This is a genomic window from Angustibacter aerolatus, assembly GCF_054776675.1.
Genome location: NZ_BAAHBM010000001.1, coordinates 55,763 through 139,728 on the forward strand (window position 1 = coordinate 55,763; position 83,966 = coordinate 139,728).

Here is an 83,966-nt window from a genome sequence, read left to right on the forward strand (position 1 = left end):
AGGCGGCCAGTCCGGTGACGACGACCGGCCGCGGGCCGAGGCGGTCGGCCCAGAGGCCGCTCACGGCGAGCGCGGCGACGTAGCTGGCGAGCGGGGCGGCCGCCACGGCGCCGAAGCTGCTCACCGACCCGAGGTCGCCCAGCGCGGTGGGCAGCACGGTGGCCACGGCGCGGTCGACGAACGCGCTCAGCGTGACCAGGCCGACCACGCCGATGCTCAGCGGCAGCAGCGCCCGCGAGGTGAGGCGGGGTGGGAGGTCGGTCGGTGCGGGCACCGGCCCATCGTCTCGTCCGGGCCCGACGGGTGCGTCGGCGGGGAACACGGGAGCGCGTCGCGGAGTTGAGCGAAGCAGACTCAAGATCGACCGGCCCGATTTGACGGTGACCCGGCGGTCTCGCAGACTTGAGCCGCACAGGCTCAAGGCGACAACCGAGGAGACACAGACATGGCACGTGCGGTCGGCATCGACCTGGGCACGACGAACTCCGTCGTGGCGGTCCTGGAGGGTGGCGAGCCCACCGTCATCGCGAACGCCGAGGGCGGCCGGACGACGCCGTCCGTCGTCGCGTTCGCCAAGAACGGCGAGGTGCTGGTCGGCGAGATCGCCAAGCGCCAGGCCGTCACGAACATCGACCGCACCATCCGGTCGGTCAAGCGCTTCATCGGCACCGACTGGTCGACCGAGATCGACGGCAAGAAGTTCACCGCGCAGGAGATCAGCGCCCGCATCCTCGGCAAGCTGAAGCGCGACGCCGAGAGCTACCTCGGCGAGGACGTCACCGACGCGGTCATCACCGTCCCGGCGTACTTCAACGACGCCCAGCGCCAGGCCACGAAGGAGGCCGGCGAGGTCGCGGGCCTCAACGTGCTGCGCATCATCAACGAGCCCACCGCGGCGGCCCTGGCCTACGGCCTCGACAAGGGCAAGGAGGACGAGCTCATCCTCGTCTTCGACCTCGGCGGCGGCACCTTCGACGTCTCGCTGCTCGAGGTGGGCAAGGACGACGACGGCTTCAGCACCATCCAGGTCCGCGCGACCTCCGGTGACAACCACCTCGGTGGCGACGACTGGGACCAGCGCGTCGTCGACCACCTGCTGACGACCGTGAAGAACAGCTACGGCGTCGACCTCGGCAAGGACAAGATCGCCATGCAGCGGCTGCGCGAGGCGGCCGAGCAGGCGAAGAAGGAGCTGTCGAGCTCGACCAGCACCAACCTGTCGCTGCAGTACCTCTCGATGACCGAGAACGGCCCGATCCACCTCGACGAGCAGCTGACCCGCGCGCAGTTCGAGCAGCTCACCTCCGACCTGCTCGAGCGCACCAAGGCGCCGTTCAACCAGGTGATCAAGGACGCCGGCATCCAGCTGAGCGAGATCGACCACGTGGTGCTCGTCGGCGGCTCGACCCGCATGCCGGCCGTCACCACCGTCGTCAAGGAGCTCACCGGCGGCCGCGAGCCCAACAAGGGCGTGAACCCGGACGAGGTCGTGGCCGTGGGCGCGAGCCTGCAGGCCGGCGTCCTGAAGGGCGAGCGCAAGGACGTCCTGCTCATCGACGTCACCCCGCTGTCGCTCGGCATCGAGACGCAGGGTGGGCTGATGACGAAGCTCATCGAGCGCAACACCGCGATCCCGACCAAGCGCAGCGAGGTGTTCACGACCGCGGCCGACAACCAGCCGTCCGTGACGATCCAGGTGTTCCAGGGCGAGCGCGAGCTGACCCGCGACAACAAGCCGCTCGGCACGTTCGACCTCACCGGCATCGCCCCCGCCCCGCGCGGCGTGCCGCAGGTCGAGGTCACCTTCGACATCGACGCGAACGGCATCGTGAACGTGTCGGCGAAGGACCGCGGCACCGGCGTCGAGCAGGCCATGACGATCTCCGGCGGCAGCGCGCTGCCGAAGGACGAGATCGAGCGGATGATCAAGGACGCCGAGGCGCACGCTGAGGAGGACAAGCAGCGTCGCGAGGAGGCGGAGACCCGCAACCAGGCCGAGCAGCTGGCGTTCTCCACCGAGAAGTTCCTCAAGGACAACGACGAGAAGGTGCCGGCCGACATCAAGACCGAGGTCGAGGCCGCCATCGCCGACGTGCGCACGTCGCTGTCGCAGAACGGCTCGGTCGACGAGCTGAAGGCGAAGACCGAGGCGCTCGCCACGGCCAGCCAGAAGATCGGCCAGGCCATGTACGCCCAGGAGCAGTCGCAGGCGTCCGCCGGTGACGGCGCGTCCGCGGGTGCGGGCGCCGGCGCCGAGGTGCCGGACGACGACGACGTCGTCGACGCCGAGGTCGTCGACGACGACCAGCAGCAGGCCAAGGGGAACTGATGACGACGGGCGACACCGAGCCGACGCAGCAGCAGCCGCAGACGCCGACGGGTGCGCCCGGCCAGGGCGGGGACGGTGACGGTCGGGAGACCGTCACCGTCCGCGACCGGCGGCGCATCGACCCCGAGACCGGCGAGCCGCGTGCGACCGGCACGACGGGCGCGACCGGCGAGGACGACGAGCCCGCCGCCGAGCCGACCGAGCCGGCCGAGCCGGCCGCGGGGGTCGGCGGGTCCGACCTGGCGGCCGAGCGGCTGGCCGACCTGCAGCGGCTGCAGGCCGAGTACGTGAACTACCGCAAGCGGGTCGAGCGCGACCGCGACGTCGCGCGCGACACGGCCGTCGCGGGGGTGCTCGAGACGCTGCTGCCGGCGCTCGACGACATCCACCTCGCCCGGCAGCACGGCGACCTCGAGGGCGGGCCGTTCGCGGCCATCGCCGACAAGCTCGAGGCCGCGCTGGGCCGCAACGGCCTGCAGCGCTTCGGCGAGGTGGGTGAGGCGTTCGACCCGACGGTGCACGAGGCGCTGATGCGCACCGAGGCCGAGCTGGCCGAGGGCACCGAGGTCACCACCGTGGTGCAGGTGCTGCAGCCCGGCTACAAGGCGGGCGAGCGGGTGCTGCGCCCGGCGCGCGTCGCCGTCGCGGACCCGCGCTAACACCACCAGCAGCACGAGGGGAGGCACCGGGTGGCCGGTCAGGACTGGTTCGAGAAGGACTTCTACGCGACGCTCGGTGTCGCCAAGGACGCCGACGCCACGGCGATCAAGAAGGCGTACCGCAAGCTCGCGCGCACCAACCACCCCGACGCCAACGGCGGTGACGACAAGCGGTTCAAGGAGATCGGCGAGGCCTACTCGGTGCTCTCCGACGCCGAGCAGCGCAAGCAGTACGACGCCGTCCGCGCGATGAGCGGCGGCGGCGCGCGGTTCGCACCGGGTGGCGGGGGCAGCGGGTTCGAGGACGTCTTCAGCAGCATGTTCGGCGGGGCGGGTGCCGGCGGCGGCACCCGCTTCCCGCCGGGTGGCGGCGCGGGCGGCCCCGGGGGCATCGACCTCGAGGACCTGCTGCGCACGATGGGCGCCGGCGACACCGCCGGCGGCCGCGGGCGCAGCCGGTTCGGCGGGTTCGGCGCACCCCGGGGTCCGCAGCGCGGTGCCGACGTCGAGGCCACCACCCGGCTCGGCTTCCGCGAGGCGGTGACCGGCTCGACCGTCACCCTCCGCTCGCCGGACGGCTCGCAGGTCACGGCCCGCGTGCCCGCCGGCACCCGCGACGGCCAGCGCATCCGGCTGCGCGGCAAGGGCGGCCGCGGCGACCAGGGCGGCGCCGCGGGCGACATGCTCATCACGGTGCAGGTGTCGCCCGACCCGGTCTTCGGTCGCACCGGCGACGACCTCACGGTGACCGTGCCGGTCACCTTCGCCGAGGCCGCGCTCGGTGCGACCGTCGAGGTGCCCGTGCTCGAGCTCGACGACGGCCGCGCGAGCGTCGGCACGGTGCGGGTCAAGGTGCCGGCCGGCACGCCGTCCGGTCGCACGCTGCGCGTGCGCGGGCGCGGCGTGCGCACGACGTCCGGGCAGGGCGACCTGCGGGTCGTCGTGCAGGTCGCGGTGCCGCAGCGGCTCGACGACGAGGCGCGCGCGGCCGTCGAGTCCTACGCCGCCGCGACGAAGGGGGAGGACCCCCGCGCCGGCCTGATGTCGCAGGCCCGCGGCGAGTAGGAGGAGCCGTGCAGCTGCCCGAGCTCGACCTCGACGACACCACGCCGGTGTTCGTCATCTCCGTCGCGGCGCAGCTCGCGGGGATGCACCCGCAGACCCTGCGCCAGTACGACCGCATCGGCCTCGTGCAGCCCGACCGGGCGCGCGGCCGTGGCCGGCGCTACTCCGCCCGCGACGTCGCGGTGCTGCGCGAGGTGCAGCGGCTGTCGCAGGACGAGGGCGTCAGCCTGGCCGGCATCAAGCGCATCCTCGAGCTCGAGTCCCAGGTCGCGGCCCTGCAGGCGCGGGTGCGCGAGCTCGGCACCGAGCTGGAGCGGGCCCGCCGAGCGGCCGGGCCGGGGTCGCGGGTGTTCGCCGCCACGCCGTCCGGCGACATCGTCAGCGTCGTGGCCGGCCGACGTCCGGCGCGCTCGGCGTTCGGGGTCGGTTCGGCGCTCGTCGTCTGGCGCCCGCAGGGCTGACGCCGCTGCCCGGGTCTGCCCGGTTCTGACCGTCGAGGGCACCCGCTCTGACCGTGCCGCTCACCGGCCCCGCGGGGTGCCGAGTCGCCGCGCTGCACACCCCCTGTCGTGGCTAGTCTCTGGCGTGACGACGGTCCCTGACAGGAGCTCCCCCGCGATGAAGCTGACCCCCCAGGCTCTGCAGTCCCTCGACCCCGAGGTGGCCGTCCCGACCTACGACCGGTCGTCCGTGCAGGTCGGCATCGTGCACCTGGGGGTCGGTGCGTTCCACCGCTCCCACCAGGCCATGTACGTCGACCGCCTGCTGCAGGCCGGTGGCGCGCGCGAGTGGGGCATCGCCGGCGTCGGCCTGATGCCGAACGACGTGCGGATGCGCGACGCCCTCGACGCCCAGGACGGCCTCTACACGCTGGTGGTGAAGCACCCCGACGGCCGGCTCGAGCCGCGCGTCATCGGGTCGCTGCTGCGCTACCTGTTCGCCGCCGACGACCCCGAGGCCGTCCTCGAGCTGATGGCCGCGCCGACCACGCGCATCGTCAGCCTCACGGTCACCGAGGGCGGCTACAACATCCACCCGCAGACCGGCGAGTTCGACCTGCGCAACCCCGCGGTGCAGGCCGACCTGGCCGACGGCGCGGTGCCGACCACCTCGTTCGCCTTCGTCGTCGAGGCCGCCCGCCGTCGTCGCGAGCGCGGCATCGAGCCCTTCACGGTGATGTCGTGCGACAACATCCCGGGCAACGGCGACGTCGCGCGCCGGATGTTCACGGCGTTCGCCGAGGCGAAGGACCCGGCCCTGGCCGAGCACCTGCGCACCGACGTCGCCTGGCCGAACAGCATGGTCGACCGCATCACCCCGGTCACCAGCGACCACGACCGCGAGCTGCTCAGCGAGCGCTTCGGCGTCGAGGACGCCTGGCCGGTCGTCTGCGAGCCGTTCACCCAGTGGGCGCTGGAAGACAGCTTCCCGCTCGGCCGCCCGCGGTTCGAGGACGTCGGTGCGCAGCTGGTGCCCGACGTCGAGCCGTACGAGCTCATGAAGCTGCGCCTGCTGAACGCCAGCCACCAGGCGCTCTGCTACCTCGGCTACCTCGCCGGGTACCGCTACGCCCACGAGGTCTGCCAGGACCCGCTGTTCGTCGAGTTCCTGCTGCGCTACATGGACGACGAGGCGACGCCGACGCTGCACGAGGTGCCCGGCATCGACCTGCACGCCTACAAGCGGCAGCTCATCGAGCGGTTCGCCAACCCCGAGGTGCGCGACACCCTGGCCCGGCTGTGCGCCGAGTCGTCCGACCGCATCCCGAAGTGGGTGACGCCGGTGATCCGCGAGGAGCTGGCCGTCGGCGGGCCGATCGAGCGCGCGACGCTCGTCGTCGCCGCCTGGGCCCGGTACGCCGAGGGCGTCGACGAGCAGGGTGAGCAGATCGTGGTCGTCGACCAGCTGCGCGACCGGGTGATGGCCAGCGCGGCCCGCCAGGTCGGCCCCGACGCCGACCCGACCGCCTTCGTGCAGGACCGCGAGCTGTTCGGCGACCTCGTCGACGACGAGCGCTTCCGCGACGCGTACGTCGACGCCCTCGCCTCGCTGCACGAGCACGGCGCCCGTGCGACGCTCGAGGAGCTGGCCCGCCGCTGACCCGCGACCCACCCCGGACGGCCCGTCGTGGGCCGTCCGGGTGGCCGCGGTCGGCGCCCGGTGACCGGTGCGGATCGGTGCCGCCCGAGGGGTTCACCTGCACGGCCCGCACGGCGTCGGGGCGGTCGTGGGACGTACAGCTGAGGGGCCGCTAGGGGAGTCCCACGCGGTCGGCGGTCGAGCCGGCCACGTGGTCGATGAACAGTTCGGGGTCGGGGCCCCCGTGCAGCTGGCCGAACACCTCGAACGACAGGGTGCCGAACAGCTGCGCCCAGGCCATGAACACCGCGGCCTGCGTGCCGCCGTCGAGCACCGGGTCGAGGCCGAGACCCTCGACCTGGCGGCGCAGCGCCGGCGCGGCGGGCGGCACGGCGTCGCGGCGCAGCGCCCCCTGCTCGGCCGCCTCGTGCACGACCTGCAGCAGCTGCAGCCCCACGCGCACCCCCGGACCGACGGTGGCCTGCGGCGCCGCGTACCCGGGAACGGGCGTGCCGTAGAGCAGCGCGTACTCGTGCGGGTGCGCGACCGCCCAGGTGCGTGCACCCTCGCAGATCGCGTGCCAGCGCCGACGGTAGCGCCCGGTGCCGACCCGCCCGGCGCGGCCGAGCGCCACCTCCGCCGCCTGCGTCGCGTCGCCCAGCGCGTCGTAGGCCTCGACGATGAGGGCGGTGAGCAGCTCGTCGCGGCTGCCGAAGTACCGGTACACCGCCGAGCTGACCAGGCCGACGTCGCGAGCCACGCCGCGCAGCGACAGCTGCTGCGGCCCCACCGACCCCAGCTGCGCGCGGGCGGCGGCCAGGATGCGCGCGGTCACGTCGTCACGGTTCTCGGCTCTGGTCGGCACCCGGTCAGCGTACCAAGAACGAGAGCACTGCTCTTGTCATGGCCTTCACGGCGTGCCACAGTGTGGTGATCCGAGAGCACCGCTCTCGACGTCATCGGAGGACACCATGACCGCAGCCACCCCCGGCGCCGCCGACCCGAGCCGCCGGAACCTCGTCCCCACCCGGTTCGAGACGTCGTTCAACCGGGCCGTCGGGTGGCTGACCGCCCACGGCGTGAGCGTCTACGGCTCCCGGGTGCTCGCCGTCCGCGGGCGCACGAGCGGCGAGTGGCGCACCAACCCGGTCAACCCGCTCACGGTCGACGGTCACCGGTACCTCGTCGCCCCGCGCGGCCACACGCAGTGGGTGCGCAACCTGCGGGTCGCCGGCACCGGGGAGCTGCGGGTCGGACGCCGCGTCGAGACCTTCACCGCCGTCGAGCTGGCCGACGCCGACAAGCCCGACCTGCTGCGCGCCTACCTGCGGCGCTGGCGCTGGGAGGTCGGCCAGTTCTTCGACGGCGTCGGCCCGTCGGCGTCGGACGCCGAGCTGCTGGCCATCGCGCCGGGCTACCCGGTGTTCGCGGTCACGACCAGCCGACCGGCCTGACCCGTCCCCGCTGCGCCCCGTTCGACCCGGGCACCCGCAGGGGTCGAAGCAGGCGCTCGTGCGGCGCGGAGACCGCGTGCTGTCGTGCAAGAGTGAGCGTCCGTGCAGCGACGGTCGCTGCCGCTGCTGGAGGTCTCGTGCGTCGCCTGCTGCCCCTCGTCGTCTCGTCGCTGCTCGTGCTCGCCGCGTGCGGCGGCACCACGGACGGCGCGCCGGCGGCCGGCGACGGCCGGTGCGCCGTGCAGCTCGGCTTCTTCGGCGCCGCCACCGGTGACTACGCCAGCCTGGGGCAGGGCATCCGCCAGGCGGCCGAGCTCGCCGTCCGCGAGCACGCGGCCGGCAGGCCCCGGTGCGCCGTCACGCTGCGCACGTTCGACTCGCAGGCCGAGCCGGCCCAGGCGCCGGCGCTGGCCAAGCGCGCCGTCGACGACCGGTCGCTGCTGGCCCTCGTCGGCCCGGCGTTCAGCGGCGAGGCGAAGGCCGCGGGGCCGATGCTCGACGAGGCCGGTCTGCCGTGGGTGACCACCGCGACGAACCCGGCCCTGTCGACGAACGGCTGGACGACGTTCCACCGCGTGCTGGGCGCCGACGACACGCAGGGTCCGGCCGCCGTCCGCCTGCTGCAGTCGCTGGGCGCGCGCCGCGTCGTGGTGGTCGACGACGCGTCCGAGTACGGGTCGGGGCTGGCGCAGATCGTGCGCCGGCAGCTCGGTGCCGCGGCCGTCGCCCACGACACGGTGCAGGCGAAGCAGACGGACTTCTCGCCGACCGTCACCAGGGTGCGCGCGGCGGAGGCCGACGCGGTCTACTTCGGCGGCTACTACGCCGAGGCGGGGCTGCTGCTGCGGCAGCTGCGCGAGGCGGGTGTCGAGGCCCGGTTCGTGAGCGACGACGGCGCGAAGGACCCCGGCCTCGTCGAGACGGCCGGCGACGCGGCGGCCGACGGCGCGGTCGTCACCTGCCCGTGCGTCCCCGCGGAGCGGGCCACGACCTTCGCCGCGGCATACCGCGGCGCCTTCGGCCGGGACGCCGGCACCTACGCGGCCGAGACGTACGACGGCACGCGGGCGCTGCTGGCGGGCATCGACGCCGGCGCCACCGACCGGGCGGCCCTGAACAGGTACCTGTCGACGTACCGCGCCGAGGGGGTCGCCGGCCGCGTGGGCTGGACGTCGGCGGGCGAGCCGGCGCACGCCGTCGTCTGGGCCTACGAGGTGCGCGGCGGGCGCTTCGAGCCGCTGCGCGCGATCGACTGAGGCCCCGGCCCGCTCAGCCCGCGGGCAGCGCGACCGTGACGGGGTGGACGACCACGCGGTCGCGACCGCCGGCCTTCGCGGCGTACAGCGCGGCGTCGGCCTCGGCGACGAGGGACTGCAGTCCGTCGCCGACGGGCCGCTCCTGCCACCAGCGCACGCCGATGCTCGCCGTCACGCGCAGCCCGCGGCCGCCCGGCACCTCCGGGAACGGGGTGCCGGCGACGGTCGCCCGCAGCCGCTCGGTCGCCGCGACCGCCGCGGCCTGGCCAGTGTCGGGCAGCAGCAGCAGGATCTCCTCACCGCCGTACCGGCAGGCGACGTCGCCCGGCCGGGTCGCGGTGCGGCACGCGGTGCCGATCGCCCGCAGCACGGCGTCGCCGGCCAGGTGGCCGAACCGGTCGTTCACCGCCTTGAAGTGGTCGAGGTCGACGACGAGCAGCGCGCTGCCGTCGTCCGAGCGCCCCTCGTCGAGCAGCTCCTGCACCCGCGCCAGGCCGGCGCGCCGGTTCAGCAGGCCGGTGAGGTCGTCGACCGATGCGTGCCGCTGCACGGTGGTCTGCAGCTCGAGGCGGGTGACCGCGAGCACGAGGGTGTCGGCCACCACGTCGAGCAGCGCGACGACCTCCTCGCCGCTGCCGGTGACGCCCACGGCCAGGGCGCGGTGGTGCAGCTCGCGCACCGCCGCGGTGACGGGCGCGGTCTGCTCGACGCGCACGTCGTCCGTCGCCGACCGCGCCCACACGACGTCGTGGTGGTCGGCCACGAGCACCTCGAGCAGCCGCCAACAGACGCCGGACCGGATCATGTCGGCGCCACCTCCTGTGCATCGGTGTCACTGCAGCAACCTCGAGGAGTTCGCCGCGACCGGTTCCGGCGCAGGGCGGGCGCGGGTCAGCCGCGCCGCAGCAGCTCGGCCAGGGAGGCCGCCGGTCGCCCGAGCAGCCGCGGCACGGCGTCGCCCACGCGCGAGAGCTCGCCGGCCGCGATCGCCTCGTACGACGTCACCCACCCGGCCACCTCGAAGTCCGGTGCGCCGTAGACGGCCCGGGACGCGTACGCCTCTTCGACGGTCTCCCGCTCGTACCGCACGGCCCGGCCGGTGACCGCCGTGATCGTGGCCGCCACCTCGTCGAGGGTCAGCGCCTCGGGGCCGGTCACGTCGTACGACGCGCCCTCGTGGACCGACGGGTCGCGCAGCACCGTCACGGCCACCTCGGCGACGTCGTCCTGCGCCACGGCGCTCACCCGGCCGTCGCCGGCGGGGCCGCGCAGCACGCCGTCGTCGCCGGCCATGCCGGGCAGGAAGTCGCTGTAGAGGCTGTCGCGCAGGAAGGTCCACGCCATGCCGCTCGCGCGCAGGTGCTGCTCGGTGTGCCAGTGGTCGCGACCGAGGGTGAACACGCAGTCGGGGGCCGCGCCGAGGAACGAGGTGTAGACGACGTGCTGCACGCCGGCCGCGGCGGCGGCGTCCACGGCGCTGCGGTGCTCGACCAGCCGGTCGGCGGACTCGCGGGCCGAGACGAGCAGCAGGGTGCGCACGCCCCGCAGCGCGGCCGTCATCGCGGCGGTGTCGCGGTACTCGGCGGCCGGGCCGTGCTCGGCACCCGGCAGCGAGGGCAGCCGGGCCGGGTCGCGACCGACGAGCAGGGTGGGCACGCCGGCCGCCGACAGCAGCCGCGCGACGCGACCCCCGACGGCTCCGGTGCTGCCGGTGACGGCGACGTCGGGCACGAGCGACCTCCAGGTCTCGGCGGGCCGGGCGGCGGTCCCGCCCCGCACCGGCAGGATGGCCATCGTGCCCGAGCTGCCGACCCGTGACGACTTCCCGCACCGCGCGCTGATCGCGACGCGCTGGGCCGACGACGACCACTACGGCCACGCCAACAACACCGTGTACTACGCGTGGTTCGACACCGTGCTGAACGCCTGGCTGATGGAGGCGACCGGCACCGACACCCGCCGGCTGCCGGCCATCGGCGTGATGGCCGAGTCGTCGTGCCGGTTCCTCGCCTCGGTGGGGTTCCCCGACCGGCTCGAGGTCGGGCTGGCCGTCGAGCGGCTGGGCCGCACCAGCGTCACCTACCGGCTCGGCCTGTTCCGCGACGGCGACGACGACCTGAAGGCGCTCGGCCGCCTGGTGCACGTCTACGTCGACGCCGGCACCCGGCGTCCGGCGCCCGTGCCCGAGCCGGTGCGGCGCGTGGTCGAGCAGCTAGAACGCGGCGCGCAGGACGGCGGCGACCTCGGCCGGCCCGACGTCGACGGGTGAGGTCGCCAGCAGCCGCTGCTGCGCCATCGTGCCCTCGACGAGGGCCGGCACGTCGTCGTCGGTGAACCCCAGCTCGGCCAAGCCGGACGGCGCGCCGACGTCGTCGAGCAGCCGGCGCAGCACGGTCGGCAGCTGCTCGCGCGGGTCGTCGGTGGCTGCGGCGGCGGGGTCGAGCAGCCGCGCGGCGCGCAGGTGCCGGTCGGGGTCGGCGTCGAAGGTGAACGCGAAGGCCGCCGGCGCGGTCACCGCCACCGCGAGGCCGTGCGGCACGAGCGGGCCGGTGCCGGGGTAGCCCGGCGCGTGCCACGAGCGCACGCGGCCGGCCACGGGGTAGGCGTTGGCGTGCGGCAGGTGCACGCCCGCGTTGCCGAACCCGAGCCCGGCGAACGTCGCGGCGGCGGCCATGTCGGCCCGGGCGGCCGCGTCGTCGCCGTCGTGCACCGCCCGGCGCAGCGCCCCCGCGAGCAGCGACAGGGCGTGCTCGGCCCACAGGTCGCTGATCGGGTTGGCGCCGCAGTAGGGAACCCGCTGCTCCGGACGCCGCGCCGCGAACGCCGTGTACGGGCGCGCCGTCCAGCTCTCGAGCGCGTGGCACAGCACGTCGAGCCCGGACGCCGCGGTCACCTCGGGCGGCTGGGTGGCGCTCAGCTCGGGGTCGACCACGGCCAGCACCGGGCGCAGCCGCTCGTGGCTGATGCCGGTCTTCACGTGCAGCGACAGCACGTCGAGCACGCAGATCGACGTCGACTCCGAGCCGGTGCCGGTGGTGGTCGGCACCGCGACCAGCGGCGCCAGCGGCCGGTCGGGTGCGCGGCCGCCGCCGATCGGGGCGTTCACGTAGTCCATGAGCTCGCCGCCGCAGGTCAGCAGCAGGTCGACGGCCTTCGCGGTGTCGATGCACGACCCGCCGCCCACCGCGACGTACGCGTCGAACGGGCGGTCGCCCTGCAGCTCGCAGGCGCGGTCGACGGCCCGGCGCAGGCTGTCGTCGGTCGGCTCCACGTGCACGTCGTCGAGGACCTCGACGTCGACGCCGGCCGCCCGGCACGACGCGGCCACCCGCTCCGGCGCGCCGGTCGCCACGACGCCCGGGTCGGTCACCAGCAGCACCCGGCGGGCGCCGCGGTGCGCGACGTCCCACCCGACCTCGTCGCTCGCGCCGGGCCCGATCTTCAGCGCCGGCGCGGCGTACGTGTAGACGCGCTCGCGGTCCATCCCCGGACTCTCGCGCAGCCACGGCCACTCGGCAACGCGCGGCGTCTCGCGAGCCGGTCCGCCCAGCGGGCCGGGCGGCTGCGGCACGTACGATCTGGCTCGTGAGCGACCTGGTGCAGGCACTGCGGCGCGCGGGCGTGCACGAGGTCGACGACAGCAGCACCCGCCGCTCGCTCTACTCCTCGGACGCCTCGCTGTACCGGGTGCCGCCGCAGGCGGTCGTGACGCCGCGGCACGCCGACGAGCTCGCCGCGGTGCTCTCGGTCTGCCGCGAGCACGGCGTGCCGCTGACGATGCGCGGCGCCGGCACCTCGATCGCCGGCAACGCCGTGGGCCCGGGCGTGGTGGTCGACGTCAGCCGGCACCTGCACCGCGTGCTCGACGTCGACCCCGAGGCCGGCACCGCGCTCGTCGAGCCCGGCGTCGTCCAGGCCGCGCTGCAGCGGGCGGCCTCGCCGCACGGCCTGCGATTCGGGCCCGACCCGTCGACGCATACCCGCTGCACCATCGGCGGCATGATCGGCAACAACGCCTGCGGCAGCAGGGCCCTGGGGTACGGCCGCACCAGCGACAACGTGCTCGGCCTCGACGTCGTCACGGGCACCGGCGAGCGGCTGCGGCTCGGTGACGTGCCGGGCGGCGCCTCGACGTCGCCGCTGCTCGACCGGCTGCGCGCCCTCGTGGGCACCGACCTGTCGGTGGTGCGCACCGAGCTCGGCCGGTTCGGCCGCCAGGTGTCGGGGTACGCGCTCGAGCACCTGCTGCCCGAGCGCGGGTTCGACGTCGCGCGGGCGCTGGTCGGCAGCGAGGGCACGCTCGCGGTGACCACGGCCGCCCGGGTGCGGCTGGTGCGCGACGCCCCGGTGCGGGTGCTCGTCGTGCTGGGCTACCCCTCGATGCCGGACGCCGCCGACGCGGTGCCCGCCGTGCTGCCGTCCGCGCCCGTCGCCTGCCGCGGCGTCGACGCGCGCATCGTCAACGTCGTGCGCCGCCGGCTGGGGCACGCGGCGGTGCCCGAGCTGCCGCGCGGCGAGGGCTGGCTGATGGTCGAGCTGGTCGGCGACGACGCCGGCGAGGTGCGCGCGCGGGCCGACGCGCTGATCGGGGTGGCCGGTGCGCTCGAGGCGCGGGTGGTGACCGACGCCGTCGTCGGCGCGCGGCTGTGGCGCATCCGCGAGGACGGCGCCGGACTGGCCGGCCGCACGCCCGCCGGCGACCCCGCCTGGCCCGGGTGGGAGGACGCCGCCGTGCCGCCCGAGCGGCTGGGCACCTACCTGCGGGAGTTCGAGACGCTGCTCGCCGGGCACGGGCTGAGCGGCCTGCCGTACGGGCACTTCGGCGACGGCTGCCTGCACGTGCGCATCGACTTCCCGTTCGACCGGCCCGACGGCACCGCCGTGATGCGCCGGTTCCTGCTCGACGCCGCGACCTTGGTGGCCGCGCACGGCGGCTCGATGTCGGGCGAGCACGGCGACGGCCGGGCCCGGGGCGAGCTGCTGCCGCGCATGTACTCGCCCGAGGCCATCGCGCTGTTCGAGCGGGTCAAGGGCCTGCTCGACCCCGACGACCTGCTGAACCCCGGCGTCATCGTGCGTCCGGCCCCGCTCGACGCCGACGTCCGCCCGCAGCAGGCCACGCCCCGGCGCGAGGGTCTGGTGCTGGCGCTGCGGCACGACGGCGGCGACCTCTCGCGCGCCGCGCACCGCTGCACCGGCGTCGGCAAGTGCCGCGCCGATCCCGGCACGAGCGGCGTCATGTGCCCCTCGTTCCTCGCCACCCGCGACGAGAAGGACTCGACGCGCGGCCGGGCCCGCGTGCTGCAGGACGCCGTCGCCGGGCACCTCGGCCCGGCCGGGCTCGCTGCCCCCGAGCTGCACGAGTCGCTCGACCTCTGCCTGTCGTGCAAGGGCTGCTCGTCCGACTGCCCCACCGGTGTCGACATGGCGTCGTACAAGGCGGAGGCCCTGCACGCCAGGCACCGTGGCCGCCTCCGGCCGCGTTCGCACTACGCGCTCGGCTGGCTGCCGCGCTGGACCCGGCTGGTCGGGCGCTCGCGGGCGCTGACCCGGCTGGCGAACGCGTCGCTGCGGCTGCGGGCGCTGCACCCGGTGGTCACCTGGTCGGCCGGCGTCGACCGCCGGCGCGGCCTGCCGCAGTTCGCGGAGCAGACGTTCCGGTCGTGGTTCGCCGGTCGACCGACGGGCGCGGCGCCGGCCCCGCGCGGCGACGTCGTGCTGTTCGTCGACACGTTCACCGACGGCTTCTCGCCCGAGGTCGGCCGGGCCGCCGTCGCGGTGCTCGAGGACGCCGGCTACCGGGTGCGGGTCACCGAGCGCGCCGTCTGCTGCGGCCTCACCTGGATCTCGACCGGCCAGCTCGACGCCGCCCGCCGGCAGCTGCGGGCCACCGTGCACGAGCTGCTGCCGTTCGTGCGGGCCGGTGCGCTGGTCGTCGGCCTCGAGCCGTCGTGCACCGGCGTGCTGCGCTCGGACGTGCTCGAGCTGCTGCCCGACGCCGAGCTGCCCGACGCGCAGGCCGTGGTCGCCGCGACCCGCACGCTGGCCGAGCTGCTGGCCGCGACCGACGGCTGGACGGCGCCCGACCTGTCCGACGTCCGGGCCGTCGCGCAGCCGCACTGCCACCACCACGCCGTCATGGGCTGGTCGCCGGACGCCGAGCTGCTGGCCGGCGCGGGCGCGCAGGTCGAGCGGCTCGGCGGCTGCTGCGGCCTGGCCGGCAACTGGGGCGTCGAGCGCGGCCACCACGACGTGTCGGTCGCGGTCGCCGAGCAGCAGCTGCTGCCCGCCGTCCGGGCCGCCGACGACGGGACGACCGTGCTGGCCGACGGCTTCAGCTGCCGCACCCAGCTCGCCGACCTCACCGACCGCCAGGGCGAGCACCTGGCGCAGCTCCTGGCCCAGCGTCTGCCTCGCTGACGGCGGCCGAGCCGGCCTACGCCCGCAGGCGGCCGTCCCCGAAGCGGTCGCGGAACGCGGTCACGGCCGCCGGCGGGGTGCGGCGCCCGGTGACGTGCGGCCAGGCACCGCGGACGCCGGCCTCCGTCAGGGCCCGGTGGTAGCGCAGGCTGTCGTGGAGCGTCACCCGACCGAGCGTCGGCGGCAGGCCGACCCTCGGCGTGCAGAGCGCGCCGGCCAGCAGGCAGCCCATGATGTCGTGCGCGTCGGAGCGGAGGGACGTCAGCTCCTCTGTGCGCAGCAGCGACTCGACGGCCGGCGACGACGCCGGCACGTACCGCGACTCGGTCATCGCGAACGGCACCTGCAGCTCGCCGCCCTCGGTGGCCAGCACGTCGGCCGACCGCAGCTCGCGCGCGTGCAGCCGGTCGACGTCGAAGCACCGCGGCCAGGAGTCGTCGACGACGAGGCACCCCGGGCGCAGCCGGTCGACGTCCAGCACATCGCCCACGTTGGTGGCCCCGACGACCGTCGTCGCGTCGTACACGCTGCTCGGGACGGAACCCGCCCGGGCCGGGTGCACCGTCACCCGGTGGCCGCGGTCGCGGAGCTCCGCCGCGAACGCCTCCAGCCGCGGTGCGTCGACCAGGTCGCAGAGCAGGACCTCGGCCGGCTCGGGCAGCACCTCGAGCGCCAGTCGCAGGGCGCCGGCCCCGATCGACCCGAGCCCCACGAAGGCGATGCGCTCGGCGCGCACGTCGCGCCCCGTCTCGGCCAGCACGCGCTGCAGGTTCAGCACGACGGCGCTCGTGATCGCCCCGTGCCCGGTGGTCACCTGCGGCAGGCCACGGTCGGCGGCCGCAGCGGCCAGTGTCGCCCCGTACCCCAGCGCCGACGGGACGAGCCCGGTCAGCGCGACGGTGCTCGCGCCGGCCAGGCCCGCCAGGTGCAGGGCGTCGAGGCTGGTCTCGAGCAGCTCCTCGGGACGGGCGTACAGGTCGTCGGCCGCGATCGGCAGCGCGAAGAGGCCGATGCGGCCCATCGCCGTGTCGATGATGCTGGTCAGCACCGGGAAGCCGCGGTGTCACCCGGCGAGGGCCCGCTCGTCGGTCGCCGGTCCGGGCGGCAGGTAGGTGAGCGCGGCGCCGTCGACGGGTGCGAGACGACCGGTGAGCACCGACGTCAGCAGCGGCCGCCGCTCGACGGTGACGAACGGCGGGAGCACCTCGGACGGCGGCGCGTCGGCGGGCTCGTCGGCGTCGTGACGGTCACCGCTGTCGGCGGGGCCGGCCGTGCTGCACAGCCGCACGGTCGCCTCGGCCAGCGAGGCCGAGGTCACCAGCAGGCGCAGCAGCTGCGGCCCGGTCCACGACGTGTGCCGCGCCAGCCGACCGGCCAGGTGGGTCACCTGCACGGAGTCGAGGCCGGCGCCGTCGGCCGGGGTCGACCAGTCGGCCGCCTCGAGCGGGCGCCCCAGCACGGCCTCGCACTCGCGCCGCACCAGCGCTTCCCACCACCCGGCGTCCGACGGCGACGTGCCGCCGGTGCCGCCGGTGCCGCCGGTGCCGCCGGTGTCGCCGGTGTCGCCGGTGTCGTCGCGCGCCGGCTCGACCTCGGCGGCCAGCGCGCGCTTGTCGGTCTTGCCGCTCGGCGTCGTGGGGAAGCGGTCGATCGTGCGGATCGTCGCCGGCACCATGTGGCTCGGCAGCAGGCTCGACAGGTGCCGGCGCAGCTCGGCGCCGGCGGGTTCGGCCGCGGGGACGGCGCGGACGAAGGCCGCGAGCGACCGGTGCCCCTCGCCGTCCTGCGCGACCACGACGGCGGCGTCGGCGACGTCGGGGTGGTGGCCCAGCGCCGACTCGATCTCGGCGGGCTCGATGCGGTAGCCGCGGATCTTGACCTGGTCGTCGCGGCGCCCGACGAACTGCAGCGCGCCGTCGGGCAGCTCGCGGCCGACGTCGCCCGTCCGGTAGAGCCGCTCGACCGTCCCCTCCGGCGACCGCCAGGTGACGAACCGCTCGGCAGTGAGGTCGTCGCGGCCGAGGTAGCCGCGCGCCAGGCAGGGCCCGCCGAGGTGGATCTCGCCCTCCTCGCCCGGGACCACCGGCCGACCCGAGTCGTCGAGCAGCACGACGTCGACGGTCGGTCGCGGTCGGCCGATGGGCGACAGGCGTGGCCAGCCGGCGGGGTCGCCGCGCAGCACGTGCGACGTCACGACGTGCGTCTCCGTGGGTCCGTAGTGGTTGTGCAGCGTGCACCCGGGCAGCCTCGTCAACAGCCGCTCGAGCGCGGGCGTGATCTGCAGCTGCTCGCCGGCGGTCACGATCTCGCGCAGCGACGTCGGCAGCTGCTCGGCGCCCTCGCTCGCGAGGGCCAGCTGCTGCAGCGCCGTGAAGGGCAGGAACAGGCGCTCGACCGCTGCCGACCGCAGCAGGGGCAGCAGCGCCCACGGGTCGCGCCGGGTCTCCTCCGGCACAAGCACCAGGGTGCCGCCCGCCCCGAGCGTCGAGAAGATCTCCTGCACCGACACGTCGAAGCTGAGCGGTGACAGCTGCAGGGTGCGCGTCGGCTGCAGCGACAGGCTCGAGTCGGGGGAGGCGTGCCAGCGCACGAGGTCGGCGACCGCCCGGTGCTCGACCATCACGCCCTTGGGCCGGCCGGTCGAGCCCGAGGTGTAGATGACGTAGGCGACGTCGTCGTCCGACACCTCGCGGAGCGGTTCGAGCTGGCCGCCGGGCTCGTCGTCCGACGCGTCGTCGCAGAGCAGGATGCGGGCGCCGCTCAGCGGCAGCACGTCGAGCAGCGCCTCGCGGGTCACCAGGTGCGACGCGCCAGAGTCCTCGACCATGTACGCCAGCCGGTCCTGCGGGTACGCCGGGTCGAGCGGGACGTACGCGCTGCCGGCCCGCAGCGTCGCCAGCACGGCGACCACCATCTCGACGGAGCGGTCGAGGCACACCGCGACCGGCGCCTGCGGCCCGGCACCCGCCCGGCGCAGTCGTGCCGCGAGCCGGTCGGCGGCCGCGTCGAGCTCGCCGTAGGTGCACGACCGGGTGCCGTCGAGGACGGCGACGACGTCGGGGTGCTCGTGCGCGCGGTCGGCGAACGGGCCGTGGAGGAGCGAGGTGGTGCTGGCGACGAGGGCCACGGTCTCCCCGATCGTGAGGAGTGGAGCGTGCTGTGGACGCGTCAGCGAACGTAGCACCCGCAACCTTGTCGGACAAGGACAGTTGACCGATCGCAGGTCAACTGTCCGGCATCACGCCTGCAGCGTGCGGTTCGAGCGCGCCCGGTAGTAGGCAGACGACGCCGGGCGCCACAGCAGCACCAGGATGACGACGGCGAGCACGACCTGCAGCAGGCCGACCACGAGGGTGAACGGGGGCACGGTCTGCACGAGCAGGCTCACGGCCGACAGCACGGAGATGCCACCGAGCACCGTCGCGACGATCCGGGCCCACTGGGCGCCGCGGCCGTTGAAGACCGCCATGAGGATCCACAGCGCGACGCCGATCAGGCCGCCGACGATGGCGAAGACCACGGTGACCGACACCGCGGTGTCGATCGCGGACGACGTGAGGGTGCCCTGCTCCTCGAGGCGGTCGCGCACCGAGCCGGTGCCGGTGACGCCGGCGACGATGCCGAGCACCGAGAGCGCCGCCCCGGCGTACATGAGCTTCACGGCGAGGGCCAGCGGCGCGGGCGGCGGGCCGGCGGGCGCGGCCGGGGCGCTGCCGCCCTGCGGGTACGACGGTGCGCTGTAGGTCGGCAGGCCGCCCGGCGGCGGCGTCTGCGGCTGCTGCGGCGGTGACTGGTAGGCCGGGTCGGCGGGCTCGGGCCGGTGCTGGGGGTCCCCCTGGGTGCTCATGCGCCCCACCCAACCCGGTGACGCCGCGCGGGCGCAAGGGAACACCGGCTCGTGCCGCAGAGTTGAGTGACGTAGGCTCAACCCCGCACCGCACGCACGACCGAGGAGCACCCATGGACCTCAAGCTGACGACCCGCAGCCAGGAGGCGCTGTCGAGCGCCGTGCAGCGGGCCACCGCCGACGGCAACCCGCACGTCGAGCCGGCGCACCTCGCGGCCGCGCTGCTGGCCGCGGCCGACGGCACCACCCGTCCGCTGGTGCAGCACGCCGGCGGCGACCAGGCCGCCCTCACCGCGGCGATCGACCGCGTGCGGGCCGCGCTGCCCTCGGCCAGCGGCGCCACGGTCAGCGCGCCGCAGCTGTCGCGCGGCGGTCTCGCCGTGCTGACCGCCGCGCAGGAGGAGTCGGGCGCGCTCGGCGACGAGTTCGTGTCGACCGAGCACCTGCTGCTCGGCCTCACGAAGGACGCCGGGCCGGTCGGCGAGGCGCTGCGGGCGGCCGGCGTCACCCGCGAGGCGGTGCTCGACGCGCTGCCGTCGGTGCGCGGCCACGGCAAGGTCACCAGCCCCGACCCGGAGGGCACCTACGACGCGCTGAACAAGTACGGCGTCGACCTCACCGAGTCGGCGCGGGCCGGCCGGCTCGACCCCGTCATCGGGCGCGACGCCGAGATCCGCCGGGTCGTGCAGGTGCTGTCGCGCCGCACGAAGAACAACCCGGTGCTGATCGGCGAGCCCGGCGTCGGCAAGACGGCCGTCGTCGAGGGGCTGGCGCAGCGCATGGTCAGCGGCGACGTCCCGGAGTCGTTGCGCGGCAAGCGGTTGATCTCCCTCGACCTCGGCGCGATGATCGCCGGTGCCAAGTACCGCGGCGAGTTCGAGGAGCGGCTGAAGGCCGTGCTCGAGGAGATCAAGGGCTCCGGCGGCGAGGTCGTCACGTTCATCGACGAGCTGCACACCGTGGTCGGCGCGGGCGCCACCGGCGAGGGCGCCATGGACGCCGGCAACATGCTGAAGCCGATGCTGGCCCGCGGCGAGCTGCGGCTGGTCGGCGCGACGACGCTCGACGAGTACCGCGAGCGCATCGAGTCGGACGCCGCGCTCGAGCGGCGCTTCCAGCAGGTGTACGTCGGTGAGCCGAGCGTGCCCGACACGGTGGCGATCCTGCGCGGTCTGAAGGAGCGCTACGAGGCGCACCACAAGGTGGCCATCGCCGACAGCGCACTGGTCGCCGCCGCGACTCTAAGCGACCGCTACATCACCGGCCGACAGCTGCCCGACAAGGCGATCGACCTCGTCGACGAGGCCGCGTCGCGGCTGCGCATGGAGATCGACAGCTCGCCGGTCGAGATCGACGAGCTGCGCCGCGCCGTCGACCGGCTGAAGATGGAGGAGCTGGCGCTCGAGCGCGAGGACGACGCGGCGTCGCGCGAGCGTCTCGAGCGGCTGCGCAAGGATCTCGCCGACCGCTCCGAGCAGCTCGCCGCGCTGAACGCCCGCTGGGAGCAGGAGAAGGCCGGCCTGAACCGGGTCGGTGACCTGAAGAGCCGGATCGACGAGCTGCGCGGGCAGGCCGACCGGTTGCAGCGCGAGGGCGACCTGGGCGCGGCGTCCGCCCTGCTCTACGGGCAGATCCCGCAGATCGAGCGCGAGCTGGCGGAGGCGCAGGCCGCCGAGCTCGACGCGTCCGCCGTCGAGCCGATGGTCAAGGACGAGGTCGGACCGGACGACGTCGCCGACGTCGTCGCGGCGTGGACCGGCATCCCGGCCGGCCGGCTGCTGGAGGGCGAGACCGCCAAGCTGCTGCGCATGGAGGACGTGCTCGCCGGCCGGCTCATCGGTCAGCGCGCGGCCGTCGAGGCGGTCAGCGACGCCGTCCGCCGGGCGCGCGCCGGCATCAGCGACCCCGACCGGCCGACCGGCTCGTTCCTGTTCCTCGGCCCGACCGGCGTCGGCAAGACCGAGCTGGCGAAGGCGCTCGCGGACTTCCTGTTCGACGACGAGCGCGCCCTGGTGCGCATCGACATGAGCGAGTACGGCGAGAAGCACTCGGTCGCCCGGCTGGTCGGCGCCCCGCCCGGGTACGTCGGGTACGACGAGGGCGGCCAGCTCACCGAGGCGGTGCGCCGCCGGCCGTACAGCGTGGTGCTGCTCGACGAGGTCGAGAAGGCCCACCCGGACGTCTTCGACGTGCTGCTGCAGGTGCTCGACGACGGACGGTTGACCGACGGCCAGGGTCGCACGGTCGACTTCCGCAACACGATCCTGGTGCTGACGTCGAACCTCGGCTCGGTCTACCTGGTCGACCCGACGATGGACGACCTCGCCAAGCGCGAGGCTGTCATGAACACGGTGCGGGCGTCGTTCAAGCCGGAGTTCCTGAACCGGCTCGACGACGTCGTGGTCTTCGACGCGCTCTCGCTCGAGGAGCTCACCCGCATCGTCGACCTGCAGGTCGAGCGGCTCGCGGCCCGGCTCGCCGAGCGGCGGCTGACCCTGCAGGTGTCGGACGCCGCGCGCGAGTGGCTCGCCCTGTCGGGCTTCGACCCGGCGTACGGCGCACGTCCGCTGCGCCGGCTGGTGGCCAAGGAGATCGGCGACCGGCTGGCCCGGGCGCTGCTCGGCGGCACGATCAGCGACGGCGACACGGTGGTCGTCGACCGGCCCGCCGACGGCAGCGAGGGGCTGGTCGTCGAGGCTGCGGCGCTCACCGTCTGACGGGGTGCCCGGCGAGGTCGAGCAGGTGCTCGGCCACGACGTCGGGTGCCTCCCAGCAGAGCATGTGGCCGAGGCCCGGCAGCACCTCGAAGCGAGCGTGCGGCAGGGTCTCGGCCAGCTGCTCGCTCTGCCGCACCGGCGTCAGCCGGTCGAGCTCGCCGACCAGCACGTCGACCGGCACGTCGCGCAGCGCCTGCAGCGCGGCGACCTCGTCGTGGCGGCGCATCGCGCGGTGGTACCGCCCGAACGTCGACACCGCGCTCGACGCGACGAGCGCTCGCGCCGCCTGCACCGTCGCGAGGTCGGTGCCGGGGGTGAAGGCCAGCGACTGCTGGCGGCCGTCGCCGAAGAACGGGCCGACCCGCAGGCCGGGGATGCGCGCGCACAGCGCCGCGAGCAGCAGCTCGGCGCGCGGGTAGGCGTACCCCGGCCGCTCGGCCGCAGTGCTCACCAGGGCCACGCCACGCAGCCGGTCGGCGACGGCCGCCAGGTGCCCGCCGGCCCAGGCGAGCACGGCCATGCCGCCCAGCGAGTGCCCCGCCACGACCAGCTCGCCCTCGGGCGCGACCGCCCGCAGCACGGCCGCGAGGTCGTCGCCGAGCTGCCGCACGCTGGCGGCGGGCTGCCGCAGCCGACCGGGGCCGTGCGCCTGCGAGGCGCCGTGCGCCCGGTGGTCGTAGGTGACGACGGCGACGCCGGCCCGCAGCAGGGGCTCGACCACCGCGGCCCACGAGGTGTGCGTCGACACCCACCCGTGCACGAGCACGACCGTCGGGCGGTCGGCGGTGCGCGGCTCGTGCACCTGCGCGGCCAGCCAGGCACCGTCGTCCGCGCGCACGCGCACGCTGCGCGCGGGCCGGGTCGACCCGGTCGGCCGGGCGGGCACCGCGGTCAGGCGATCTCGATCACGACGGGCGCGTGGTCGCTCGCGCCCTTGCCCTTGCGCTCCTCGCGCACGATCTCGGCGCCGGTCACCCGGGCGGCGAGCGCCGGCGAGGCGAGCGCGAAGTCGATGCGCATGCCCTCCTTGCGGGGAAAGCGCAGCTGCGTGTAGTCCCAGTACGTGAACTGGCCCTCGGTGTACGGGCGCACGACGTCGGCGTAGCCGGCGTCGACCACCGCCTGGAAGGCCGCGCGCTCCGGCGGCGACACGTGCGTGCTGTGCGCGAACTTCGCCGGGTCCCAGACGTCCTCGTCGCGGGGGGCGACGTTCCAGTCGCCGGCCAGCACCACCTGCGCCTGCGGGTCGTCGGCCAGCCAGGTGCTGCCGGCGTCGCGCAGGTGGGCCAGCCAGTCGAGCTTGTAGGCCAGGTGCGGGTCGTCGAGGCTGCGGCCGTTCGGCACGTACAGGCTCCACACCCGCACCCCGCCGCAGGTGGCGCCGATGGCCCGCGCCTCCGCCTCGACCGGCTCACCCCAGCCCGGCTGCCCCGGGAAGCCGACCTGCACGTCGTCCAGCCCGACCCGCGAGACGACCGCGACGCCGTTCCACTGCGAGAAGCCCACGTGCGCCACCTCGTACCCCAGGCCGACGAACGGCATGTCGGGGAACTGGTCGTCACGGCACTTGGTCTCCTGCACGGCCAGCACGTCGACGTCGGCGCGTTCGAGCCAGCTGGCGACCCGGTCGACGCGAGCACGGATCGAGTTCACGTTCCAGGTGGCGATGCGCACGCGGTCGAACGTACCGCTGCCCCCCGACAGGCGCCCTAGCGCGGTGCCCGACCGGTCGTGGTGTGCATGAGGTAGTCGCGCACGACGACGCGCGGGTCGTGCATCAGCTCGCGGAAGCGCTGCAGCTCGTCCGGCGTCATGCCCCCGGCGAGCAGCGGGCCCTCGACCATCTGGCTGACCGTGGCGTTCAGCAGGCAGGTGCCGGTGCCGCCGGCCGAGGACGCGGCGTAGGTGACGGTCCGGATCTCCTCCAGGCCCTCCTCGCGCATCGCCCGGTTCGCCTTCGAGGCCCAGGTGCTGTCCATGCCGATCGTCTCGAAGAAGGAGATCAGCGTCTCGACGTACTTGTCGATCAGGTCGCCGTCGGCCCGGCTGGGTGCGTCGAGCACCAGGTCGCGGTAGTCGCAGTCCCACTCCGAGATCACGAGCGGCGCGCCGGGCTTGAGCGCGCGGGCCAGGTCGCCGAGCACCTCGCGCCGGTCGGGCAGGTGGATCAGCACCAGCCGGGCGTGCACGCCGTCGTACTCGGCGGTGCCCAGGTCGGTCGCCGACACGTCGGCCTGCACGACGTCGACCAGCGGGTGCGGCAGCACGTGCTGCGTGTCGGTGTCGAGCGCGGTCACCGAGCCGTCGGGTCCGACCCGGTCGGCGAGCCACGTCGAGATCGTGCCGGCGCCCGGACCGGCGTCCAGCCACGTCTGCCCGGGGGCGACCCCGAGCCCCTGCAGCACGGCCGTGCTGTGCGGGTCGAGGACGTCGGCGAGGTGCCGCAGCTGCGCGGCCGTCAGGTCCTCGGGCCGGTCGCGGAACCCGTACTCGCTGGGGGCGGGTGCGTCGGTCGTGGTCTGCTGGGTCATGGTGGCTCCTGGGTGCGCGGGGGCTCCGAGCATGTCGGTCGTGGACCCGGCCGTCAATCCACGACAACAGATGTTCATGCGTGATGATCGCCTCGTCGAGCGGCAGCCCGGCCGGCCCCGTCGTGACCGGGTCGGGCGGTGTCGGCGGCAGGGGCGCGGCTACGGTGCGGGCATGACGACTGGCTGGGCGCTGGTGACGGGTGCGACGTCGGGACTGGGGCTGGCCTTCGCCCGCCGCCTCGCGGCGGACGGTCACGACGTGGTGCTGGTGGCCCGCGACGTCGAGCGGCTCGAGGCGGTCGCCCACGAGCTGCGCACCGTGCACCGCCGCGACGTCGAGCTGCTGCCCGCCGACCTGACCGACCGGGCGGCGCTGCAGCGGGTCGCCGACCGGCTCGGCGACCCGGGGCGACCGGTCGAGGTCGTGGTGAACAACGCCGGCGCCTCGCTCGGCCACGCGTTCCTCGCCGGGCCCGTCGAGGAGTCGGAGCGATCCCTCGACCTGCTGGTGCGCGCGGTGCTGGTGCTGTCGCACGCCGCTGCGACGGCCATGCGCGAGCGCGGCCGAGGGGCGATCGTGAACGTGTCGTCGGTGTCCGGGTGGGCGGTCATGGGTCCCTACTCCGCCAGCAAGTCCTGGGTCACGGTGTTCAGCGAGGGCCTGGCAGGCGAGGTCGGGCCGGACGGCGTGCGGGTGCTCGCGCTGGCCCCGGGCTTCGTGCGCACCGAGTTCCACCAGCGGGCCGGCATGACGATGTCGATGGTGCCCTCGTGGGGGTGGCTCGACGCCGACCGGGTGGTCGACGAGTGCCTGCGCGACCTGCGCGCGGGGCGGCTCGTGAGCGTGCCATCGCGCCGCTGGACCGTGCTCGCCACGCTGCTGCGCGTGCTGCCCCGCGCGACGGTGCGGGCCGGCACCGGGCGCTTCCAGCGGGCCCGGGCCACCGACGTCCCCGGCTAGGCAGGCACTACGCTCGGCGACCGTGACCGACTCCCCGCGCGACGTCCTGCTCGGCCGCATCGTCGACACCGCCGTGGTGCACGGCCGGGTGACGCTGAGCAGCGGCAAGGAGGCCGACTACTACGTCGACCTGCGCCGGGTCACGCTCGACGGCCACGCGGCGCCGCTGGTCGGCCAGGTGATGCTCGACCTGGTGGCCGACGTGGAGTTCGACGCCGTCGGCGGGCTCACGCTGGGGGCCGACCCGGTGGCCACCGCCATGCTGCACGCGGCCGCGGCGCGGGGGCGGCGGCTCGACGCGTTCGTCGTCCGCAAGGAGGCCAAGGCGCACGGGATGCAGCGCCAGATCGAGGGCACCGACGTCGCCGGACGCCGCGTGCTCGCGGTCGAGGACACCTCGACCACGGGCGGTTCGGTGCTGACCGCCGTCGAGGCGCTGCGGCGCGCGGGCGCCGAGGTCGTCGCGGTCGCCGTGATCCTCGACCGCGACACGGGTGCCCGGGAGGCCGTCGCCGCCGAGGGCCTCGAATACCGCTGGGCCTACGACGCGGGCGACCTCGGCCTCTAGGCGCTCACGAGTCCCAGATCGCGCCGAAGGTCGGCACCCCCTCGGCGCTCAGCCGGTGCACGACCGGCCAGGTGAGGGCCTTGTTCGAGATGACCACCACGGCCTCCGCGCCGGTCTCGCGGCGCAGCCGGCGGGCGAGGTCGGTCACGTCGGGCTTGCCCTGCGTCGTGGTGTCCCACAGCGTGAGGCCGCCGACCGCCCCGGTGATCTCGGACAGCAGCTCGTCGCCGTACGTCTCGCGCGGTCGCCGGCCCACCCACAGCAGGTGCGATTCGCCCGAGCGCGCCAGCAGGTGCGGCAGCACGGGGGCGATGCCGCTGCCGGTCGCCACCCACAGCACCGAGCGGAACATGCCCGCCACGGTCGCCATGCCGGACGTCGGCACGCCCTTGACCCACACGTGCCGCGGGGGCGCGTCGATCAGGCTCGACGTCCAGTCGCCGGCCCTCGAGACCATCACCCGGAACGCCGCCTCGCCCGGCGAGGGCACCAGTGCGAAGCCGTGCCACTGCCCCAGGGGGTGCCGGCTCAGCGCGGTGTAGGCCCCCGGCGTCGGCCGCGTGCCGTCGGCCAGGGTCAGCACGGCGAGGTGCCCCGACGGCCGCTCGACCTGCACCGGCACCCTGCGTAGCCGCAGCCACGGCACCGCGACGAGCACCGTGAGGAGCACGAGCACCCAGACGGCGTGGCCGGTGAGCAGCGCCTGCGCCCACAGCAGCAGCAGCGCCGACCAGCCGCCGTAGCGGTGCGACATCTCGAACAGGTCGTGCCGCCGGTGCCGGACGGCGGGAGCGGCCAGCACGCACACGGCCACCAGCAGCGCGACGAGCGTCCACGTCACGGCCAGCACCGGCCACGCGGCGCCGGTGCGGGTGGTGGCGACGGCGAGCACCAGCGACCACGCCGAGCCGGCGACGGACGCGCCGACGTGCACGCCGCCGTGGTGGTAGACCTTCGCCAGGTGCCAGCGACGGCGCAGCGGCCAGCGGTGCGGGCTGCGCAGCGCGAGCCGGAACAGCGCGTTGACCAGGGGCTGCTGCCGCACGGCGAAGGCCAGCACGAAGTCGGCGGAGGCCAGCTGACCGGCGCGCGCGGCCGGTTCGCCCGGCACCCACCACACCGCCAGGGCCGCGTTCAGCGCGAGCACCGCAGCGGTCAGTCGGTGGTACGGCATGAGCAGCGGGTGCGCGGTCAGCGCTCGCAGCCGGCCAGGGGCAGCCGGCTCGGCGGCCGCGGTGCGCGGCGGGTCGAGCAGCGCCAGACCGTGGTGGCGCCCGGCGACCGCCCAGGTGCCGATGGTTCCGTCGCTGAGGTCCGGCACGGTCTGCTCCTGGGGAGGTCGAGAGCCGCCTGCGGCGCTGCGAGGTCGACGGGACGCGGTTGCGAGCCACCATCATCAGCGCATTCGAGCCGGATGGCAACATTTGCGTATCCGACAGCAACGGTTGCGGCAGATTCGACGACCAGTGGACGCGCACGGGTCGCGCCGCGTTCACGCGGAGGAGGCCGCCAACCGGTCGACGACGAGCGCGAGCGGGGCCCACCGGGCGGTGCCGCGCCGGGTCACGGCGTACCAGCGCATCAGCACCTCCGGCTCGCGCAGCCCGATCACCTCGACGCCCGGCAGTGCCTCGGTGGCCGAGGGCAGCAGGCCCACGCCGAGCCCGGCCGCCACGAGCGACTGCACCAGCTCGAGGCTGTCGACCCGGTGCGCGACGTCCGGCACGAAGCCGGCGCGCGAGGCGAGCAGCCGCACGACGTCCTCGTCGGCGGTGTTGCGCGAGTTCACGATCCACGGGACGTCGCGGTGCCGGGAGACCACCTCGACGGCGCTGCCCCCGGGCTCCGAGCCGGTCGGCACGCCCAGCCCCCACGCCGTCGTGCCGAGGCGGGTCGCCTGCAGGTCGCCCGCGAACCTGGTCGGGGCCAGCTCGTAGTCGTAGACCAGCGCGAGGTCGACGCCGTCGTCGGCCAGCAGCGCGAGGGCCTCGTCCGGCTCGTGCTCGCGCACCAGCAGCCGCACCCGCGGGTGCGTGCGGCCCAGGTCGCGCACCATCGGCAGCAGCGCGTCGCGGACGGCGGTCGCGAAGCCGGCCACGCAGACGGTGCCCACCGGGTCGGCCCCGGGGTCGAGGTCGAGGCGGGCCGCCTCGACCGCGGCCAGCACGCCCACCGCGTGCTGGGCGAGGCGGCGTCCGGCCGGGGTCAGGCGCACCCGGCGGCCGTCGGGCTCGACGAGCGGGGTGCCGACCTCGCGGGCCAGCGCGGCCACCTGCTGCGACACCGTCGACGTCGTGCTGCCGAGCGCGTCGGCCACCGCCCGCATCGAGCCGAGGCGCGACAGCGCGACCAGCACCTCGAGCCGCCGGGTCTCCATCCGGCCATCGTCCACCGTCGACGGACGGTGCGTCCACCATCGGCACGTGGACGCGGACGGTGGCCGTGCGCTCCACTGGACGACGTGAGCACCCTGCAGCACGTCCACGTCCCCACCTCCACCGGCGGGGCATCGCGGGCCGGCGCCGGCATGGCGGTGGCCTCGATGCTCTGCGTGCAGCTCGGCATCGCCGCCTCCACCGGGCTGTTCGACCGCATCGGGCCCGAGGGCGTCGCGTGGCTGCGGCTCGGCTGGGCCGGCGTGGTGCTGCTGCTGGTCGCCCGGCCGCGCCCGTCCGACTTCACCCGGTCGGGGCTGCTGGCCTGCGTCGCGCTCGGCGTCGTGACGGGCGGGCTGACCCTGCTGTTCATGGCCGCCGTCGACCGGCTGCCGCTCGGCACGGCGAGCGCCCTCGAGTTCCTCGGCCCGCTGGGCGTCGCGGTGGTTCGCGGCCGCGGCACCGCCAAGCTCTGGGCCGCGTCGGCCGCCGCCGGTGTCGTGCTGCTGACCCAGCCGTGGTCCGGTGCGGCCGACCCGGTCGGCGTCGCCTACGCGCTCGGCGCCGCGGCCTGCTGGGCGGCGTACGTGCTGCTGACCCAGCGCGTCGGCGACCAGGTCAGCGGCGTGAAGGGCCTCGCGGTGTCGATGCCGGTCGCGGCCCTGGTGGCCACCGCCGTCGCCGCGCCGTCCGCCGCGCCGCACCTCACCCCGCAGCTGCTCGTCGCGGGCCTCGGCCTGGCGCTGCTGCTGCCGGTCGTGCCGTTCACCCTCGAGCTGCTGGCGCTGCGCCGGCTGACCGCGGCCGCGTTCGGCACGCTCATGGCGCTGGAGCCCGCGTTCGCCCTGGTCATCGGGTTCGTCGTGCTGCACCAGCAGCCGGACGTGCTCGCGCTGGCCGGGGTGGGCCTCGTCGTGCTGGCCGGGGTCGGCGCCGAGCGCACCGGTCAGCGCGCGGCGGCTGTGCCGCCCGTCGTCACCTGACGCCGCTCGAGCAGCAGCGCCACGCCGTTCAGGGCCAGCACCGCGACCGCGAGCAGCGTCTGCGGCCCCACCCGGCCGGGGTGCGCGGGCGGGTCGGCGAGGGCGACGCCGGGGAAGGCGGACGCCGACAGCTGCGTCGCGCAGTAGAGCGACGCGGCGCCGGCAGCGAGCCGCAGGCGCGTGGTGGTCCACCGGCCGGGGGCCCAGACCGCGGCGAGCGCGACGGCGCCGAGCGCGGCCCCGAGGCTCATGGTCTGGGCGTCGTGGAACCTGGCGTGCGGCGTCCAGGCCTGGTTGTGCAGGTGGCTGCGGCCCCAGTCGGCGACGAACGGCCCGACCCCGCCGTACAGCGCGGTGAGCGTGAGCAGCGCCCTGCCGACCGTGACCCGCCCCATGCCGTCTCCCCCGTCCGACGTCCGACCGGAGAGTGCACGGACGGCGGGGGCGGACGGTTCAGCGGCGACCGCGGGGCACGACGGTGACCGGTACCCGCGCGTTGCGGACCACGCGCGACGACACCCCGCCGAGCAGCACGCTGGCGAGCGGGCCGTAGCCGCGCGAGCCGACGACGAGCAGGTCGGTCTGCTCGGGCGTGATCTCGACGAGCGCGTCGACCACCGGGCCGTCGAGCAGGCGCCCGGCGGCGTCCAGCCCGGGGGGCAGGCCGGCGACGGCGTCGTCCAGCGACCGCTCGTAGTCGCGGCGCTGGGCGCTGCCGAACTCGCGGCCGGAGCCGATGCTGCCCCCGACCCACGTGTCGGGCACGACCGACAGCACGTCGAGGCCGGTGCCCAGCCGGCCGGCGATCGCGGCGGCCGAGGCGAGGGCGGCCCGGCCGTCGCTGGTGCCGACGTAGGCGACGGACACCCGGCCGGGTGCGGCGGTCGGGTCGGGCCGGTAGCGGGCGGGCACCAGCGTCACCGGCACCGGCGCGCCCTGCAGCATCCGCTGCGCGGTCGACCCCGGGAACGTGCGGCGCAGCCCGTGGCCGCGGCGGGCGCCGAGCACCAGCATCCCGGTCTCGGGGGTCAGCCCGTCGGCCACGTCGTGCAGGCCGTGGGCTGGGGAGGACGCGTCGACCAGCCGGAACTCCGCCTCGACGTCGTCCAGCTCGCGGCGCGCCTCGTCGAGCAGTGCCTTCGCCTCGGTGCGCTCGTAGGCGACCCACTCGGCGTCGCCGCGGGCGATGCCCATCGCCTGGCCGGGGTGCACCGTCACCACGACGAGCCGGTCGCCGGTGCGTTCGGCCCAGCGGCGGCCGAACGCGAGCACGTCCTCGCCGGGCCCGCCGCCCTCGTACCCGACGACCACGGTGCCCGGCATCAGCCCTCCCTGGTCTGCGTCTCGGGGTGCTTCTCGATGTACTCGGCGTCCTGACCGGTCTGCAGCCGGGAGTGCTTGCGCGAGTAGAGGAAGTAGATCGCCAGGCCGATGACCAGCCACACGACGAACCGGATCCAGGTGGTGCCCGGCAGGTCCTTCATCAGGTAGAAGCAGAGCAGGCAGCCGATGATCGGGAACACCGGCACCAGCGGCGTCTTGAACGGGCGTTCCATGTCCGGCCGGGTGCGCCGCAGCACGATCACGCCGATGTTCACCAGCACGAACGCGAACAGCGTGCCGATGTTGACCAGCTTGACGATCTCGCTGAGCGGTACGAACGCCGACAGCACGGCCACCAGGACGCCGAAGATCAGCGTGAGCTTGGCCGGGGTGCCGAACCGCGGGCTCACCGTCGCCAGGCTCTTGGGCATCAGGCCGTCGCGGCACATGGCGAAGAAGATGCGCGTCTGCCCGTAGAGGATGACGAGCAGCACGCTGGTGATCGCGATGAGCGCGCCGAGCGACAGCACGCCGGCGGCCCAGTCGAGCCCGGCCGCCTGCTTCAGCGCATCGGCCAGCGGCGCCTCGCTGCCGGCGAGGTTCTTGTAGGGCACCAGGCCGGTGGCGCCCAGCGCGACCGCCACGTAGAAGAGCGTCGAGATGAGCAGCGAGCCGATGATGGCGATCGGCAGGTCGCGCGCCGGGCGCTTCGACTCCTCGCTGGCCGTCGAGACCGCGTCGAACCCGATGTAGGCGAAGAAGATCACGCCTGCCGCGGCGGTGATGCCGCTCGAGCCCTCGGGGTTGAACGGCTTGAGGTTGCCCGACTTGAAGTGGGTGAACGCCACCACGATGAAGAACAGCAGCACGACGATCTTGACGCCGACCATGATCAGGTTGACGGTCGCCGACTCGCGGGTGCCGCGCACCAGCAGCAGCGTCACGAGCAGGGTGATGACGACGGCCGGCACGTTGACCACGCCGCCGTCCTCCGGCGGGCTGGAGATCGCGGTCGGCAGCGAGACGCCGAAGACGCTGTCGAGGAAGGAGTTGAAGTTGCCGCCCCACCCGACCGCGATGCCCGCGACGGACACCCCGTACTCGAGGATCAGGTCCCAGCCGATGATGAACGCGACCAGCTCGCCGAGGGTGGCGTAGGCGAACGTGTACGCCGAGCCGGAGATCGGGACGGCGGCCGCCAGCTCGGCGTACGACAGCGCCGAGAAGGCGCAGGTGAGTGCGGCGAGCACGAACGACAGCGTCACCGCCGGCCCGGCCTTGTCGGCGCCCTCGCCGATGACCACGAAGATGCCGGTGCCGATGATGGCGCCGACGCCCATCGCGGTCAGGCCGACGGCCCCGACCGACTTCTTGAGCGAGTGGCCGCCCTCCTCGGTCTCGCTCATCAGGGCCCGCAGGTCCTTCGTGGCAAAGAGTCCGGATGCCATCCGCCTCGCCGTCCTCACGTCCGCTGTGCGTCGGATGCGTGCCTCGACCGAAGTGCGCAGGCCCGAACGTAGGGCCGGGGGGAGGGGTCGGCAAGGGGTGCTGGCGGCGCGTCGTCGAGACGGCGACTGCACCCACCCGGGTGAATGCGTTGCGCCGCAACGACCGTCGTCACCCTCCGGAGCGCTCTCACCCTACTGGCGCAACGCCTTCACCCGTTCGCCCGGGCACTCGTCATCCGTCCGGCGCAGGTACCGCGAACCGGCGTCAAGGGGACACGGTGGACCGACGAACCCCTGGCCATGCGCCGCGCCCTGCCCGTCCTCGTCGCGACCCTCGCCATGGTCGTGGCCGTGCCCTCCGGTGCGGCGCTGGCGCACGACGGCGAGGACCACGCGGTCGTCGTCGACGGCAGCACCGGCCTGCCGATCCGGACCACCTCGGTGCCGTCCGAGGACGGCAGCCCCAGCCACGTCGACCCGGCCCCCGCCGGCGTGCGGATCGGTGCCGCGACGCCGGCCGCCGTCGTCCGCGCCGCCGGGCTGACGACCCACCCCGCCCAGTACGGCACCCCGCGGCTCGCCGCGTCCGGCGACGTGGCGCACGGGTACGCCGCGGCCAGCACGGCCGAGGCCACCGCGGTGCGCGTGCCGGCGGGCGTCGCGGGCAACTCCTCGCTCGGCCAGCACGTGTCGCCCTCGTGCTCGGGGACGGGCACCGACGGCAAGCGCGTGCAGGTGCTGTACGCCTACGAGTCGGGCCAGCCGAACAACTTCTCGTTCTACGAGCAGGCGCTGCAGAGCTACGTGGCCGACGTCGACGACACGTTCGCGCTGTCGGCGAAGGTGGGCAACACGACCGACCTGAGCCGCCGGGTGCGCTGGGTGCACGACGCCGCGTGCGTGCCGGTGATCCGCGCGCTGCGGCTGCCGGCCGGCACGCTGACCGGGCAGCTCGAGGACGCCGGGCTCGACGCGATCATCGACGCCGCGAAGGCCGCGGGCATCGAGACGACCGACCGCAAGCTGCTGACCTTCGCCGACGCCGACGAGCTGTGCGGCATCGGCCAGGTCTACCCCGACGACCACGCCGACCAGGGCAACGCCAACAACGTCGCCCCGACGATGTCGACCCGCATCGACCTGAGCTGCTGGTCGATGCCGCGCGCCGCCGACGGCAGCACCGTCGGCCCGTCGACCCCGGCGCACGAGCTCATGCACAACCTCGGGGCCGTGCAGCTGAGCGCCCCGCACTCGACCACCGAGGGCCACTGCACCGACGAGTACGACGTCATGTGCTACGTCGACGGCGGGTTGAACCCCCGCACCGGGAACACCGCCACCACCACGACGGTCTGCAAGGGCACCGCGGCCAACCCCCGCGCCGACGACGCGCTCTTCGACTGCCGGCACGACGACTACTTCAACCTCTTCCCCGGCTCGAACAGCTACCTCGCGCGCTACTGGAACACCGCCGACTCGGGGTACCTCGACGTCGTGCAGGGCGGGGTGGTGCTCACCCGGCCCAGCGGCAGCATCAGCGGCACGCGCTCGGTGCGCGGCGGCCGGGCCGTGACGCTGCAGGTGCACCCGACCGAGGGGTCGGCCGTGCGCTGGACGGCCGCCGCGTCGTCCTGCCTGCCCAGCGGCCGGACGTCGACGAGCGTGACGGTCATGTGCCCGGCGAACACCTACGGCACGCTGAGCGTCACCGCGACGCTCACCTCGCGCGCCAGCGGCGTCAAGGGCTCGGTCACCACCTCGGTGCGGGTCGGCGCCACGACGACGGCCCGGGCCGACGTCAGCGTCCGGACGGCGGGTCGCGTGCGCGTCGGCACCGCCCAGCCGGTCACCGTGCGGGTGCTGCAGGGCACCGCGCCGGTGCGGGCACCCGTGCGGCTGCAGACCCGCACGTCCTCCTCGCAGGCGTGGCGCACGATCCGCAGCGGCACGACCTCGACGTCCGGCACCGCGACGTTCGAGGTGACGTCGCCCGCCGCCGCCCGCCGGCAGTACCGCGCGGTCGCCGACCTGGCCGCGGCCAACGGCTGGACGACGACCGCCCCCGCGGTGCGGGTCGTGACCGTCGTGCGCCGCTCGTCGAAGCTGACGATCGCCCGCTCGGGCTCGCGGCTCTCGGCCCGGCTGACCCGCGAGGGCCGCCCGCTGGCTGCCAAGAACGTGACGCTGCAGCGCCGGAGCGGCGGCCGCTGGGTCTCGGTGACGACGAAGCGCACCCCGGCGTCCGGCCGCGTGTCGACCCGGCAGCACCCGCACCGCACGACGACCTACCGCTGGACCTACCGCGGCAACACCACCACGGCGCCGTCGTCGAGCCGGTCGACGAAGATCAGCCGCTGACCTCGCGCCGGGCCCGGCGGGCCCGCACCCGCGCCACCACGGGCGCGACGAACGAGGCGAGCACCGCGACGCCGGCCACCGCGTAGGCCCCGTGCCGCACCCACGGCACGCTGTGCGCGACGTACCCCAGCAGCACCAGCCCGGTGCCCCACAGCAGGGCGCCCGCGACGTTGGCGGCGAGGAAGCGCGGGTACGGCATGCGCGCGGTGCCGGCGACGATCGGCGTGAACGTGCGCACCCAGGGGATGAAGCGGGCGATCACCACAGCCGACCAGCCCCACCGCTCGTAGAACGCCTCGGCGCGCGGCAGGTGCGCCGCCATCCGCCCCGACCGCCGCTCGACCCACGGCCGACCCAGGCGGCGTCCGGTCCAGTAGCCGACGGCGTCGCCGGCCACCGCCGCGACCGCCACGCCGACGGCCAGCACCCACACCTCCAGCGGCGACCCGGGCCGGGCGGCCAGCAGCCCGGCGGTGAACAGCACCGTGTCGCCCGGCAGGAAGAACCCGACCAGCAGCCCCGACTCGACGAACACCAGGCCGAGCACCACCGCGTAGACCCCGCCCGCGGTCAGGTGCGCCAGGTCGGGGTGCAGCAGCTGCGCGAACCACTCACCCACGTCGCGCCTCGGCGTCCGGAAGGGCGGCCACGCCGTCACCCTACGGGGACCGGACGGGCGGGCTCGGCGCCGACGACCCGAGCGGACGTCGCGGGCACCGGGTGCGGAGCCTGCGCAGGTCCCGTGAAGGCGCTCGCGGCGCCCCTACGCTGGTCGGCATGACGGACGACCGCCGCGGCCACGACCCCGACCGCACCCAGGTGATCCGCACCGGTGGTGCGGGTGCCCGGCCGGGTCAGCAGCCCGGTGGGCGCGCCCCCGACGCCCCGCCCGGGTCCGGCGTCCGGCGCCCGGGGCAGCCCGGCCAGCCGACCGGCCGGGGCGCCTACGACGCGTACGGCGAGCCGACCCGCGCGGTCCCCGTGCGGCCCGGTGGCCGGCCGGACGGACCCGGCGGGCCGAGCCAGCCGGGTCAGCCCGGTCAGCCCGGTCAGCCGCTGCGGCCACCGGTCGACCCCCGGCGGCGGCGTCGGCGACGGGCTCGGCTGGTGCGCACGATCGTGCTGCTGCTGGTGCTCGCGGTGATCGCCTACCCCTTCCTGGTGGCGCAGCACGCCTGGAGCCACCTCGACAAGACGGCCGCGCTGCCCGCGGGCGGCGCCGACACCCCCGGGCGCACCTACCTCGTCGTCGGTTCGGACTCCCGGCGCGGGCTGACCAAGGCGCAGCGCAAGGCGCTGCACACCGGCGGCGACGTCGGGCAGCGCACCGACACGATCATGCTGCTGCAGGTGCCGGCGTCCGGACCGACGGTGCTCATGAGCATCCCGCGCGACTCGTACGTGTCGATCCCCGGGCGGAACAAGAACAAGATCAACGCGGCGTTCTCGTACGGCGGGGCGAAGCTGCTGGCGCAGACCGTCGAGGAGAACACGAAGATCCACGTCGACGACTACGTCGAGATCGGCTTCGGCGGGTTCGCCACGATGGTCGACGCCGTCGACGGCGTGCAGATCTGCCCGAAGCGGAACATGGACGACCCGAAGGCCGGCATCGACCTGAAGAAGGGGTGCCAGCCGGCCGACGGCAGGACCGCCCTCGGCTACGCCCGCGCCCGCTACAGCGACCCGCGCGGCGACCTCGGCCGGGTCGAGCGCCAGCGCGAGGTGCTCGCGGCGATCGTCGGCAAGGCCTCGTCGCCGGGCACGCTGGCCAACCCGTTCAAGACGTTCCCGCTGGCCGGCGCCGGCGGCGACTCGCTGCAGGTCGACGACGGCATGAGCCGCTACGGCCTGGCCCGGTTCCTGCTCGGCATGAAGAGCACCGGCAGCGGCAAGGGCGTCTCGCTCACCGTGCCGGTCTCGGGCACGGGCTCGCGCCCGGGCGCCGGCTCGGTCGTGCTCTGGGACGACGCGAAGGCCGAGACCGTGTTCGCCGCCCTGCGCAAGGGCGACACCACGGCCGTCAAGGCCGTCGCCGACCAGCAGAAGGCAGCCCTGAAGTAGCGCCGAGCTGCGAGTACCGGTTCACCCGACGGCGTGTCGGTGAACCGGTGCTCGCATCTCGGCGGTGAACCGCGTCGAGACCGCTGTCGTGGCACGGAGGCGGGTGCTCCGTTCGGAGCAAGCCGCCGCCTGCCCCCGCCCGGCACGTTGCCGGGCGCCCCGACGATGAGTGAGGCTTCTTGATGACCATCACCGGACCGGTCGACGCAGATGGTTTTCGCGCCCACCTGGCTGCCGTCGCTCCCGGCTGGGTGGGGCGTGAGCCCGCTTCGGAGGCGGCTCTGCTCGCGGCCGAGCAGCGACTCGGCGTGCGGTTGCCGCCCAGTTACCGGGCGTTCCTGGCCTTCAGCAACGGCGGTGACCACGAGGACAGCGATCCGGAACAGGTCACGGCCTTGTACTCGCTCTTTCCTGTGGAGCAGGTGCAGTGGTGGCGCGACAACGGGCTGGAGGAGACGATCGACGGCTGGGAACACTATGACGACGACGAGCCCGAGCTGCGGCTGGCGATGCGAGCCAGCTTGCTGATCGCCGATGGTGACGACGGCGGGCTCTGGTACCTGGACCCGACGAAGATCGAGGACGGCGAGTGGCGCGCCTGGACCTGGTGGCCCGGATCGGGCGAGGAGCCCACATCGGAGTCGAGCTTCGGCGCGAAGGTGGTTGCCGAGGTCTGGTGACCTGTGCGGCCGCTGACCGCAGGGTGGGCCTCGCATCCCGGCGGGGATCAGCCGACGAGCCGGAGGGTGCGGGGCGAGGTGCCGACCCGCACCCGCTCGCCGTACCCGACGGTGAGCCGGTCGGTCTCGAGCCCGTCGCCGAACACCACCAGCGCGTCCGACTCGACCGAGAGCACCAGCCGCTCGGCCGGCTGCAGCAGCCCGAGGGTGCGGCTGGTGCCGGTGGCCGGCGACGGCCAGGCCTCGCGCACGAACCACGCCGCCGTCGGGTCGGACGGCGCGGGCAGCACGACCTCGGCCGACCGCTCGCGCACGATCGACGCCGCCCACCCCGTCGCCCCGGTGCCCGTGCACACGAGCACGCCGGACGACGACTGGCGCTCGCTGCCGTCGTCGAGCTCGAGCAGGTAGCGCGCCGACTGGTGGCTCGGGTGGCCGACGAACACCTCGTTCAGGGCGTCGAGCTGCTGGCCGTCGTCGAGCGCCGCCCGCACCATCGCCCGCGGCTGCAGCGTCGCGCGCCCGGCCACGACCGCGGCGAGCAGGTGCGCGACCTGCCCGGCGGTGTGCCGCACCAGCACCCCGAGCTGCCGGCCCGGGGCGGGGTCGACGCCGATCACCGGCTGCCCGTCGAGGTACTTGGCGGTGTTGGCCACCAGCCCGTCCTGCCCGACCACGACCACGACGTCGCCGGGCTCGAACACGAACCGGTCGAGGTCGGCGCGCTCGACCTGCCCGCGCCGCCAGTCGGGCGGGATCGCCGCCGACACCTGGTGCAGCGCGGCCTGCTGCGCCTCGTGCCGTGCTTGGACGTCGTCGAGCGAGCGGCCGCGGGTGCCGAGCAGGAACCTGGCCTGCCCCAGCGTGCCGTGCCGCCCGACCAGCTCCTCGAGCTCGTCGCGGCGGTGCACCACGACGACCCGGGGGGCCGGGCTCACGACCGGTCGGTGCCGGCGCCCGGCAGCAGCCCGGTGAGCGCGCCGGTGAGCAGATCGGGCGTGATGTTCACGGCACCGACGTCGGGCAGGTGGCCGGCCAGCTCGCGCAGGGCGAGCGCCGACAGCAGCCGCGGGTCGACGTCGGCCAGGGCGAGCAGGCGGGCCCGCTCGGCGTCCGCCTCGGCCTGGCCGATGGTGCGGGCGCGGGCGCCCTCGGCGGCGGCGAGCACCGCCGAGCGGCGGACCTGCGCGCGGGCCTCGACGAGGGCGGCGGCGGCCTGCTCCTCGGCGCGGCGCCGGGCGTTGGCACCCTCCTGCGCGACGAGCTGCTGCTCTCGGGTCGCCAGCTCGATCCGGTTGGCCAGCTCGTTCTCGGCGATGGTCCGCTCGCGCTCGACGGCCAGCGCCCGCCGGTCGTTCGTCGCCTTGTCGGCCGCGGTCTGCGCCTGCTCGCGGGCGGGCGTCTGCAGCGCCCGCTCGAGGTCGGCATCGGCGCGGATCGCCACCACGCGGACGCCGAGCACCGCGATGCCCGTCGTGGCGAGCCGCTCGTCGGTGGTGAGGCCGGCGGTGAGCGCGGCGACCACGGGTGCGGCGCCGGCGGTCAGCGCGGCCTGCAGGTTCGCCCGCGACATGAGGTCCATGACGTGCCCGCCGGCGAGCTCGGTGACGACGTGCGCCACCTGCTCGAGCGGCGTGCCGGTCCAGCGGCCGGTGCCGAGGTCGATGCCGAAGTCGAGGCGGCTCGCGACCTGCGCGGGCTGCTCGAACCGGTAGGTGACGGTCGCCTGCACCGTGAGGTCCTGGAAGTCGGCGGTGCGGGCGTGCACCAGCAGCGGCAGCTCGCGGTCGTCGACCGGCACCTCGCTGATCGCGACGCTCAGCGGGCGGAACCAGAACGACTGGCCGGCGCCGTCGCGGCGCACCCTTCCCCGCTTGACCAGCACGACGTGCGAGGTCGTGGTCGACCGCAGGTGGCGTCCCCACGGGTAACGCCTGATCTCCGCCATCTGCGTGCTCTCCCCGATCCGTTGGTGGCCGGGCGAACACTAGCCAGTCAGTGCGCGGCGTCCTCGTCCAGCACCCGGCTGGTGGCCGGCTCGCGGCCGGCCGCCATGCGTCGGCGGGCACGCAGCGCCTCGATCCCCATCGGGATCACGGAGACCAGCACGACCAGGATGGCGAGCGCCTCGAGGTGGTCGCGGATGAGCGCGTAGCCACCGAGCCAGTGCCCGAGCAGCGTGACGCCGACACCCCAGATCACCGCGCCGAGCCCGGTCCAGAACAGGAAGACGCGGCGCGGCATCTCGGCCACGCCGGCCACGAGGGTCACGAAGGTGCGGACGATCGGCACGAAGCGGGCCAGCAGGATCGCCCGGCCGCCGTAGTGGTCGAAGAACGCGACCGTCTGGTCGACGCGCTTGGGCTTGAAGATGCGCGACCCGGGCTTGAACAGGGCGGGGCCGGCCCGGCGTCCGATCTCGTACCCGCAGACGTTGCCCAGGAACGCGGCGACGGCGAGGATCACGCAGATCAGCCACAGCGGCTGGTCGAGGTCGCCGCGCGCGGCGAAGAGCCCGACGGTGAACAGCAGCGAGTCGCCGGGCATGAAGAACAGGAACAGGCCGCACTCGGCGAACACGATGAGCGCGGTGCCCCAGACCGCGAAGGCGCCGAGCTGGTCGAGCAGGGTCTGCGAGTCGAGCCACGACGGACCCAGGGCGCTCATCACCCCATCAGGGTAGGTGGCCCACCTGGCCCGCCCCTACGCTCCCGGTGTGGATCCTGTGAGCGTCGGGGTGGGTCCGTGGCCGGGCACCTGGCCGGACGACGACCGCTACGACCCCGAGCTGCTGCGCGACGGCGACCGGCGCAACGTCGTCGACCGCTACCGCTACTGGACCGTCGAGGCGATCGTCGCCGACCTCGACCGCACCCGGCACCCGCTGCACGTCGCCATCGAGAACTGGCACAGCGACCTCAACATCGGCTCGATCGTGCGGACGGCGAACGCCTGCAACGTCGCGGCCGTGCACGTCGTCGGCAACCGGCGCTGGAACCGCCGCGGCGCGATGGTCACCGACCGGTACCTGCACCTGCGCCACCACGCGACGTCCGACGATCTCGTCGCCTGGGCCGCCGCCGAGGCGCTGCCCCTGCTCGGCGTCGACAACCTGCCCGGCGCGGTGCCGCTCGAGGGCTTCGCGCTGCCCCGCGACTGCGTGCTCGTGCTCGGGCAGGAGGGCCCCGGCCTGTCCGACCCGGTGCGCGCCGCCTGCGACGTCGTCCTGTCGATCGCGCAGTTCGGCTCCACCCGCTCGATCAACGCCGCGGCCGCCGGCGCCATCGCCATGCACGCCTGGATCGTCCAGCACGCGTGACGTCCGCCCGCGTCGGGCCGCATCGTGGCAACGGCCTTCGTCCTGGCAGCAGCCGTTGCCACGATCTCGCCATCGGGCACGAGAGTGCCCAGCAGGTGATCAGTCGCGGTCGAGCAGCCAGCCGTCGGGTGCGGCGAGGTCGGCGGCGGCGTCGGGGCCGTGCGAGCCGGGCTCGTACGGCAGGGCCTCGGGGCGCGCGTCGAGCACGGGGGTGACGACGTCCCAGGCGTGCTCGAGGCCGTCGGGGCGGGTGAAGAGCGAGCGGTCGCCGACGACGACGTCGTGGATGAGGCGGACGTAGGGCGGCAGCGGCTCGGCGCCCTCGACGGCGCCGAGCTTCAGCGACACGGTGGAGGTGGCGAGGTCGGTGCCCGCACCCGGCTCCTTCACGACCATGCCCAGGCCGATGGCGCCGTCGCCCGACAGGTCGAGCTGCAGCACGTTGCCGGCCGGCGGCACCGAGTGCAGGGGGCCGTCGTCCGGCGCGCGGAACACCAGGCTGACCCGCTGGGCGCTCTGCGCGAGCTGCTTGCCCGAGCGCAGCAGGAACGGCACGCCGTGCCATCGGTCGGTGTCGACCCACAGCCGGACGGCGGCGAAGGTGTCGGTGGTCGAGCCCTCGGCCACGCCCTCGGTGTCGAGGTACCCGTCGAACTGGCCGAGCACGACGTCCTCGGGCTCCAGGGGGCGGAAGGCGGCGACCACCGACTCGCGGGCGCTCTGCAGGTCGTCGGCGCCGAGCGACAGCGGCGGCTCCATCGCGACCTCGGCGGCCAGCTGGAACAGGTGGGTCACGATCATGTCGAGCAGCGCGCCGGTCTCGTCGTAGAACTCGCCGCGGTCGGCGACGTCGAGCGTCTCCGGGACGTCGATCTGCACCGCCCGCACGTGCTCGCGGTTCCACACCCGCTCGAACAGGCCGTTGCCGAACCGCAGCACGTGCAGGTCCTGGCTGGCCTCCTTGCCCAGGAAGTGGTCGATGCGGAAGACCTGCTGCTCGTCGAGCACCTCGTGCACCATGTGGTCGAGCTCGCGGAACGACGTCGGCGAGGTGCCGAAGGGCTTCTCGTAGACGACGCGGGCGCCCTCGGCGAGGTCGTGCTCGCCCAGGCCCTCGGTCACCTTCGCGAAGGCCGACGGGGGGATGGCCAGGTAGTGGACGAGCTGGGTGCCCTCGCCGAGCTCGTCGCGCGCGTCCTGCAGCACGTCGAGCAGGCTGCCCGGGTCGGACTTCTCGAACCCGCCGCCGGCGAAGCGCAGCCGCCCCCGGAAGTCGTCCCACGCCTCGCCCTCCGGCTCGGGGCCGAACTCGCGCAGGGCGTCCTCGACGCGCTGGGCGAAGTCCTCGTGCGACACGTCGCCGCGCCCGTTGCCCACCAGCAGCCAGCGCTCCGGCATCAGCCCGTGCTGCGCGAGCTGGAGGAACGCGGGCAGCACCATCCGCTTGGCGAGGTCGCCGGTGGCGCCGAACAGGACGAAGACGGTGGGGGGCAGCTCGCTCGACGGCATGGGCCCGAGTCTGCCCGGGCGGCGCGGCGGGCGCCCGCTCAGCGTGGCCGACGACCGACGTCGCACCCGCGACCGTCGCCCGCAGTTCACCGGTGCGACGCCTGGCGGTGGTGGGGTCTGCTCATGACCAGCGTCCCGTCCGCGCAGCGCGTCGCCCGCCGCCACCTCGGCCGTCTCTACCGTGGGGCGCTGCGGCGGGCGCTGGCCCCGGCCGCGCTGCCGGCGCCGCGCGACCTGCGACGGCAGCAGCAGGAGGTGGACGGGCTGCGGCGCGAGGTGCAGGCCGCCCACCGCCGGCTGGCCGAGCTCGGCGCGAGCCTCGACGCACTGCCGTCGCCCGAGCAGCTGCAGGCGACCGCCGCCGACGTCGAGCGGCGCCTCGAGGCGCTCGACCTGCTGCTGGGCGCCGACAGCAACCGGAGCACCCGCCTGCTGCGCCACCACCAGGCGCTCGCGCTGGCCCGGGAGGTGACGGCCGTGACCGGGGCCGAGAAGCCGTGGGGCGCGGTGGCGGCGGCCTACCGGACTGCCGTCGACCTGGAGCTGCACGGCATCGCGCGGATCGCCGGCGGCCTCACGAACGTCGTCGGCAAGCTCGCCACGGTGCCGCTGCTGCGGCCGCCGTCCGGCGAGGTGCTCGAGATCGGCGTGCTCTACGGGCTGTTCGCCGCGGGGCTGCACCGGCAGCTCGCGCGCACCGGCGCCGTCCCGTCGCTGACGCTCGTCGACCCGTTCGCGGGCGTGCAGCTGCAGCCGGGCACCGAGAGCGCGACGGACCCGACCGGGTCACCGGTCAGCGAGACGGTCGCCCGGCGCAACCTCGCCCTGGGCGGTGTGCCGGCCGACGGCTTCCGGCTGGTGACGGGGTACTCCGGCGACGCGGCGGTCCGGGCGCAGGTCGCCGACCGCCGCTACGGGGTGGTCGTGGTCGACGGCGACCACTCGTTCGAGGGCGTGCGGGCCGACCTGCTGTGGGTGCAGGACCTGCTCGAGCCCGGCGGCGTCGTGGTGCTCGACGACTACGGCGACCCGCGGTGGCCGGGCGTGCAGCAGGCCACCGACGAGCACCTCCGCGAGCACACCGGCCTGCGGATGCTCGGGCGGGTCTCGACGTCGGCGTTCCTGCGCCGGGTCGACTAGCGCCAGACGCGCCGGTGCGTGCGCACCTCGGGCGGCTTCGTCTGCTCCCACACCCGGCGCCAGGCGGCGGTGTCGGGGGCGGCACCGGACGGCGTGGTGCCGTCGGCGGCGCGGCGGGCGGCGGCCCACCAGGTGGTGGCGTCCTCGTCGAGCAGCTGCGCGACGGCGCGCTCGACGCGCTCGCCGAGGTCGCGCGGCCCCTCGCCCTCGGCGGGGAAGAGCGGGCGTCCGAAGCGCACGGTGACGGCCTGCCGCCCCGGCACCGGCCAGTTGCGTCCGCGCGGCATGGCGGCGTACGAGCCGCGCAGCGCGATCGGCACGACCGGCACCTTGTGCCGCAGCGACAGGAACGCGGCGCCGTGCTTGAAGGGGCGGGTCCAGCCGTCCGGCGAGCGGGTGCCCTCGGGGAACACCACGAGGCTCCAGCCGTTCTCGAGCAGCGACCCCGGCGTCGACGACAGCGACCCGGAGCGGCGCTCGATCGGGAAGGTGTTGAACACCATGGCGGACGCCGTGGCCCGCCACCAGGTGTCGAAGAAGTAGTCGGCGGCCGCGGCGACCGACGTCCGACGCCGCCACGCCGCGGGCAGGGAGGTGAGGATGAGCGGGGTGTCGAGGTGCGAGGTGTGGTTCGCGACGAACACCACCGGGCCCTGCAGGTCGTCGAGCACGTCGAGCCCGTGCACGGTGGGCTTCACCGAGCTGCGGATCACCGGGCGCAGGCCGGCCACCTGGATGCCGGAGCGCACCGCGCTGGCCGCGCGCGAGCGGGCCCACGCCGTCGGGAACGGCTCGGTGTGCCGCGGCTGCACGAACTGCTCGGCCGAGCGCGGCACCGCACCCCGTCGTCCCCACCGCCAGCCGCGCGCGACCAGCAGGACGTCGTCGCGAAGCCCCCTGGCGGCGCGACCGCCGGCCAGGCTCTTCACGACCTGCCCCACCGGCCCGGTCACTGCACGTCCGCGATGGCGACCGGCGGGTTGTGCAGGTACGTGACGGACGGCGAGCGCCCGACCGTGCCCGACACGATCTCCAGGGCGTCGCGCAGCGTGGAGGCGGTGCGGAACCCCATGCGCTGCACCGGTGCCTGCTCGGCGCCGACCCACACGACGTCGCCGACGTGGGCGACGGCCTTGGACACCTGGTACCACTGCTGGAACGGGTGCAGGCCGTGGTAGGCGTGCGAGGTGCGGTACAGGTGCGAGTACCAGGGGTCGCTCGCGTACTGCTCCTCGAAGCGCTCGGAGATCACCGCCGGGTCGGTCGAGCTGCTGAGCACCTCCTCGTAGAAGTCGAGGTAGCTCGGGTGGTGCAGCTGGTGGAAGTCGGGCGTCGCCGGGTGGTAGACGATCACCGCGCCGCCCTCGCGCACCAGCGGGCGGCCGGTGTGCGCGCGGAAGAACGTGCCGAGCGCGAGGCTCGCGGCGAGCACCGGGTTGGTGGTCGACCCGACGCTGTACGGCCCGGCGTACGGCACGCCCAGCACGAGCACGTCGCTCTGGCCCTGCACCTCGACGAGCTGCTGCTGCAGCGCAGAGCCGAGGGCGGTGCCGCGGGCGGCGCCGGGGTCGCCGGCGACGACCGCCGCCACCTGGTACGGCGCGTGCAGGCCGGCGAACACCTTGTGCCGCAGGCTCTTGGGGGCGAGGTCGAGCGCGCGGCGGGCGCCGATGACCGCGATCTGGTCGCGCACCCCCCACTCCCACTCGCGCTTGCTCAGGAAGGCCGACGAGCCGGACGGCGTGCCCGAGGTGAGCGTGACGGCGATCGTGAAGACCCGCGGCAGCTGCAGGGTCGCGTCGCCGCCGTCACCGCCGCCGGTCAGGCCGCCGCGCCGGCGCAGCGTCGTGGCCGAGGCCAGGCCCGCGGGCAGCGTGCCCACGGTGCTGGCGAACGGGTTCAGCGACACGTGCACCACGAGGTCGCTCTCGGCGACGCGGCGGTTCACCTCGACGTCGCGGCCGTCCTCGTCGTGGCCGACGGCGAGCAGCCCGCTGGCGTCCTCGGCGTCGTGGTTGCTCAGCGCGCCCTGGGAGGCGAACGACCGCAGCACCCGCTCGCCGAGCAGCTGGCCGAGCTCGACGGAGGTGAGCTTGCGGTGCAGGCCGTTGGCCACCACCAGCTCGACGTCGTCGACGCCGGCCGCGGCAGCGAGGGTCAGCACCTGCTCGACGACGCGCTGCCGCACGTCGGGCGCCGCCATCGACGGCACCGGGGTCGTCACGTCGTCGAACGTGATGGTCAGCCGCATGCCGGGGCGCAGCAGCTCGGCGAGCGGCTCGCTCTGCACCGGCTCGCGCAGCGCCCGCGCGATCGTGGCGTCGGCGTCGCGCACCGCGGCCAGCTGCTCCGGCGGGTAGACCACGCGGGTGCCGCGCGGGAAGGTCTCGAGCCGCAGGCCCTCGCCCTCGTGCACGACCAGCGGGGGAGTGCGGTCGTCGACCTCGAGCACGAAGCCAGGGCGGCTCACGACGTTCTCCTTCTGCTGCTCATCCTCTGCTCCGGACGTCGAAGCAGACCTTGACGGTGCCGAGCCGGCCCGCCTGGTGCGCGTGGTCGATGGCCTCGCGCCAGCGGTGCAGCGGGTAGCGTCCGCCGACCACGCCCTCGAGCGGCGAGGCGCCCACCAGCTGCGTCGCGACGTCGAACGCGTCGCCGTGCGAGGCGTACGCCCCGACGACCTCGAGCTCGCGCACCCACGCCGGCGACAGGTCGGCGCCGCTGGGCATGCCGCTCAGCACCACGCGGCCACCGGCGCGGGTCGAGCGCAGCACGGTGTCGGTCGACTCGGTGGTGCCCGCGGTGTCGACCGCGACGTCGACGCCGCCGAAGAGCATCTCGCCGGCGCCGGCCTCGCGCTGGGCGGGCGCGGGCAGGTCGCGCGGGCCCACCTGCAGCGCGCGCGACGTGCGGCGCACCGCGCGCAGCGCCTCGCCGGGCCGTGCCACGTCCGACGCCCCGAACCGCAGGGCCAGCTCGGCCTGCCGCGGGTGCTTGGCGATCACCGTGATGCGGCCGGCGTTCGTCAGCTCGCGCAGCGCCAGCACGGTGAGCAGGCCCGTGGTGCCGGCGCCCGAGACCAGCACCGAGCCGCCGTCCGGCACCTCGGCGCGGCGGGCGACGTTGACGGCGACGGCCGCGGGCTCGACGAGCACGGCGCGCTCGTCGGGGAGGTCGTCGGGCACGACGTGCAGCTGCGAGCGGTGGGCGGTGAACCGCTCGCCCCAGCCGCCGCCGGTGTCGCGGCAGAAGCCGGTCTGCAGGCCCGGCGACAGCTTGCCGACGGTCACGTGGTCGCAGCGGTTGGTCAGCCCCGAGGCGCACGACCCGCACGGCTCGATGCCGCGGGCGGCGCAGCGCAGCACCGGGTCGATGACCACGCGGGTGCCGCGCGGCAGGTCCTCGCAGTCGTCGACCAGCTCGCCGACGACCTCGCGGCCCGGCACGAACGGCATCGACACCAGGGCCGAGAAGTAGAGCGACGTCGAGCCGGTGACCGCGCGCACCTCGGCGCCGCTGATGCCCGACAGCAGCGGCCGCACCTTGACCCAGCCCGGACGCCGGATCTCGGGCTCGTCGCGCGTCACCAGCCGCAGCGGCGCCATCGGCCCCACCAGCAGGCCCGGCATCCGGCCGAGCGCGGCGCGGGCCACGGCGTACCGCGGGATCGAGCGGAACATCTCCAGGGCGAGGATCACGGCAGCGCCACCCCGGTCGTGTCGTGCCGGACGTCGGGGAACCGGCTGCGCGAGGCCGCCGGCGGCGTCCGCCAGTTCTCGACCGGCCAGCGGGCGGCGCGCGCGGCGCGGTAGAGCGCCACGTCGGGGGAGACGGCGGTGGGCCGGCCGACCGCGCGCAGCAGCGGCAGGTCGGACTGGCTGTCGGCGTAGGCGTACGAGCGCGACAGGTCGAAGCCGTGCACCTGCGCGAAGCGGGTCAGCCAGGCAGCGCGCGACTCGCCGACCATCGGCGGCGAGGTGAGGAACCCGGTCGCCCGGCCGTCGTCGTCGGCGGCGAGCTCGGCGGCGACGACGGTGTCGAACAGCGCCGCCAGCGGGCGGGTCAGCGGGCGGACGGCACCGGTGACGAGCACCGTGTGGTGCCCGGCCGCGCGGTGCTCGCGCACCCGGCGCAGGGCCGAGCCGCTCACCCGCTCGAGGACGTGCGGGGTGATGACCTCGTCGACGAGCGCGTCGAGCTGGTGCAGGTCGGCGCCCTCGTAGCGGCGGTGCACCTGGCGCAGGAACGCGCCGCGGTCGCGCCGCTCGGCCCGCACGTACGACGGCACGCGGCCGACCAGCTTGGCGATCTCGCGCACGCGGTCGGGCCCGTCGAGCTCGGGCATCCGCAGCCACAGGTAGTTCTCGACGACGTTCGACGACAGCAGCGTGCCGTCCATGTCGAAGATCGCCAGCACGCCCGCGGGGTCGCCGTCGAGGCGGCGCGGACCCGGCTCGGGGGCCACGCCGCGGCGCTTGCGCAGCGCGTCGGCCTTGCGCACCGGTGCGGTCACGGCCGGGCAGTGGATGTCGCGGAAGTAGTGCGTCCAGTCGACCACCGCGGTGTCGAACGCGAACAGCTCGACGTCGTCGGGGTCGAGGGCGCGGTGCAGCGCCAGCGTGTTGTCGTCGATGAACTGCAGCTCGACCTGCGTGTACGAGCGGTAGAGGTCGAGGAGCCGGCGCAGCATCTCGAGCCGCGACCGCGTGCGGTCGAGCTGGCGGGCGAAGTCGCGCACGCGGTCGCTGCGCGGCAGCATCCCCAGGGCACGGTCGGCCAGTCGGTGCGCCGTCTCGCCCTGCACGAGCACCCGCTCGACGGCGGTCGACCCCGGGAAGCGCCAGGTGGCCAGCGGCACCGCGCCGGTGACGCTGGCGTCGAAGGGGTGCTTCTCGAAGTGCTCGCGCACCAGCTCGTGCACCTGGGCGAACGTGCACGGGTTGCGGGCGCCGGTCGAGACGTGGAAGTACTGCGGCACACCGGGTTCGGGGTCGGTGGCGCAGACGGCGATGAGCGCGTTGACGACGTGGTCGATCGGCACGATGTCGATGACGCCGTCGGGGGACGCCGGGAACTCGGGCAGCTCGCCGCGGCCGTAGGCCATGATGATCGGCTCGGCCATCTTGTAGCCCTCGATCCACCCCGGGAACGGGTGCACGAGCGCGCTCTCGATGATGCTGGGCCGCACGATGCTGACCGGCAGCGCCGGGGCGCCGGGCAGGTCGCGGGAGGTGCCGCTGGTGAGCTCCTCGACGACCCGCTCGCCCATCGCCTTCGTGAACGTGTAGGCGTCGGTCCAGCCGAGGCTGCGGCCGCGCTCGCCGCCGGCGGCCTGCTGCTGCTCGCGCACCCAGTCGCGACGGCGGCGCTCGGCGTCCTGCGCGACGGTGATCGGGCCCGACCGGCCGTGCTCGCGCTGCGCCGCGGCGGTCAGCCTGGTCAGCACCTCGGGCTGGCGGGAGTCGTCCTCGATGCGCTGGGCGAGCCGCAGCCCGGCGTCGCGCTCGGCGCGCCAGTCGACGTCGTGGGCGACCGACGCCTCGGGCACCGCGTTGCGCCGCCGGCCCCCGACGTACGCCGTCGAGACGTGCACGTAGTGGATCTGCCGGCCGCCGGCGACCGAGGCCTCGACCACCCGCGTGACCAGGTTGTGCGTGCCGACGACGTTGGAGGTGAAGGCGTCCTGGATGCGCGGGTCGAACGACACGTCGCCCGCGCAGTGCACGACGACGTCGAGGTCGGTGGGCAGCTCGGGCACGTCGGCCAGGTCGCCCTCGACGACCTCGACCAGCGCGACCAGCGCGTCGAGCCCGCCGACCCGCTCGGCGGCGGCCGCGAACGTCGGACGGCGCAGCAGCTTGGCGATGCGGTCGCGGCCCGGCTGGCCCTGCTTCGGCCGCACCAGGCAGACCGGCCGCACGCCCGGCAGGTCGGTGAGCAGCCGCTGCAGCATGGCCTCGCCGACGAAGCCGGTGACGCCGGTCAGCAGGACGCGCCGTCCGTCGAGCTTGTCCCGCAGCCGCACGCGATGCCCTCCTGAGCCGGTCGACGCACCTGCCGACCGCCTGTCGACACCGCCGTTCATCCAACCACGAGCACGGCTAGTGCTCGGGTGCGAGCCCCCGCACGAGCATCGCCAGCAGCCGGTCGTAGGTCGCGCCCGGGTCGGGCGAGCCGCCGATGCCGCGCAGCTCGAGCGACACCGCACCGTGCACGGCCGCCCAGATCTGCTGCGCCACGTCGGTCTCGTCGCCGTCCGCCAGCACCCCGGCGTCCATCGACTCGCGCACCAGGGCGACGAGCGCGCCGAACGCGTCCGACATCGTGTCGACGGTGGCCTGGCACGGGTTCACCGCACCGGCCGCGCCCTCGAACATCACCGCGTAGTACTGCGGGTACCGGAGCGCGAACTCGCGGTAGCGCTCGCCGGACGCCACCAGCCGGCGGGTCGGGTCGACTTCGTCGCGGCCGGCCACCGCCGCGCGCAGCAGCTCGAAGCCGCGTCGCAGCAGCGCCTCGACCAGGCCGTCCTTGCCCCCGAAGCGCGAGTAGACGCCCATGGGCGCGACCCCGGCCTCGGCCGCGACGGCGCGCACCGTGAGCGCGGCCGGCCCCTGCCGCACCAGCACGGTCGCGGCCGCGTCGACCAGCGCGGGCTCGACGTCGGCGGTCGGCGTGCGGCGGGTCGCGCTGGTGGTCACCGGCACATCCTGTCACCCAGGGTCCTTGACAGTGGAACGCCGTTCCATAGAACATCGTGCCATGACGATGGAACAACGTTCTACAAGCGCCCTTCCGGCCCGCGACGACCGGCGCTGGTGGGTGCTCGCCGTGCTGTGCCTGAGCGTGCTGCTGGTCTCGATCGACAACACGATCGTGAACGTCGCGCTGCCGACCATGAGCCGCGAGCTGCGCGCCGGCACCAGCGCCCTGCAGTGGGTGGTCGACGGCTACACGCTGGTGTTCGCCGGGCTGCTCCTGGTGGCCGGGCACCTCGGCGACCGGTTCGGCCGGCGCCGCACCCTGCAGGTCGGCCTCGTCGCGTTCGCCGTCACGTCCGGCCTGACGTCGCTCGCCGACACCACCGGCCAGCTCGTGGCCGGGCGAGCGGCGATGGGCGCGGCCGCCGCGCTCGTCTACCCCGCCACCCTCGCCCTGCTCTCGGGCGCCTTCCGCGACCCGCGCGAGCGGGCGACCGCCATCGGCGTCTGGTCGGGCGTCAGCGGGCTGGCCGTCGCGCTGGGACCGGTCAGCGGCGGGCTGCTGCTCGAGCACTTCTCCTGGTCGTCGGTGTTCGTCGTGAACGTGCCGCTCGCGCTGCTGGCCCTCGTCGCCGGACGTCGCCTGCTGGTCGAGTCGCGCTCGGCCGAGCCCGGCCGCTTCGACCTCGCCGGCGCGGTGCTCTCGGTCGCGGGGGTCGGCCTGCTGGTCCGGACCCTCATCGAGGCGCCGGGCAACGGCTGGGCGTCGCGGACGACGGTCGGCGGCCTGACGCTCGCGGTCGCCCTGCTCGTGGCGTTCGCGCGGCTCGAGGCGCGTCTCGCGCACCCGCTGCTCGACGTCCGGCTGTTCACCGACCGGCGGTTCTCCGCCGCCTCGGGCGCCATCGCGCTGGCCTTCTTCGCGCTGTTCGGCTTCATCTTCCTGATCACCCAGTACCTCCAGGTGGTGCGCGGCTACGGCACCCTGCGGGCCGGTGTCGCGACGCTGCCGTTCGCGATCGTCACGGGCGCGCTGTCACCCGTGGCGATCGTGCTGATGAAGCGGCTCGGCACGACCCGCGTGGTCGCAGCGGGCCTGGCGCTGATGAGCGCCGGCTTCGTGCTGGCCGCGACCACGCAGCTCGACTCGGCCTACTGGGGCCGCGTCGTCGCCGCGATGGTGCTGATAGCCGCCGGGCTCGCGCTCACGACCGGCCCCGCGACGGACGCCGTCATGGGCGCCCTGCCGCCCGACCGCGCCGGGGCCGGGTCGGCCGTGAACGACACCACCCGCGAGATCGGCGGCACGCTCGGCGTCGCCGTCGTCGGCTCGGTCATGAGCTCGGTCTACGGCCCGCAGGTCGCCGACGCGCTGCGCGCCCTGCGCCTGCCCGCACCCGCCGTCGACGCCGCCCGCGAGTCGCTGGTGGCCGGCCTGACGGCGGTGCAGCAGCTGCCCGGACCCGTTGCGGCACAGGGGGTCCGGGCCGTGCAGGAGGCGTTCATGAGCGGCCTGCACGCCGGCTCGTTCGTCGCCGCGGGGGCCACTGCCGTCGCCGCGATCGCGACCCTGCTGCTGCTCCCCGCCCGGCACCGCGCACCGGTGGTGGACTCCTTGGTTCCGCCTCCCAGGCCGGTTTCCGCCGTCCAGACCGCTCCGCAGGCGGCAGAAGCGGTCTGAGCGGCGAAGGGAATGGGGGGTGGCGCCGGGCGGGTGCCGAGGCCCGTTTCCGGCCGTCCAGACCGCTCCGGCGGCCGCAGAGGCGGTCTGGGCCACACGTGCGGCCGACGACCGGCCGGTCGGTGCCACACGAGCAAACACTTAACTGGTTTCAAGGGTGTCCCACCAGTTGAGTAGCGAGCCACGTGACAGGTATTCGAATGTCGAGAGGAGCATCGGGGCTTCCTTCGCATCCCAAACGCCACCGAGTCCGCCTGAGTTAAGCCCCCAGGGCACCTCTTGTATGGCGCCATCCTCTTCTGCTCGGGGTCGTTCGAGCATCGGCAGCGGAAATGGCTTTCCGCTGTGGAGAGCAGTTGAACGATGGTCGTAGATGAGCTTGGCGTGCTGATCCATCTTGGTCCAGTCCAGAGCGCCGAAGGTCGGGCGGACGTCGGGTGGCTCTGGGGCGCACTCTGTCAGGAAGTCGACGAACTTCTTCTTCGCGCGGATTTGAGGCGCTATTCGCTTAGAGACCTTGGCGCGCGTCACGTCGTCCGCAGTTTCCAGTACCGCCCACAGGTCCGGCCAAAGGTCTGCGACGAGCTCCTCGGGCGGGGAGTGCCCTTTTTGGCGGTGACTTGCCGCGATCTCGACAGCAGTCACCATCTGCAGCCATGCTTGATTCTGGTCTTCGTTAGACCACCACAGACCAGCGGCATATGCGCGGGCGGCGCGGATGAGTGCGACCTGATCCTCCTCAGCGAGACCGGGAAAAGATGCTAGGCGGCCGAGTTGACCGAGATCAGCTGGTCTAATCAGCGCCGCGGGAATGTACTCGTATCCGAGGCGCCCCGGATGAGTGAGAGGCGGCACCTCGAGAAGAATCGGCGGATGCCGTTCGCCGTGGTCGTGGATTCCCGAGAGCCGCGAGGTCCCGGCTACTCGAAGGCGCACCCCAAGGCACAACGAGGCCAGCGCGGCGATCTCGTCGCTGGCATTGCCTCCGTGATAGGCGTCCGAGTTGGCAGGAACCAGTTCGCCGTCTATGACCACATCTGGGGCGAGATTGGCGTGTACGCCCACGTGCAGCCTGATCGCCGGCCGAATTGCAGGCGCACCATCACGAGCCTCCCGGCCCATGATGGCGGACAGTGAGTAAGGACCATGAATCGACGGGCCCCCGACGAAGTGCCGGTCGGAGTAGAGCTCATCGTCAGCGTTTTCAATCTCTGCGTACTGGCGATTATAGGCATTCCAATTTCGCCAAGCGTCAGTGCCCACGGCGACAGCATCGCAGCGCTGCCCCGTCTCGATCAATGATCCAGGTGACGGCGGCGCTGCGACGCCGTCGTGAATTGCTAGGTAGCTCCCGGCCGGGGTCAGTGCGGTGCCAGCTCGGTGACCAGCGGGACGACGTCGGCGATGGAGTCGAGCACGCGGGTCGGGCGGTACGGGAACCGCTCGACCTGCTCGCGCTTCGTCGACCCGGTCAGCACGAGCAGCGTGCGCAGGCCGGCCTCGAGCCCGCTGATGACGTCGGTGTCCATCCGGTCGCCGATCATCACGGTGGTCTCGGAGTGGGCGTCGATGCGGTTCAGGGCGGTGCGCATCATCAGCGGGTTCGGCTTGCCGATGTAGTACGGCGTCACGCCGGTCGCCCGGGTGATGAGCGCGGCGACCGAGCCGGTGGCGGGCAGCGAGCCCTCGTTCGACGGGCCGGTCGCGTCGGGGTTCGTGGCGACGAAGCGCGCGCCGGCGTCGATGTGCCGGATCGCCTGGGTGATCGCGCTGAACGAGTAGGTGCGGGTCTCGCCGAGCACCACGTAGTCGGGGTCCCGCTGGGTGAGCACGTACCCGATCTCGTGCAGCGCGGTCGTCAGCCCGCTCTCGCCGACGACGAAGGCCGTGCCGCCCGGCCGCTGGTCGTCGAGGAACTGCGCGGTGGCCATGGCCGACGTCCAGATCGCGTCCTCGGGCACCTCGATGCCGCTGGTGCGCAGCCGGGCCTGCAGGTCGCGCGGGGTGTAGATCGAGTTGTTCGTGAGCACCTGGAAGCGACGACCGCTCGACTGCAGCGCCGCGAGGAACTCGCTGGCCCCCGGGATCGCGTGCTCCTCGTGCACCAGCACGCCGTCCATGTCGGTCAGCCAGCACTCGACCGGCTTGGTCGTCGTCATGATCTGATGATGTCGGCCCGCGACCTGCCGCGGCCAGTCCGGAGGTGGGCGTGCCGACTCGGCTGCTGGTCGTGGGCGCGGACGGCGCCGGCATGAGCGCCGCCCACCAGGCGCTGCGCACCGCCCGCCGGCTGGGCCGCGAGCTCGAGGTCGTGGCGGTCGACGCCGGCCGGCACACGTCGTACAGCGCCTGCGGCATCCCCTACTGGATGGCGGGCGACGTCGCGTCCGGCGACGACCTGGTCGCGCGCACGGCCGACGAGCACCGGGCCGCGGGCGTCGACCTGCGGCTCGAGACCGAGGCCGTCGAGATCGACCGCGACGGCCAGCGGGTGCGCGTGCGGTCGGCGTCCGGCGAGTCGTGGCTGGGGTACGACGAGCTGGTGCTGGCGACCGGGGCCGAGCCGGTGCTGCCCGACTGGGCGCGGACGCCGGGGGTGCTGCCGGTGCACACGCTGGACGACGGCGCGGCCTGGCGGCGGGTGCTCGACGAGCGGTCGCCCCGGCGGGCGCTCGTGGTGGGCGCCGGCTACGTGGGGGTCGAGGGGGCCGAGAGCCTGCGCCGGCGCGGCCTCGACGTCACGCTCGTCACCCGCGGCCACGAGCCGATGTCGACCACGATGTCGGCCGACATGGCCGCGATGGTGCGCGAGGCGCTGCAGCGCATGGGCGTCCGCGTGGTCACCGGCACCACGGTCGAGTCGCTGGAGACCGCCGCCGACGGCCGGGTCGGCGCCGCCTGCCTCGGTGACCACGAGGAGCCGGTCGACGTGGTGGTGGTCGCGATCGGCGTGCGGCCCAGGGTGCAGCTGGCCGTCGACGCCGGCATCCCGCTCGGCGACCACGGCGGCCTGGTGACCGACGACCACCAGCGGCTCGCCGACGGCGTCTGGGCGGCCGGCGACTGCTGCGAGGTCTACGACCGGGTGCTGCAGGAGCACTGGTACACGCCGCTCGGCACCCACGCGAACAAGGCCGGCCGCGTCGCCGGCACCAACGTCGGCGGCGGCGACGCGGCGTTCGCCGGCTCGGTCGGGACCGCGATCACCCGCGCCCACGACGCCGAGGTGGCCCGCACCGGCATGCTCCCGTCGTGGGCCCGCGAGCGCGGCCTCGACGTCGAGTCGGTGACCCTGCAGTCGACCACGGCGAGCGGGTACATGCCCGAGGCCGACCCGATGACCGTGCAGGTGCTCGGCGAGCGCGGTACCGGCCGGCTGCTCGGGGCGCAGGTCGTCGGCGGTCGCGGCGCCGGCAAGCGCATCGACGTCGTCGCCATGGCGCTCTGGGGCGGCATGACCGCGGCCGACGTCGCGGCGGCCGACCTCGCCTACGCCCCGCCGTTCTCCCCGACGCTCGACCCGGTGGCCGTCGCCTGCCGCAAGCTCGCCGAGCGCCTGTAGGGCCGCCTCGGGCACCCGGTCAGTAGGCGGCGACCAGCCACGGGTGGGCGCCGACGGCGGCGGGCACGTCCCAGTACAGGGTCGCCGTGTCGCCGGTCTCGAGCCCGCTCAGGGTGGCCGCCGTGATCCGCACGACGACGACGGTGTCGAGCCCCCCGCACGCCACCGTCGTCGCCGACCGGGTCGTGTCGTCGACCAGGTCCTCCTTGCTCGTCGGCGAGGCGGGCACGACCCGCAGCCGCAGGGCGGCCCCGGGCGTCGTGTCGTCGCAGCGCACCGCCGCGTACCGGGGCAGCCGGGTCAGCTCCGCGACCGCGCCGTTCGTGGCGGCCTGCGGCGGTTCGGTCGACGAGGGCGACGGAGCGCTCCCGAGCGGGCCGTCCAGCGCGGACCGGCCGTGCACGGTCTCGGGCAGGTGCAGCGTCGACAGCTCGGGGTCGTCCGGCGCGGGCGTCGCGGCCCTCGGCGGCACGACGCGGTCGGGGGCGCTGGCCACGCCGTCCGGGCGCGGCCCGGGCTGCGGCCGATCGTCGATGCCGCCGAGCGTGGTCACCGCGAGCACCAGGGCACCGGCGCCGGTCGCCAGGCCGAGGGCGCCACCTGCCCGACGGCGCCGGGTGTCGCGCCGCACCCGCTGGTGGACGCCGGCGAGCCGCTGCTCGGTCGTGACGGACGGGTGCGGGGTCTGCGCGGCGGCGTCGAGCGCCCGGTGCAGGTCCGTGGTCGTGCGGGTCATCGCAGCTCCTCCAGCCGGTCGGCCTGTCGTCGGGTCGGCGCCTCGGCGCGCCAGGCGGTGGTGCCCTGCTCCAGAGCTCCGCGGTCACCGGTCGGCGGCGGGCCGGGTTCGACGCGCAGCCGGCGCAGCGCCTTGGACGCCTGGCTCTTGACGGTGCCGACGGTGACCCCGAGGGCCGCGGCCGTCTGCTGCTCGGTGAGGTCGTCGAGGTAGCGCAGCACGAGGACGGCGCGCTGCCGGCGCGGCAGCTGCGCGAGCGCCGCCTGCACCCAGAGCCGGTCGGCGACCTCGTGGCCGAGGTCGTGCTGGGTGGTGCGCCCGGTGTCGGGCAGCTGCTCGGTCGGCTGCTCGCCGTTCCAGCGCCGCCGCCACCAGGAGCAGTAGGTGGTGACCATGGCGCGGCGGACGTACGCCTCGGGCGAGCTGTGGATGCGACCCCACGCCGGCCACGAGCGGGCCAGCGCGGTCTGCACGAGGTCCTCGGCCAGCGCGTGCTCGCCGACCAGGAGGTACGCCGTCCGGTGCAGCGCGTCACCCCGCGCCCGCACGAACTCCTCGAACGCCGCGACGTCCTGCGCCACCGCCACCACCCCGTCCACCCTGCCGCCCCGTGCGGCTCGACCAGTAGACGGCCTGGGCCGCGCGGAGGGTTGCCCGGGCGTCCTGCGGCACGCGGTCCGCAGCGGGCGTCGGTAGGTTGGGCGCAGCAGCCCGTCCGCGCACGCAAGGGAGCCCGCCATGCCCATCGCCACCCCCGAGGTCTACGCGGAGATGCTCGACCGCGCCAAGGCCGGCGGGTTCGCCTACCCGGCGATCAACGTCACGTCGTCGCAGACGCTGAACGCCGCCATCCAGGGCTTCGCGGACGCCGGCAGCGACGGCATCGTGCAGATCTCGACCGGCGGCGCCGAGTACGCGTCCGGGCCGAAGGTGAAGGACATGGTCACCGGCGCGGTGGCGCTCGCCGAGTACGCGCACGTCGTCGCGAAGCACTTCGACGTGAACATCGCGCTGCACACCGACCACTGCCCGAAGGACAAGCTCGACGGCTACGTGCGCCCGCTGCTGGCGATCAGCCGCGAGCGCGTCGACCGCGGTGAGCAGCCGCTGTTCCAGTCGCACATGTGGGACGGCTCGGCCGTGCCGGTCGACGAGAACCTGCGGATCGCCGCCGAGCTGCTCGAGCAGTGCGCCGCCGCCCGGATCATCCTGGAGATCGAGGTCGGCGTCGTCGGCGGCGAGGAGGACGGCGTCGCGAACGAGATCAACGACAAGCTCTACTCGACCCCGGCCGACGCCATCGCGACGATCGAGGCGCTCGGCACCGGCGAGAAGGGCCGCTACCTGACCGCGCTGACCTTCGGCAACGTGCACGGCGTCTACAAGCCGGGCAACGTGAGGCTGCGCCCCGAGGTGCTCGAGGCCGCCCAGCAGGCCGCGGGCGAGAAGTCGGGCAAGGACCGCCCGTTCGACCTGGTCTTCCACGGCGGCTCGGGCTCGCTCGCCGAGGAGATCGCCGCCGCCGTCCGGTTCGGCGTGGTGAAGATGAACGTCGACACCGACACGCAGTACGCCTTCACCCGCCCGGTCGTCGACCACATGCTGAAGAACTACGACGGCGTGCTGAAGATCGACGGCGAGGTCGGCAGCAAGAAGGCCTACGACCCGCGCGTCTGGGGCAAGGCCGCCGAGGCCGGGCTCTCCGCCCGCGTCGTCGAGGCCTGCCAGAACCTGTCGAGCGCCGGCACGAAGCTGTGACCGGCAACCTGCTGGGTCCGCCGCCGACCCGGCTGGCCGACGAGCCCGAGGTCAGCGTGCAGCAGGGGCTGGACGCCGGCACCGACCCGGCCGAGCTGGCCGCCCGGTACCCCGCGGCCAGCCTGCCGTGGGCCGTGCTCGCCGAGCAGGCGCTCGCCGGGGGCCGCACCATCGGGGGCTACGCGTACGCCCGCACCGGCTACCACCGCGGGCTCGACGCGCTGCGCCGCAGCGGGTGGCGCGGCCAGGGCCCGGTGCCGTGGTCGCACGTGCCGAACCGCGGGTTCCTGCGGGCGCTGCACGCGCTCGGCACGGCCGCCGCGGGCATCGACGAGACCGCCGAGGCCGAGCGCTGCACGACGTTCCTGCACGACTGCGATCCCGCGGCCGCCGCCGCGCTGGGCTAGACGCGGGAGACGCCCTGCGAGCACGCCCGTCCCCCCGACGGACGCCTCGCAGGGCGTGTCCCCCCGCTGCGGTCCCCCCGGCCCGGCGTCCCCCCGCCAGGCCACCGCGTGCGCCGTCCGTCCCCCCGGCCGGCGCCGGCTCCCCCGAGCCGTCGTGCTCCGCGCCCCCGGTCCGCCCCCCCGCGGACCCGCGGTCGTGTCTCGGTCCGTCCCCCCGGACCGCCCCCCTGCAGCTCTCCCCCGAGCCGTCTGCTCGGCAGCGCCCGTCCCCACGGACCCTGCCCCTCGAGACCCCCCGCCGGCTCGATCCCCCTCGAGCCCGCGCCTCGCGGTCGTGCCGCCTCCCCGTGGTGCGCGCCCGACCCCTGCCCCGGTCGCGACCCCGACTCCTCGATCATGCCTTGCCCTCGCCGCCGCCGTGTGTCACCTTGCTGCCGCTGGCACCTTCGTGCCGACGATGACACGGTGCGATGGCAACGACCGGGAGGACGGACGTGACGGCGCTCGGCTCCCTGGGCATCGACGACGACGCCGAGCGGCTGTACCGGCAGGCGCTGCGGCACGACGGCAGTACCCTCGACGAGCACGTCGACCGCCTCGGGTGGACGCCGGAGCGCACCCGCGCCGCCCTGGCGCCGCTGCTGCAGGCGCAGCTCGTGCGCGAGGACGTCGCCGGGCGGCTGACCGCGCCGCACCCGCGGACGGCGCTGACCCGGCTGCTCGAGCGCGAGCAGGCGCGTGTCGACCTGCGGCGCCGAGAGCTGGAGGACGTCGCCGCGGTGGTCGGCGACTACTCGGCCGACCACCTCGCCGGCCGCACCGACGCCGTCGACCCGGCCGCGCTCGACGCCGTGCCCGCCGAGCTGGTGGCGCCGACCGTCGAGGAGGTGCTGCGCTCGACGTCCGGGGTGATCCGCTCGTGCCACCTCGAGGTCGGCGCCGGCCCAGCGGCCGACGCCGGCGTCGACCGCGACGCGCGCCGGCTGGTGGCGCGCGGTCGCGAGCTGCGCTCGGTCTACCCCGCCGACGTGCTCGACCACGAGGAGCGGCTGGCGTGGGTGCGCGGCTGGGCGGCGGCCGGCGAGCGGCAGCGCGTCGTCGAGCGGGTGCCCGCGGAGTTCACCGTGTTCGGCACCGAGGCGGTGATCGCCGGACCGGTGTGGGGGCGGCCGGTGTCGAGCGCCGTCCTGCTGCGGATGCCGCTGCTCGTGGCGGCCTTCACCGCCGTGTTCGACGACGCCTGGCGCAGCGGCCTGCCGGTGCCCGACGAGGGGCTCGAGCAGGACGCCGAGACGCGGCTGCTCGCGCTGCTGGGCACCGGCTTCAAGGACGAGGCCATCGCCCGCTACCTCGGCCTCGGGCTGCGCACCGTGCGGCGCCGGGTCGCCGTCCTGATGGACGAGCACGGCGTGCACACGCGGTTCCAGCTGGGTGCGGTGGCCGAGCGCCGCGGGCTGCTGCGCCGCCGCTCCGACTAGCCGGCAGCCGGGTCGCGGTGTCGGGCCGCGCGCGCGGGTTCGATAGCCTCGGGCCGCGTCGGCGCACGGCCCCGCCGGCTCCGTCCCCGGAAGAGGTGCAGCGTGCCCGCAGTCGTGCTGATCGGCGCCCAGTGGGGCGACGAGGGCAAGGGCAAGGCGACCGACGTCCTCGGCCGCCGCGTCGACCACGTCGTGAAGTTCAACGGCGGCAACAACGCCGGGCACACCGTCGTGATCGGCGACGAGAAGTACGCGCTGCACCTGCTGCCGTCGGGCATCCTCACGCCGGGCTGCACGCCGGTCATCGGCAACGGCGTGGTCATCGACCTGGCGGTGCTGTTCGAGGAGCTCGAGGGCCTGCAGGCGCGCGGCGTCGACACCTCGCGGCTCGTCGTCAGCGCGAACGCCCACGTCATCCCGCCGTACAACCGCGTGCTCGACAAGGTGACCGAGCGATTCCTCGGCAGCCGGCGCATCGGCACCACCGGGCGCGGCATCGGCCCGACGTACGCCGACAAGATGAACCGCGTCGGCATCCGCGTGCAGGACCTGTTCGACGAGGGGATCCTGCGGCAGAAGGTCGAGGGCGCCCTGGACTTCAAGAACCAGGTGCTGGCCAAGATCTACAACCGGCGCGCGATCACCGTCGACGAGGTGGTCGAGGAGCTGCTCAGCCACCGCGAGGCGCTGCGGCCGATGGTCGCCGACACCGGGCTGCTGCTGCAGGAGGCGCTGGGCCGCGGCGAGACCGTGCTGCTCGAGGCCGGGCAGGCCACGCTGCTCGACGTCGACCACGGCACCTACCCGTTCGTCACGTCGTCGAGCGCGACCGCCGGCGGCGCCTGCACCGGCTCCGGCATCCCGCCGACGTCGATCGACCGCGTCGTCGCGATCCTCAAGGCGTACACGACGCGCGTCGGCGAGGGCCCGTTCCCCACCGAGCTGCTCGACGACATGGGCGAGCACCTGCGCAAGACCGGCCACGAGTACGGCACCACCACCGGCCGCCCGCGCCGCTGCGGCTGGTTCGACGCCGTGATCGGCCGCTACGCCGCCCGCGTGAACGGCGTCACCGACTTCGTGATCACCAAGCTCGACACGCTCAGCGGCCTCGACACGGTGCCGGTCTGCGTGGCGTACGACGTCGACGGCGTGCGGCACGACGACATGCCGATGACGCAGAGCGACTTCCACCACGCGAAGCCGGTCTACGAGGAGCTGCCCGGCTGGTGGGAGGACATCTCGCACTGCCGCGACTTCGACGAGCTGCCGGCGAACGCGCGGCGCTACGTCGAGCGGGTCGAGGAGCTGGTCGGCCAGCGGGTGTCGGCGATCGGCGTCGGCCCCGGCCGCGACGAGATCATCGTGCGGCACGACCTGCTCGACGCGTGACCGCGACCGCGCCGGGAGGCGTGCCGCTGGTCGGCTCGGTCGTGCGCCTCGACCCGCTGGTGCCGGCCGACGCCGCCGACCTGCTCGCGGCGCTGGACGACGAGCGGGTCTGGGCCGCGGGGTACGGCGGCGGTCCGGCCGCCCGGTTCCGCACGGTCGACGCCGCGCGGGCGTGGATCGACGCGGCGTCCGGTCGGGCGGCGTACGCGGTGCGGCTGCTCGACGGCGGCCGCCTGGTGGGCACCTCGAGCCTGGGCGACGTCGACCTGACGAACGAGCGGGTGCACCTGGGCTGGACGGCGTACGCGCCGGACGCGTGGGGCACCGCCGTGAACCCCGAGTGCAAGCTGCTGCTGCTCGGCCACGCCTTCGACAGCGGCTTCGGCCGGGTCAAGATCCAGACCGACGCGATCAACGCTCGCTCGCAGGCCGCGATCGCGAAGCTCGGCGCGACCCGCGAGGGCACGCTGCGCCGCCACACCCGCCGCGCCGACGGCACCTTCCGCGACACCGTCGTCTTCTCCGTCCTCGCCGACGAGTGGCCCGCGGTGCGCGCCGGGCTGCAGGATCGCCTGTCTGCGAGCTGACCCGGGTGGGACCTTGAAGTGGTACCAGGGAGGAAGCATGTCGATCAGCGCCAGCGAGGCCCGCAAGCGGCTGTTCCCGCTCGTCGCCGAGGTGAACGACGACGCCGCTGCCGTCGAGATCGTCTCGAAGGCGGGCTCTGCGTTCCTCGTGCCCGCAGCCGAGTACCGCTCGCTCGTCGAGACCAGCTACCTGCTGTCGAACCCGGTGAACGCCGAGTGGCTCCGCGAGAGCATCGAGCAGGCCCGACAGGGCCGTGCCGAGCCGCACGAGCTGCTGGACCCGGAGGCGTCGCCGACCGCCGAGTCAGGTCCGCTCGCCTCCTGAGGGTGTCCTGCACGCCGAACGGGTGGAGGGACTACTGCAGCTGGGCCGGCGAGCCGAGGATGCTGCGGCGCATCCACCGTCTGATCGATGAAGCGGCGCGGGACCCTGGCGAGGGCGTCGGCAAGCCCGAGGTGCTCAGGCACGATCTCGCGGGCCACTGGTCACGCCGGATCGATCAGGAGCATCGCCTGGTCCACGCCTGGTCGGAGTCAGAGCTCACGATCGTCGGTTGCCGCTTTCACCACGGGGGGTAGGCGTGGCGGTGGCCGTGCGGATTCGCCAGCAGGGCGCCCCGCGCGGGACGATGTGCGGGTGAGCGACCCCGAGGACAGCACCACCTTCGCCGACCTGGGCCTGCGCGACGAGCTGCTCGAGGCGCTCGGCGAGCTGGGCTACGAGGAGCCGACGCCGATCCAGCGCGCCGCGATCCCGGTGGCGATCGCCGGCAGCGACGTCCTCGGCCGGGCGGCCACCGGCACCGGCAAGACGGCGGCGTTCGCGCTGCCCATCCTGCAGCGGCTGGCCGAGGGCGACCGTGGACGGCGGCCGAGCGCGCTGGTGCTGGTGCCGACCCGCGAGCTGTGCATGCAGGTGTCGGAGGCGCTGCACCGGTACGGCCGCCGCCTGGGCGCCCGCGTGCTGCCGATCTACGGCGGCCAGCCGATCGGGCGCCAGCTGCGCGAGCTCGAGCGCGGCGTCGACGTCGTCGTGGCCACGCCCGGCCGCGCCGTCGACCACCTCGACCGCGGCACGCTGCGCCTCGACGACGTGTCGATGGTCGTGCTCGACGAGGCCGACGAGATGCTCGACCTCGGGTTCGCCGACGAGCTCGACCAGATCCTGGAGGCCACCCCGGCGAGCCGGCAGACGATGCTGCTCTCGGCGACGCTGCCGAAGCGCATCGCCGCCGTGGCGAAGAAGCACCTGCGCGAGCCCGTGCGCATCGAGCTGGAGCGCCCGAAGCCCGAGGCCGGCGAGGCACCGCTGCTGCGGCAGACCGCGTACGTCGTACCGCGCGCCCACAAGGCCGTCGCGCTCGGCCGCGTGCTCGACGTCGAGCAGCCGACCGCCGCGATCGTGTTCTGCCGCACCCGCGCCGAGGTCGACACGCTGTCCGAGACGCTGACCGGCCGCGGCTACCGCGCCGAGCCGCTGCACGGCGGCATGGACCAGGCGATGCGCGACCGCGTCATGCAGCGCCTGCGGGCCGGCACCGCCGACCTGCTGGTGGCCACGGACGTCGCCGCCCGCGGTCTCGACGTCGAGCAGCTGACGCACGTCGTGAACTACGACGTGCCGTCGGCCGCCGAGACCTACGTGCACCGCATCGGCCGGGTCGGCCGCGGCGGCCGCGAGGGCGTGGCGATCACCCTCGCCGAGCCGCGCGAGCACCGGCTGCTGAAGAACATCGAGAAGGTCACCGGCACGAAGATCGACGTGCAGCGGCTGCCCACGGTCGCGGACATGCGCGCCCGCCAGCTCGAGGCCACCCGCGCCGCCCTGCACGAGAGCGCGATGTCGGACGACCTCGACCGCTACCGCGTGGTGGTCGACACCCTCACCGAGGACTTCGACATCGTGCAGGTCGCGCTGGCCGCCATCCGGATGGCGCACGAGGCGACGGTCGGCAGCCCCGACGAGGACGTCGTCATCCCCGACGTCGAGCCCGAGCGCGTCCGCGACCGGGCGCCGGGCTCGCGCGGTGACGCCGAGCAGGGCGGCGCCGGGCGACGTCCGCCGAAGGGCCCCCGGCCGGGCGCGACGCGGCTCTGGATCAGCGTCGGCCGTGCGGCCGGCATCCGGCCCGCGGACCTGGTGGGCGCCATCGCGGGGGAGTCCTCGCTCACCGGCCGCGACATCGGCGGCATCGAGATCACCGAGCGCTTCTCGTTCGTCGAGGTGCCGGACGCCGCGGTCGACGAGGTCACGAAGGGCCTCGAGCGCTCGCGGATCAAGGGCCGCAAGGTGTCGGTGCGTCCCGACCGCGGCCGGCCGTAGCCGCAGTCCGGGTCAGGCGGGCCGGACGGGTCCGGTGCCCAGCCGGGTGAGGCGCTCGCGGTACGCCTCGACGGCGTCGCGCAGCCCGGCCAGCACGTACGTCGGCACGTGCATGCCCTCGTGCTGGGCCCAGAGCAGGTCGCGCTCGACGACGCCGATGTCGCGGGCGTAGCCCTCGAGGTCCTCCTCGAGGCCGAGCGCCACGACGATCCCGCCGTACTGGGCCTTCTGCTGCTTGTCGTACACGCCGACCAGCTGGAACGCGTGCTTGCGCATGGTGCGCACCAGCCGCAGCTGCCACGGCGCGAGCACCCGCTGCTGCAGCATCGCGGTGGCCGACATCCGGTAGAAGGCGAAGTGCCCCGGCTCCTGCCGCTTGATCGGGGCGATCGCGGTGCGCGCCAGCGCCTTCTCGCCGAGCCGCTCGAGCCCGGCCGACAGCCGGTTGTAGGCCAGCACGGCCGACCGCTCGGTGGCCGCGCCGGTCAGGTAGTACATGAGGCGGGCCACCTCCTGGATCGGTCGCAGGTGCGCCAGCGCGCCCAGCACCCGGATGTTCAGCCCGATGCGCTCGAGCTCGGGCTGCGAGGGGGGCATGCCGAGGTCCTGCTGCATGCGGTCGAGGATGCGCCCGTGCGCGATCTCCTGCGGCTGCCACACGTCCTGGAAGAAGTGCCGGTCGGTCTCGCCGGGGTCGGGCAGCAGGGTCAGCAGCTCGAGCACGTTGCGGTCGACCTCGAGCTCGACCCGCGACATGAAGTCGATGACGTGGCCGTACTGCTCGCGCACCAGGTCGGGTCGCAGCACCGTCCGGTCGACCGAGTCGAGCTCGATCGGCGGGTGCTTCTCGCCGAGCCGGTCGACGTGCTCGTCCAGCATCCGGGGCGTGATCAGCACACCGTGAGAGCTCATGGCACCGCCCTTTCGATGCGCCTGTCGTCTGCCGGCCCCCGCACGGATCCTGTCACGAGCGCGCCCGGTCGGGCAGCCTGCCCCGTCCGGTGCGACGATCCGCGGCATGGCGACGCGCGCGGCACGGCTCGACCCAGGTCGTCGGCACGATCGTCGCGCGGCTGGAGCGCCGGCGTGACCGACCTGCTGCGGGCGGGCGACGCGCGGTTCGTCTCGCTGCGCACGTACCGGCGCGACGGCACCGGCGTCGACACCCCGGTCTGGGTGGTGCGCGACGGCGACGCGCTGGCCTTCACCACGCCGGACGGCTCGGGCAAGGTGAAGCGGTTGCGGCGCGACCCCCGGGTGACGGTGGTGCCGTGCTCGCGCCGCGGCGCGGTCGAGCCCGGCGCGCAGCCGTCCGCCGGCCGAGCCGCGTTCGTCGACGACCCCGCCGAGGCCGAGCGGCTCACCGGCCGGTTCCGGGCGCGGTACGGCCTCGAGTACCGCGTGTTCCTGCTCGTCGAGCGCCTCGCGCGCCGCGGCCGGAACAGCGACCGGGTGCTGCTGCGCGTCGTCCCCGCCTGACGGGGTGTCGCCGTCCGACGGCCCGGGCACGACACCGTGCTCGGTCGCGGGACGTCGGGGCGCACCTACGCTGGCGGCCATGACCGCGACGTCCGACCGCGCCCTCACCGTCGAGCAGCTGGCCCCGCCCGGCCCGCAGCTCGACCCCGCCGCGGTGCAGCGCACGTACGAGCTCGACCGGGCGCACGTCTTCCACTCGTGGTCGGCCCAGGGCGCGCTGACGCCGATGGTCGTGACGCAGGCGCGGGGCAGCTGGGTGTGGGACGGCGAGGGCCGGCCGCTGCTCGACCTCAGCAGCCAGCTGGTGAACACCAACGTCGGGCACCAGCACCCGGCCGTCGTGCGCGGCATCCAGGAGCAGGCCGCGCGACTGTGCACCATCGCGCCGCAGCACGCCGTCGACGTCCGCAGCGAGGCCGCGCGGCTGGTCACGGAGCACGCGCCGGACGGGCTGAGCAAGGTGTTCTTCACCAACGCCGGCGCCGAGGCGATCGAGAACGCGGTGCGGATGGCGCGGCTGCACACCGGGCGCCGCAAGGTGCTCAGCCGGTACCGCAGCTACCACGGCAACACGCAGACGGCGATCCACCTCACCGGCGACCCGCGGCGCTGGCCGAACGACTCGGGCGCCGAGGGGATCGTGCACTTCTTCGGGCCCTACCTCTACCGCTCGGCGTTCCACGCGCAGACCGAGGAGGAGGAGTGCGCCCGCGCGCTCGAGCACCTCGAGCAGGTGATCCAGCTCGAGGGCCCGGCGACCATCGCGGCGCTCGTGCTCGAGACCGTGCCCGGCACCGCGGGGATCATGGTGCCGCCGCCCGGGTACCTCGCCGGCGTCCGCGAGCTGTGCGACCGGCACGGCATCGTGTGGATCGCCGACGAGGTGATGTGCGGGTTCGGGCGCACCGGCGCGTGGTTCGGCGTCGACCACTGGGGCGCGACCCCCGACCTCATCACCTTCGCGAAGGGCGTCAACAGCGGCTACGTGCCGCTCGGCGGCGTGATCATCAGCGACGCGATCGCCGAGACGTTCCGCGAGCGGCCGTTCCCCGGCGGCCTCACCTACTCGGGCCACCCGCTGGCCTGCGGCTCGGCCGTCGCGACGATCACCGCCATGCAGGACGAGGGCGTCATCGAGCACGCCGCGCGGATCGGCAGCGAGCTGCTCGGACCGGGTCTGCGCGAGCTCGCCGAACGGCACCCGGTCGTCGGCGAGGTGCGCGGCCTCGGTGTCTTCTGGGCGCTCGAGCTGGTGCGCGACCGCACCACCCGCGAGCCGCTGGTGCCGTACAACGCGTCCGGTCCGGCCGCACAGGTCACCGCCGACCTGGTCGCCGCCTGCAAGCGGCGCGGGGTGCTGCCCGCCGTCAACATGAACCGGCTGCACGTCGTCCCGCCCTGCACGATCGCGGACGACGAGGTGCGCCTGGGCCTGGCGATCCTCGACGACGCGCTCGGCGAGATCGAGGCCGCGCACGGCATCGGCCGGGCGCACTAGGGGCTGGCGCGCCGCAGCCCGACGTGCCAGCATCGACGGCAGCCGGTTCGCCGGCCTCGAGCGCCTGGTGCCGCTTCCCCCCGCGGCCGCGCTCGTGACGCGGAGCCCCCGAGAGAACCCCCCCCTGCCTCCCGGGGGCTCCGTGCTGCCCGGGGTCTCCCGCCGTCGTCCGGCGCCAGTAGGGTCAAGGACCGTGAAGGTCCTCGTCGTCGGATCCGGTGCCCGCGAGCACGCTCTCGTCGTCGCCCTGCAGCGCGACCCCGGCGTCACGCTGGTGGTGGCCGCGCCCGGCAACCCGGGCATCGCCCTGACCGCGCGCTGCGAGCCGGTCGACCCGCTCGACGGCGCCGCGGTCGCCGCGCTGGCCCTCGAGGTGGCCGCCGACCTGGTGGTGATCGGGCCCGAGGCGCCGCTCGTCGAGGGCGTCGCCGACGCCGTGCGCGAGGTCGGTGTCGCGGTCTTCGGGCCCTCCGCCGAGGCGGCCCGGCTCGAGGGCAGCAAGGCGTTCGCGAAGCAGGTGATGGCCGAGGCCGGCGTGCCGACGGCGATGAGCCACGTCTGCCGCGACGGCGACCAGGTGCGCGCGGCCCTCGAGGCCCTCGGCGCGCCGTACGTCGTGAAGGACGACGGGCTGGCCGCCGGCAAGGGTGTCGTGGTGACCGACGACCTCGCCGTGGCGCTGGTGCACGCGCAGGCCTGCCTGGCCCGCTCGGACGACGCCCGCGTGGTGGTCGAGGAGTACCTCGACGGGCCCGAGGTGTCGCTGTTCGTGGTCACCGACGGCACCGACGTGGCGCCGCTCGCCCCGGCGCAGGACTTCAAGCGGCTGCTCGACGGCGACGCCGGGCCGAACACCGGTGGCATGGGCGCCTACTCGCCGCTGCCCTGGGCCCCGGCGTCCCTCGTCGAGGAGGTCGTCGAGCGGGTGGCCCGGCCGACCGTCGAGACCATGCGCCGGCGCGGCACGCCGTTCGCCGGGCTGCTCTACGTCGGGCTGGCGCTGACCTCCCGCGGCCTGCGCGTGGTCGAGTTCAACGCCCGCTTCGGCGACCCCGAGACGCAGGTCGTGCTGCCCCGGCTGCGCACCCCGCTCGGGCAGGTGCTGCATGCCGCCGCCACCGGTCGGCTGGCCGACGTCGGCCCGCTGCGCTGGTCGGACGACGCCGCCGTCGCGGTCGTCGTCGCGGCCGAGGGCTACCCGGTGGCACCCCGCACCGGCGACGTCGTCGACGGCCTCGCCTCGGCGAACGACCTGCCCGGCGTCTCGGTGCTGCACGCCGGCACCGACCACGACGAGGCCGGACGCGTCGTCACCGCGGGCGGGCGGGTGCTGTCGGTCGTCGGCACCGGCCCGACGCTCAGCCAGGCCCGTGAACGCGCCTACCAGGGGGTCACCGTGGTCGAGCTCGCCGGCGGCCAGCACCGGTCGGACGTCGCCGAGCAGGCGGCGCTCGCGGCGAGCGGGGTCTGACGTGCTGAACCTGCCCGCCGAGGCCCCCCAGCTGCCCGGCTTCCGGCACGTCTACTCCGGCAAGGTGCGCGACCTCTACGTGCCCGAGGGCGACGACTCGCTGCTGCTCGTCGTGGCGACCGACCGCATCTCGGCCTTCGACCACGTGCTGTCGACCCCGGTGCCCGACAAGGGCCGCGTGCTGACCCAGCTGTCGCTCTGGTGGTTCTCGCAGCTCGCCGACGTCGTGCCCAACCACCTGGTCGCCGGCGAGGTGCCCGAGCAGGTCGAGGGCCGCGCGGTGCTGGTGCGCCGGCTCGACATGCTGCCCGTCGAGTGCGTCGCCCGCGGCTACCTCACCGGGTCGGGCCTGCTCGAGTACCGCGAGGGCGGCGCGGTGTGCGGTGTGCCGCTGCCCGCGGGGCTGGTCGACGGCTCGCGGCTGCCCGAGCCGGTGTTCACCCCGGCGACCAAGGCCGAGCTCGGCGAGCACGACGAGAACGTCACGTTCGAGCAGGTCGCGTCGGTGGTCGGCGCCGAGACCGCCGCCGAGCTGCGCGAGGTGACGCTCGCCGTCTACGCCCGCGGCGAGCAGGTGGCCCGAGAGCGCGGCATCGTGCTCGCCGACACGAAGATCGAGCTCGGCCGCGACGCGGACGGCGTGCTGACGCTGGGCGACGAGGTGCTGACCCCCGACTCGTCGCGCTTCTGGCCCGCCGACGAGTGGGCGCCCGGTCGCGCCCAGCCGTCCTTCGACAAGCAGTTCGTCCGCGACTGGCTGAGCTCCCCGGCGTCCGGCTGGGACCGGCACGGCGACGCCCCGCCGCCCCCGCTGCCGGACGACGTCGTCGAGCGCACCCGCGCCCGGTACGTCGAGGCGTTCGAGCGCCTCACCGGCACCCCCTTCGCCTGACCCACCGCGCCGAGCTGCCACTTCCGGGGGTCCGGACCGCCGTCCGGTGCTCCTGAAGTGGCAGCTCGGCAGCGGGGCTAGCCGAGCGGGTCGGTCGCGATGCCGGCGTCGAGCGGGCGCACCTCGCTGCCCTCGGGGCCGAGGGTGCGGGCGTGGCCGACGTACATGCCGCGGGCGGCGGGCTGCAGCGGGCCGTCGTGGATCGGGACGGCGACGGCGGGGCGGACGGCGCGCAGGTAGTCGACGGTCTCAGCCGACTTCGCCCAGGGCGCCCAGAGCGGCAGGGCCAGCACGTCGACGTCCGCGGGCACCACGTCGTACGCGTCGCCGGGGTGCAGCAGCGCGCCGGTGCCGCCCTCGGCGCGGGAGCGGCCGAGCAGCAGACCGACGTTGCCGATGCGGGGCAGGTCGGGGTGGATGACCGCGTGCCGTCCGCCGAGCGCCTTCAGCCGGACGCCGCCGACCTCGGTCTCGTCGCCGGCGTGCAGGGCCGCGGCCTCGATGCCTGCGCCCTTCAGCTCGGCGGCGGTCTCGGGCTCGGCGAGCAGGCGGGCGCCGTCGTTGGCCTCGAGCAGCGCCGGCAGCCGCTCGACGTCGACGTGGTCGGGGTGCTGGTGGGTGAGCACGACGGCGTCGAGGCCGCCGAGCTCCTCGAAGCCGTGGCTGAAGACGCCCGGGTCGACGAGGACGCGGGCGCCGTCGAGCTCGATCAGCAGGCAGGCGTGTCCGAGGTGGGTCAGTCGCATGGCGTCACCCTGCCACCGTTCCGCGGCGGACGGGTGTCGAGGATCGCTGGTGCCGGTCGTCATGGGGGTGTCAGGCTCGGCACCGGGCCGCCACCCCGAGGAGGAACCGTGAAGTACGTCGTGATGTTCACCAGCACCCCCGACCTCGACGCGCGGGTCACGCCCGAGCAGCGGGAGGAGACGCACCACGCGGTGTACCGCTGGTTCGAGACGCACCGCTCGTCGCTCGCGGCCTTCGGCGAGCAGCTGCAGCCGGTCGCGACGGCGACGACCGTGGCGCCCGGCGACGGCGGGCCCGTGGTCGTCGACGGGCCGTTCTCGGAGGCGAAGGAGGTCGTCGGCGGGTTCAGCGTGCTGGACGTGCCCGACCTCGACGCCGCGCTCGCCGTGGTGCGCGAGTGGCCGATGCTGGCGCTGCCCGGCAACAAGGTCGAGCTGCGCCCGGTCGTCGACCACAGCGCGCTGCAGGGCTGAGGGGGAGCCGTGAAGTACGTCGTGATGTTCACCAGCACGCCGGAGCTCGACGAGCAGGTGCCGCCCGAGCGGGCGGAGGAGGTCTACCAGCAGGTCTACGCCTGGTTCGAGCGGTACGACGCGGCGATCGTCGACGGCGGCGCCGAGCTGCAGCCGGTCACCACCGCGACGACCGTGCGGGGGCGGGACGGCGGCGAGCCGGTCGTGGTCGACGCCCCGTTCTCGGAGGCCAAGGAGGTGGTCGGCGGGTTCAGCGTGCTCGACGTGCCCGACCTCGACACCGCGGTCGCGATGGTGCGGGAGTGGCCGATGCTCGCGCTCCCCGGCACCAGCGTCGAGATCCGTCCGGTCGTCGACCACAGCGGCCAGCAGGGGTGACGTCGGACGCCGCGCTCGAGCGGGTGGTCCGCGACGAGAGCGGCCGCCTGGTCGGGCTGCTGCACCGCCACCTCGGCGACCTCGACGTCGCCGAGGAGGCGGTGGCCGAGGCCGTGGTCGACGCGCTGCGCAGCTGGCGCCGCACCGGGGTGCCCGACCGGCCGGCCGCGTGGCTGCACACCGCGGCGCGGCGCAACGCGGTCGACCGGCTGCGCCGCGACGCCCGGGTGCGCGACCGCCTGCCGTTCCTCGACGCCCGGGCGCTCGGGGGCGCGCCGGCTCCGGAGCCGGTCGACGGCGCGCCGGGCGCGGGCCCGGGGGACGACGTCCGGCTGGGGCTGCTGTTCGGCTGCTGCCACCCCGCCCTGGCCCCGCAGGCGCGCCTCGCGCTCACCCTGCGGGCCGTCCTCGGGCTGACCGTGGCGCAGATCGCCCGCGCCACCTTCGAGCCCGAACCGACTGTGGCGCAACGGATCTCGCGGGCCAAGCGCAAAGTCGGCGCGGCCGGCATCCCGGTGCGCATCCCGGACGTCGACGAGCTGCCCGAACGGCTCGACGTCGTGCTCACCGTGGTCGCCACCGCGTACAACGAGGCGTACCTCGCGAGCGGCGGCCCGACCCCCGACGACCGCGACCTCGCGGACGACGCCACCTGGCTGGCCGGCGTCGTCGCGACCGCGCTGCCGCACGAGCCCGAGGCGCTCGGGCTGCTCGCGCTGCTGCGGCTGCACCAGGCCCGCCGCGCCGCGCGCTTCGCCGACGGCCGCATCGTGCTGCTCGCCGACCAGCGGCGCGAGCTGTGGCGGCACGACGAGATCGCCGCGGCGGTGCGGCTGATCGAGCGGGCCGCGGCGATGCGGCGTCCGGGCCGGTACCAGCTGCAGGCGGCCATCACCGCCTTGCACTGCGAGGCCGCCACCTGGGACGACACCGACTGGCCGCAGATCCTGGTGCTGTACGGGATGCTGCTGCGCCACGACCCGTCGCCCGTCGTCCGGCTGAACCGCGCGGTGGCGCTGGCCCAGGTGCGGGGAGCGGAGGTCGCGCTGCGCGAGGTCGAGGCGCTCGCCGAGCCGCTCGCCCGGTACCACCTGCTGCACGCGGTGCGGGGACGGCTGCTGCGCGAGCTCGGTCGCACCGACGACGCGCGGGCCGCCGACGCGCTGGCCCTCGCGGCGACGGAGAACGTCGCGGAGCGACAGCTGCTGGTCGAGCGGCTGCGGTGAGAACCTCGGTCATGGCGTACGACGAGGAGCTGGCGGACCGGCTGCGCGAGGAGCTCGCCGGCACGGCGGCGGTGACCGAGCGGCGGATGTTCGGGGGGCTGGCGTTCCTGGTGCGCGGGCACCTGGCCGTCGCCGCCAGCGGCCACGGCGGGCTCATGGTGCGCTGCGTGCCGGAGCAGCGGGACGAGCTGCTCGCCCGGCCGTACGCGGCGCCGATGGTGATGCGGGGGCGCGACACGGCCGGGTGGCTGCGGGTCGCCCCCGCCGGGGTGGCCGACGACGCCGACCTGCGGGCCTGGGTGGCGGTCGGTCTCGACGCGGTGCGCGGCCTGCCGCCGAGGGGCTGACCGGCGGTCCCGAGCACGCCGCCCGGCTCGGTAGGATCAGGCGTACCGCCGACCGATCCAGAGGGAGCCCTCCATGGCACGCGTCGTGGTCGACGTCATGCTGAAGCCCGAGATCCTCGACCCGCAGGGCCAGGCCGTGCTCGGGGCGCTGCCGCGCCTGGGCTTCACCGGGTTCACCTCGGTGCGCCAGGGCAAGCGGTTCGAGCTCGAGGTCGAGGGCGAGGTCACCGACGAGGTGCTCGCCCAGGTGCGCGAGGCCGCCAGCACGCTGCTGTCGAACCCGGTCATCGAGGACGTCGTCGGCGTCAGCGTCGAGTCGGCCGAGGCCGAGTCGCAGGTCACCGCCTGATGCGCGTCGGGGTCGTCACCTTCCCCGGGTCGCTCGACGACGTCGACGCCCGCCGGGCCGTGCGCGTGGCCGGTGCCGAGCCGGTGCGCCTCTGGCACGCCGACGCCGACCTGCACGGCGTCGACGCGGTCGTGCTCCCCGGCGGGTTCAGCTACGGCGACTACCTGCGCTGCGGGGCGATCGCGCGCTTCGCGCCGGTGATGGCCGAGCTGGTCGACGCCGCGAACGGCGGGCTGCCGGTGCTCGGCATCTGCAACGGCTTCCAGGTGCTCTGCGAGACCCACCTGCTGCCCGGCGCCCTGGTGCGCAACGACCACCGCAAGTTCGTCTGCACCGACCAGACGCTGACGATCGAGCGCGCAGACACCGCGTGGACCAACGGGTTCGAGGCCGGCCAGCAGGTCGTCGTCCCGCTGAAGAACGGCGAGGGTGGCTACGTCGCCGACGAGCGCACGCTCGACGAGCTCGAGGCCGAGGGGCGCGTCGTCGCCCGCTACGTCGGCGACAACCCCAACGGCTCGTACCGCGCGATCGCCGGCGTCTCGAACGCCGCCGGCAACGTCGTCGGCCTCATGCCGCACCCCGAGCACGCCGTCGAGCCGGGCTTCGGTCCCGACCCGCGCAGCGGCACGGACGGCGTCGACGGGCTGCCGTTCTTCACCTCCGTCGTCCGCCACCTCGAAGGGCTCGTCACGGCATGAGCGTCGACACGCGCGTCCAGGGGCTCGACACCGTGGCGCAGGCCGCGACGACGCCCGACGTCGAGCAGCCGTGGGCCGAGCTGGGCCTCAAGGAGGACGAGTACCAGCGCATCCGCGACATCCTCGGCCGGCGTCCGACGTCGTCCGAGCTGGCGATGTACAGCGTCATGTGGAGCGAGCACTGCTCCTACAAGTCGAGCAAGGTGCACCTGCGCCAGTTCGGCGACAAGACGACCGAGGCGATGCGCGAGCACCTCATGGTCGGCATCGGCGAGAACGCCGGCGTGGTCGACATCGGCGACGGCTGGGCGGTCACCTTCAAGGTCGAGAGCCACAACCACCCCTCGTACGTCGAGCCCTACCAGGGCGCGGCGACCGGCGTCGGCGGCATCGTGCGCGACATCATGTCGATGGGCGCGCGGCCGATCGCGGTCATGGACCCGTTGCGGTTCGGGGCGATCGACCACCCTGACACGGCACGCGTCGTGCCGGGGATCGTGGCCGGCGTGGGCGGCTACGGCAACTGCCTCGGCCTGCCGAACATCGGCGGCGAGGTCGTGTTCGACCCCAGCTACCAGGGCAACCCGCTGGTGAACGCGCTGTGCGTCGGCTCGATGCGGCACGACGACATCCACCTGGCCAACGCCTCCGGCCAGGGCAACCTGGTCATCCTGTTCGGCGCGAAGACCGGTGGCGACGGCATCGGCGGCGTCTCGGTGCTGGCGTCCGAGACCTTCGAGTCGACCGGCCCCTCGAAGCGCCCGGCCGTGCAGGTGGGCGACCCGTTCGCCGAGAAGGTGCTCATCGAGTGCTGCCTCGACCTGTTCGCGGCGAAGGTCGTCGAGGGCATCCAGGACCTCGGCGGCGCCGGCCTGTCGTGCGCCACCAGCGAGCTGGCCAGCAACGGCGACGGCGGCATGCAGGTGTGGCTCGACCGGGTGCCGCTGCGCGACGCCACCCTGGCGCCCGAAGAGATCCTGATGAGCGAGTCGCAGGAACGCATGATGGCGGTGGTGACGCCCGAGAAGCTCGAGGCGTTCCTCGACATCACGACGCGCTGGGACGTCGAGGCGACCGTCGTCGGCGAGGTCACCGGCACCGGCCGGCTGGTCGTCGACTGGCACGGCGAGACCGTCGTCGACGTGCCGCCGCGCACCGTGGCGCACGACGGTCCGGTGTACGAGCGCCCCTACGAGCGCCCCGCGACGCTCGACGTGCTGCAGGCGAACACGCCGGATGCGTTGCAGCGCCCGGGTTCTGGCGACGAGCTGCGTGCGACCCTGCTGCAGCTGCTCGGCTCGCCGAACCTCTCGAGCCGCGCGTGGGTCACCGACCAGTACGACCGGTACGTCATGGGCAACACCGCCCTCGCGATGCCGGACGACGCCGGCGTGGTGCGCGTCGACGAGTCGACGAACCTCGGCGTCGCGATCTCGACCGACTGCAACAGCCGGTTCGCCGCGCTCGACCCGTACGCCGGGGCGCAGCTCGCGCTGGCCGAGGCGTACCGCAACGTCGCCACGGCGGGCGCCTCGCCGCTCGCCGTCACCGACTGCCTGAACTTCGGCTCGCCCGAGGACCCGGGCGTCATGTGGCAGTTCGCGCAGGCCGTCACCGGCCTGGCCGACGCGTGCCAGCAGCTCGGCGTGCCGGTCACCGGCGGCAACGTGAGCCTGTACAACCAGACCGGTTCGACGGCCATCCACCCGACGCCCGTCGTCGGCGTGCTCGGCGTGATCGACGACGTCACCCGGCGCACGCCGTCCGGCTGGCGGCACCCGGGGCAGGTGCTCTACCTGGTCGGCACCACGCGCGACGAGCTCGGCGGCTCGTCGTGGGCCGACGTCGTGCACGGGCACCTCGGCGGTCTGCCGCCGGCCGTCGACCTCGACGCCGAGCGGGTGCTCGCCGAGATCCTGGTCGCCGCCTCGCGCGACGGCATGGTCGACGCCGCGCACGACCTGAGCGACGGCGGGCTCGCGATCGCCCTGGTCGAGGGCTGCCTGCGCTACGGCGTCGGCGCCCGCGTGTGGCTCGACGAGCTGTGCGAGCGCGACGGCATCGACCCGTTCGTGGCGCTGTTCAGCGAGTCGACCGCCCGCGTCGTCGTCTCCGTCGCGCGGTCGGAGGAGGTGCGCTTCACCGACATGTGCAGCGCCCGCGGCGTGGCCCACCTGCGGGTCGGCGTGGTCGACGACGGCGAGCCCGGCGACGAGCCGGCGCTCGAGGTGCAGGGCCGGTTCACGGTGCCGGTGGCCGAGCTGCGCGCCGTCCACGAGGCCACGCTGCCGGCGGTCTTCGGCCGCTAGACCCGCACGCCGAGATGCGAGAAGGGGTTCACCAGCGCTGCGCGCGGTGAACCCCTTCTCGCGTCTCGGCGGGGTATGGGATCAGGGCGGGGACGGCCCGTCGCGGCCGTCAATTGCCCGCGACGGGTTGCTGCGACGGGGTGCGCAGGTCGATCGACGGCGACTCCTCGAAGGCGCCGGTGCGCTCGTCCAGCACCAGGCAGCTGGCGGCGCCGATGTCGAAGAGCAGGCCGGTCAGGTCGAGCGTCCCCGCTCGCAGGGCCGGTGCGACCGTCGGGTTGCGACGCAGCGTGTCGAGCTGCACCCCGACCGCGACCCGGGCCAGCTCGTCGGGCTGCCGTGAGTCGGCGCCGGCGGCGAGCACTGGTGCGCCGTGCCGCAGCCAGGCGGTGACCGCCGGCATCGGCGTGTCACCCACGCCGCCGGCGAGCGCGCGCATCGCGCCGCAGTCGGTGTGGCCGCAGACCACCACGTGGCGCACCCCGAGGGCCAGCACGGCGTACTCGACCGCCGCCAGCGTGGCCTCGCCCGCACCCTCGTGGCCGGCGTGCTCGGGCACGAGGGCGCCGATCGTGCGGACGGTGAAGAGGTCGCCGGGACCGCTGCTGGTGATGACGTTCGGCACCACCCGCGAGTCGCAGCAGGTGATGAACAGCGTCGAGGGAGCCTGACCGCCGGCCAGCTCGGCCAGCTCGTCGCGCAGCACCGGGCGGGTGCGGCGGTGGAACTCCTGGACGCCACCGCGGAGCGCGTCGACGCCCGCCCCCGGCTGCCAGCGCGACCACGACGACAGCGAGCGCGGTGCCTGCCCGAGCAGCCGTCGGCGGGTCGGCGCCTCGGCGGTGGCGCCGTCGAGCGGCGTGCCGGTCACCTCCTCGACCTCGACCCGGCCGCCGCCGCGTCGCTGGGCCCGCACCCAGTCCTGCAGCGTCTCGCGCACCGAGTGGTCGAGGTGGTCGACGAGCAGCTCGAGCCGCACGTCGGCCCCGGCCGGCACCTGCGCCAGCCGCCGGCTCAGCTGCGGCGTGCACACGAAGGTCGCGGTGCCGGCCAGGCGGACGTGCCAGGCGTCGTCGCCCGCCTCGGGCCCGGTCACCTCGAGGCGCACCCTCAGCACCCGCCGGAGCACCAGCACCAGGGCGAGCGCGATGCCGAGCAGCACCCCCTCGAGCAGGTTGAGCAGGACCACGCCCGCGATCGTCGTCACGTACACCGCCAGGTCGCCGTGCCGGTGGACCTCCCGGACGTGCTCCACGTGCACCAGTCGCACGCCGATCACGACGAGCAGGCCCGCGAGCACCGACAGCGGGATGAGCTGCACGAGCGAGGTCAGCAGCAGCGCGAAGGCCGCGACCCAGACCCCGTGCAGCACGGCCGAGGCGCGGGTCCGCGCGCCGGCCCGCACGTCGGCGGTGCTGCGCACGATCACGCCGGTCACCGGCAGCCCGCCGAGCAGGCCGCTCACGACGTTGGCGCCGCCCTGGCCGACCAGCTCGCGGTCGAGGTCACCGCGCGGGCCGTCGTGCATCCGGTCGACGGCGACCGCCGACAGCAGCGTCTCGACGCTGGCGATCAGCGCCACGGTGACGACCCCGGTTGCGACGGCGAGCCACTCGCCGTCCGGCAGGCCGGGCAGCGCCACGGCGTCGAGCAGGTCGGCCGGCACCGAGACGCGCGGCACGTCGAGCGGCAGGGCGGCGAGGGTGACGGCCGCCACGGCCACCAGCGGCGCCGGGACGACCTTGAACCGGCCGGGCAACCGGTCCCACCCGACGACGACCGCGATCGTCGCCACCCCCACGACGGCGGTGAGCCGCGGCGTCTGCAGCAGCTCGCCCGGCAGCTCGCGCAGGCTGGCGGGCGCCGACGAGTGCGGGCTGCCACCCAGCAGCACGTGCACCTGGGCGAGCACGATGGTCACACCGATCCCGGCCAGCATGCCGTGCACGATCGCCGGGCTGATGGCCAGCGCCATCCGGGCCACGCGGCTCACCCCGAACAGCAGCTGCACCATGCCCGCCGCGGCCGTGATCAGGCACGTGGTGCGCCACCCGTGCTCGGCCACCAGCTCGGCCACCACGACGGTGAGGCCGGCCGCCGGGCCCGACACCTGCAGCGGCACGCCGCCGGCCAGACCGACGACGACGCCACCCACCACCGCGGCGATCAGTCCCGCCGCCACCGGCGCGCCCGAGGCGAGGGCGATGCCGAGCGACAGCGGCAGGGCCACCAGGAAGACCACCAGGGACGCCTCGGCGTCGGCCCGCCAGTGCGCGGTCGGCGGCTGTCGGGCAGCACGGAGCAGGGACGGTGTCGGCACGGTGAGACCCCTCGTCGGACGGCGCTGGTGCCCGCGGCGCTGGGGGCTTCCGCTCGACGCTATGCGTCCGGCAAGGTTCAGTGAACCAAGGCAGGGTCAAGGCTCTCGCCGGTCTCGGCCAAGGCCGCCCCCCGTCAGCCCGCTCGCGGGCTCGGGGAGATCAGGCCAGCGCGGGGACGGCGGCGCGCTGCCGGGTGGCGGTGAGCGCCACCGCCAGCGACGCGACCGTCACCACGGCGATCACCACGGCCATGGAGAGCGCGTGGTCGGAGCCGAGGCCCACGAGCGGCGCGGCGAGGGCGCCGGCGAGGAACTGCCCCAGACCGAGCAGCGCGGACGCCGAACCCGCCGTGTCGCCGTGGTCGGCGAGCGCCAGCGTGGTGGCGCTGGGGAAGACCAGGCCCATGCCCGAGACGACGCAGAACAGGGCGGGCAGCACGCCGAGCAGGCCGGCGTCGCTGAGCGTCGCGGCGAGCAGCCCGAGGCCGCCGACGGCGATGATCGACGTGCCGCCGAGCAGCAGCACGCGCGGGCCGACCCGGTCGACGACGCGGCCGGCGACCTGGCTGATGATCACCAGGCCGATCGTGTTGACCGCGAACACGCCGCTGTAGGCCTGGGGCGAGAGGCCGTGCACGTCCTGCAGCAGGAACGGCGAACCGGCGAGGTACCCGAACAGGCCGGCGCAGGCGAGCACCAGGGCGCCGAGCGGACCGGCGTACCCGCGGTCGCGCAGCAGACCGCCGAAGGTCTGCAGGGTCTCGCCGAGGCCACCGCGGCGTCGGCGCTCGACCGGCAGCGTCTCGGGCACGCGGGTCGCGGCGAGCAACCAGATGGCGGCACCGAGCACGGCGAGCATGGCGAAGATGCCGCGCCACGACGTCAGCCGCAGCAGCTGGCCGCCGATCACCGGGGCGAGCACGGGGGCAGCGCCGGTCACCAGCATCAGGGCCGCCAGCAGCCGGGCCATCGCGGTGCCGCTGGACCGGTCGCGGGCGATCGACATCGCGCTGACCATGCCGGCTGCTGCGCCGAAGCCGAGCACGAAGCGCAGCGCGATCAGCGTCTCGACGCTGGGTGCGACGGCGCACGCGATCGCGGCGACGACGAACCCGGCGAGCCCGATGAGCAGCGGGCGCCGGCGTCCGACCGCGTCGCTCAGCGGGCCGAGCACGACCTGGCCGATGGCGAGGCCGGCGAGCGTGGCGGTCAGCGTCAGGGCGGTGACCGACGCGGTGGCGCCGAGGTCGTCGGCGATCGTGGGCAGGCTCGGCAGGTAGGTGTCGAGCGCCAGCGGACCGAGGCCCTGCATGGCGCCGAGCACCACGACGAGGCCGATCGGCACGCCCAGGCCGCCGCGGCCGGGCGACTCGACGAGGGCGCTCTCGACCTCGGGCTCGATGCAGTCGGTGCCGGGCGGGCAGGTGGTGGTCACGGGGGTCCTCCGAACGACGACGGGTCCTGTCGGGTCGCGAGCGACCCGGGCGACGTCGTCGTCGGCAGGAGCGGGTACCTGGGTGCGAACACCAGCGTGCCGGTTCTGTTCCCGTCCCGCGCGTCTTTTCGTGTCGTCAGCGCATCCGGACGCCGGCCAGCTGGTGGCCCGTGGCCACGAGCCGGCCGCGGGCGTCCCAGACGTCGCACGTCTCGTCGACCAGGCCGTCCTCGACCAGCCGGGCGAGCTGCCGCACGACGAGCGGCCCCGGCGATGGGAGCGCTCTCACGAACGCGGTCAGCTGCAGCGTCGGCACCCAGCCGCCGAGGCCGAGGTCGAAGGTCGCCGGGGGCAGGGCGTCGACGAGCAGCAGCAGCGCCAGCGGGTCGACCGGTGCACCGTCGGCCAGCTCGACGTGGCCGCGCAGCTCGCCGCCGCCGCTCGGCGACCCGGTGGCCCAGCCGAGGCACGCAGGGTCGAGCCGCTCGTGCACCACCTGCATGATCGGCACGTCGAAGCCCGGCCCCTTGCGGGTGAGCAGCACGCACTGCTCGGCGGGTGGCAGCTGCACCTGCGGCACGGCGTCGTGGAACGGCTCGGCGTCCGGCGACAGCCGCCCGAGCGTCACCGTCGCCTCGACCCGCGGCTCGCCCGCGGCCTCCAGACGCACCCGGTAGGCGCCCGTCGTCCGGCCGGCGCGCAGGGTGTCGACCACGACGGACGCCGGGCCGGGCGGCGCGGGCGACAGGTACGTCGCGGCCGCCGCCACCGGCACCGGGGTGGCGGCACCCTCGGCCGCCGCGTGCTCGGTGGCTGCGCGGGCGAGCAGCGACAGCAGGTAGCCGCCGTTGGTGCGGCCGGCGATCGACCAGTCGGGGTGCACGTCGGCGCGGAACCGGCCGGGACCGTCGGGCTGCAGGGCGGTGGCGTCGGAGAACTGGCTCACCCGCGCATCCTGCCCTGCCAGGCGCCGTGGGACGATGACCGACTGTGCCACCCCGTCGACGCACCGACCCGCAGGCCGGTCAGGCCGCGCTCGAGCGGTGGCGCGCCGACCCCGCCGGCGCCGACCGGCCGACCCGCGCGACCGCCGTCCGGTTCACCCTCGAGGAGCTGACCCAGCGCGCGCCGGGCCACTCGCTCGAGGTGCGGGTGCCGCCGTTCGGCGTGACCCAGTGCATCGAGGGGCCGCGGCACACCCGCGGCACGCCGCCCAACGTCGTCGAGACCGACGCCGAGACCTGGCTCGCCCTGGCCACCGGCGCGCTGTCCTGGGCGGAGGGCCGGGCGTCCGGCGCGGTGCGAGCGAGCGGCGAGCGCGCCGACCTCGGCGACCACCTGCCCGTCGTCCGCCTGCGCTGACCCCGGGTCCGCCGCCCGGGCCGGTTCTCGCCGTCCAGGCCGGTGCGGTCGGGCGTCGAGCAGCTCGGACGGCGAAGGGCCTACCGGCGCGAGGCGGCGACCCGGGCGGGTTCCGGCGCGTGGTGCGGCTCGGCCCGGGCAGCCGGCTCACCGTGCGGCTGCCTCCAGACGACCACCGCGGGTGCGGGTGCCGCCGTTCGGCCGGCGGCAGCGGCGGCCGCCCGCTCGTGGTGGGCGCGCTTCGCCTCGTACATGGACTCGTCGGCGCGGTGCAGCAGCAGGTCGACCAGCCCGCTCGGGTCCCTCGGGTGGCCCGGCAGGTCCTGCAGCAGGGTGATGCCCAGGCTGGCGCCGACGCGCACGAGCCGGCCGCCGCCGAGGTCGACGACGGCGGTCAGCGCAGCAGCCACCCGGTCGCCGACCGCGGCAGCGGCGTGACGGTCGCCGACGTCGGCCAGCAGCAGGCCGAACTCGTCGCCGCCCAGGCGGGCGACGACGTCGGTCGGACGCAGCACGTCGCGCAGCCGGTCGGCGGTGACCTGCAGCAGCCGGTCGCCCGCTGCGTGCCCGAGCTCGTCGTTCACCGCCTTGAAGCCGTTCAGGTCGAGCAGCCCGACGGCGCCGCCGATCGCCGCCTGCCCGTGCGGCCGTGCGGGCCGGCGGCGGTCGACGAGCACCCGCGTCGCGCGCTGCCCGAGGTGCGGTCGGCCGTTCGGTGCGGCGCCGCCGGGGGAGTGCAGGAGGTCGCGCAGGGCGTCGTGCATCGCGGGCCGGTTGGGCAGGCCGGTCAGCTGGTCGTGGCGGGCCTCGTAGGCGTTCTGGGCCAGCAGCCGGCGCAGCCGCCGGGTCGTGGAGAACGAGATCCCGGCCAGCGCCGTCCACAGCAGCGCCAGGCACGCGGCCAGTCGGGTGACCGTGTGGCGCACCTGCACCTCGATCGCGTGCTGCACGGCCGCGTAGGGCAGGTCGGCCTCGAAGACCCCGCCCGAGCGGTTGGTGCTCAGCGCGAACACCGGGCCGACGACGCGCACCACGTGCCCGCCCGGCGCGGCACCGTCCGCCACGATCTGGGCGCTCGTGGCACCGTGCACCGCCCGGACGAACTGCGGGTCGGCCATGTCGACGGGTGAGCGCAGCTGCCCGTCGTCGGCGTACAGCACCGCGCCGCGGCTGTCGCGCACCCGCAGCCGGACGACGGTCGCGTGCGCCAGCGCCAGCTCGTTCGCGCGGCGCAGCTGGTCGAGCTGCGTGCCGGTCAGGTGCCCGGTGGGCAGGTCGTCGAGCACGACGCCGCGCAGCGCCGGCGCCAGGACCATCTGCTGGATGACCGTCGCCTGGGTGCGCCCCTCGCGCACCGCGTTCGCCCGCGCGTCGCCGCGCGCGCCGTCCACCAGCACCACGCCCGAGGCGGCCACCACGGCGAGCGACAGCGCCGCATAGGCCACGAACAGCCGCAGCCCACCGCCGCGCCCGCGTCGCGGCCCGCGCTGCGGCACCTGGGGCGGGCCACCGGACGTCATGACCTTCGACATCGGCAACCGATCGCCGGTCTGGAGCGCTGCACGTCGGCTGCCGCCCGTTCAGGTGCTGTGCCAGCCGACGGCCGCGCGGGGCTCACGAGGCGGCGCGCTCGAACCAGACCGACCGCACGGTCCAGCCGTACCCGCGGTTCACCCACTGGCCCCAGTCGGCGTACCGGTCGCGCCAGCCCGTGCGCAGGTCGACGGTGACGCTCGACCCCGTCGCCTGGCACCGGACGACGGCCCGGTCGTGCCCCGACGTGGCGTTCGCCTCGCACCCCACGCCCACCATCACGGGTCCGCCGTTCGCGAAGCAGCTGGGCGTGGCCGCCGAGGCAGGGCCAGCTGTCGTCACGACGAGTGCGACGACGGCGCCGAGCGCGGCGAGCAGGCGGGCGAGCGCCGCACGTCGTCCGACGTCGGTCGTGATGCGGGTCGTGGCGCGCGTCACAGGGTGCATCCGGTCAGCGTGCCCGGACCCGTGTCGGCCAGCACGTGTGCCGCTGCACGTTCTCCAGCAGGCGGGACCGGTGCGCCTCAGTCGAGCAGGACGGCGAGCGGCACGGTGCTGCAGCGCAGCAGGGCGCCGGGGTCGACGTCGCGCAGCAGGTCGCCGGTGACCCAGCCGGCGGACGACGTGACGACGCGGCCGGTGGCGCCGAGCAGCGTGGCGGGCCGAGCGAGCCCGGCGAGCACGGGCTGCACCAGCGCCTCGAGCGTGCGGACGTAGAGGTCGGCGCCCACGACGCCGACGAAGCGGCCGCCGGCCAGCACCGGGCGGGTGAAGGTGAGCGTGTACTCGTCGGTGCAGAGGTAGTCGACGTACGGGCCGGTCAGGTGCGGTCGGTGGTCGGCGGCCGGCCCGGCGTACCAGGGGAGCGCGGTGTAGTCGCGGAAGTCGTCGGCCTGCGGGTCCGTCTGCACGGCGAGCGGCTCGACGGGGCCGGTCGGGGCGTCGGGGTCGGCCGTCCACCACTCGAGCCGGTAGGGCGCGTCGGCGAGCACCCCGGGGGCCGCGACGTACCCCGCACCGACGAGCTGGACGGCGGACGGCTCGAGCAGCCGGGCCGAGGCGGCCGCGATGCCCAGGTCGGCGCGCGCCGGTCCGGCCGGGCCCGCCGCGTCGAAGGCGGAGCGCACCAGGTCGGCGAGGCCGGCGAGCTCACCGTGCACCCGCGCACCCACGGCGTCGACGACGTCCGTCACGCGCTCGGCGTCCGCGGACGACGGCGCCGAGGTGCGGGTGGGGGTGCTCACGGGCCAATCATCCACGCGAAGCGGCGCCTGCGGGGCCCGGACCCGCGCACCCGGCGTCCGGACGTCGATCACGTGACGTCGGTCTGCGGCCGCTCCACGAGGTGCAAGCACCTCGCGAAGCAGCCCTGCACCTACTGCACGTGGTCGACGGCGCGCAGCGCGCGGGCGGCGGCGAACAGGTCGGCGACGTGCTGCTCGACGGCCGCGCGGGCGGCGTCCGGACGGCGGTCGCGCAGCGCCTGCGCGAGCGTCCGGTGCGCGGCGCAGCCGGCCCGCAGCACGGGGTCGGCGGAGTGCGCGAGCCAGAGCACCGGGCCGGCGGCGGCCTGCAGGGCGATCTCCTCGCGGGTGAGGCGCGGCGACTGCGAGGCCGCGGCGAGCTCGAGGTGGTACTGCCCCTCGGCCCGTCGGCGGGCGGCGGCGTCGCCCGCGCGGGCCAGCCGGTCGGTGCCGTCGGCGAGGCGGGCGAGGTCGGGGTCGTCGGCGCGCTCG

At 74.9% G+C, this 83,966-nt stretch carries 79 protein-coding genes (1 of these 79 cut by a window edge); 40 read left to right on the forward strand and 39 right to left on the reverse strand.

Annotated features, from left to right (window positions below):
• Positions 1 to 274 carry the start of an MFS transporter gene (locus ACYVI6_RS00270; RefSeq protein WP_460444440.1) on the reverse strand. The gene continues 1,097 nt to the left of window position 1, outside the view, so only the first 274 of its 1,371 coding nucleotides appear in the window; the start codon lies at positions 272 to 274; the stop codon falls past the left edge of the window.
• Between the two features lie 171 nt (positions 275 to 445).
• On the opposite strand from ACYVI6_RS00270, the gene dnaK reads away from it, so the two are divergent.
• The 5 genes from dnaK to ACYVI6_RS00295 all read left to right on the forward strand — a co-directional run bounded on the left by dnaK (position 446) and on the right by ACYVI6_RS00295 (position 6,153).
• Positions 446 to 2,329 carry a molecular chaperone DnaK gene (dnaK, locus tag ACYVI6_RS00275; protein ID WP_460444441.1) on the forward strand — a complete coding sequence of 628 codons (1,884 nt, stop codon included), beginning with the start codon at positions 446 to 448 and terminating at the stop codon, positions 2,327 to 2,329.
• Positions 2,329 to 2,988 (forward strand): nucleotide exchange factor GrpE, encoded by a 660-nt coding sequence (grpE, locus tag ACYVI6_RS00280; RefSeq protein WP_460444442.1) that lies wholly within the window; start codon positions 2,329 to 2,331, stop codon positions 2,986 to 2,988. The genes dnaK and grpE overlap by 1 nt, the downstream gene beginning before the upstream one ends.
• A 30-nt stretch (positions 2,989 to 3,018) precedes the next feature.
• Complete coding sequence (locus ACYVI6_RS00285) at positions 3,019 to 4,053, forward strand: DnaJ C-terminal domain-containing protein (RefSeq protein WP_460444443.1); 1,035 nt, start codon at positions 3,019 to 3,021, stop codon at positions 4,051 to 4,053.
• A gap of 8 nt (positions 4,054 to 4,061) precedes the next feature.
• Positions 4,062 to 4,514, forward strand: a complete 453-nt coding sequence (locus tag ACYVI6_RS00290) for a heat shock protein transcriptional repressor HspR (protein WP_460444444.1) — start codon at positions 4,062 to 4,064, stop codon at positions 4,512 to 4,514.
• Between the two features lie 157 nt (positions 4,515 to 4,671).
• Entirely contained in the window at positions 4,672 to 6,153 is a 1,482-nt protein-coding gene (locus ACYVI6_RS00295; protein WP_460444445.1) for a mannitol dehydrogenase family protein, read from the forward strand.
• A gap of 151 nt (positions 6,154 to 6,304) precedes the next feature.
• Here the strand turns inward: ACYVI6_RS00295 and ACYVI6_RS00300 are convergent, their stop codons facing one another.
• On the reverse strand, positions 6,305 to 6,997 hold the full coding sequence (locus tag ACYVI6_RS00300) for a TetR/AcrR family transcriptional regulator (RefSeq protein WP_460444446.1): 693 nt from the start codon (positions 6,995 to 6,997) through the stop codon (positions 6,305 to 6,307).
• A gap of 106 nt (positions 6,998 to 7,103) precedes the next feature.
• Here ACYVI6_RS00300 and ACYVI6_RS00305 point away from each other — a divergent pair, with 106 nt between their 5' ends.
• Positions 7,104 to 7,586 carry a nitroreductase/quinone reductase family protein gene (locus ACYVI6_RS00305; protein ID WP_460444447.1) on the forward strand — a complete coding sequence of 161 codons (483 nt, stop codon included), beginning with the start codon at positions 7,104 to 7,106 and terminating at the stop codon, positions 7,584 to 7,586.
• Positions 7,587 to 7,723: 137 nt separating this feature from the next.
• A complete protein-coding gene (locus ACYVI6_RS00310; RefSeq protein WP_460444448.1) occupies positions 7,724 to 8,842 on the forward strand; it encodes a branched-chain amino acid ABC transporter substrate-binding protein in 1,119 nt (372 codons plus the stop codon).
• A gap of 13 nt (positions 8,843 to 8,855) precedes the next feature.
• Here ACYVI6_RS00310 and ACYVI6_RS00315 read toward each other — a convergent pair whose 3' ends face one another.
• Entirely contained in the window at positions 8,856 to 9,647 is a 792-nt protein-coding gene (locus ACYVI6_RS00315) for a GGDEF domain-containing protein (protein WP_460444449.1), read from the reverse strand.
• An 86-nt stretch (positions 9,648 to 9,733) separates the two neighbouring features.
• Positions 9,734 to 10,636 (reverse strand): SDR family oxidoreductase, encoded by a 903-nt coding sequence (locus ACYVI6_RS00320; RefSeq protein WP_460444450.1) that lies wholly within the window; start codon positions 10,634 to 10,636, stop codon positions 9,734 to 9,736.
• Position 10,637: 1 nt separating this feature from the next.
• Here ACYVI6_RS00320 and ACYVI6_RS00325 point away from each other — a divergent pair, with 1 nt between their 5' ends.
• Entirely contained in the window at positions 10,638 to 11,111 is a 474-nt protein-coding gene (locus ACYVI6_RS00325; RefSeq protein WP_460444451.1) for an acyl-CoA thioesterase, read from the forward strand.
• On the opposite strand, the gene ACYVI6_RS00330 is transcribed toward ACYVI6_RS00325, so the two are convergent.
• Entirely contained in the window at positions 11,055 to 12,326 is a 1,272-nt protein-coding gene (locus ACYVI6_RS00330; RefSeq protein ID WP_460444452.1) for a hydroxyacid-oxoacid transhydrogenase, read from the reverse strand. The genes ACYVI6_RS00325 and ACYVI6_RS00330 overlap by 57 nt on opposite strands.
• A gap of 101 nt (positions 12,327 to 12,427) precedes the next feature.
• Here ACYVI6_RS00330 and ACYVI6_RS00335 point away from each other — a divergent pair, with 101 nt between their 5' ends.
• The gene (locus ACYVI6_RS00335) at positions 12,428 to 15,262 is read left to right on the forward strand and encodes an FAD-binding and (Fe-S)-binding domain-containing protein (protein ID WP_460444453.1); all 2,835 of its coding nucleotides are present in this window, start codon (positions 12,428 to 12,430) and stop codon (positions 15,260 to 15,262) included.
• Between the two features lie 16 nt (positions 15,263 to 15,278).
• Here ACYVI6_RS00335 and ACYVI6_RS00340 read toward each other — a convergent pair whose 3' ends face one another.
• The 3 genes from ACYVI6_RS00340 to ACYVI6_RS00350 all read right to left on the reverse strand — a co-directional run bounded on the left by ACYVI6_RS00340 (position 15,279) and on the right by ACYVI6_RS00350 (position 19,220).
• Positions 15,279 to 16,310, reverse strand: a complete 1,032-nt coding sequence (locus tag ACYVI6_RS00340; protein ID WP_460444454.1) for a hypothetical protein — start codon at positions 16,308 to 16,310, stop codon at positions 15,279 to 15,281.
• A 15-nt stretch (positions 16,311 to 16,325) separates the two neighbouring features.
• Positions 16,326 to 18,389: a non-ribosomal peptide synthetase gene (locus ACYVI6_RS00345; protein ID WP_460444455.1), complete on the reverse strand. Its 2,064-nt coding sequence runs from the start codon at positions 18,387 to 18,389 to the stop codon at positions 16,326 to 16,328.
• A 111-nt stretch (positions 18,390 to 18,500) separates the two neighbouring features.
• A complete protein-coding gene (locus tag ACYVI6_RS00350; RefSeq protein ID WP_460444456.1) occupies positions 18,501 to 19,220 on the reverse strand; it encodes a DUF6264 family protein in 720 nt (239 codons plus the stop codon).
• Positions 19,221 to 19,222: 2 nt separating this feature from the next.
• Here ACYVI6_RS00350 and clpB point away from each other — a divergent pair, with 2 nt between their 5' ends.
• The gene (gene clpB, locus ACYVI6_RS00355; RefSeq protein ID WP_460444457.1) at positions 19,223 to 21,826 is read left to right on the forward strand and encodes an ATP-dependent chaperone ClpB; all 2,604 of its coding nucleotides are present in this window, start codon (positions 19,223 to 19,225) and stop codon (positions 21,824 to 21,826) included.
• Here clpB and ACYVI6_RS00360 read toward each other — a convergent pair.
• From ACYVI6_RS00360 to ACYVI6_RS00370, 3 genes are read right to left on the reverse strand one after another with little or no spacing between them, the layout of a single operon-like run.
• Positions 21,816 to 22,712, reverse strand: coding sequence for an alpha/beta fold hydrolase (locus ACYVI6_RS00360; protein ID WP_460444458.1), 897 nt, complete (start codon positions 22,710 to 22,712; stop codon positions 21,816 to 21,818). The two genes, clpB and ACYVI6_RS00360, sit on opposite strands and share 11 nt — an antisense overlap.
• Positions 22,713 to 22,717: 5 nt before the next feature.
• On the reverse strand, positions 22,718 to 23,500 hold the full coding sequence (locus tag ACYVI6_RS00365) for an exodeoxyribonuclease III (protein ID WP_460444459.1): 783 nt from the start codon (positions 23,498 to 23,500) through the stop codon (positions 22,718 to 22,720).
• Positions 23,501 to 23,535: 35 nt separating this feature from the next.
• Positions 23,536 to 24,357: a class I SAM-dependent methyltransferase gene (locus ACYVI6_RS00370; protein WP_460444460.1), complete on the reverse strand. Its 822-nt coding sequence runs from the start codon at positions 24,355 to 24,357 to the stop codon at positions 23,536 to 23,538.
• Between the two features lie 172 nt (positions 24,358 to 24,529).
• Between ACYVI6_RS00370 and ACYVI6_RS00375 the strand changes: the two genes are divergently transcribed.
• A complete protein-coding gene (locus ACYVI6_RS00375; RefSeq protein ID WP_460444461.1) occupies positions 24,530 to 25,318 on the forward strand; it encodes an SDR family NAD(P)-dependent oxidoreductase in 789 nt (262 codons plus the stop codon).
• 22 nt (positions 25,319 to 25,340) lie between these two features.
• Positions 25,341 to 25,886, forward strand: a complete 546-nt coding sequence (pyrE, locus tag ACYVI6_RS00380) for an orotate phosphoribosyltransferase (RefSeq protein ID WP_460444462.1) — start codon at positions 25,341 to 25,343, stop codon at positions 25,884 to 25,886.
• 4 nt (positions 25,887 to 25,890) lie between these two features.
• On the opposite strand, the gene ACYVI6_RS00385 is transcribed toward pyrE, so the two are convergent.
• On the reverse strand, positions 25,891 to 27,207 hold the full coding sequence (locus ACYVI6_RS00385; protein WP_460444463.1) for a ferredoxin reductase domain-containing protein: 1,317 nt from the start codon (positions 27,205 to 27,207) through the stop codon (positions 25,891 to 25,893).
• A 171-nt stretch (positions 27,208 to 27,378) separates the two neighbouring features.
• Positions 27,379 to 28,263, reverse strand: a complete 885-nt coding sequence (locus tag ACYVI6_RS00390; RefSeq protein ID WP_460444464.1) for a LysR family transcriptional regulator — start codon at positions 28,261 to 28,263, stop codon at positions 27,379 to 27,381.
• A gap of 150 nt (positions 28,264 to 28,413) precedes the next feature.
• Here ACYVI6_RS00390 and ACYVI6_RS00395 point away from each other — a divergent pair, with 150 nt between their 5' ends.
• Positions 28,414 to 29,244 carry an EamA family transporter gene (locus ACYVI6_RS00395; protein ID WP_460444517.1) on the forward strand — a complete coding sequence of 277 codons (831 nt, stop codon included), beginning with the start codon at positions 28,414 to 28,416 and terminating at the stop codon, positions 29,242 to 29,244.
• Here the strand turns inward: ACYVI6_RS00395 and ACYVI6_RS00400 are convergent.
• The 3 genes from ACYVI6_RS00400 to ACYVI6_RS00410 are packed head-to-tail and all read right to left on the reverse strand — an operon-like array spanning position 29,208 to position 32,015.
• Positions 29,208 to 29,639: a DUF6640 family protein gene (locus ACYVI6_RS00400; protein WP_460444465.1), complete on the reverse strand. Its 432-nt coding sequence runs from the start codon at positions 29,637 to 29,639 to the stop codon at positions 29,208 to 29,210. The genes ACYVI6_RS00395 and ACYVI6_RS00400 overlap by 37 nt on opposite strands.
• Positions 29,640 to 29,697: 58 nt before the next feature.
• Positions 29,698 to 30,567: a universal stress protein gene (locus ACYVI6_RS00405; protein WP_460444466.1), complete on the reverse strand. Its 870-nt coding sequence runs from the start codon at positions 30,565 to 30,567 to the stop codon at positions 29,698 to 29,700.
• The gene (locus ACYVI6_RS00410) at positions 30,567 to 32,015 is read right to left on the reverse strand and encodes an amino acid permease (protein ID WP_460444467.1); all 1,449 of its coding nucleotides are present in this window, start codon (positions 32,013 to 32,015) and stop codon (positions 30,567 to 30,569) included. The genes ACYVI6_RS00405 and ACYVI6_RS00410 overlap by 1 nt, the downstream gene beginning before the upstream one ends.
• A gap of 300 nt (positions 32,016 to 32,315) precedes the next feature.
• Between ACYVI6_RS00410 and ACYVI6_RS00415 the strand changes: the two genes are divergently transcribed.
• A complete protein-coding gene (locus ACYVI6_RS00415) occupies positions 32,316 to 34,373 on the forward strand; it encodes a hypothetical protein (protein WP_460444468.1) in 2,058 nt (685 codons plus the stop codon).
• Here the strand turns inward: ACYVI6_RS00415 and ACYVI6_RS00420 are convergent.
• Positions 34,363 to 34,992 carry a DedA family protein gene (locus ACYVI6_RS00420; protein WP_460444469.1) on the reverse strand — a complete coding sequence of 210 codons (630 nt, stop codon included), beginning with the start codon at positions 34,990 to 34,992 and terminating at the stop codon, positions 34,363 to 34,365. The genes ACYVI6_RS00415 and ACYVI6_RS00420 overlap by 11 nt on opposite strands.
• Positions 34,993 to 35,150: 158 nt before the next feature.
• Between ACYVI6_RS00420 and ACYVI6_RS00425 the strand changes: the two genes are divergently transcribed.
• Both ACYVI6_RS00425 and ACYVI6_RS00430 read left to right on the forward strand, forming a co-directional pair.
• The gene (locus tag ACYVI6_RS00425) at positions 35,151 to 36,437 is read left to right on the forward strand and encodes an LCP family protein (protein WP_460444470.1); all 1,287 of its coding nucleotides are present in this window, start codon (positions 35,151 to 35,153) and stop codon (positions 36,435 to 36,437) included.
• 182 nt (positions 36,438 to 36,619) lie between these two features.
• Positions 36,620 to 37,117 carry an SMI1/KNR4 family protein gene (locus tag ACYVI6_RS00430; RefSeq protein ID WP_460444471.1) on the forward strand — a complete coding sequence of 166 codons (498 nt, stop codon included), beginning with the start codon at positions 36,620 to 36,622 and terminating at the stop codon, positions 37,115 to 37,117.
• Between the two features lie 47 nt (positions 37,118 to 37,164).
• Here the strand turns inward: ACYVI6_RS00430 and ACYVI6_RS00435 are convergent, their stop codons facing one another.
• From ACYVI6_RS00435 to ACYVI6_RS00445, 3 genes are read right to left on the reverse strand one after another with little or no spacing between them, the layout of a single operon-like run.
• A complete protein-coding gene (locus ACYVI6_RS00435; protein WP_460444472.1) occupies positions 37,165 to 38,055 on the reverse strand; it encodes an NAD(+)/NADH kinase in 891 nt (296 codons plus the stop codon).
• Positions 38,052 to 39,065, reverse strand: a complete 1,014-nt coding sequence (locus ACYVI6_RS00440) for an SPFH domain-containing protein (RefSeq protein ID WP_460444473.1) — start codon at positions 39,063 to 39,065, stop codon at positions 38,052 to 38,054. Before ACYVI6_RS00440 ends, ACYVI6_RS00435 begins: the two co-directional genes overlap by 4 nt.
• Before the next feature lie 47 nt (positions 39,066 to 39,112).
• Positions 39,113 to 39,784 (reverse strand): DedA family protein, encoded by a 672-nt coding sequence (locus ACYVI6_RS00445; RefSeq protein WP_460444474.1) that lies wholly within the window; start codon positions 39,782 to 39,784, stop codon positions 39,113 to 39,115.
• Positions 39,785 to 39,833: 49 nt separating this feature from the next.
• Between ACYVI6_RS00445 and ACYVI6_RS00450 the strand changes: the two genes are divergently transcribed.
• Positions 39,834 to 40,436: a TrmH family RNA methyltransferase gene (locus ACYVI6_RS00450; RefSeq protein WP_460444475.1), complete on the forward strand. Its 603-nt coding sequence runs from the start codon at positions 39,834 to 39,836 to the stop codon at positions 40,434 to 40,436.
• A gap of 99 nt (positions 40,437 to 40,535) precedes the next feature.
• Here the strand turns inward: ACYVI6_RS00450 and ACYVI6_RS00455 are convergent, their stop codons facing one another.
• Positions 40,536 to 41,945: a glucose-6-phosphate dehydrogenase gene (locus ACYVI6_RS00455; protein ID WP_460444476.1), complete on the reverse strand. Its 1,410-nt coding sequence runs from the start codon at positions 41,943 to 41,945 to the stop codon at positions 40,536 to 40,538.
• Between the two features lie 123 nt (positions 41,946 to 42,068).
• On the opposite strand from ACYVI6_RS00455, the gene ACYVI6_RS00460 reads away from it, so the two are divergent.
• The gene (locus ACYVI6_RS00460; protein ID WP_460444477.1) at positions 42,069 to 43,085 is read left to right on the forward strand and encodes a class I SAM-dependent methyltransferase; all 1,017 of its coding nucleotides are present in this window, start codon (positions 42,069 to 42,071) and stop codon (positions 43,083 to 43,085) included.
• On the opposite strand, the gene ACYVI6_RS00465 is transcribed toward ACYVI6_RS00460, so the two are convergent.
• The 5 genes from ACYVI6_RS00465 to ACYVI6_RS00485 all read right to left on the reverse strand — a co-directional run bounded on the left by ACYVI6_RS00465 (position 43,082) and on the right by ACYVI6_RS00485 (position 49,786).
• Complete coding sequence (locus ACYVI6_RS00465; protein WP_460444478.1) at positions 43,082 to 44,014, reverse strand: lysophospholipid acyltransferase family protein; 933 nt, start codon at positions 44,012 to 44,014, stop codon at positions 43,082 to 43,084. The genes ACYVI6_RS00460 and ACYVI6_RS00465 overlap by 4 nt on opposite strands.
• Positions 44,015 to 44,034: 20 nt before the next feature.
• Positions 44,035 to 45,555 (reverse strand): lactate racemase domain-containing protein, encoded by a 1,521-nt coding sequence (locus tag ACYVI6_RS00470; protein ID WP_460444479.1) that lies wholly within the window; start codon positions 45,553 to 45,555, stop codon positions 44,035 to 44,037.
• A 19-nt stretch (positions 45,556 to 45,574) separates the two neighbouring features.
• Positions 45,575 to 46,783, reverse strand: coding sequence for a zinc-dependent alcohol dehydrogenase (locus ACYVI6_RS00475; protein WP_460444480.1), 1,209 nt, complete (start codon positions 46,781 to 46,783; stop codon positions 45,575 to 45,577).
• Entirely contained in the window at positions 46,780 to 49,110 is a 2,331-nt protein-coding gene (locus ACYVI6_RS00480; protein ID WP_460444481.1) for an HAD-IB family hydrolase, read from the reverse strand. The genes ACYVI6_RS00475 and ACYVI6_RS00480 overlap by 4 nt, the downstream gene beginning before the upstream one ends.
• Before the next feature lie 76 nt (positions 49,111 to 49,186).
• Positions 49,187 to 49,786, reverse strand: a complete 600-nt coding sequence (locus tag ACYVI6_RS00485; RefSeq protein WP_460444482.1) for a TetR/AcrR family transcriptional regulator — start codon at positions 49,784 to 49,786, stop codon at positions 49,187 to 49,189.
• A 61-nt stretch (positions 49,787 to 49,847) separates the two neighbouring features.
• On the opposite strand from ACYVI6_RS00485, the gene ACYVI6_RS00490 reads away from it, so the two are divergent.
• Positions 49,848 to 51,467: a DHA2 family efflux MFS transporter permease subunit gene (locus ACYVI6_RS00490; RefSeq protein WP_460444483.1), complete on the forward strand. Its 1,620-nt coding sequence runs from the start codon at positions 49,848 to 49,850 to the stop codon at positions 51,465 to 51,467.
• A 141-nt stretch (positions 51,468 to 51,608) separates the two neighbouring features.
• On the opposite strand, the gene ACYVI6_RS00495 is transcribed toward ACYVI6_RS00490, so the two are convergent.
• Positions 51,609 to 52,730 carry a hypothetical protein gene (locus ACYVI6_RS00495; protein WP_460444484.1) on the reverse strand — a complete coding sequence of 374 codons (1,122 nt, stop codon included), beginning with the start codon at positions 52,728 to 52,730 and terminating at the stop codon, positions 51,609 to 51,611.
• 98 nt (positions 52,731 to 52,828) lie between these two features.
• On the reverse strand, positions 52,829 to 53,626 hold the full coding sequence (locus ACYVI6_RS00500) for an HAD-IIA family hydrolase (RefSeq protein ID WP_460444485.1): 798 nt from the start codon (positions 53,624 to 53,626) through the stop codon (positions 52,829 to 52,831).
• Positions 53,627 to 53,676: 50 nt separating this feature from the next.
• Here ACYVI6_RS00500 and ACYVI6_RS00505 point away from each other — a divergent pair, with 50 nt between their 5' ends.
• Positions 53,677 to 55,029, forward strand: coding sequence for an FAD-dependent oxidoreductase (locus ACYVI6_RS00505; protein WP_460444486.1), 1,353 nt, complete (start codon positions 53,677 to 53,679; stop codon positions 55,027 to 55,029).
• A 19-nt stretch (positions 55,030 to 55,048) separates the two neighbouring features.
• On the opposite strand, the gene ACYVI6_RS00510 is transcribed toward ACYVI6_RS00505, so the two are convergent.
• Together ACYVI6_RS00510 and ACYVI6_RS00515 are read right to left on the reverse strand one after the other, a co-directional pair.
• A complete protein-coding gene (locus ACYVI6_RS00510) occupies positions 55,049 to 55,765 on the reverse strand; it encodes a hypothetical protein (RefSeq protein WP_460444487.1) in 717 nt (238 codons plus the stop codon).
• Positions 55,762 to 56,364: a SigE family RNA polymerase sigma factor gene (locus tag ACYVI6_RS00515; protein ID WP_460444488.1), complete on the reverse strand. Its 603-nt coding sequence runs from the start codon at positions 56,362 to 56,364 to the stop codon at positions 55,762 to 55,764. Before ACYVI6_RS00515 ends, ACYVI6_RS00510 begins: the two co-directional genes overlap by 4 nt.
• 139 nt (positions 56,365 to 56,503) lie before the next feature.
• Here ACYVI6_RS00515 and fbaA point away from each other — a divergent pair, with 139 nt between their 5' ends.
• The 8 genes from fbaA (at position 56,504) to ACYVI6_RS00555 (ending at position 63,710) form a co-directional block, all read left to right on the forward strand.
• Positions 56,504 to 57,523, forward strand: a complete 1,020-nt coding sequence (gene fbaA, locus ACYVI6_RS00520) for a class II fructose-bisphosphate aldolase (protein WP_460444489.1) — start codon at positions 56,504 to 56,506, stop codon at positions 57,521 to 57,523.
• Positions 57,520 to 57,930, forward strand: a complete 411-nt coding sequence (locus ACYVI6_RS00525; RefSeq protein ID WP_460444490.1) for a DUF3151 domain-containing protein — start codon at positions 57,520 to 57,522, stop codon at positions 57,928 to 57,930. The genes fbaA and ACYVI6_RS00525 overlap by 4 nt, the downstream gene beginning before the upstream one ends.
• Before the next feature lie 470 nt (positions 57,931 to 58,400).
• A complete protein-coding gene (locus tag ACYVI6_RS00530; RefSeq protein ID WP_460444491.1) occupies positions 58,401 to 59,408 on the forward strand; it encodes a hypothetical protein in 1,008 nt (335 codons plus the stop codon).
• Positions 59,409 to 59,510: 102 nt separating this feature from the next.
• A complete protein-coding gene (locus tag ACYVI6_RS00535; RefSeq protein ID WP_460444492.1) occupies positions 59,511 to 60,800 on the forward strand; it encodes an adenylosuccinate synthase in 1,290 nt (429 codons plus the stop codon).
• Positions 60,797 to 61,387 carry a GNAT family N-acetyltransferase gene (locus ACYVI6_RS00540; RefSeq protein ID WP_460444493.1) on the forward strand — a complete coding sequence of 197 codons (591 nt, stop codon included), beginning with the start codon at positions 60,797 to 60,799 and terminating at the stop codon, positions 61,385 to 61,387. The genes ACYVI6_RS00535 and ACYVI6_RS00540 overlap by 4 nt, the downstream gene beginning before the upstream one ends.
• A 37-nt stretch (positions 61,388 to 61,424) precedes the next feature.
• Positions 61,425 to 61,712: a type II toxin-antitoxin system Phd/YefM family antitoxin gene (locus ACYVI6_RS00545; RefSeq protein ID WP_460444494.1), complete on the forward strand. Its 288-nt coding sequence runs from the start codon at positions 61,425 to 61,427 to the stop codon at positions 61,710 to 61,712.
• Positions 61,709 to 61,966 (forward strand): Txe/YoeB family addiction module toxin, encoded by a 258-nt coding sequence (locus tag ACYVI6_RS00550; protein WP_460444518.1) that lies wholly within the window; start codon positions 61,709 to 61,711, stop codon positions 61,964 to 61,966. Before ACYVI6_RS00545 ends, ACYVI6_RS00550 begins: the two co-directional genes overlap by 4 nt.
• Positions 61,967 to 62,024: 58 nt before the next feature.
• A complete protein-coding gene (locus tag ACYVI6_RS00555) occupies positions 62,025 to 63,710 on the forward strand; it encodes a DEAD/DEAH box helicase (RefSeq protein ID WP_460444495.1) in 1,686 nt (561 codons plus the stop codon).
• Positions 63,711 to 63,722: 12 nt separating this feature from the next.
• Here ACYVI6_RS00555 and ACYVI6_RS00560 read toward each other — a convergent pair whose 3' ends face one another.
• Positions 63,723 to 64,622, reverse strand: a complete 900-nt coding sequence (locus ACYVI6_RS00560; protein WP_460444496.1) for a GTP-binding protein LepA — start codon at positions 64,620 to 64,622, stop codon at positions 63,723 to 63,725.
• A gap of 174 nt (positions 64,623 to 64,796) precedes the next feature.
• Here ACYVI6_RS00560 and ACYVI6_RS00565 point away from each other — a divergent pair, with 174 nt between their 5' ends.
• The 4 genes from ACYVI6_RS00565 to ACYVI6_RS00580 all read left to right on the forward strand — a co-directional run bounded on the left by ACYVI6_RS00565 (position 64,797) and on the right by ACYVI6_RS00580 (position 69,050).
• Entirely contained in the window at positions 64,797 to 65,189 is a 393-nt protein-coding gene (locus ACYVI6_RS00565; protein WP_284289186.1) for a PPOX class F420-dependent oxidoreductase, read from the forward strand.
• Positions 65,190 to 65,268: 79 nt separating this feature from the next.
• The gene (locus ACYVI6_RS00570) at positions 65,269 to 66,687 is read left to right on the forward strand and encodes an aminotransferase class III-fold pyridoxal phosphate-dependent enzyme (protein ID WP_460444497.1); all 1,419 of its coding nucleotides are present in this window, start codon (positions 65,269 to 65,271) and stop codon (positions 66,685 to 66,687) included.
• Positions 66,688 to 66,880: 193 nt separating this feature from the next.
• The gene (gene purD / locus ACYVI6_RS00575) at positions 66,881 to 68,158 is read left to right on the forward strand and encodes a phosphoribosylamine--glycine ligase (RefSeq protein WP_284289190.1); all 1,278 of its coding nucleotides are present in this window, start codon (positions 66,881 to 66,883) and stop codon (positions 68,156 to 68,158) included.
• Between the two features lie 4 nt (positions 68,159 to 68,162).
• On the forward strand, positions 68,163 to 69,050 hold the full coding sequence (locus ACYVI6_RS00580) for a phosphoribosylaminoimidazolesuccinocarboxamide synthase (protein ID WP_460444519.1): 888 nt from the start codon (positions 68,163 to 68,165) through the stop codon (positions 69,048 to 69,050).
• 77 nt (positions 69,051 to 69,127) lie between these two features.
• Here ACYVI6_RS00580 and ACYVI6_RS00585 read toward each other — a convergent pair whose 3' ends face one another.
• Positions 69,128 to 69,796, reverse strand: coding sequence for an MBL fold metallo-hydrolase (locus ACYVI6_RS00585; RefSeq protein WP_460444498.1), 669 nt, complete (start codon positions 69,794 to 69,796; stop codon positions 69,128 to 69,130).
• Positions 69,797 to 69,904: 108 nt separating this feature from the next.
• Between ACYVI6_RS00585 and ACYVI6_RS00590 the strand changes: the two genes are divergently transcribed.
• From ACYVI6_RS00590 to purL, 7 genes are all read left to right on the forward strand, one after another.
• The gene (locus tag ACYVI6_RS00590; protein ID WP_460444499.1) at positions 69,905 to 70,270 is read left to right on the forward strand and encodes a YciI family protein; all 366 of its coding nucleotides are present in this window, start codon (positions 69,905 to 69,907) and stop codon (positions 70,268 to 70,270) included.
• Between the two features lie 9 nt (positions 70,271 to 70,279).
• A complete protein-coding gene (locus ACYVI6_RS00595) occupies positions 70,280 to 70,648 on the forward strand; it encodes a YciI family protein (RefSeq protein ID WP_460444500.1) in 369 nt (122 codons plus the stop codon).
• Entirely contained in the window at positions 70,645 to 71,874 is a 1,230-nt protein-coding gene (locus tag ACYVI6_RS00600; protein ID WP_460444501.1) for an RNA polymerase sigma factor, read from the forward strand. The genes ACYVI6_RS00595 and ACYVI6_RS00600 overlap by 4 nt, the downstream gene beginning before the upstream one ends.
• Positions 71,875 to 71,885: 11 nt before the next feature.
• On the forward strand, positions 71,886 to 72,221 hold the full coding sequence (locus tag ACYVI6_RS00605) for a TfoX/Sxy family protein (RefSeq protein WP_460444502.1): 336 nt from the start codon (positions 71,886 to 71,888) through the stop codon (positions 72,219 to 72,221).
• Positions 72,222 to 72,294: 73 nt separating this feature from the next.
• Complete coding sequence (gene purS, locus ACYVI6_RS00610) at positions 72,295 to 72,570, forward strand: phosphoribosylformylglycinamidine synthase subunit PurS (protein ID WP_284289197.1); 276 nt, start codon at positions 72,295 to 72,297, stop codon at positions 72,568 to 72,570.
• Complete coding sequence (purQ, locus tag ACYVI6_RS00615) at positions 72,570 to 73,271, forward strand: phosphoribosylformylglycinamidine synthase subunit PurQ (protein ID WP_460444503.1); 702 nt, start codon at positions 72,570 to 72,572, stop codon at positions 73,269 to 73,271. Before purS ends, purQ begins: the two co-directional genes overlap by 1 nt.
• Positions 73,268 to 75,580 carry a phosphoribosylformylglycinamidine synthase subunit PurL gene (purL, locus tag ACYVI6_RS00620; protein ID WP_460444504.1) on the forward strand — a complete coding sequence of 771 codons (2,313 nt, stop codon included), beginning with the start codon at positions 73,268 to 73,270 and terminating at the stop codon, positions 75,578 to 75,580. Before purQ ends, purL begins: the two co-directional genes overlap by 4 nt.
• Positions 75,581 to 75,689: 109 nt before the next feature.
• Here the strand turns inward: purL and ACYVI6_RS00625 are convergent, their stop codons facing one another.
• From ACYVI6_RS00625 to ACYVI6_RS00635, 3 genes are all read right to left on the reverse strand, one after another.
• A complete protein-coding gene (locus ACYVI6_RS00625; protein WP_460444505.1) occupies positions 75,690 to 77,900 on the reverse strand; it encodes a SulP family inorganic anion transporter in 2,211 nt (736 codons plus the stop codon).
• Between the two features lie 160 nt (positions 77,901 to 78,060).
• On the reverse strand, positions 78,061 to 79,335 hold the full coding sequence (locus tag ACYVI6_RS00630; RefSeq protein WP_460444506.1) for a multidrug effflux MFS transporter: 1,275 nt from the start codon (positions 79,333 to 79,335) through the stop codon (positions 78,061 to 78,063).
• A gap of 136 nt (positions 79,336 to 79,471) precedes the next feature.
• The gene (locus ACYVI6_RS00635; RefSeq protein WP_460444507.1) at positions 79,472 to 80,281 is read right to left on the reverse strand and encodes a thioesterase family protein; all 810 of its coding nucleotides are present in this window, start codon (positions 80,279 to 80,281) and stop codon (positions 79,472 to 79,474) included.
• 44 nt (positions 80,282 to 80,325) lie between these two features.
• Between ACYVI6_RS00635 and ACYVI6_RS00640 the strand changes: the two genes are divergently transcribed.
• Positions 80,326 to 80,697 (forward strand): sterol carrier family protein, encoded by a 372-nt coding sequence (locus ACYVI6_RS00640; protein ID WP_460444508.1) that lies wholly within the window; start codon positions 80,326 to 80,328, stop codon positions 80,695 to 80,697.
• Between the two features lie 80 nt (positions 80,698 to 80,777).
• Here ACYVI6_RS00640 and ACYVI6_RS00645 read toward each other — a convergent pair whose 3' ends face one another.
• The 4 genes from ACYVI6_RS00645 to ACYVI6_RS00660 all read right to left on the reverse strand — a co-directional run.
• Positions 80,778 to 82,229, reverse strand: coding sequence for a diguanylate cyclase domain-containing protein (locus ACYVI6_RS00645; RefSeq protein ID WP_460444509.1), 1,452 nt, complete (start codon positions 82,227 to 82,229; stop codon positions 80,778 to 80,780).
• Between the two features lie 82 nt (positions 82,230 to 82,311).
• Positions 82,312 to 82,677: a hypothetical protein gene (locus ACYVI6_RS00650; protein ID WP_460444510.1), complete on the reverse strand. Its 366-nt coding sequence runs from the start codon at positions 82,675 to 82,677 to the stop codon at positions 82,312 to 82,314.
• Positions 82,678 to 82,754: 77 nt separating this feature from the next.
• Positions 82,755 to 83,474 carry a cache domain-containing protein gene (locus ACYVI6_RS00655; RefSeq protein ID WP_460444511.1) on the reverse strand — a complete coding sequence of 240 codons (720 nt, stop codon included), beginning with the start codon at positions 83,472 to 83,474 and terminating at the stop codon, positions 82,755 to 82,757.
• A gap of 131 nt (positions 83,475 to 83,605) precedes the next feature.
• Positions 83,606 to 83,966 (reverse strand): FCD domain-containing protein (locus tag ACYVI6_RS00660; protein WP_460444512.1); only part of this gene is annotated, 361 nt, incomplete at its 5' end.

What these genes read in the sequence shown, in the direction of transcription:
- dnaK (WP_460444441.1), top strand. Translation starts at nt 446, where the DNA reads ATGGCACGTGCGGTCGGCATCGACCTGGGCACGACGAACTCCGTCGTG.
- grpE (WP_460444442.1), top strand. Translation starts at nt 2,329, where the DNA reads ATGACGACGGGCGACACCGAGCCGACGCAGCAGCAGCCGCAGACGCCG.
- ACYVI6_RS00295 (WP_460444445.1), top strand. Translation starts at nt 4,672, where the DNA reads ATGAAGCTGACCCCCCAGGCTCTGCAGTCCCTCGACCCCGAGGTGGCC.
- ACYVI6_RS00305 (WP_460444447.1), top strand. Translation starts at nt 7,104, where the DNA reads ATGACCGCAGCCACCCCCGGCGCCGCCGACCCGAGCCGCCGGAACCTC.
- ACYVI6_RS00315 (WP_460444449.1), bottom strand. Translation starts at nt 9,647, where the DNA reads ATGATCCGGTCCGGCGTCTGTTGGCGGCTGCTCGAGGTGCTCGTGGCC.
- ACYVI6_RS00320 (WP_460444450.1), bottom strand. Translation starts at nt 10,636, where the DNA reads ATGGCCATCCTGCCGGTGCGGGGCGGGACCGCCGCCCGGCCCGCCGAG.
- ACYVI6_RS00330 (WP_460444452.1), bottom strand. Translation starts at nt 12,326, where the DNA reads ATGGACCGCGAGCGCGTCTACACGTACGCCGCGCCGGCGCTGAAGATC.
- clpB (WP_460444457.1), top strand. Translation starts at nt 19,223, where the DNA reads ATGGACCTCAAGCTGACGACCCGCAGCCAGGAGGCGCTGTCGAGCGCC.
- ACYVI6_RS00370 (WP_460444460.1), bottom strand. Translation starts at nt 24,357, where the DNA reads ATGACCCAGCAGACCACGACCGACGCACCCGCCCCCAGCGAGTACGGG.
- ACYVI6_RS00375 (WP_460444461.1), top strand. Translation starts at nt 24,530, where the DNA reads ATGACGACTGGCTGGGCGCTGGTGACGGGTGCGACGTCGGGACTGGGG.
- ACYVI6_RS00390 (WP_460444464.1), bottom strand. Translation starts at nt 28,263, where the DNA reads ATGGAGACCCGGCGGCTCGAGGTGCTGGTCGCGCTGTCGCGCCTCGGC.
- ACYVI6_RS00395 (WP_460444517.1), top strand. Translation starts at nt 28,414, where the DNA reads ATGGCGGTGGCCTCGATGCTCTGCGTGCAGCTCGGCATCGCCGCCTCC.
- ACYVI6_RS00400 (WP_460444465.1), bottom strand. Translation starts at nt 29,639, where the DNA reads ATGGGGCGGGTCACGGTCGGCAGGGCGCTGCTCACGCTCACCGCGCTG.
- ACYVI6_RS00405 (WP_460444466.1), bottom strand. Translation starts at nt 30,567, where the DNA reads ATGCCGGGCACCGTGGTCGTCGGGTACGAGGGCGGCGGGCCCGGCGAG.
- ACYVI6_RS00410 (WP_460444467.1), bottom strand. Translation starts at nt 32,015, where the DNA reads ATGGCATCCGGACTCTTTGCCACGAAGGACCTGCGGGCCCTGATGAGC.
- ACYVI6_RS00415 (WP_460444468.1), top strand. Translation starts at nt 32,316, where the DNA reads ATGCGCCGCGCCCTGCCCGTCCTCGTCGCGACCCTCGCCATGGTCGTG.
- ACYVI6_RS00425 (WP_460444470.1), top strand. Translation starts at nt 35,151, where the DNA reads ATGACGGACGACCGCCGCGGCCACGACCCCGACCGCACCCAGGTGATC.
- ACYVI6_RS00430 (WP_460444471.1), top strand. Translation starts at nt 36,620, where the DNA reads ATGACCATCACCGGACCGGTCGACGCAGATGGTTTTCGCGCCCACCTG.
- ACYVI6_RS00440 (WP_460444473.1), bottom strand. Translation starts at nt 39,065, where the DNA reads ATGGCGGAGATCAGGCGTTACCCGTGGGGACGCCACCTGCGGTCGACC.
- ACYVI6_RS00445 (WP_460444474.1), bottom strand. Translation starts at nt 39,784, where the DNA reads ATGAGCGCCCTGGGTCCGTCGTGGCTCGACTCGCAGACCCTGCTCGAC.
- ACYVI6_RS00455 (WP_460444476.1), bottom strand. Translation starts at nt 41,945, where the DNA reads ATGCCGTCGAGCGAGCTGCCCCCCACCGTCTTCGTCCTGTTCGGCGCC.
- ACYVI6_RS00460 (WP_460444477.1), top strand. Translation starts at nt 42,069, where the DNA reads ATGACCAGCGTCCCGTCCGCGCAGCGCGTCGCCCGCCGCCACCTCGGC.
- ACYVI6_RS00490 (WP_460444483.1), top strand. Translation starts at nt 49,848, where the DNA reads ATGACGATGGAACAACGTTCTACAAGCGCCCTTCCGGCCCGCGACGAC.
- ACYVI6_RS00500 (WP_460444485.1), bottom strand. Translation starts at nt 53,626, where the DNA reads ATGACGACGACCAAGCCGGTCGAGTGCTGGCTGACCGACATGGACGGC.
- ACYVI6_RS00510 (WP_460444487.1), bottom strand. Translation starts at nt 55,765, where the DNA reads ATGACCCGCACGACCACGGACCTGCACCGGGCGCTCGACGCCGCCGCG.
- fbaA (WP_460444489.1), top strand. Translation starts at nt 56,504, where the DNA reads ATGCCCATCGCCACCCCCGAGGTCTACGCGGAGATGCTCGACCGCGCC.
- ACYVI6_RS00530 (WP_460444491.1), top strand. Translation starts at nt 58,401, where the DNA reads ATGGCAACGACCGGGAGGACGGACGTGACGGCGCTCGGCTCCCTGGGC.
- ACYVI6_RS00545 (WP_460444494.1), top strand. Translation starts at nt 61,425, where the DNA reads ATGTCGATCAGCGCCAGCGAGGCCCGCAAGCGGCTGTTCCCGCTCGTC.
- ACYVI6_RS00560 (WP_460444496.1), bottom strand. Translation starts at nt 64,622, where the DNA reads ATGAGCTCTCACGGTGTGCTGATCACGCCCCGGATGCTGGACGAGCAC.
- ACYVI6_RS00570 (WP_460444497.1), top strand. Translation starts at nt 65,269, where the DNA reads ATGACCGCGACGTCCGACCGCGCCCTCACCGTCGAGCAGCTGGCCCCG.
- ACYVI6_RS00585 (WP_460444498.1), bottom strand. Translation starts at nt 69,796, where the DNA reads ATGCGACTGACCCACCTCGGACACGCCTGCCTGCTGATCGAGCTCGAC.
- ACYVI6_RS00605 (WP_460444502.1), top strand. Translation starts at nt 71,886, where the DNA reads ATGGCGTACGACGAGGAGCTGGCGGACCGGCTGCGCGAGGAGCTCGCC.
- purS (WP_284289197.1), top strand. Translation starts at nt 72,295, where the DNA reads ATGGCACGCGTCGTGGTCGACGTCATGCTGAAGCCCGAGATCCTCGAC.
- purQ (WP_460444503.1), top strand. Translation starts at nt 72,570, where the DNA reads ATGCGCGTCGGGGTCGTCACCTTCCCCGGGTCGCTCGACGACGTCGAC.
- purL (WP_460444504.1), top strand. Translation starts at nt 73,268, where the DNA reads ATGAGCGTCGACACGCGCGTCCAGGGGCTCGACACCGTGGCGCAGGCC.
- ACYVI6_RS00645 (WP_460444509.1), bottom strand. Translation starts at nt 82,229, where the DNA reads ATGTCGAAGGTCATGACGTCCGGTGGCCCGCCCCAGGTGCCGCAGCGC.
- ACYVI6_RS00650 (WP_460444510.1), bottom strand. Translation starts at nt 82,677, where the DNA reads ATGCACCCTGTGACGCGCGCCACGACCCGCATCACGACCGACGTCGGA.